Source organism: Pseudomonas sp. KD5 (genome assembly GCF_012932895.1).
GTDB lineage: Bacteria > Pseudomonadota > Gammaproteobacteria > Pseudomonadales > Pseudomonadaceae > Aquipseudomonas.
The window spans coordinates 168,421-282,398 of record NZ_JDWJ01000005.1; the positions used below are offsets into that span (position 1 = coordinate 168,421).

The 113,978-nt window shown below is 60.0% G+C and carries 114 protein-coding genes (2 of these 114 only partly in view); 50 read left to right on the forward strand and 64 right to left on the reverse strand.

Annotated features, from left to right (window positions below):
- Together tam and AF70_RS12960 are read right to left on the reverse strand one after the other, a co-directional pair.
- Positions 1-86, reverse strand: the beginning of a protein-coding gene (gene tam / locus AF70_RS12955; protein WP_028939285.1) for a trans-aconitate 2-methyltransferase. Its footprint begins 685 nt before the window's first position; the window shows 86 of its 771 coding nt (coding positions 1-86); its start codon is at positions 84-86; its stop codon lies beyond the left edge, outside the window.
- A gap of 71 nt (positions 87-157) precedes the next feature.
- Complete coding sequence (locus AF70_RS12960; protein WP_018926816.1) at positions 158-487, reverse strand: YXWGXW repeat-containing protein; 330 nt, start codon at positions 485-487, stop codon at positions 158-160.
- A gap of 443 nt (positions 488-930) precedes the next feature.
- Between AF70_RS12960 and AF70_RS12965 the strand changes: the two genes are divergently transcribed.
- Positions 931-1,434, forward strand: coding sequence for an inclusion body family protein (locus tag AF70_RS12965; protein WP_019580873.1), 504 nt, complete (start codon positions 931-933; stop codon positions 1,432-1,434).
- 123 nt (positions 1,435-1,557) lie between these two features.
- Positions 1,558-2,100, forward strand: coding sequence for an AidA/PixA family protein (locus AF70_RS12970; protein WP_028939284.1), 543 nt, complete (start codon positions 1,558-1,560; stop codon positions 2,098-2,100).
- A gap of 84 nt (positions 2,101-2,184) precedes the next feature.
- On the opposite strand, the gene AF70_RS12975 is transcribed toward AF70_RS12970, so the two are convergent.
- Positions 2,185-2,643 (reverse strand): Lrp/AsnC family transcriptional regulator, encoded by a 459-nt coding sequence (locus AF70_RS12975; RefSeq protein ID WP_028939283.1) that lies wholly within the window; start codon positions 2,641-2,643, stop codon positions 2,185-2,187.
- A gap of 268 nt (positions 2,644-2,911) precedes the next feature.
- On the opposite strand from AF70_RS12975, the gene AF70_RS12980 reads away from it, so the two are divergent.
- A complete protein-coding gene (locus AF70_RS12980; RefSeq protein WP_026286476.1) occupies positions 2,912-4,300 on the forward strand; it encodes an amino acid permease in 1,389 nt (462 codons plus the stop codon).
- Between the two features lie 202 nt (positions 4,301-4,502).
- On the opposite strand, the gene AF70_RS12985 is transcribed toward AF70_RS12980, so the two are convergent.
- Positions 4,503-5,057, reverse strand: a complete 555-nt coding sequence (locus AF70_RS12985) for a TetR/AcrR family transcriptional regulator (protein ID WP_081625760.1) — start codon at positions 5,055-5,057, stop codon at positions 4,503-4,505.
- Between the two features lie 126 nt (positions 5,058-5,183).
- On the opposite strand from AF70_RS12985, the gene AF70_RS12990 reads away from it, so the two are divergent.
- Positions 5,184-5,852: a DJ-1/PfpI family protein gene (locus AF70_RS12990; RefSeq protein WP_026286477.1), complete on the forward strand. Its 669-nt coding sequence runs from the start codon at positions 5,184-5,186 to the stop codon at positions 5,850-5,852.
- Between the two features lie 23 nt (positions 5,853-5,875).
- Positions 5,876-6,406, forward strand: coding sequence for a DUF2867 domain-containing protein (locus AF70_RS12995; protein ID WP_028939282.1), 531 nt, complete (start codon positions 5,876-5,878; stop codon positions 6,404-6,406).
- Positions 6,407-6,719: 313 nt separating this feature from the next.
- On the opposite strand, the gene AF70_RS13000 is transcribed toward AF70_RS12995, so the two are convergent.
- The 9 genes from AF70_RS13000 to AF70_RS13040 form a co-directional block, all read right to left on the reverse strand.
- Positions 6,720-7,223: a DUF4142 domain-containing protein gene (locus AF70_RS13000; RefSeq protein WP_028939281.1), complete on the reverse strand. Its 504-nt coding sequence runs from the start codon at positions 7,221-7,223 to the stop codon at positions 6,720-6,722.
- 73 nt (positions 7,224-7,296) lie between these two features.
- On the reverse strand, positions 7,297-7,452 hold the full coding sequence (locus AF70_RS13005; protein WP_081791039.1) for a stress protein: 156 nt from the start codon (positions 7,450-7,452) through the stop codon (positions 7,297-7,299).
- Positions 7,453-7,568: 116 nt separating this feature from the next.
- Positions 7,569-8,918, reverse strand: coding sequence for a sensor domain-containing diguanylate cyclase (locus tag AF70_RS13010; RefSeq protein WP_026286478.1), 1,350 nt, complete (start codon positions 8,916-8,918; stop codon positions 7,569-7,571).
- A gap of 103 nt (positions 8,919-9,021) precedes the next feature.
- Positions 9,022-9,660, reverse strand: a complete 639-nt coding sequence (locus AF70_RS13015; protein WP_007935730.1) for a LysE family translocator — start codon at positions 9,658-9,660, stop codon at positions 9,022-9,024.
- 62 nt (positions 9,661-9,722) lie between these two features.
- A complete protein-coding gene (gene fos, locus AF70_RS13020) occupies positions 9,723-10,139 on the reverse strand; it encodes a fosfomycin resistance glutathione transferase (RefSeq protein WP_028939280.1) in 417 nt (138 codons plus the stop codon).
- A gap of 220 nt (positions 10,140-10,359) precedes the next feature.
- Positions 10,360-11,691, reverse strand: coding sequence for an MFS transporter (locus tag AF70_RS13025; protein ID WP_019580877.1), 1,332 nt, complete (start codon positions 11,689-11,691; stop codon positions 10,360-10,362).
- A 177-nt stretch (positions 11,692-11,868) separates the two neighbouring features.
- Positions 11,869-12,795, reverse strand: coding sequence for a hydroxymethylglutaryl-CoA lyase (locus tag AF70_RS13030; RefSeq protein ID WP_019580878.1), 927 nt, complete (start codon positions 12,793-12,795; stop codon positions 11,869-11,871).
- A complete protein-coding gene (locus AF70_RS13035) occupies positions 12,792-13,985 on the reverse strand; it encodes a CaiB/BaiF CoA-transferase family protein (protein ID WP_028939279.1) in 1,194 nt (397 codons plus the stop codon). The genes AF70_RS13030 and AF70_RS13035 overlap by 4 nt, the downstream gene beginning before the upstream one ends.
- A 164-nt stretch (positions 13,986-14,149) precedes the next feature.
- Complete coding sequence (locus AF70_RS13040) at positions 14,150-15,058, reverse strand: LysR substrate-binding domain-containing protein (protein ID WP_028939278.1); 909 nt, start codon at positions 15,056-15,058, stop codon at positions 14,150-14,152.
- Between the two features lie 240 nt (positions 15,059-15,298).
- Between AF70_RS13040 and AF70_RS13045 the strand changes: the two genes are divergently transcribed.
- Positions 15,299-16,534 (forward strand): aminotransferase class I/II-fold pyridoxal phosphate-dependent enzyme, encoded by a 1,236-nt coding sequence (locus AF70_RS13045; RefSeq protein ID WP_028939277.1) that lies wholly within the window; start codon positions 15,299-15,301, stop codon positions 16,532-16,534.
- A gap of 99 nt (positions 16,535-16,633) precedes the next feature.
- Here AF70_RS13045 and yiaY read toward each other — a convergent pair whose 3' ends face one another.
- Positions 16,634-17,782 carry an L-threonine dehydrogenase gene (yiaY, locus tag AF70_RS13050; protein ID WP_028939276.1) on the reverse strand — a complete coding sequence of 383 codons (1,149 nt, stop codon included), beginning with the start codon at positions 17,780-17,782 and terminating at the stop codon, positions 16,634-16,636.
- A 156-nt stretch (positions 17,783-17,938) separates the two neighbouring features.
- Here yiaY and AF70_RS13055 point away from each other — a divergent pair, with 156 nt between their 5' ends.
- Entirely contained in the window at positions 17,939-18,958 is a 1,020-nt protein-coding gene (locus tag AF70_RS13055) for a DUF4917 family protein (protein WP_028939275.1), read from the forward strand.
- 152 nt (positions 18,959-19,110) lie between these two features.
- On the opposite strand, the gene AF70_RS13060 is transcribed toward AF70_RS13055, so the two are convergent.
- Positions 19,111-19,653 (reverse strand): helix-turn-helix domain-containing protein, encoded by a 543-nt coding sequence (locus AF70_RS13060; RefSeq protein ID WP_019580883.1) that lies wholly within the window; start codon positions 19,651-19,653, stop codon positions 19,111-19,113.
- A 109-nt stretch (positions 19,654-19,762) separates the two neighbouring features.
- On the opposite strand from AF70_RS13060, the gene AF70_RS13065 reads away from it, so the two are divergent.
- Positions 19,763-20,545: an aldolase gene (locus AF70_RS13065; protein ID WP_028939274.1), complete on the forward strand. Its 783-nt coding sequence runs from the start codon at positions 19,763-19,765 to the stop codon at positions 20,543-20,545.
- Positions 20,546-20,574: 29 nt separating this feature from the next.
- Positions 20,575-21,462 (forward strand): dihydrodipicolinate synthase family protein, encoded by an 888-nt coding sequence (locus tag AF70_RS13070; protein ID WP_028939273.1) that lies wholly within the window; start codon positions 20,575-20,577, stop codon positions 21,460-21,462.
- A 130-nt stretch (positions 21,463-21,592) separates the two neighbouring features.
- On the opposite strand, the gene AF70_RS13075 is transcribed toward AF70_RS13070, so the two are convergent.
- From AF70_RS13075 to AF70_RS13085, 3 genes are all read right to left on the reverse strand, one after another.
- Positions 21,593-21,937 (reverse strand): YegP family protein, encoded by a 345-nt coding sequence (locus AF70_RS13075; RefSeq protein ID WP_019580886.1) that lies wholly within the window; start codon positions 21,935-21,937, stop codon positions 21,593-21,595.
- A gap of 192 nt (positions 21,938-22,129) precedes the next feature.
- Positions 22,130-22,435: a ribbon-helix-helix domain-containing protein gene (locus tag AF70_RS13080; RefSeq protein ID WP_019580887.1), complete on the reverse strand. Its 306-nt coding sequence runs from the start codon at positions 22,433-22,435 to the stop codon at positions 22,130-22,132.
- 14 nt (positions 22,436-22,449) lie between these two features.
- Positions 22,450-23,031 carry a DJ-1/PfpI family protein gene (locus tag AF70_RS13085; protein WP_007935757.1) on the reverse strand — a complete coding sequence of 194 codons (582 nt, stop codon included), beginning with the start codon at positions 23,029-23,031 and terminating at the stop codon, positions 22,450-22,452.
- Between the two features lie 344 nt (positions 23,032-23,375).
- On the opposite strand from AF70_RS13085, the gene AF70_RS13090 reads away from it, so the two are divergent.
- A complete protein-coding gene (locus AF70_RS13090) occupies positions 23,376-24,290 on the forward strand; it encodes a DMT family transporter (RefSeq protein ID WP_028939272.1) in 915 nt (304 codons plus the stop codon).
- Here the strand turns inward: AF70_RS13090 and AF70_RS13095 are convergent.
- The 4 genes from AF70_RS13095 to AF70_RS13110 form a co-directional block, all read right to left on the reverse strand.
- Positions 24,280-25,506: an SAM-dependent methyltransferase gene (locus AF70_RS13095; RefSeq protein ID WP_019580889.1), complete on the reverse strand. Its 1,227-nt coding sequence runs from the start codon at positions 25,504-25,506 to the stop codon at positions 24,280-24,282. The two genes, AF70_RS13090 and AF70_RS13095, sit on opposite strands and share 11 nt — an antisense overlap.
- Positions 25,507-25,657: 151 nt before the next feature.
- A complete protein-coding gene (locus tag AF70_RS13100; RefSeq protein WP_018926845.1) occupies positions 25,658-26,275 on the reverse strand; it encodes a TPM domain-containing protein in 618 nt (205 codons plus the stop codon).
- 48 nt (positions 26,276-26,323) lie between these two features.
- Positions 26,324-27,064, reverse strand: a complete 741-nt coding sequence (locus AF70_RS13105; RefSeq protein WP_019580890.1) for a YgcG family protein — start codon at positions 27,062-27,064, stop codon at positions 26,324-26,326.
- A 43-nt stretch (positions 27,065-27,107) separates the two neighbouring features.
- Positions 27,108-27,719, reverse strand: a complete 612-nt coding sequence (locus tag AF70_RS13110; protein WP_019580891.1) for a LemA family protein — start codon at positions 27,717-27,719, stop codon at positions 27,108-27,110.
- A 247-nt stretch (positions 27,720-27,966) separates the two neighbouring features.
- Between AF70_RS13110 and bglX the strand changes: the two genes are divergently transcribed.
- Entirely contained in the window at positions 27,967-30,258 is a 2,292-nt protein-coding gene (gene bglX / locus AF70_RS13115; RefSeq protein WP_018926848.1) for a beta-glucosidase BglX, read from the forward strand.
- A 54-nt stretch (positions 30,259-30,312) separates the two neighbouring features.
- Here the strand turns inward: bglX and AF70_RS13120 are convergent, their stop codons facing one another.
- The 5 genes from AF70_RS13120 to AF70_RS13140 form a co-directional block, all read right to left on the reverse strand.
- Complete coding sequence (locus AF70_RS13120; RefSeq protein WP_018926849.1) at positions 30,313-31,470, reverse strand: phosphatidylserine/phosphatidylglycerophosphate/cardiolipin synthase family protein; 1,158 nt, start codon at positions 31,468-31,470, stop codon at positions 30,313-30,315.
- Position 31,471: 1 nt separating this feature from the next.
- Entirely contained in the window at positions 31,472-32,062 is a 591-nt protein-coding gene (locus AF70_RS13125) for a YceI family protein (protein WP_028939271.1), read from the reverse strand.
- Between the two features lie 99 nt (positions 32,063-32,161).
- Positions 32,162-32,491: a hypothetical protein gene (locus AF70_RS13130; RefSeq protein ID WP_028939270.1), complete on the reverse strand. Its 330-nt coding sequence runs from the start codon at positions 32,489-32,491 to the stop codon at positions 32,162-32,164.
- Positions 32,488-33,582 (reverse strand): serine hydrolase, encoded by a 1,095-nt coding sequence (locus tag AF70_RS13135; RefSeq protein WP_028939269.1) that lies wholly within the window; start codon positions 33,580-33,582, stop codon positions 32,488-32,490. The genes AF70_RS13130 and AF70_RS13135 overlap by 4 nt, the downstream gene beginning before the upstream one ends.
- 65 nt (positions 33,583-33,647) lie before the next feature.
- Positions 33,648-34,535: an acyl-CoA dehydrogenase family protein gene (locus tag AF70_RS13140; protein WP_019580896.1), complete on the reverse strand. Its 888-nt coding sequence runs from the start codon at positions 34,533-34,535 to the stop codon at positions 33,648-33,650.
- A gap of 154 nt (positions 34,536-34,689) precedes the next feature.
- Between AF70_RS13140 and olsB the strand changes: the two genes are divergently transcribed.
- Positions 34,690-35,445, forward strand: coding sequence for an L-ornithine N(alpha)-acyltransferase (olsB, locus tag AF70_RS13145; RefSeq protein ID WP_019580897.1), 756 nt, complete (start codon positions 34,690-34,692; stop codon positions 35,443-35,445).
- The gene (locus AF70_RS13150) at positions 35,445-36,239 is read left to right on the forward strand and encodes a 1-acyl-sn-glycerol-3-phosphate acyltransferase (RefSeq protein WP_028939268.1); all 795 of its coding nucleotides are present in this window, start codon (positions 35,445-35,447) and stop codon (positions 36,237-36,239) included. Before olsB ends, AF70_RS13150 begins: the two co-directional genes overlap by 1 nt.
- Positions 36,240-36,351: 112 nt before the next feature.
- On the opposite strand, the gene AF70_RS13155 is transcribed toward AF70_RS13150, so the two are convergent.
- Positions 36,352-36,921: an ACP phosphodiesterase gene (locus AF70_RS13155; RefSeq protein ID WP_028939267.1), complete on the reverse strand. Its 570-nt coding sequence runs from the start codon at positions 36,919-36,921 to the stop codon at positions 36,352-36,354.
- A 155-nt stretch (positions 36,922-37,076) separates the two neighbouring features.
- Between AF70_RS13155 and AF70_RS13160 the strand changes: the two genes are divergently transcribed.
- The 3 genes from AF70_RS13160 to AF70_RS13170 are packed head-to-tail and all read left to right on the forward strand — an operon-like array spanning position 37,077 to position 39,642.
- The gene (locus AF70_RS13160; protein ID WP_018926857.1) at positions 37,077-37,379 is read left to right on the forward strand and encodes a helix-turn-helix transcriptional regulator; all 303 of its coding nucleotides are present in this window, start codon (positions 37,077-37,079) and stop codon (positions 37,377-37,379) included.
- Between the two features lie 25 nt (positions 37,380-37,404).
- Positions 37,405-38,571 carry an MFS transporter gene (locus AF70_RS13165; protein ID WP_028939266.1) on the forward strand — a complete coding sequence of 389 codons (1,167 nt, stop codon included), beginning with the start codon at positions 37,405-37,407 and terminating at the stop codon, positions 38,569-38,571.
- A gap of 21 nt (positions 38,572-38,592) precedes the next feature.
- On the forward strand, positions 38,593-39,642 hold the full coding sequence (locus AF70_RS13170; protein ID WP_028939265.1) for an alkene reductase: 1,050 nt from the start codon (positions 38,593-38,595) through the stop codon (positions 39,640-39,642).
- A gap of 300 nt (positions 39,643-39,942) precedes the next feature.
- Here AF70_RS13170 and emhR read toward each other — a convergent pair whose 3' ends face one another.
- Positions 39,943-40,575, reverse strand: coding sequence for an efflux system transcriptional repressor EmhR (gene emhR, locus AF70_RS13175; RefSeq protein WP_019580902.1), 633 nt, complete (start codon positions 40,573-40,575; stop codon positions 39,943-39,945).
- A 264-nt stretch (positions 40,576-40,839) separates the two neighbouring features.
- Here emhR and AF70_RS13180 point away from each other — a divergent pair, with 264 nt between their 5' ends.
- From AF70_RS13180 to emhC, 3 genes are read left to right on the forward strand one after another with little or no spacing between them, the layout of a single operon-like run.
- A complete protein-coding gene (locus tag AF70_RS13180) occupies positions 40,840-41,997 on the forward strand; it encodes an efflux RND transporter periplasmic adaptor subunit (protein WP_018926861.1) in 1,158 nt (385 codons plus the stop codon).
- Positions 41,998-42,000: 3 nt separating this feature from the next.
- Entirely contained in the window at positions 42,001-45,162 is a 3,162-nt protein-coding gene (emhB, locus tag AF70_RS13185) for an efflux RND transporter permease subunit EmhB (RefSeq protein WP_028939264.1), read from the forward strand.
- A complete protein-coding gene (gene emhC / locus AF70_RS13190) occupies positions 45,162-46,622 on the forward strand; it encodes an efflux RND transporter outer membrane subunit EmhC (protein WP_028939263.1) in 1,461 nt (486 codons plus the stop codon). The genes emhB and emhC overlap by 1 nt, the downstream gene beginning before the upstream one ends.
- Positions 46,623-46,694: 72 nt before the next feature.
- Here emhC and AF70_RS13195 read toward each other — a convergent pair whose 3' ends face one another.
- From AF70_RS13195 to AF70_RS13210, 4 genes are all read right to left on the reverse strand, one after another.
- On the reverse strand, positions 46,695-48,665 hold the full coding sequence (locus AF70_RS13195; RefSeq protein ID WP_028939262.1) for a DUF692 family multinuclear iron-containing protein: 1,971 nt from the start codon (positions 48,663-48,665) through the stop codon (positions 46,695-46,697).
- 16 nt (positions 48,666-48,681) lie between these two features.
- Entirely contained in the window at positions 48,682-49,842 is a 1,161-nt protein-coding gene (locus AF70_RS13200) for an HEXXH motif-containing putative peptide modification protein (RefSeq protein ID WP_019580907.1), read from the reverse strand.
- A 14-nt stretch (positions 49,843-49,856) separates the two neighbouring features.
- Positions 49,857-50,333, reverse strand: coding sequence for a GNAT family N-acetyltransferase (locus tag AF70_RS13205; protein WP_026286480.1), 477 nt, complete (start codon positions 50,331-50,333; stop codon positions 49,857-49,859).
- Positions 50,334-50,444: 111 nt separating this feature from the next.
- Positions 50,445-50,708 carry an Os1348 family RiPP precursor gene (locus AF70_RS13210; protein WP_018926867.1) on the reverse strand — a complete coding sequence of 88 codons (264 nt, stop codon included), beginning with the start codon at positions 50,706-50,708 and terminating at the stop codon, positions 50,445-50,447.
- Positions 50,709-51,327: 619 nt separating this feature from the next.
- On the opposite strand from AF70_RS13210, the gene AF70_RS13215 reads away from it, so the two are divergent.
- The gene (locus AF70_RS13215; protein ID WP_028939261.1) at positions 51,328-52,587 is read left to right on the forward strand and encodes an OprD family porin; all 1,260 of its coding nucleotides are present in this window, start codon (positions 51,328-51,330) and stop codon (positions 52,585-52,587) included.
- A 112-nt stretch (positions 52,588-52,699) separates the two neighbouring features.
- On the opposite strand, the gene pcaC is transcribed toward AF70_RS13215, so the two are convergent.
- The 12 genes from pcaC to AF70_RS13275 all read right to left on the reverse strand — a co-directional run bounded on the left by pcaC (position 52,700) and on the right by AF70_RS13275 (position 64,210).
- The gene (gene pcaC / locus AF70_RS13220; RefSeq protein ID WP_028939260.1) at positions 52,700-53,092 is read right to left on the reverse strand and encodes a 4-carboxymuconolactone decarboxylase; all 393 of its coding nucleotides are present in this window, start codon (positions 53,090-53,092) and stop codon (positions 52,700-52,702) included.
- Positions 53,093-53,102: 10 nt separating this feature from the next.
- Positions 53,103-53,909 carry a 3-oxoadipate enol-lactonase gene (pcaD, locus tag AF70_RS13225; protein ID WP_028939259.1) on the reverse strand — a complete coding sequence of 269 codons (807 nt, stop codon included), beginning with the start codon at positions 53,907-53,909 and terminating at the stop codon, positions 53,103-53,105.
- 11 nt (positions 53,910-53,920) lie between these two features.
- Complete coding sequence (locus AF70_RS13230; protein ID WP_028939258.1) at positions 53,921-55,285, reverse strand: 3-carboxy-cis,cis-muconate cycloisomerase; 1,365 nt, start codon at positions 55,283-55,285, stop codon at positions 53,921-53,923.
- A gap of 45 nt (positions 55,286-55,330) precedes the next feature.
- Positions 55,331-56,626, reverse strand: coding sequence for an MFS family transporter (locus AF70_RS13235; RefSeq protein ID WP_019580913.1), 1,296 nt, complete (start codon positions 56,624-56,626; stop codon positions 55,331-55,333).
- Between the two features lie 217 nt (positions 56,627-56,843).
- On the reverse strand, positions 56,844-57,410 hold the full coding sequence (pcaG, locus tag AF70_RS13240) for a protocatechuate 3,4-dioxygenase subunit alpha (RefSeq protein ID WP_028939257.1): 567 nt from the start codon (positions 57,408-57,410) through the stop codon (positions 56,844-56,846).
- A 1-nt stretch (position 57,411) separates the two neighbouring features.
- On the reverse strand, positions 57,412-58,116 hold the full coding sequence (pcaH, locus tag AF70_RS13245) for a protocatechuate 3,4-dioxygenase subunit beta (protein ID WP_018926874.1): 705 nt from the start codon (positions 58,114-58,116) through the stop codon (positions 57,412-57,414).
- A 37-nt stretch (positions 58,117-58,153) separates the two neighbouring features.
- Complete coding sequence (gene pcaF, locus AF70_RS13250) at positions 58,154-59,359, reverse strand: 3-oxoadipyl-CoA thiolase (protein ID WP_172901227.1); 1,206 nt, start codon at positions 59,357-59,359, stop codon at positions 58,154-58,156.
- A complete protein-coding gene (locus AF70_RS13255; RefSeq protein ID WP_019580916.1) occupies positions 59,356-60,135 on the reverse strand; it encodes a CoA-transferase subunit beta in 780 nt (259 codons plus the stop codon). The genes pcaF and AF70_RS13255 overlap by 4 nt, the downstream gene beginning before the upstream one ends.
- Positions 60,135-60,992, reverse strand: coding sequence for a CoA transferase subunit A (locus AF70_RS13260; RefSeq protein WP_018926877.1), 858 nt, complete (start codon positions 60,990-60,992; stop codon positions 60,135-60,137). The genes AF70_RS13255 and AF70_RS13260 overlap by 1 nt, the downstream gene beginning before the upstream one ends.
- A gap of 293 nt (positions 60,993-61,285) precedes the next feature.
- On the reverse strand, positions 61,286-62,632 hold the full coding sequence (locus AF70_RS13265) for an MFS transporter (RefSeq protein WP_028939256.1): 1,347 nt from the start codon (positions 62,630-62,632) through the stop codon (positions 61,286-61,288).
- Between the two features lie 288 nt (positions 62,633-62,920).
- Complete coding sequence (gene pcaR / locus AF70_RS13270; protein ID WP_007935836.1) at positions 62,921-63,763, reverse strand: pca regulon transcriptional regulator PcaR; 843 nt, start codon at positions 63,761-63,763, stop codon at positions 62,921-62,923.
- A gap of 261 nt (positions 63,764-64,024) precedes the next feature.
- Entirely contained in the window at positions 64,025-64,210 is a 186-nt protein-coding gene (locus AF70_RS13275) for a hypothetical protein (RefSeq protein WP_138866217.1), read from the reverse strand.
- Positions 64,211-64,420: 210 nt separating this feature from the next.
- Between AF70_RS13275 and AF70_RS13280 the strand changes: the two genes are divergently transcribed.
- Together AF70_RS13280 and AF70_RS13285 are read left to right on the forward strand one after the other, a co-directional pair.
- Positions 64,421-64,621 carry a hypothetical protein gene (locus AF70_RS13280; protein WP_018926880.1) on the forward strand — a complete coding sequence of 67 codons (201 nt, stop codon included), beginning with the start codon at positions 64,421-64,423 and terminating at the stop codon, positions 64,619-64,621.
- Between the two features lie 377 nt (positions 64,622-64,998).
- Positions 64,999-66,474 (forward strand): inorganic phosphate transporter, encoded by a 1,476-nt coding sequence (locus tag AF70_RS13285; RefSeq protein WP_028939255.1) that lies wholly within the window; start codon positions 64,999-65,001, stop codon positions 66,472-66,474.
- Between the two features lie 149 nt (positions 66,475-66,623).
- Here AF70_RS13285 and ccoM read toward each other — a convergent pair whose 3' ends face one another.
- The 3 genes from ccoM to AF70_RS13295 all read right to left on the reverse strand — a co-directional run bounded on the left by ccoM (position 66,624) and on the right by AF70_RS13295 (position 67,492).
- Positions 66,624-66,740, reverse strand: a complete 117-nt coding sequence (gene ccoM, locus AF70_RS29955) for a cytochrome c oxidase subunit CcoM (protein WP_018926882.1) — start codon at positions 66,738-66,740, stop codon at positions 66,624-66,626.
- Between the two features lie 144 nt (positions 66,741-66,884).
- The gene (locus tag AF70_RS13290; RefSeq protein WP_007935839.1) at positions 66,885-67,046 is read right to left on the reverse strand and encodes a hypothetical protein; all 162 of its coding nucleotides are present in this window, start codon (positions 67,044-67,046) and stop codon (positions 66,885-66,887) included.
- Positions 67,047-67,150: 104 nt separating this feature from the next.
- Positions 67,151-67,492 carry a hypothetical protein gene (locus tag AF70_RS13295; RefSeq protein ID WP_019580919.1) on the reverse strand — a complete coding sequence of 114 codons (342 nt, stop codon included), beginning with the start codon at positions 67,490-67,492 and terminating at the stop codon, positions 67,151-67,153.
- 229 nt (positions 67,493-67,721) lie between these two features.
- Between AF70_RS13295 and rapA the strand changes: the two genes are divergently transcribed.
- On the forward strand, positions 67,722-70,568 hold the full coding sequence (rapA, locus tag AF70_RS13300; RefSeq protein ID WP_028939254.1) for an RNA polymerase-associated protein RapA: 2,847 nt from the start codon (positions 67,722-67,724) through the stop codon (positions 70,566-70,568).
- A gap of 145 nt (positions 70,569-70,713) precedes the next feature.
- On the opposite strand, the gene AF70_RS13305 is transcribed toward rapA, so the two are convergent.
- Positions 70,714-72,081, reverse strand: a complete 1,368-nt coding sequence (locus AF70_RS13305; protein WP_269210591.1) for an MFS transporter — start codon at positions 72,079-72,081, stop codon at positions 70,714-70,716.
- A 262-nt stretch (positions 72,082-72,343) separates the two neighbouring features.
- Here AF70_RS13305 and AF70_RS13310 point away from each other — a divergent pair, with 262 nt between their 5' ends.
- Complete coding sequence (locus AF70_RS13310) at positions 72,344-72,709, forward strand: YkgJ family cysteine cluster protein (RefSeq protein WP_018926887.1); 366 nt, start codon at positions 72,344-72,346, stop codon at positions 72,707-72,709.
- A gap of 148 nt (positions 72,710-72,857) precedes the next feature.
- Entirely contained in the window at positions 72,858-75,134 is a 2,277-nt protein-coding gene (locus AF70_RS13315; RefSeq protein WP_028939253.1) for a bifunctional diguanylate cyclase/phosphodiesterase, read from the forward strand.
- Here AF70_RS13315 and AF70_RS13320 read toward each other — a convergent pair.
- Entirely contained in the window at positions 75,025-75,921 is an 897-nt protein-coding gene (locus AF70_RS13320; protein WP_028939252.1) for an NAD(P)-dependent oxidoreductase, read from the reverse strand. The two genes, AF70_RS13315 and AF70_RS13320, sit on opposite strands and share 110 nt — an antisense overlap.
- 197 nt (positions 75,922-76,118) lie before the next feature.
- On the opposite strand from AF70_RS13320, the gene AF70_RS13325 reads away from it, so the two are divergent.
- Complete coding sequence (locus AF70_RS13325) at positions 76,119-78,317, forward strand: hypothetical protein (protein ID WP_019580924.1); 2,199 nt, start codon at positions 76,119-76,121, stop codon at positions 78,315-78,317.
- A gap of 238 nt (positions 78,318-78,555) precedes the next feature.
- Here the strand turns inward: AF70_RS13325 and AF70_RS13330 are convergent, their stop codons facing one another.
- The gene (locus tag AF70_RS13330; RefSeq protein WP_026286481.1) at positions 78,556-78,861 is read right to left on the reverse strand and encodes a DUF2288 domain-containing protein; all 306 of its coding nucleotides are present in this window, start codon (positions 78,859-78,861) and stop codon (positions 78,556-78,558) included.
- 350 nt (positions 78,862-79,211) lie between these two features.
- On the opposite strand from AF70_RS13330, the gene AF70_RS13340 reads away from it, so the two are divergent.
- The 9 genes from AF70_RS13340 to AF70_RS13380 all read left to right on the forward strand — a co-directional run bounded on the left by AF70_RS13340 (position 79,212) and on the right by AF70_RS13380 (position 86,848).
- A complete protein-coding gene (locus AF70_RS13340) occupies positions 79,212-80,339 on the forward strand; it encodes a branched-chain amino acid ABC transporter substrate-binding protein (protein ID WP_028939251.1) in 1,128 nt (375 codons plus the stop codon).
- 227 nt (positions 80,340-80,566) lie between these two features.
- Positions 80,567-81,490, forward strand: a complete 924-nt coding sequence (gene livH, locus AF70_RS13345) for a high-affinity branched-chain amino acid ABC transporter permease LivH (protein ID WP_018926893.1) — start codon at positions 80,567-80,569, stop codon at positions 81,488-81,490.
- Positions 81,487-82,743: a high-affinity branched-chain amino acid ABC transporter permease LivM gene (locus AF70_RS13350; protein ID WP_019580927.1), complete on the forward strand. Its 1,257-nt coding sequence runs from the start codon at positions 81,487-81,489 to the stop codon at positions 82,741-82,743. Before livH ends, AF70_RS13350 begins: the two co-directional genes overlap by 4 nt.
- Positions 82,740-83,507: a high-affinity branched-chain amino acid ABC transporter ATP-binding protein LivG gene (gene livG / locus AF70_RS13355; protein WP_019580928.1), complete on the forward strand. Its 768-nt coding sequence runs from the start codon at positions 82,740-82,742 to the stop codon at positions 83,505-83,507. Before AF70_RS13350 ends, livG begins: the two co-directional genes overlap by 4 nt.
- Positions 83,508-84,209, forward strand: a complete 702-nt coding sequence (locus AF70_RS13360; RefSeq protein ID WP_019580929.1) for an ABC transporter ATP-binding protein — start codon at positions 83,508-83,510, stop codon at positions 84,207-84,209.
- Positions 84,210-84,430: 221 nt separating this feature from the next.
- Entirely contained in the window at positions 84,431-84,736 is a 306-nt protein-coding gene (locus tag AF70_RS13365; RefSeq protein ID WP_019580935.1) for a DUF2282 domain-containing protein, read from the forward strand.
- Positions 84,737-84,762: 26 nt separating this feature from the next.
- On the forward strand, positions 84,763-85,617 hold the full coding sequence (locus AF70_RS13370) for a DUF692 domain-containing protein (protein ID WP_019580936.1): 855 nt from the start codon (positions 84,763-84,765) through the stop codon (positions 85,615-85,617).
- Positions 85,614-86,372 (forward strand): DUF2063 domain-containing protein, encoded by a 759-nt coding sequence (locus AF70_RS13375; protein ID WP_028939250.1) that lies wholly within the window; start codon positions 85,614-85,616, stop codon positions 86,370-86,372. The genes AF70_RS13370 and AF70_RS13375 overlap by 4 nt, the downstream gene beginning before the upstream one ends.
- Positions 86,369-86,848, forward strand: a complete 480-nt coding sequence (locus AF70_RS13380; RefSeq protein ID WP_028939249.1) for a DoxX family protein — start codon at positions 86,369-86,371, stop codon at positions 86,846-86,848. The genes AF70_RS13375 and AF70_RS13380 overlap by 4 nt, the downstream gene beginning before the upstream one ends.
- Before the next feature lie 41 nt (positions 86,849-86,889).
- Here the strand turns inward: AF70_RS13380 and AF70_RS13385 are convergent, their stop codons facing one another.
- A complete protein-coding gene (locus tag AF70_RS13385) occupies positions 86,890-87,804 on the reverse strand; it encodes a LysR family transcriptional regulator (RefSeq protein ID WP_019580939.1) in 915 nt (304 codons plus the stop codon).
- Between the two features lie 106 nt (positions 87,805-87,910).
- Here AF70_RS13385 and AF70_RS13390 point away from each other — a divergent pair, with 106 nt between their 5' ends.
- The 3 genes from AF70_RS13390 to AF70_RS13400 all read left to right on the forward strand — a co-directional run bounded on the left by AF70_RS13390 (position 87,911) and on the right by AF70_RS13400 (position 90,978).
- Positions 87,911-88,510: a short chain dehydrogenase gene (locus AF70_RS13390; RefSeq protein ID WP_019580940.1), complete on the forward strand. Its 600-nt coding sequence runs from the start codon at positions 87,911-87,913 to the stop codon at positions 88,508-88,510.
- 93 nt (positions 88,511-88,603) lie between these two features.
- The gene (locus AF70_RS13395) at positions 88,604-89,269 is read left to right on the forward strand and encodes a COG3650 family protein (protein ID WP_019580941.1); all 666 of its coding nucleotides are present in this window, start codon (positions 88,604-88,606) and stop codon (positions 89,267-89,269) included.
- A gap of 95 nt (positions 89,270-89,364) precedes the next feature.
- Positions 89,365-90,978 (forward strand): NAD(P)/FAD-dependent oxidoreductase, encoded by a 1,614-nt coding sequence (locus AF70_RS13400; RefSeq protein ID WP_019580942.1) that lies wholly within the window; start codon positions 89,365-89,367, stop codon positions 90,976-90,978.
- 43 nt (positions 90,979-91,021) lie between these two features.
- Here AF70_RS13400 and AF70_RS13405 read toward each other — a convergent pair whose 3' ends face one another.
- Positions 91,022-92,119, reverse strand: coding sequence for a PLP-dependent cysteine synthase family protein (locus AF70_RS13405; RefSeq protein WP_173861174.1), 1,098 nt, complete (start codon positions 92,117-92,119; stop codon positions 91,022-91,024).
- Between the two features lie 247 nt (positions 92,120-92,366).
- On the opposite strand from AF70_RS13405, the gene nhaA reads away from it, so the two are divergent.
- From nhaA to AF70_RS13420, 3 genes are all read left to right on the forward strand, one after another.
- The gene (gene nhaA, locus AF70_RS13410) at positions 92,367-93,554 is read left to right on the forward strand and encodes a Na+/H+ antiporter NhaA (protein ID WP_028939248.1); all 1,188 of its coding nucleotides are present in this window, start codon (positions 92,367-92,369) and stop codon (positions 93,552-93,554) included.
- 121 nt (positions 93,555-93,675) lie between these two features.
- Positions 93,676-94,857, forward strand: coding sequence for an S-type pyocin domain-containing protein (locus tag AF70_RS13415; protein WP_028939247.1), 1,182 nt, complete (start codon positions 93,676-93,678; stop codon positions 94,855-94,857).
- On the forward strand, positions 94,854-95,090 hold the full coding sequence (locus AF70_RS13420) for a hypothetical protein (protein WP_018926910.1): 237 nt from the start codon (positions 94,854-94,856) through the stop codon (positions 95,088-95,090). The genes AF70_RS13415 and AF70_RS13420 overlap by 4 nt, the downstream gene beginning before the upstream one ends.
- An 83-nt stretch (positions 95,091-95,173) precedes the next feature.
- Here AF70_RS13420 and AF70_RS13425 read toward each other — a convergent pair whose 3' ends face one another.
- Positions 95,174-95,638 carry a glycine zipper 2TM domain-containing protein gene (locus AF70_RS13425; RefSeq protein ID WP_019580945.1) on the reverse strand — a complete coding sequence of 155 codons (465 nt, stop codon included), beginning with the start codon at positions 95,636-95,638 and terminating at the stop codon, positions 95,174-95,176.
- 168 nt (positions 95,639-95,806) lie between these two features.
- Here AF70_RS13425 and AF70_RS13430 point away from each other — a divergent pair, with 168 nt between their 5' ends.
- Positions 95,807-96,043: a hypothetical protein gene (locus tag AF70_RS13430; RefSeq protein WP_019580946.1), complete on the forward strand. Its 237-nt coding sequence runs from the start codon at positions 95,807-95,809 to the stop codon at positions 96,041-96,043.
- A gap of 5 nt (positions 96,044-96,048) precedes the next feature.
- Here AF70_RS13430 and pdxH read toward each other — a convergent pair whose 3' ends face one another.
- The 5 genes from pdxH to dinG all read right to left on the reverse strand — a co-directional run bounded on the left by pdxH (position 96,049) and on the right by dinG (position 103,984).
- Positions 96,049-96,696: a pyridoxamine 5'-phosphate oxidase gene (gene pdxH / locus AF70_RS13435; protein WP_007935906.1), complete on the reverse strand. Its 648-nt coding sequence runs from the start codon at positions 96,694-96,696 to the stop codon at positions 96,049-96,051.
- Positions 96,697-96,720: 24 nt separating this feature from the next.
- Complete coding sequence (locus tag AF70_RS13440) at positions 96,721-97,713, reverse strand: OmpA family protein (protein WP_019580948.1); 993 nt, start codon at positions 97,711-97,713, stop codon at positions 96,721-96,723.
- 115 nt (positions 97,714-97,828) lie between these two features.
- The gene (locus tag AF70_RS13445) at positions 97,829-98,974 is read right to left on the reverse strand and encodes an EstA family serine hydrolase (protein WP_028939246.1); all 1,146 of its coding nucleotides are present in this window, start codon (positions 98,972-98,974) and stop codon (positions 97,829-97,831) included.
- Between the two features lie 264 nt (positions 98,975-99,238).
- The gene (locus tag AF70_RS13450) at positions 99,239-101,743 is read right to left on the reverse strand and encodes a beta-galactosidase (RefSeq protein WP_028939245.1); all 2,505 of its coding nucleotides are present in this window, start codon (positions 101,741-101,743) and stop codon (positions 99,239-99,241) included.
- Positions 101,744-101,839: 96 nt separating this feature from the next.
- Positions 101,840-103,984 carry an ATP-dependent DNA helicase DinG gene (gene dinG, locus AF70_RS13455; RefSeq protein WP_007935913.1) on the reverse strand — a complete coding sequence of 715 codons (2,145 nt, stop codon included), beginning with the start codon at positions 103,982-103,984 and terminating at the stop codon, positions 101,840-101,842.
- A 99-nt stretch (positions 103,985-104,083) separates the two neighbouring features.
- Here dinG and AF70_RS13460 point away from each other — a divergent pair, with 99 nt between their 5' ends.
- A complete protein-coding gene (locus AF70_RS13460; RefSeq protein WP_028939244.1) occupies positions 104,084-104,548 on the forward strand; it encodes a CopD family protein in 465 nt (154 codons plus the stop codon).
- A gap of 163 nt (positions 104,549-104,711) precedes the next feature.
- Here the strand turns inward: AF70_RS13460 and AF70_RS13465 are convergent, their stop codons facing one another.
- The 4 genes from AF70_RS13465 to AF70_RS13480 all read right to left on the reverse strand — a co-directional run bounded on the left by AF70_RS13465 (position 104,712) and on the right by AF70_RS13480 (position 107,403).
- Positions 104,712-105,470 (reverse strand): hypothetical protein, encoded by a 759-nt coding sequence (locus AF70_RS13465; protein WP_028939243.1) that lies wholly within the window; start codon positions 105,468-105,470, stop codon positions 104,712-104,714.
- Entirely contained in the window at positions 105,463-105,741 is a 279-nt protein-coding gene (locus AF70_RS13470) for a DUF1145 domain-containing protein (protein WP_019580953.1), read from the reverse strand. The genes AF70_RS13465 and AF70_RS13470 overlap by 8 nt, the downstream gene beginning before the upstream one ends.
- Before the next feature lie 162 nt (positions 105,742-105,903).
- Positions 105,904-106,617, reverse strand: coding sequence for an OmpA family protein (locus AF70_RS13475; RefSeq protein ID WP_028939242.1), 714 nt, complete (start codon positions 106,615-106,617; stop codon positions 105,904-105,906).
- A gap of 90 nt (positions 106,618-106,707) precedes the next feature.
- The gene (locus tag AF70_RS13480; RefSeq protein ID WP_019580955.1) at positions 106,708-107,403 is read right to left on the reverse strand and encodes an OmpA family protein; all 696 of its coding nucleotides are present in this window, start codon (positions 107,401-107,403) and stop codon (positions 106,708-106,710) included.
- 180 nt (positions 107,404-107,583) lie between these two features.
- On the opposite strand from AF70_RS13480, the gene AF70_RS13485 reads away from it, so the two are divergent.
- From AF70_RS13485 to AF70_RS13500, 4 genes are all read left to right on the forward strand, one after another.
- Positions 107,584-108,081: a DUF6231 family protein gene (locus AF70_RS13485; protein ID WP_018926922.1), complete on the forward strand. Its 498-nt coding sequence runs from the start codon at positions 107,584-107,586 to the stop codon at positions 108,079-108,081.
- Between the two features lie 4 nt (positions 108,082-108,085).
- Positions 108,086-108,562, forward strand: coding sequence for a YchJ family protein (locus tag AF70_RS13490; RefSeq protein WP_028939241.1), 477 nt, complete (start codon positions 108,086-108,088; stop codon positions 108,560-108,562).
- A gap of 77 nt (positions 108,563-108,639) precedes the next feature.
- Complete coding sequence (locus AF70_RS13495; protein ID WP_019580957.1) at positions 108,640-109,128, forward strand: LEA type 2 family protein; 489 nt, start codon at positions 108,640-108,642, stop codon at positions 109,126-109,128.
- Positions 109,129-109,133: 5 nt separating this feature from the next.
- A complete protein-coding gene (locus tag AF70_RS13500) occupies positions 109,134-109,343 on the forward strand; it encodes an SEC-C metal-binding domain-containing protein (protein WP_007906737.1) in 210 nt (69 codons plus the stop codon).
- A 193-nt stretch (positions 109,344-109,536) separates the two neighbouring features.
- Here AF70_RS13500 and AF70_RS13505 read toward each other — a convergent pair whose 3' ends face one another.
- Positions 109,537-110,094, reverse strand: coding sequence for a cysteine hydrolase family protein (locus AF70_RS13505; RefSeq protein ID WP_028939240.1), 558 nt, complete (start codon positions 110,092-110,094; stop codon positions 109,537-109,539).
- Between the two features lie 201 nt (positions 110,095-110,295).
- Between AF70_RS13505 and AF70_RS13510 the strand changes: the two genes are divergently transcribed.
- The 3 genes from AF70_RS13510 to AF70_RS13520 all read left to right on the forward strand — a co-directional run.
- Positions 110,296-112,746 (forward strand): penicillin acylase family protein, encoded by a 2,451-nt coding sequence (locus AF70_RS13510; protein ID WP_028939239.1) that lies wholly within the window; start codon positions 110,296-110,298, stop codon positions 112,744-112,746.
- Between the two features lie 161 nt (positions 112,747-112,907).
- Entirely contained in the window at positions 112,908-113,939 is a 1,032-nt protein-coding gene (locus AF70_RS13515) for a ligase-associated DNA damage response exonuclease (protein ID WP_028939238.1), read from the forward strand.
- Positions 113,936-113,978: the start of an ATP-dependent DNA ligase gene (locus tag AF70_RS13520; protein WP_028939237.1), read on the forward strand. It continues 1,646 nt past the right edge of the window; only the first 43 of its 1,689 coding nucleotides appear in the window; it begins with the start codon at positions 113,936-113,938; the stop codon falls past the right edge of the window. Before AF70_RS13515 ends, AF70_RS13520 begins: the two co-directional genes overlap by 4 nt.

The window sequence follows — 113,978 nt, forward strand, 5'->3', positions numbered from 1 at the left end:
ACCGCAGGGATGGCGGCCAGCAAGTCACGCGCCGGGCGCGTGCGCTCATCTTCGAAAGCTACGTATTGTTTGGCGGACCAACTCATATCGCTCTCCTGTCGGGTGCATTGTTGTCGCCAGGGGCAGACAACCGGTTGGCTACGATACATCGTCCGCGTCAGTTAACCCACGCCCCCACCCGCCAATGCCAGCCATCGTTACGTTGCTCCCAGTGCGGATGCACATAACGATACCCCGGTCGCTCCGGGACCCAGTGGCCATGAACTGCGACATAGCGCCCACCTTCCCAACGCCAGTACCCCCTGGACCAGAGGTAACCCGGTCGCCCCGCGGGCTCTACCTCGACAACGCGTTCCGGTGGCGGCTGCGGTGCGATGACCTCAACATATTCACGCTCCACCGGACGCCGGTCATGAACGACCCGTTCCTGCACACAACCCGCTGCGGTAACCACCACTGCCAGCAACACCATGTAACGTAACAACATGCCGCCTCCTCTGGCTTGAAAGCCAAGTTGAGTGAACCAGCAAAAAAACGCCCCCCTTTTCCACCATGCTCCTGCCTGGTTCACTGCTTTTTTAACAGGTCTTATCTGTCTATTGCCTGAACCCGGATCACTTGATGACGGAAAACACAGGGGATCTGGATAAGCCTTTTTTATCGCCAAATCGTTGGAAGCCATAACCGAAATGACCGTTCGTCGACCGACCAGCAAAGCAGTTTTGACAGTATAAAAATGGCATCTATAGTCCTATCGCGGCCTGTTGGAAGGAACCCAACCCGTCATTTCAAGGCAAGGAGCAAGGCCAGCTCGTCCCCCGAGATCGAGTGGGTTCCCCAGTAGTGTGTTCGCAACGGCCACAAGGCAAACAAGCGTTGTCGTGCCTGGTAAGTAGCCAGACAATCACTATTGTTAAAAGGAGCTTCACTATGTCTCGAGTCACGGATGTACTTGTTTCCATCGACACTGAAACCATTCTGAAAAACTACCCGAACATCAGCAAAAACCCTGCTGCGCCGACGATGATCGACGTCAATCATGTGTACATGGTGACCAATCAGAACAACGTGGTGAGTGGCCAGGCCGGTGGCGAGCTCAACTTGAAAGCCCAGGTAGGCGACTTGATTCGCTGGCGTGAAACCAGCCTGTCGCAGAGCTTCGAGACTGCAGTGGTTTTCTACAAGTTCATCGGTAACGCCGGCAACGAGTTGATCTCCACGCCCACGCCACGCAAGGCTACCGCCTGCGTCGCCGTTCCGAATACCAGCAACCCGTCGGTGCCCAGCTGCCAGAAAGTCGATAACTATTACTGGTCTTCGGAAACCCTTGCGTGCGGCAGCGTGACCTATCACTTCAACTTCCTGATCGTGGATCGCAACTGCCAGATTGTCGGCTGCTGCTCGTGGGATCCGTTCATTACCATCCGTAATTGACGATGGCGGACCCCTTGGCAACAAGGGGTCACCCCGTCCGTTGCCGCCTCGGCTGGAACAGGATGTCTTGCTTGAAACCGAAGCGGTTACCGTTTTGCGTCAACATCATGAAAGGAATCCATGATGACTTCCGAACCGATTACCCCCCCTTCGGCGAGTACCGTGACCGCCAATAGCGTGCTGCTGATCGTCGATGCCGAATCGCTGCTTTCGCGCTATCCGCAACCCAGCCTTGACCCGCAAAAGCCGACCGTGATTGAAGATGGTTTCATCTTCGGCATCAGCGCTACATCAGCAGCAGAAAATATTAAAAACGACAGCAAAATCACACTGACCACCAACAACGGAAAAGTCTTTCATATTCGCGGCAGGACCGTCAGTTTGCTCGCCGAACACAGCGTGGTATTCCACAACATCACGGTGGACGATACCGGGATCCTTTCTCCGCCCAAGCTGATCGTCCATGGCGACCAGACCGTCCCCGCGCCCGACCCCGCCAACCCGAACCAGCCGGGCAGCCACAAGGCCGATGATCATTATTGGGAGTGCTCGCCGCAACTGAGCACGGGCGTGGCAACCTGCGAACTGAGCTTCATGCTGATCAACCAGCGCTGCGAAGCGCTCGGGTATTTCAGCTGGAAGACTGAGGTGACGCTGTCGGCGTGAATAAAGATTATCGAGTAGGAGGCGGCTTCACAGCCGTCGTCCTCTCACACCACCGTACGTACGGAAACGAGCAAGTCCAGGCACCTACAGTGGCAAGGTATTGCAGTGCTTGATCTCCTTGAGCGAAAAACCGGTGTACATTTCCTTGATATTGCCGAGCGTACGTACGCGATGCATGGCGAGTTCATGGAATGCCTCCATGTCTTTGACGACTACCTGCAGGAGGTAGTCGTATTTCCCCGACACTTTGTGACAGGCAATAATGTTGGGCAGCGCCAGGACGCCCGCTTCGAAATGTTCCATGGCGTGCTCGGAGTGACTATCGAGGGTGACGCTGATGAAAGCGAAAAGTCCCAGCCCTATGGTCTTCGGGTTCAAGTGCGCGTGATACCCGACAATCACCTCCTCTTCCAGGCGCTTCAGGCGCTTCCAGCAGGCTGGCGCTGACAGGCAAACACGAGCGGCGATCTCGGCGTTCGTCAGGCGACCATTCATTTGCAGAATGTCCAGAATTGAACGATCAACCTTATCCATTTCCGCCATGTGTTCTCTCCCTTTAACAATGCGTACGCGGTTGGGCGATTGGCCCCATCCCGCAGGTCCTTGATCAAGCATCCATTTCTAGAAACTACAAATACTAGAAAGAAAATTACATAAAGAACACATTTTGGATAATTAACGACTGAAAAATAACTAAATACAGACCCGTTTCGAAAACTAATTTTCGAGGCACTGAAATACAATTTCTTGTCATTTCCGACACCAAAGCCACTGGCTCTGACAATAAAAATAAGTAACAACGGAGGCAATATTGAGCATTTTCAGAACAAAAGACCTGGACGCAATGATTGCTGCTGCCCGAGCGCCTGCCGGGTTGAAAAAAGTGCTGGGGCCGATGGATTTGGTCCTGATTGGTATCGGTGCAATCGTGGGGACGGGCATCTTTGTATTGACCGGAACCGGCGCATTGACTGCGGGACCAGCCCTCACGGTTTCATTCCTGTTAGCAGCGTTGGCCTGTGCATTTGCAGCGCTCTGTTATGCCGAGTTCGCCTCATCTGTACCGGTAGCAGGCTCGATTTACACCTACAGCTACGCGACGCTGGGAGAGTTGGTGGCCTGGATGATCGGCTGGGATCTGATGCTCGAATACGGACTGGCCAGCTCGGCTGTGTCTGTTGGGTGGTCGGGTTACTTCCAGTCCCTGCTGAGCGGATTCGGGCTGAATCTTCCGGTTGTGCTTACGGCGGCTCCAGGCTCTTTGCCTGGCGTGGAAACCTGGTTCAACCTACCCGCGCTGGTGATTATGCTGGCGATTACCTGGATGCTTTCTATAGGCATCAAGGAATCCGCGCGCGTAAACAACGTGATGGTGATCATCAAAATCGCCGTGGTGCTGCTCTTCATCGCCGTTGGTGTGCGACATGTTCAGCCGGCTAACTGGCAACCTTTCTCTCCCTTCGGCGTCAATGGCATTTTGAGTGCTTCTGCCTTGGTTTTTTTTGCTTTTATTGGTTTCGATGCGGTTTCCTCTGCCGCCGAAGAAGTGAAAAAACCGGCGCGTGACCTCCCCATCGGTATTATCGGTTCCTTGGCCGTTTGTGCGGTGTTGTACGTTGCCGTTTCAATGATCATGACCGGCATCGTGCCCTATGCCCAATTCCTTGGCGTTGATCATCCGGTTTCATTGGCGTTGCAACATGCCGGTGAAAGCTGGGTTGCCGGGTTCGTTGATTTAGGCGCGATCGTTGGCATGACGACTGTCATTCTGGTGATGGCTTACGGTCAAACCAGGATCATCTACGCAATGTCGCGCGACGGACTGCTTCCCCAGCGCCTTTCCAGGGTTCATACACGATTCGGCACCCCATTTTTCGCCACCTGGATGGTCGGAATAGTCTTCGGGCTGATCTCGGCACTGATTCCGCTGAACGTCCTCGCCGAGTTGATCAACATCGGTACGTTGGCCGCATTCAGTCTGATCTCGGTGGCAGTGATCGTATTGCGCAAGACCCGACCTGATCTTCCTCGCGCATTCAGATGCCCGGGCGTGCCCATTGTTCCATTGCTCGCCATCGCGTTCTGCGTAACCTTGATGACCTTCCTCAAGCAGACGACCTGGCTGGCATTTGGGGCGTGGTTGGCAATTGGCCTGGTGATCTACTTTGCCTATGCGAGGCGCCGCTCGTTATTGCATTAATCCAGCATTTCGTCAGGTCTGGAGTATCAATCAACCTCCAATAGTTTTCAGGTGCGAAACTGCATTCCAGTTGCGCACCTGATTACATTCGCCTGTCAATCCTCACCTCATTTGTCCTGTTTTTAGCCCTAGGAGACCAGTGGCGCGCATTGGCAGTGGCACGCGAACTCTATTTATTCAGTTACCCCATTTAACTCATGACTTAGGCCCGCCACGGTGGAAGAGCCCCTTCGAAAAGTGAAAAGGCTCGATGCAGGAAACCGTTGAAGCGAGCAGCATCACGCCGCAGCCCTGCCTGTTGACCACCAATCAGGCACAGATGGGCCACCTGACCAATCACTTCTGCTTGGCCTGGCATATGGACCAAGCGGCGGCACGTGCGTATCGCGAAGTCCAGTCGTCTTGTATCAACACGCTGCTGAAACTCGCCTACCAACGGATCATGCAGCGACCAGGCTCGGATGGAAATTTCCCGCCCAGGTTGTTTCTCAGCGGCAATACTCAAGTAGCGTTTCAAGGTTTCGCCCGCGCTACGACCCTGCGCCGCATAAGCGAGCATGCGCTCCGTGTAGTCTTCTTCCCAAGCGGCCAGCAAGGTGCGGACAAAGTCTTCGCGATTGCGGAAATGGTGATAAAACGATCCGCGGGTCACATTCAATCGGCGCGATAGACTCTCGGCCGAAACGCCAATGTGCCCGATTTGGTCGAGAGCCTCAAAACCAGCCGCGATCCAATGGTTACGAGTTAGTTTTCTCACCCGTTATTTCGCTCCATGTTTAGCGCCATACAGACTGTGTATGGTGCGCAACCGATTGATACGCTGCGAACACCGGCAAAGATGGCCGTTGCGTTTTGCACGCCAGCACTTTTCATGGAGCTCGCCTTGAAGAAAATCGTTCTGGTTGCTTTCGACCAATTCACTGATATCGACCTATTCCTGATGTGGGACATCTTAGGCCGCAACACCGAGGACTGGCACGTCCGAATATTGGGTTCCAGCTCTATCGTGCGATCGGCGCACGGCCTGCCTGTTTCGGTGCACGGTCCGCTTTCCGAGGCCAATAGCGCCGACGCGGTATTGTTCGTCAGCGGCAAGGAAGGGATACCCGCTGCACTTGCCGCCCCAGATTTCCTGCCGTCGTTTGAACTTGACTCCAGACGCCAGCGAATCGGCTCCATATGCGCCGGAGCTTTCATTCTCGAACGGCTTGGGCTACTCAGCGGCCAAGCAACTACACATCCGGATGCACGATCGAGCTTGCAAGCTCTGGGACTTGAGCCCCTGGACCAGCCTCTTGTATGCCAGGGGAACGTTGCAACCGCTGGCGGATGCCTTTCGGCGCTCTATCTGGTGGGATGGTTGGTTGAATCCTGGTTCGATGTCGACAAGCGCCGTGCGACGTTGCTCCCTGTTCTGCCAGCCGGGCAGCAAGAGCTCTATGATGCCTTGATCGGGTTCAGTATCCGACAAGCACTTACAGGGCGACAAGGAGCGTTACACGACAAACCATCGCAACAAGAGACGCGACATGGCATGTCGTCTAATTGGTAGTTAGAACTCAGGAGAGATCCCCGATGCCCCGAGAATTTGAGCTCATTATGTCCGTGCCAGTCCCCTCGAGGTCCGGCATCACCCACCTTTACAAGTCAATGAACCTGGCGGACGCTTTTGCGATTCGGCTCCCTGCGGGCACATCCAGCAATCCAGATTTGCTAGCTCGATTCATCCTTTCCCACCAGCCATCCTGGATCGGATGGCTCATGAAAGTCCGAGACACTATCGCTGCCTGTTTTGGTCTCAAGACAGCCAAACATTTGGCATCACTTGCTAATCGGATTGGAATTTTCAAGGTCTACAGCACGAACCAGACTGAAATCGTGTTGGGAGAGGACGACAAGCACCTCGACTTCCGGATATCGATCCTATGTTCTGGAGAGGCAGGGCCAGAAGGCAGTCGCCAACTCGTTTTTTCAACCGTGGTCCAGTGCCACAACCGTCTAGGCCGGGCCTACATCTTCGTTATTGCCCCATTTCACCGCTTGGTTGTTAAGGCCAGCCTCCTCAGTGCTGCGCGCATCGGTTGGCCTCTGGCTACCTGCCCCTAAGGCTGAGCGCTGTCTGCCCCCTGAGGTCTAACCCTTCCATCGAAGGCTGTTCTGGCAAGCCTGGCCAAGTCTCTCATGTCAAACGTCAGGCCTCTAAGATGCATTCAATACCTCTACGGCGCGCCACAAAAAACCGGCCTCAAAGGCCGGTTCTTTTTATGGTACGTATCCAACAGTGCTAGTCGTAATAGCCAACAGTCTTCTTCAAGTGGTCCGAATAATCGTAAACCTCATCAACCGATCCAATCGGAGATTTGAATCAATGCTGAGCCATGCCCCCGCGAGTGACCAACGTCAATCGCGGGGCATGCAGCTAACGACTGGCTTGCAGCGCCCTGGCCATTTGCAGATGGTTTTGCAGCTTGGGCAGGGTTTCTTCGGCGAACGCTTTGATTTGCGGCACGTCCGTTGTCTGCGCTTGTTGTTGAAGTTGCTCGATGGCTTCCTGGGTGGTCTTTACCTGACTGTCGACGTACGCCTGATCGAAAGAGGTATCGTCCTTAATCTCCGGTATCAAGGCTTTGGCCTTGTCGACCACTTCTTCGCGTGGTGCGACCGGTAAATCGAGTTGCTTGGCAATTTTCGCCAGATGCTGGTTGGCGGTGGTGCGATCGTTGATCACCACGATGGTGTAATCCTTGACCTCTTTGGATGCGGTTTTCTGGTGCGCCAGGCGGCTGGCTTCGATGTCGGCCATGCCTTGGGCCGACGCCTCATTGACGAATTCGGCGGGAGACTGGGCAAAGGCATTGGTGGCGCACAGGCCCAGTAACGTGGCAAAACCGGCATTGCGTAAACGGGTGGCCATCCAGCTCATGGTCGCGCCCTCCTTCTTGAAATTCAAACGGGAGCTTGCGCCCCCGTCCATTAAACAAAACTACCTTCACCCATTACGGAGTTTTCTGACCGCCTTTGCGGCCCATGCCGCCTTTGGCAGGGTCTTTATCAACAGTCGTCGTGGTAGTTTTCCCACCTTTGCGACCGGCTTCAGACGCCTTCGTTCGATCGATGGCGCTACCCGGGGTCGGATGTTTTGAAGTAGGCATGGTTCTCATCCTCTTGGTGATGATCACAGCGAGCAGACGCCCGCATAGGATATGAATTTCCATGCCTGAAAAGGTTTAGAAAACCTGGCAGCGCCGCGACGAACGGTGACGGATTTTCAGACACCGAGACGTGAATGGTGCTGGCGCTTGGCAGCGTACATTGCCTCATCGGCATGCCTGAACAGCTGCTTTTCTTCGGTGCCATGTTCGGGGTATCGCGCGACGCCGATGCTCGGCTGGATCGTCAGGTTGTGCCCGTCCAGACGCAGGGGCTGAACCAGCACTTGGCGGATTTTCCCCGCCACATTCTCGGCATCTTCGGCGGCGTGGATGTTGTGCAACAACACGACAAATTCATCACCACCAATGCGCGCCACCGTGTCGGTTTCGCGCACGCAGCCCTTGAGCCGATTGGAGACCGCTTGCAGCAGCATGTCGCCGACCGCATGACCGAAGGTGTCATTGACTTGCTTGAAGCGGTCGAGGTCGACATAGAGCAACGCCATGCGACCGGAGTCTGCCCGGGCCAGCGCCAGCGAAGCTTTGAGGCGTTCACGCAGCAATTCGCGATTGGGCAGCTGAGTCAGCTGATCGTACTGGGCCATGCGCTGGAGCCGGGCGTGCAATTGCTTGCGTTCGATCGCGGTCGCGACCTGGGCGCAAACATACTGCAGCAACTCCTTGTCTTGTTCGGTGTAGCGCTCGCCGCCCGGCACGCTTTTGACGATCAGCGCGCCGATGGTGCCGTTTTGCGAACTCAACGGCACGCCCAACCAGCAGGGTGAGTCCTGGCCCTCGACCAACGCTGCAAACCCCTCCGGCAGATTGTCCTGATCCGGGGTCAGCAGGATCGGCAAGCCACTGCGAATCACTTCTGCGCACAAACGCCCGGTAACAGTCCCGGGATCCTCGGGTTGCAGCTCATGGTCGTCAACGTGATAGGGGAAATTCAGCTGCGCGCAGTGCTCGTCATACAGTGCCACGGAGAAATTCAACGCCGGCAGCCATTCGCCGATGATCGAATGGATGCGTTTGAACAGCGCCAGCAAATCTTCCGCCGCGTGGGCCGCTTCGGAGATCGCATACAGCGCCGCTTGTCGGGACTCGGCCTGTTTGCGCTCGGTGATGTCGCGCGCCACGGCGATACGCAACTGATCGACCTCCGACCAACGTGCCGACCAGAGAATGTGCGCCACCCGACCGTCCTTGCGCAGGTAACGATTTTCAAAGTTGAGCTTGGGTTCGCCCCCCATGATCTCCCGCGCGGCGTCGAGGGTACGCTGTCGGTCGGCAGGGTGAACCAGGTCGATCATCGACTGGCCGATCAGCTCGTCGGGGGTGTAACCGAAAATGCGCTCGCAGGCCGCGCTGACAAATACGAAGCGACCTTGTTTGTCCACCGCACAGACGGCGTCCAGCAAGAGATCGATGTAGCTCGCCAGTGGCGCGGAATTTCTGGTTTCCATGATGCCGAGAGCATGTCCGGACAATGCAACATTGAACAACCCTCCCTGACCGGTCATACGCCCGAGCGATGACTGTGCAGCCGACGCTTCCCTGCGTTCAGCCTCAAGCCTTGTTCGTCACCAACCCCGGAAGCGCATGCACCAGGGCATTGATGGCGAAACCGATGAACATGACCCCGCACAAGCGGGTGATCGCCAGTTCATGACGCTGATACAACGTGCGCACCTGACGCGCACCGACGATGCCAATGAGAATAGCGTAGGCCAAAAGGCCACCAATGAAGCTCAAGATGATCAACCAGGGCAACATTGACCAATGCAGCAACTCTGCACGGCTGGACAACAGTGCTGTAAACGTCGCCACCGCCACCGGGTATGCCTTGGGGTTGGTCAGGCCGAACAGGATGCCGTGCCAGAATGGCTGCCGCGCCGGGCCCTGAGGCGCCTCGGCACTGGCGCGACGAGCGCGAACCGCGCGCAGGCCCAGCCAGAACAAGTAAAGCCCGCTGAGCACACCCAGCACATCGAAGGCAGTGCTGCCGATTTCCCGCGCACCGACAATCGCGATCAGTGCAGTGCTGCACCAGACCACGTCGCCCAGCAAATGCCCGCACAGAAACCCCGCCCCGGCCCGCCGTCCGCGTGCCGCGCCGATGCCGAACACCGCCAGCACACCGGGCCCCGGCGTAATGCCATAAATGAAACCCGAGGCGAGAACGGCCATTAGCAGCGATGGTGTCATGGAAATTCCTGAGGACGCCGGGTGAAGGGGCGCAATTCTATCTCAGGACGCCGAACATCGACTCACTGATCGTCGAAGAACTTCATCCCCGCATAGGGTCGCTGCCGACAAGCCGCCAGCCGCGACGCCAGAGACCCGACATGCGCCTCGAGCTTGTGCCCGTCCGGGTCGAGAAAATAGAACGACGCACCTTCGCTGCGGTTATCCCGCCATTCCCGCACGTTGGCGGATCGCAGGCGTTCGACGAACGGCAGGAAGTCCACAGCTTCGAGGCTGAAGGCGTAATGGGTGTAGTCGGCGGCGGGCGTGGATTCGCGCCGTGGATCGAAAGAAAGGCACAGCCACAGACCGGGTAGCGAGAGATAGGCGCCGGTGTCCCAAGTGGCTTCAAGCTGAAGTTGCAGCAGATCGCGATAGAACGCCACGCTGCGGTTCAGGTCAGTGACGGCGAGGGTCAGGTGGTTGAGGCCGGTTAGCATGGGTTGGGTAACCTTGAGTCTCTCTGGGTGGTCGCGAGCGGAGAGTAAAGCTTAAACATCCTTGAGCGTACAGCCGACGGGGGCTTTGTTGGCTGAGAGTCAGTCTTCGCGAGCAAGCCCGCTCCCACAGGGAGTGGCGGCGGGCACGAATCCTGTGCCCGACGCGGTCAATGTGGGAGCGGGCTTGCTCGCGAAAGCGGTATTTCTGACGCCGCGAACTTCAGAACTTGTCGAGCGTGCGCAGCTTCTGCGGCAACCCCCACAGCAACAACGCAGCGGCGATCAGCGCGGCGACGCCGATGACGTACAGCGCCGGGGTGGTGCTGCCGGTCAGGTCTTTGATCCGCCCGACCATGACCGGGCTGACGATCCCACCGAACTGGCCAAGGGTATTGATCACCGCGATCCCGCCAGCGGCGCCTGCCCCGGCACCGGCCAGCAGTTTCGGTGGCAGGGTCCAGAAGCTCGGGATGGACGCGATGATCCCGGCACCGAGCAAGCCCAGGGCAACAATCAGGAACGTCGTGTGGTTGGCGAAAATTCCTGCGCAGAAGAAACCCACCGCGCCTGCCGCCACCAGACCTGCGACAAACTTGCGCCGCTCGCCGGTGGCATCGGATAACCGCCCGATCACCACCATGCTGATGGCGCCGCAGATGTAGGGAATGGCGGTCAGCAAGCCGATCATCACCGGGCTCTCGGTGCCGGCACTGCGGATCAGTTGCGGCGCCCAGAAATTCAAGCCGTAGGACGCCACCTGAATCAGAAAGTAGATCAGCCCCAGCATCAGGAAACCCGGAATCCGGAGTGCGGCCAGCAAGGAGCCGCCGCTCTTGTGGGGTTCGTGGTGCGCGATACGGCTGGCGAGCAGTGTCTTCTCCGACGGGGTCAACCAATGGGCATCTTCGATGCGGTCCTTGAGCACGGTCAGCACCAACAAACCGAGGCCGATGCAAGGCACGCCACCGAGCAGAAACAGCCAATGCCAGCCGCGCATATCGAGGAAGCCATCAAGGTGTTGCAGCACCAACCCGGAGAACGGTGCGCCAACCAGCCCGGCAAACGCCGACGCGAGAAACAGCATCGAGGTGATGCGCCCGCGATAGTGCTGCGGGAACCACAGCGTCAGGTAATACAGCACGCCCGGCGCAAAACCCGCCTCCATCGCGCCGATCACGAAACGCAGGGCGTAGAACTGCCATTCGCTGTTGACGAAGACCATGGCCGCCGTCGCGAGCCCCCACGACATCATGATCCGGGCGATCCAGCGCCGGGCACCCACCTTGTAAAGCATCATGTTGCTCGGCACTTCAAAGATCACATAACCGACTACAAACAGCCCGGCGCCGAGGCCGTAAGCGGTATCGCTCAGGCTCAGGTCGGCCTGCAACTGGAACTTGGCGAAGCTGATGTTGATGCGGTCGAAAAATGCGAACAGGTAGCAGACCATGATCAGCGGCATCAGTCGCCAGGCGACTTTGCGGACCAGGGCTTTTTCGGCGTCGTGACTAACGGACGGGCTCACGCCCGCCTCCAGAACATTGAGGCTCATCGTGGTTTCTCCAGGCAGACGTCCCGTGGGCGTCCGATTGTTTTTGTTGTCTGGTTCGTTGTGGCTTTTGTAGGAGCGAGGCTTGCCCGCGAAGGCGGTGTGTCGGCCTCCATCGATGCTGAATGTCAGACCGCTTTCGCGGGCAAGCCTCGCTCCTACAGTGTTTGTTCGGTGAGTTCAGGAGGGTGTCGGGTGCAGGTCGCAGTTACGTCCGGCCTTGGCGAGCTGCCCGGGCACTTCATGGCCCAGCAACGCGGGTAAGCCTCGCGACAATCGCAGCAACAACGGCAAGTCGATGCCGGTGTGAATGCCGACTTCATCGCACAGGTTGACCAAATCTTCGGTGCAGATATTGCCCGAGGCACCCGGTGCAAACGGGCAACCGCCAAGACCACCGAGGGCTGCGTCAAAGCGCCGGGCTCCGGCCTCGTAAGCTGCCAGCACGTTGCACAGGCCGAGGCCGCGCGTGTTGTGGAAATGCAGGGTCAGATCAGCCGGTGAAACCCGTTGCAACACCCGTCGCACCAAGCGGTCGACCTGGCGTGGATTGGCCATGCCGGTGGTGTCGGCCAGGGTAATGCCCGTAATGCCGAGCTCCTGATAAGCCTCGACAATCTGCAGCACGCGATCCTCATCGATCGTGCCTTCAAACGGGCATCCGAAGGTCGTGGCGATGCTGCCGTTGAGCCGCACCGGTGTGCCGCGAACGAACTCGACGATCTCGCCAAACGCGGCCAATGACGCCTCGCAACGCATCCGCATGTTTGCCAGGTTATGGGTCTGGCTGGCGGACATCACCAGGTTCAGCTCGTCAGCCCCCGAGTCCAGTGCTCGTTGTGCGCCTTTGAGGTTAGGGATCAACGCGACATAGATCACGCCCGGCTGTCGGGCGATGCCCTTGAACACTGGCTCGCCATCGCGCAGCGCCGGAATCGCCTTGGGCGACACGAACGAACCGGCTTCGATGCGGCTGAAACCCGCCAGCGACAACTGATCGATCAACGCAATCTTGTCGGCGGTTTCGACCCAGGTAGGCTCGATCTGCAAGCCGTCACGCGGGGAAACCTCCTGAACGATCAGCGTCTGGGAATAATCAGTGATCATTGCACCACCCCTTCAGCTTTCAGCCGTTCGATGTCCTGGTCAGTCAGGCCCAGCCCCGCGAGGATGCCGTCGGTGTGCTGACCCAGACTCGGCCCCGACCAGTTCACGCCACCGGGGGTCTCGGACATTTTCGGAACGATGCCCGGCATCTTCACCGAGGCACCACCCGGCAGTTCGGCGTTGAGCAGCATGCCCCGCGCTTGATAGTGAGGATCGGCAACGATGTCGGCCACCGAATAGATGCGCCCGGCCGGGACTTCGGCAGCTTCCAGAGCCGCCAACACCTCATCGATGGGCAGGCTGCTGGTCCAGTGAGTAATGGCTGCGTCGAGCACATTACTTTTAACGGCGCGGCCATCGTTATGCGCAAACTCCGGCGCTTCGGCCAGGTCGGCCCGGCCAATCACCGCCATCAGACGCTTGTAGATCGGGTCGCTGTTGCCGGCGATCACCACGTAGGCACCGTCGGCAGTCAGGTAGGTATTGGACGGCGCAATACCCGGTAACGCCCCGCCGCTGCGCTCACGCACATGACCGAGCATGTCGTATTCCGGCACCAGGCTTTCCATGACGTTGAACACGCTTTCGGCCAATGACACATCGACCACTTGCCCGCCGCCCTGCCCGGTCTTGACCCGCAGCAGCGACATCAAGGCACCGATGACCGCGTGCAGCGAAGCCAGGGAATCACCCAGACTCACCCCCACTCGGGCCGGCGGCGAACCGGGAGTACCGGTGGTATAGCGAATCCCGCCCATCGCCTCGCCGATCGCCCCGAAACCCGGACGATCACGGTACGGGCCGGTCTGGCCGTAACCGGAAATGCGCACCAGCGTCAGGTTGGGATTGAGGGCATGCAACACGTCCCAGCCCAGGCCGAGTTTCTCCAGGGCGCCGGGGCGCAGGTTTTCGATCAGCACATCGGCGTCGCTCGCCAGTTGTTTGACCAGTTCGATGCCTTCAGGGGATTTCAGATTCAGCGCCAGGGACTTCTTGTTTCGCGATTGCAGGTACCACCACAACGAAGTGCCTTCGTGCAGCTTGCGCCATTTACGCAGGGGATCGCCCTGGCCCATGGCTTCGATCTTGATCACTTCGGCGCCGAACTCGGCCAGCATGCGCGCGGCAAACGGCGCGGCGATCAGCGTGCCGATCTCGATCACTTTGATTGCACTCAAGGGGGCAGTCATCGCGGAGGTACCTCTTGTTCTTGGAATATGCGCCAAGGCTAGAGGACCGAGTGGCATGGAATCCAACCTTCTGTTGGCAACGACCGTTCGCGAAACGCGAATGCCTGGCTGGAGATTACCGCGACCTCAAGTCAGAAGAGGCCCGTCCATGCAATCGAGAACTGTCAGGCCTGGCCACGCAAATGCTCAAACAACATCCGGCTCACCGGCGACAGCGCCGCTTCATCGCGCACCACCAGAATCAACGCACGATCCGACCAGTCATCCGTCAGCGGCACCGCGTGCAACCCCAGCGCCCGGCCAAACAGTTCGTAGGCCTTTAGCGGCAGGATGCCGATGCCCATGTTGGCCTGGACCATCCGGCACATGGCGTCGAACCCCGGCACATGAATCCGCAACCTCAGCACCTTGCCGGCCTTGCGCGCGGCCGCATGGGTGCGCATGTTGATGGAACTGGCCGAATGCAGACCGACGTAATCGCTGTCCAGCGTGTCGGCAAAAGCCAAGGCCGAACGACTCGCCAGCGGATGATCGGCTGGCATCAGCACGACCAGTTTGTCCTGGCGATAAACAACACGGTGCAGCCCCTTGACGTCGCTGTCGCTGGAGCAGATCCCGAGGTCCGCCACGCCATCGAGCACGCCTTGAATCACCCCGCTGCTGGGGCGCTCTTCGAGGTCGGTCTTGACCTGCGGATGGCGCGCGGAAAAATCCCGCAGGTCTTCGGGCAGGAATTGAATGATCGCCGACAGGTTGGCGAGCATCCGCACATAACCGCGTACACCGTGGCTGTGTTCGCCCAGTTCAAGGCCCATTTTCTCGACGTTGAACAGCATCTGCCGGGCATGGTGCAGCAGGGTTTCACCGGCCGGCGTCAGCGTCATGCCCTTGGCCTGGCGCACGAACAGGCTGATGCCCAGCGCCTCCTCCAACTCCATCAACCGCTTGCTGGCCGCCGACACCGCGATCGCTTCGCGGGCGGCGGCACGGGTCAAGGTGCCCTCTTCGTGGACGGCCACAAACAGCTGGAGAGTGATCAGGTCGAGGCGGCGGATGAGGCTTTTTTGCAGCATGGCAGGGCTCGATGATTTCGGTTCGACTGAATCGGCAGGATAGCCCGGATTCGATTCGTGCCCGCCATCCAATTACCCACAGCCCCCCAGGGCATCGCCCTACAACTAATTCTCTTACAACTCTCAGTACTACCGGAAACTGCCGATTCAAAGCCCATCGGGACTCTCTGTAAAGTCTGGCAACACACACAAACTGCAACAAACCCACGGATAGATTCACTCAAGGAATGTCACTCGCACATGAGCCAGATACCGTACACGGCGCACACCTTCACCAACTACCGCAAACTCGTCTCATTGGCTGATCATGATTGGGAGGCCGCCGAAACCGGAAAAATCGCGGGGCTCAACGTTGAGATAAAAAGTGCCAACCGCATGCTCGATCAGTACGGGAGAGCGTTTCATGATTTCTGTACGACGTCATACCTGGGTCTGGATCACCATCCCGATATTCTCGACGGCGCCATGACCACGCTGTGGGAAACCGGCACACTTCGCATCGCCAATTCCAGGAACCGCTGCAAACTGGCGATTCTGGACCAATACGAATCCGAACTGTCCGAGTTGTTCGGCGCCAGTTGCCTGAGCGCCCTGTCGTGCAGCGCGGCAAGTGCCGGGATCCTGCCGCTGCTGGCCAGCGGCGTATTCACGGAAAATAGCCCTCCGGTGATGGCTTTCGACCGGTTGGCGCATTACTCGATGAGCCACCTCAAAGCCGCCTGTGCCGATGAAACGAAGGTCGTGACGTGCCCGCATAACGACATGGACTTCCTCGAGACGCTGTGTCAACAGCACACCAGGGTCGCGTATGTCGCCGACGGCGCCTACAGCATGGGCGGGGTTGCGGACATGGACAGCCTTTTGTATCTGAAGGACCGCTATGGGCTGTTTCTCTATCTGGACGATTCCCACGCGCTTTCCTCTGTAGGAATATTCGGCGCCGGTCTTGTGCGTCCCAGGCTGCATACCCTGGATGATGACTGCCTCATCGTCGCCTCGCTGGCCAAGTCGTTCGGCGCCAGCGGCGGTCTGGTGATGCTGGGCAGTGAACGGCAGAAGAAGCTCATTGCGCGTTACGGCGGCCCCAACAACTGGTCGCAAAGCCTGAACAGTGCAGCCATTGGCGCGGGCCGGGCATCCATCCAGCTACACCACACCCTGGAGTTCGCCGAGCTGCAGAAAAAGCTTCAGGTTAATATCCGCCTCTTTGACAGCCTCATACGAACCGCACAACACAACAGCAACATGGCGATTCGACTGGTCAATTGCGGTGAGGCATCGCTGGCAAACAACATCGCCATTGAACTGGCCAATCACGGATTCTTCACCTCGGCAGTCTTTTTCCCGGTGGTTGCACAAGGCAAGGCAGCCATCAGAGTCACCCTGCGCGCCGACATGGGGACGACGCTGATCCGCCATTTCTGTGGCCTCATCACCGAGCTTTTACGTGCTCACGGCCGGGACATCGGCGGCTGAAATCCAGGGAAGATCAAACCAGCCGTTATCGCCGTTATGCACCTTACTGGCCTTGGGCGCGCTGCTTTGCGTAGTGCTCGCGCCCGGCCGTCGAACCGCTTAGAACGCGCTGCGGAAAATCTCCTCGATCTGCCGCTGATCCGCCGCCCGAGGGTTGGTCAGTCCACAGGCGTCTTTCAGGGCATTGCTGGAAAGGACCGGGATGTCATTGAGCCTGGCACCGAGCTCACGCAAACCGGCGGGAATGTCCACATCCCTGGCCAGGCTGCGGATCGCCGCGATCGCCGCCTGCGCGCCCTCTTCCGGACTGAGCCCGCGAATGTCGGCCCCCATCGCGTGGGCAACGTCGGTCAGGCGAGGGGCGCAAACCAGTGCGTTGAAACTCTGCACATGAGGCAGCAGCACCGCGTTGCACACACCATGGGGCAGGTCGTAGAACCCGCCTAACTGATGGGCCATCGCGTGAACGTAGCCAAGGGACGCATTGTTGAACGCCATGCCCGCCATAAATTGCGCGTAGGCCATGTTTTCCCGCGCGATCATGTCACTGCCGTCCTGCACGGCCTGGCGCAGGTTGTCGCTGATCAATGTGATGGCTTTCAGCGCACAGGCATCGGTGATCGGGTTGGCTGCCGTGGAGACGTAGGCTTCGACGGCATGGGTCAATGCGTCCATGCCGGTGGCGGCGGTCAGGCCCTTGGGCATGGCGACCATCAGCTCCGGATCGTTGACTGACAGCAGCGGGGTAACGTTGCGGTCGACGATGGCCATTTTTACGTGGCGCGATTCATCCGTGATGATGCAAAAACGGGTCATCTCGCTGGCAGTGCCGGCGGTGGTGTTGATCGCGATCAACGGTAGCTGGGGTTTGGCCGACCGATCGACACCTTCGTAGTCACGGATCGTCCCACCGTTTGTGGCGCACAAGGCGATGCCCTTGGCGCAGTCGTGAGGCGAACCGCCGCCCAGAGACACCACGAAATCACAGCGACTTTCCTTGAGCAGGCCCAAGCCGTGCTCGACGTTGGCGATGCTCGGATTCGGCTTGGCGCCGTCAAAGGTCACCGAGTCGATGTCCTGCAACGCCAGTTTCTCGGCAATCCTCGATGCCACGCCAGCCTTGGCCAGCCCGGCGTCAGTGACAATCAGCGCCTTGCGAAAACCATACTTGCCAATGGCGTCCATGGCTTCGTCGAGGCAACCGGTGCCCATGATGTTCACGGCGGGGATGAAAAACGTACTGCTCATGCGCGAGTCTCCTGGCTGAAACCGAATCGGCAATGCCGATTCGGCGGGTGCGCACAGGGTCGACCGATCAGTCACGCGGTATGTTGATCTGGCTCAACGCCCGGGCGTGATAAAGTCGCCGTCCATCAGACCTTTTGCTTCGAGACGACAAACGCAATGACCGATTTCCAGGATGTCGATGCCCAACTTGAAGACTGGAACGCCTTGCGCACCACCGCCTCGTTCGGCGGCCTGCTGGTGGGTAACGGCGCCAGCCGCGCCGTGTGGGACGACTTCGGCTACGACTCGCTGTTCGAAAATGCCCGCACCGTCGAAGAAAAACCGCTGAGCCAGTCCGAGCTGAGCGTGTTCGACGCGATGCAGACGCGCAGTTTTGAACAAGTGCTTGGGGCGTTGAAAACCACCAGCCGGGTCAACAAGGCCCTGGCCGTCAGCTCTGCGGCACCGCGCAATCGCTACTACGCGATCAAGGAAGCGCTGATCAACACCGTGCACGCGGTGCACATCCCGTGGCGGCTGGTGAAGCCTTCGACGCTGGCGACGATCAATCAGGAACTGGGTAGCTATCGAACGGTGTTCACCACCAACTACGACTTGCTCAGCTATTGGGCGATCCAGCATCGGCCGGACGTCGTGACCGACCTGTTCCAGGGTGCCGAACCCGGCTTCGATCTGAGCGCCAGCGCCACCGACAAACCGCGTTTACTGTACCTGCACGGCGGCCTGCATCTGGTGCGCAATCAGGACGGCACGGCGCGCAAACTGATGTCGACCGAAGGGACGTTGCTCGGCAATTTCGCGATCAACAATACGATCAAGACCCTCGACGACGTGCCGCTGTTCGTCAACGAAGGCCCGGCGCAAGACAAACTCAAGACCATTCGCAGCTCGGATTACCTGTCGTTCTGTTACGACCAGTTACTGGGCCATGGCGACGGGTTGTGCATCTTCGGGCATGCCCTTGGCGAGCAGGACAGTCACATCGTTCATGCGTTGCGCCTGGCGAAGCCGAAGGTGGTGGCGATCTCGATTTACCCGCGCAGCAAAGCGTTCATCCAGCATCAGAAGCGGCATTACGCGAAGGTGTTCGAGGGGACGGGTGTGGCGTTGCGTTTTTTTGATTCGAAGACGCATGCGCTCGGTAACCCTAAGCTGACCGTGCCGGTCGAGGTCTGACCTGTGGCGAGGGGGCTTGCCCCCGTTGGGTTGCGAAGCAGCCCCCTAGTATCTTCAGTCACACCGAGTTCTCTGGTTTTACGACTGCTGCGCAGCCGAACGGGGCGGTGCGGCGTTCCGACAAGCCCCCTCGCCACAAAAGCCCGATAACCTCATTCCTCGCTGCTATGCACCACCACCAACAACTGCGCCTGCACCTCGCCCACTGACCTGAGGCGATGCGGTTTCTGCGCATTGAAGTGCAGCGCATCCCCACGATTGAGCAGCACCCGCTCGTTCATGAAGTCCACTTCCACCTGCCCTTCGTGGACGAACAGAAACTCTTCCCCCAAGTGTTCCTTGAAGGTTTTGTCGGTGAACTCAGTCGGCGGGTAAATGATGAACGGCAACAGGCTGCGTTCACTGACCTGATGGGCCAACACCGCATAACCGGGGCTCTGGTCGTTGGCGGCCAGGGACTGGCGTTCGTCGCTGCGCACCAGGCTATAGCTGTCGAGGCTGACGCTGTCTTCGGAAAACAACTCCTCGACCTTCACATTCAGCGCCTTGGCCAGTTTCAGCGCAGCGGCAATCGAGGGGGTATTCAACCCGCGCTCGACTTTCGACAGATAGCTCTTGGTCATGCCGGATTTTTCGGCCAGGGCCTCCAGCGTCACGCCAAGTTTTTTTCTCAGTAATTTCAAACGGATAGACATGTGGAACGGTTAATCCATCAAGGAGGCAACGATTTGTCCTTGCCAATGACACAAAGTGTCATATAGCATTTTTAGTGTCATTTGCATGCCCCACCCAAAGGACACCGATATGGCCAAGACATTAGCACTACCCAAAGAGCAACTGGTCAAGCAAGCGCTGACACAGATGCAAAACACCCTGGCGGATAATACGTGGACCGACCGGCAAAAGCTGGCTCTGACCTGCCGCATTCTGTTCGAAAACGGCCACGACTCTGGCCTGGCCGGGCAAATCACCGCCCGCGGACCACAACCAGGCACCTATTACACCCAGCAATTGGGCCTAGGTTTCGACGAGATCACCGCAGGCAATCTGTTGCTGGTCAACGAAGACCTGGAAGTGCTTGAAGGCCACGGCATGCCCAACCCGGCCAACCGCTTCCACAGCTGGGTGTACCGCGCCCGGCCGGACGTGAACTGCATCATTCACACGCACCCGACTCACGTCGCGGCACTGTCGATGCTGGAAGTACCGCTGCAGATTTCCCACATGGACCTCTGCCCGCTCTACGACGACTGCGCGTTTCTCGAAGGCTGGCCGGGGGTGCCCGTGGGCAATGAAGAAGGCGAACTGATTGCCGGGGCCTTGGGCGACAAGCGGGCGATCCTGCTTTCCCATCATGGCCAGTTGTCGACCGGCGCGACCATCGAAGAGGCCTGTGTCATTGCGCAACTGATCGAACGCGCAGCGAAGTTGCAATTGCTGGCCATGGCCGCCGGTGTAATCAAACCGATTCTTCCCGAGCTGGGCCGTGAAGCCCACGACTGGATATCCAAGCCCAAGCGCCATGCCGCCGCGTTCAACTACTACGCACGGCAGAACCTGCGCCAACACGCCGATTGCCTGAACTGACCCCACACATTCCTGACAGGAGAGACGCCATGTCGACCGTAAACATTCACGGCATTATCGGCTACACCATCACCCCGTTCACCGCCGAGGGCGAAGGCGTTGATCTCGACGCGCTCGGGCGTTCCATCGACCGCCTGATCGACAGCGGTGTCCACGCCATCGCCCCATTGGGCAGTACCGGCGAAGGCGCTTACCTGAGCGACGCGGAATGGGATCAAGTCAGCGAATTCAGTATCCGGCACGTCGCCAAACGCGTGCCGACCATTGTCAGCGTGTCCGACCTGACCACCGCCAAAGCCGTGCGCCGCGCGCGTTTCGCCGAGGCCCACGGCGCCGATGTGGTGATGGTGCTGCCGGCGTCGTACTGGAAACTCAGCGAGGCGGAAATCCTCGCCCACTACCGCGCCATCGGCGAGAGCATCGGCGTGCCGATCATGCTCTACAACAACCCGGCCACCAGCGGCACCGACATGTCAGTGGAGTTGATCCTGCGGATTTTCAACGCGGTCGAAAACGTCACCATGGTCAAGGAAAGCACCGGCGATATTCAGCGCATGCACAAACTGCAACTGCTGGGCGAAGGCCGGGTGCCGTTCTATAACGGCTGCAATCCCTTGGCACTGGAAGCGTTCGCGGCCGGCGCCAAAGGCTGGTGCACAGCGGCGCCGAACCTGATTCCGCAGCTCAATCTCGACTTGTACGAAGCGGTATTGGCCAATGATCTGAGCAAGGCTCGCGAACTGTTCTATCGCCAGTTGCCGTTGTTGGACTTCATCCTCAAGGGCGGTCTGCCGGCGACCATCAAGGCTGGTTTGCGCCTGGTCGGGCTGGAAGCGGGCGACCCGCGGTTGCCGGTGTTTGCACTCGGCGAGACTGGCCGCAGTCAGTTGCAGGGTCTGTTGAACGCGTTGCGCTGATCTTCAGCCACACACAAAACCACTGTGGGAGCGGGCTTGCTCGCGAAAGCGGTCTGACATTCAACCTCTTCGTTGAATGTTAAGCCCCCTTCGCGAGCAAGCCCGCTCCCACAATTAATCAGCGGTGTGTTTAGAACACCGGCAAGGTCTTGTCCTTGATCACCGTGGTCGGGCCGTTGGCCTTGACGCTGGCGATGCCTTTTTCCCGCGCGGCATCGGATGAGTAAGACTCGCTGCTGCCGATGATTTGATGGTTGGCGGCCTTGAGGTTGAAGTAAGGATGGCCATCCTTGGTGGCTTTTTTCTCGTAGCGTTCGTCCAGCGGGCTATTGGCCTGAACCGAGGCGATTCCGCTATCGACCGCACCGCGCGTGGTGTACAGCTCACTGACCAGAATGGTTTCGGCGTTGGCCGCTTTCAACACAAACTTGAACTGACCATTGCTGGTTTTGCTCACTTCGTACCATCCAGACATGCTTGTTCTCCTTGGCGATTGAGAGGTTTCGCGCTTCAGAGTAAAGACCAAGCCAGGTTTTCTGTCGCCTGTATCGGTCTCTTCGCGAGCAAGCCTCGCTCCTACAGATATCTGTGATCGCGGATATGGCGTACATCCGTAAGAGCGAGGCTTGCCCGCGAAGGCGCCCCCGAGGCCGATACAAAAACCGCCCTACTTCACCACCGTCCGCACCACCGACAACTCAGGTGCCTGCACCCGGCGCTGGCTCAAATAGCGCATGCAACTGACCCGCAAGAACGAGGCGAAATTCACCACCTCGCCGCGGTAGTCCATCACCTCTTCATACAGTTTGGCGATCAACTGATTGGTGGTCATGCCGTCGACCTCGGCGATTTCGCTGAGGATGTCCCAGAACTGGTTCTCCAGCCGCAGGGTGGTCACCACCCCGCAGATGCGCAGCGAGCGGGAGCGCGATTCGTAGAGAATCGGATCGGCCTTGACGTAGAGCTCGCACATGGACAGGTCCCTCGTTACAGCGTGATTTTGGTGCCCAGCAACCCGAGGAAACCGGCCAGCCAGCTCGGGTGCGCCGGCCAGGCCGGGGCTGTGGCCAGATTGCCTTGAACGTGGCCTTCCGTCACCGGGATATCGATGTACGTGCCACCAGCCAGGCGCACTTCCGGGGCACAGGCCGGGTAGGCGCTGCATTCGCGACCTTCAAGAATGCCGGCAGCGGCCAGCAATTGCGCGCCGTGACACACGGCCGCGATCGGTTTGCCAGCCTTGTCGAACGCTTGCACCAGCGCCAGAACTTTTTCGTTCAGGCGCAGGTACTCCGGCGCACGACCGCCCGGGATCAGCAGCGCGTCGTAGTCCGCCGCATCGACCTTGGCGAAATCGAAGTTCAGGGCAAACAGATGACCGGGTTTTTCGCTGTAGGTCTGGTCGCCTTCGAAGTCATGGATCGCCGTGCGCACGGTCTGGCCGGCGGTTTTGTCCGGGCAAACGGCATGCACCGTGTGACCGACCATCAGCAGCGCCTGGAAGGGCACCATCACTTCGTAGTCTTCGACGTAATCGCCAACCAGCATCAGGATTTTTTTAGCAGCCATGGGGAGGACTCCTCTGGAAAATGCGTGGGCCTGCAGGAGTATTCAAGGTAGTCCTTATCCGGCGGGTCGGGTAATAACCAGTTACTACGGACGCAATGGTTTTTGTGGCGAGGGGGCTTGCCCCCGTTGGGTCGCGAAGCGGCCCTAATCCGGTCAACCAGGCTCTCTGGTTTTGCGACTGCTGCGCAGCCGAACGGGGCGGTGCGGCGTTCCGACAAGCCCCCTCGCCACAGGCATTACCCCCAACTGTACGCATAACTCTGCGCCTAGCTGTAACAGAGCAACGCCCCCGGTTTATGGCTAGATGATGACTCTTCCCGCCACCCTCGACTCTGGTTGCCATCATGTCCTCGCGCGAAAACACCGGCATGGCCCTCGGCCTGCTCGGCGTCGTTATCTTCAGCCTGACCCTGCCCTTCACACGGATCGTCGTGCAGGAACTCCATCCGCTGCTCAATGGCCTTGGCCGGGCGCTGTTCGCGGCAATTCCGGCTGCGCTGTTATTGCTGTGGCGCCGGGAAAAATGGCCCACCTGGAAACAGGTCAAAGGCCTGACACTGGTGATCGCCGGGGTCATCCTCGGCTTCCCGGTGCTGTCGGCCTGGGCCATGCAGACGTTGCCCGCCTCCCACGGCGCACTGGTCAACGGTTTGCAACCGCTGTGCGTGGCGCTGTATGCCGCGTGGCTGTCCCATGAGCGTCCCTCGAAAGCCTTCTGGGCCTGCGCCGCGCTGGGCAGTGCGCTGGTGCTCGGTTATGCGCTGATCAGCGGCGCCGGCAGTATTCAGGCCGGTGACTTGCTGATGCTCGGGGCGATTGCCGTGGGTGGGTTGGGCTATGCCGAAGGCGGCCGGTTGGCCAGGGAGATGGGCGGCTGGCAGGTGATCTGCTGGGCGCTGGTATTGTCGACGCCGCTGCTGATCGGGCCGGTGCTGTACCTGGGGTTGCAACATCAGGGCGAGATTTCGGCCAGGACCTGGTGGGCCTTCGGTTATGTCTCGCTGTTTTCGCAGTTCATCGGCTTCTTTGCCTGGTACGCCGGGCTGGCCATGGGCGGCATCGCCCGGGTCAGTCAGATCCAGTTGCTGCAGATCTTCTTCACCATCGCGTTTTCGGCGTTGTTCTTCGGTGAGCACGTCGAGCCGATTACCTGGCTGTTTGCCACCGGGGTGATCGTGACGGTGATGCTCGGGCGCAAGACCGCAGTGCGCCCGGCGCAACCGGGCACGTTACCGGCGGGGGTTCAGCTCAAGCCTTAGCGACCAGGAACCCGTCAGCCCGCAGCAGGGTTTCCAGGCAATGTTCGCTGATGTGGTAGAAATCCTTCAGTTCCTGAATCTTCACCAACAACTGAGCCGGGTCCACCGGCTCGGCGCGTTTGACCGCCAGAATCATCTTGTTCTTGTTGGTGTGGTCCAGTGAGATGAACTCGAACACTTTGGTCTCGTAGCCGCAGGCTTCCAGGAACAATGCACGCAAACTGTCGGTGACCATTTCCGCCTGCTGGCCCAGGTGCAGGCCGTATTGCAGCATCGGCTTGAGCAGCGCCGGGCTCTGGATCTGCAGGCGGATCTGCTTGTGGCAGCACGGCGAGCACATGATGATCGAAGCGCCGGAACGAATGCCGGTGTGAATCGCATAGTCGGTGGCGATGTCGCAGGCATGCAACGCGATCATCACGTCCAGCTCGCTCGGCGCCACGCTGCGCACGTCACCGCATTTGAACACCAACCCTGGATGCTCCAACTTTGCCGCCGCGCTGTTGCACAGTGTGACCATGTCTTCGCGCAGCTCGACGCCAGTCACCTCACCCTCGGCTTTCAGGGTGTTGCGCAGGTAGTCATGGATCGCGAACGTCAGGTAACCCTTGCCCGAGCCGAAATCCGCCACCCGCACCGGTTTGTCCAGCGCCAGCGGCGAGGAAGTCAGCGCATGGCTGAAGACTTCGATGAACTTGTTGATCTGCTTCCACTTGCGCGACATCGCCGGGATCAGCTCATGCTGGGCGTTGGTCACGCCGAGGTCTTTGAGGAACGGCCGGCTCAGGTCGAGGAAGCGGTTCTTCTCGCGGTTGTGCTCGGCGGACGGCACTTCGCGCAATTGCTGAGGTTTGCTCTTGAACAGCGAAGATTTGCCCTTTTTGCTGTATTCGAGCTGGGCTTCGTCGGTCAGTGACAGTAAATGCGCATTTTTGAACGACGCCGGCAACAGTGCGGCAATGGTCGCCACGCCTTCGGCAATCGGCAGGTTCTTGGTGATGTCGCGGGTCTTGTAGCGATAGACGAAGGACAGGCACGGCTGATCCTTGACCGTCAGCTGCTTGATGATCAACCGCTGCAAGTCCGCTTCGCCACCAACGTACTTGGCCAGCACCAGTTTGATGAAGGCATTGGCATCCAGGCTGGTTTGCAGCAGGTCGATGAACTGGGCATGGTGATCCGGCGCGAGGCTGGCGGGAGTGACGGTGACAGACATGGAAAAAACGGCCTCGGGCGGTGCGAATCGGGGAATGGCGGGTATTTTAGGGGGGATGGCCGTTCGGGACACGCAGTTATTTACCAAACGGTGCGAATCCCGAGGCAAGTAAGCCCCCTCGCCACAAAAGCTACTGAAGGCTGCGATCTTTTTAGCTCAACACCACCAACCGATTCGGCAACTCATTGCGTACCTGTGTCACCGGCACGTGCACCTTGAGCAACTCGCCGCACGCCTCGATGCACGTCACAAACCCCTGCAACGTCTGCCCCTGCTTCACCTGCTGGGTAAACGTCGCCACGATTGCATCCCAATTCTTGTTGTCCAGCCGTTTGGAAATCCCTTCATCCACCAGAATTTCCACATAGCGCTCGGCCTCGGAGACAAAAATCAGCATGCCGGTGCCACCCACGGTGTGGTGCAGGTTCTGCTCCAGGAACTGCCGACGCGCCAGGTTCGACGCACGCCAGTGACGGACCGAGCGCGGGATCAGGCGCGTGGTGACTTTCGGAATCCGGAACACCAGGCACAACACGATGAAGCTGACCCATTGCACCAGCAACAGACTGTGCATGGTCAGCCAACCGGTCAGGTAATGCACGATACCCGGCACCACCAGCGCCAACAGGCTGGCCCAGAGCAGCGGGATATACGCATAGTCGTCGGCGCGGGCCGCGAGCACTGTCACCAGTTCGGCGTCGGTGTCGCGCTCGACCCGGGCAATCGCCTCGGCGACTTTGCGTTGTTCGTGTTCAGTCAGTAATGCCATGTTTATGAATGCCTGCTCGCTATTGTTGTTGTGTTTCCCGCCGTGTCATCACCAGCCGCCCGACGAACCACCGCCGCCGAAACTGCCCCCGCCGCCACTGAAGCCCCCGCCACCGCCGCCAAAACCTCCGCCACCGAAACCACCCCGGCCTCTACCCCCTCCACTTGGCAGAATACCGAACATCTGGCCGACGAAGATCGTCAGGATAAACAGCAGCACCAGGAACACGAATACCCCCGGATGCCGCGCAACGAAATCGCTCTCCTGATTGCCACGCGGCTCATACACCGTCGACGGCTCGTTCAGCGGATTGCCCCCCAGCACCACCAGCATCGCCGAAACGCCATCGCTGATGCCCTTGCTGAAATTGCCGGCCTTGAACGCCGGCGTGATCACCTGATTGATGATCACCGAACTCTGCGCATCGGTCAGGCGATCTTCCAGGCCATAACCGACTTCGATCCGCAATTTTCGCTCGGCACGCGCGACAATCAGCAGCGCGCCGTTGTTCTTGTCCTTCTGGCCAATGCCCCAGTAGCGTCCCAGTTGATAACCGAAGTCCGCGATGTCGGCGCCCTGCAGGTCCGGCAACGTGACCACCACCAACTGCTCGCCGGTGGATTTCTCGTGGGCATTAAGCTGCTGAACCAGCTGCTCGCGCACCGCTGGCTCGATCATTTGGGCGTTGTCCACCACCCGTCCGGTCAGTTCCGGAAACTTCAACCCGGCCTGGGCCGTCAGGGCAAAGACCCAGAACAACAGCATCAGGCCCACTTTCATCACGCGCATTGGCAACCTCTTCCTTGGTGGCACTTCAAACCCGGTCCGGCGCCTACTGGAACTTCACTTCAGGCGCTTTCTCAGCTCCGGGGCTGGTGGCCTCGAAAGTTTCGCGGATCGGCAAGTCGCTGTACAACACGGTGTGCCACAAGCGACCGGGGAAGGTGCGAAGCTCGGTATTGTATTTCTGCACCGCGAGGATGAAGTCGCGACGCGCCACGGCGATGCGGTTCTCGGTGCCTTCAAGTTGCGATTGCAGCGCCAGGAAGTTCTGGTTGGCCTTGAGGTCCGGATAACGCTCGGACACCACCATCAACCGACTCAGCGCGCCGGTCAGCTGATCCTGCGCCTGCTGGAACTGTTTGAGTTTTTCCGGATTATCCAGCGTGCTGGCATCCACCTGGATCGACGTCGCCTTGGCCCGGGCTTCGACCACCGCGGTCAGGGTTTCTTCCTCATGCCGGGCATAACCCTTGACGGTTTCCACCAGATTGGGGATCAAGTCGGCACGGCGCTGGTACTGGTTCTGCACCTGGCCCCACGCGGCCTTGGCCTGTTCGTCGAGGGTCGGGATCGTGTTGATGCCGCAACCGGCCAGCAGAGTGGTCAGCAACATCAAGGCTGCAACCTGCAGGCTCGACCGATAGGGGTGTCGTACATTCATCTGGTTGATGCTCCCTTGCACAGTGCGTTGATAAAACAACCGGCGAACTTTGACCCCGGCTCTTGGGGCATAATCTGCGCCGCTACTGGATTGCATCGAGCCAATGGGCTAAAAGATGCCCAGCGAAAAAACAGTAAGAAGTGTGCTGCATTTTTCTGAGCAACACCCAAACAACAATAGTCGCTCCCAAAATTTTGGCTGACCGGCGCGTATTCACTGCCGCTTGGGCCTTTTGAGAAGAACATTCATGAAGAAGCTGTGTTTGCTGGGCCTGTTCGTCAGCCTGGCCAGTCATACTGTATTGGCCGCCACGACGCCCGCACCGATAGAGAACAAGGACGCCTTCATCAGCCACCTGATGAAACAAATGACCCTCGATGAAAAAATCGGCCAGTTGCGCCTGATCAGCATCGGCCCGGAAATGCCTCGGGAGCTGATCCGCAAGGAAATCGCGGCCGGTAATATCGGTGGCACCTTCAACTCGATCACCCGCGCCGAAAACCGCCCGATGCAGGACGCGGCCATGCGCAGCCGGTTGAAGATCCCGATGTTCTTCGCCTATGACGTGATCCACGGCCACCGCACCATTTTCCCGATTCCCCTGGCCCTGGCCTCGAGTTGGGACATGGACGCCATTGGCCGGTCCGGGCGCATCGCCGCCCAGGAAGCCGCGGCTGACAGCCTCGACATCACTTTCGCGCCGATGGTCGACATCTCCCGCGACCCACGCTGGGGCCGCACCTCCGAAGGCTTCGGCGAAGACACCTACCTGGTTTCGCGAATCGCCGGCGTGATGGTCAAGGCCTTGCAGGGCAGCGGTGCGAACGCAGCCGACAGCATCATGGCCAGCGTCAAGCATTTTGCCTTGTACGGCGCGGTCGAGGGCGGTCGCGACTACAACGTCGTCGACATGAGCCCGGTCAAGATGTACCAGGATTACCTACCGCCGTACCGCGCCGCCATCGACGCCGGTGCCGGCGGGGTGATGGTTGCGCTGAACTCGATCAACGGCGTACCGGCCACCGCCAACACCTGGCTGATGAACGACCTGCTGCGCAAGGAATGGGGCTTCAAGGGCCTGGCAGTCAGCGACCATGGGGCGATTTTCGAACTGATCAAACACGGCGTCGCCCGCGACGGTCGTGAAGCGGCGAAGCTGGCGATCAAGGCCGGCATCGACATGAGCATGAACGACACGCTCTACGGCAAAGAGCTGCCGGGACTGCTCAAATCCGGCGAGATCGAACAGAAAGACATCGACAACGCCGTGCGCGAAGTGCTCGCCGCCAAGTACGACATGGGCCTGTTCAAAGACCCGTACCTGCGCATCGGCAAGGCCGAGGATGACCCGGCCGACACCTACGCCGAAAGCCGCCTGCACCGTGCCGAAGCCCGTGATGTCGCGCGCCGCAGCCTGGTGTTGCTGAAGAATCAGGGCGACACCCTGCCCCTGAAGAAAACCGCGAAAATCGCCCTGGTCGGCCCACTGGCCAAGGCGCCGATCGACATGATGGGCAGTTGGGCCGCCGCCGGTAAACCTGCGCAATCGGTAACGCTGTTCGACGGCATGACAAATGCCCTCGGCGCGCAGTCGACGCTGATCTACGCCCGTGGCGCGAACATCACCGACGACAAGAAAATCCTCGATTACCTGAACTTCCTCAACTTCGACGCCCCGGAAGTGGTGGACGATCCGCGCCCGGCCAACGTGTTGATCGACGAAGCGGTAAAAGCCGCCAAAGATGCCGATGTGGTAGTGGCCGCAGTAGGCGAATCCCGTGGCATGTCCCACGAATCGTCGAGCCGCACCGACCTGAACATCCCGGGCAACCAGCGCGAGCTGATCAGGGCGTTGAAAGCCACCGGCAAACCGCTGGTGCTGGTGTTGATGAACGGTCGTCCGCTGTCGATTCTCGAAGAGAAAGAGCAGGCTGACGCGATTCTGGAAACCTGGTTCAGTGGCACCGAAGGCGGTAACGCTATCGCTGACGTACTGTTCGGCGACTACAACCCGTCGGGCAAGCTGCCGATCACCGTTCCGCGCTCGGTGGGTCAGATTCCGACCTACTACAACCACCTGAGCATCGGCCGGCCGTTCACTCCCGGCAAACCGGGCAACTACACCTCGCAGTATTTCGAAGACACCACCGGGCCGCTGTTCCCGTTCGGCTTCGGCCTGAGCTACACCCAGTTCAGCCTGACCGACATGGCATTGTCGTCGACCACGCTGAACAAGACCGGCAAGCTCGATGCCAGCGTCGTGGTGAAGAACACCGGCAAGCGTGACGGCGAAACCGTGGTGCAGTTGTACATCCAGGACGTGACCGGCTCGATGATCCGCCCGGTCAAGGAACTGAAGAACTTCCAGAAAGTGCTGCTCAAGGCCGGCGAACAGAAAGTCGTGCACTTCACCATCACCGAGGATGACCTGAAGTTCTACAACGCCCAGCTCAAGTACGCGGCGGAACCGGGCAAGTTCAACGTGGAGATCGGCCTGGACTCCCAAGACGTGACGCAGCAGAGTTTTGAGTTGCTGTAACCCCGCTTAATTGATCGTTCCCACGCTCTGCGTGGGAACGCTCTGAAAAAGTGTTCAGCCCCGTCGATCCAGCAGATTCACCACCACCCGATCCACCCAACCCCACACCCTCTGCTTGACCCGCCGCCACAACGGTCGGCGCTTCCACGCCTCAAGACTGACTTCCTGGCTCAAGGCAAAGTCATTCTCGAAACTCGCCGCCACCGCTCGGGTCAACCCAGGGTCCAGGGCTTCGAGGTTGGCCTCCAGATTGAAGCGCAGATTCCAGTGATCGAAATTACATGAGCCGATGCTCACCCAATCGTCGATCAACACCATTTTCAGGTGCAGGAAACACGGCTGGTACTCGAAGATCTTCACCCCGGCCCTGAGCAGTCGCGGATAGTAGCGATGCCCGGCGTAGCGCACCGACGGGTGATCGGTGCGTGGCCCGGTCAGCAGCAAACGCACATCGACGCCCCGATTCGCCGCCCGGCGCAGCGAGCGGCGGACTTTCCAGGTTGGCAGGAAATAGGGCGTGGCCAGCCAGATCCGCTGCTTGCCACTGTTCAGCGCGCGAATCAGCGATTGCAGAATGTCCCGATGTTGGCGGGCGTCGGCATAAGCGACCCGGCCCATGCCCTCGCCCATCACCGGCACTCGCGGCAGGCGCGGTAAACCGAAGTGCGAAACGGGTTTCCAGGCACGCCGATAGCGGTTGGCGATCCATTGGCGGTCGAACAGCAATTGCCAGTCGATGACCAGGGGACCGGTGATTTCCACCATCACTTCGTGCCATTCGCAGGTGTCTTCGCCCGGTGACCAGAACTCATCGGTGACCCCGGTGCCACCGACGACCGCCAGGGATTGATCCACCAGCAGCAACTTGCGGTGATCGCGATAGAAGTTGCCCACCCAGCGTCGCCAGCTCAGGCGATTGTAAAAACGCAACTCGACCCCGGCGGCCATCAGGCGCTGACGCAAAGTCAGGGTGAAGGCCAGGCTGCCATAGTCATCGAACAGACAGCGTACCCGCACGCCACGCTCGGCCGCCTGGACCAGCGCCTGAACCATCGCCTCGGCGCACGCTCCCGCCTCCACCAGGTACAGCTCCAGTTCGACTTGCTCTTCGGCGCGCGCAATCGCCACCAGCATGCGCGGGAAAAACTGCGGGCCGTCGATCAGCAGTTCGAAGCGATTGCCTTCGCGCCACGGAAAAATTGCACCACGCATGTCAGCGCGCCGTGAAAATCAGCACCGCACCCACCGGTACCGACAGACTGATGGCCGACAAACCGGCGAGCTTGCGCAAGCTTTCCAGGCCTGGGGCCAGGTCGAAATCTTCGGCGCTGATCACCAAAGGCTCGAGGGTCACCACTTGAAAGCGCCGGTCATCGAGACGGGTCGCCAGCAGTTCGGCGTTGTATTGGTGTTGCTTGCCGTGCAGGTTGACGGTCACCGGCAAGCGCAGTTCCAGTTGCGCACCGGGCGCCAGGTCGTTGATTGGCCGCAAATCGATCTGCGTGGTGATCAGCGCTTCGGGAAACGTCTGGATCTGGAACAGTTCCTTGCGCATGCGTTCGTCACGTAGCGGAATGCCGCTGTTGACTGACTCCAGCTCGACTTCTACCTCGGCCAGCCCCTTGGGGTCGACCTTGCCGTGCAGCACCAGAAAGCGCTGCACTTCGGAGATGTTGGCGTTTTTGGTGCTGACAAACGACAGCCGCGAGGACTCGCCGTCCAGGTACCAATTGGCCTGGGCCGACACGGTGACACCGGCCAGCAGCAGGGAAGCGAGGGTTTTGCAGATGAACCGCTTGAACATAGAAACTCGGGGGCAGATAAACCTGAGCGAACCTTAACTGTCCGCGAGTCAGTTGCAAACCTGTAGCCGCTGCCTTCGGCAGCTGCTACAGGGGAAAGTTCAGGGTTGCAGGCGACATCCCTGCCGTTCGCCAACCCAAGCGGCGCTGTTGCTGCGCCCCAATCCGCCGACCGTCACCCGCTTGCTCGCGGCATCATCGACGAAACCGTTGGTGGGTAAGTACTGCTTCACATAACCCTGGCAATACGCCGCCGGATTGTTCATCACATAACGGCACGAGCAGTATTCCTTGGCGGTGTAAGCGCTGATGATGTCGGGAAAAGCCCACAGCGCCACGCGTTCCTGCCAGCCCCAGCCGAGCAAAGCGATCAGCAGCACCAGCAACAATGTGCTGAACGGCCGACGGCGAATAAAACTGCGACGGCTCATGGCTGCACCTTCATGGCAAACGCCTTGAGCGCGAGTTTGAGCAGTTCGTTGTGCCGGTAACTTCCATCGCGATCATCGCCGTAGCGGACGATCACCAGCTTTTCGCTGGGAATCACGTACATCGCCTGGCCCCAATGACCCAGCGCGGCGAAGGTGTCGACGGGCGCATCGGGCCAGGGTTGTGCTGCACCGTCCACCGCTCGATTGAGCCACCAATGGCCGCCGGGCACCGCTTCATCCTGGTTGGCTCGGTAGCGGGCGAACGGCTCGCGGCTGAAGTCGACCCACGCCTTGGGCAGCAGCTGCCGCTCGCGCCAGCGACCGTCGCGCGCCATCAACAGGCCAACCCGTGCCAGGTCCCGGGCGGTGAGGTAGGCATAGGACGAAGCGACAAATGTCCCCGTGGCATCCGCTTCCCAAACCGCGCCGCGAATGCCCAGGGGTTCGAACAATGCGGTCCACGGATAATCCGGATATCGGGCCGGGCCGACAATGGCTTTCAACGCGGCGGAAAGCAGATTGCTGTCGCCGCTGGAGTAGCGGAAGGCCTGACCGGGCCTGGCGTACGCGTCGTGGTCGGCGGTAAACGCTGCCATGTCGCGATGACCTCGGGTGTAAAGCATCGCCACCACCGAGGACTTCAACGGTGCGTACTCATAGTCTTCCTGCCAATCCAGGCCCGAGGCCCAGTGCAGCAAGTCGGCCATGGTCATGGCGGGGTGTTTTTCCAGCGCTGGATAGAACTGCACCACCGGGTCCTGCAATTTGAACAGACCTTCGCCATAGGCCACGCCGAGCACCGTGGCCATCAGGCTTTTGCTGATCGACCAGATCAGGTGCGGGGTGTCGGCACGGGTCGGGTCGGCGTAGCGCTCGTAGACGAGTTGGCCGTCATGGATCACCAGCAAGGCATCGCTGCGGATGCCCTCGCGGGTGGTGTCGTTGCGGAGTGGGAAAGCGTAGTTTTCCAGGGCTTGAACGGCCGGGCCGGCGACTGTCGGGCCGGTTGGCCACTGCTCGCCCGGCCAGTTTTCGGCATTGGCCGTGAAGCTGAACAGCAGGATGGAAATCAGCGACAAGCCTTTGAACATGGAGGACGCTCGGAGGATGAACCTGCTGAGCCTAGTCGAGGTTGATGACAGTTTTGGGAGGCCCGTCACCCTAACGAAGATCCCGCCAACGCCTTGGCCAACCGCTTGCCCCGCGCCCCTGCCGCCAGATCCATCACGGCCTGATCGCGTTGCCACACCGCCGCCCATTGCGGCGGGCCATCGGTCATGGCCTGATTCACTTCAGCCTTGAGCCCATCGAACTGCGCAAACAAACCGCCCAGCAACACATGCCCGGCCGGATTGTTCGGCGCCTGGCGGCTGACTTCCGCGCACCCGGCCAGCAGCGCCAGTAAACGCAGTTGCAAGGTGTGCGGCCAGTCGTTGTCCTGACCAATGCCGAACAGCCACGCGGTCATGGCGCTCAGCACATAAATGTCTTCCAGGGTGCGGAACGGTTTGACGTAAGCATCCCAGCCATCCCCCGCCAGCAATTCGCACAGCGCGTTGTCGAGAAACAGCCGACCGTGGCTGATCTCGGGCATCAACGGCAACGGCGCGAGTTTCTCCAGACGCACGCCCGGTTCGCCGGGGTAAACCACTGCCAGACTCAGGCGCGGGTCGCTGCCTGGCTCTTCGCTGCGAGCAGCGACCAGCAGCCAGTCGGCGGCATCGCCGGCGGTGACGAAATCCTTGCGTCCGCTCAGACGCAGATCCCGCAGCCGGGTCTGCATGTCCGCCACCCGCAAGCTGCGCTGCTCGGTCGCGCACAACGCACCGAGGCTCAGCGGCGCGCTCGGCCAGAGCATCCGCAGCGCCGCCTGATACCCCACCAGAAACGCCAACCCCGGAGTCGCCATCAGCCGTCCGCCGTTCACCGCCAATTCGAACGGGGTGACCGTGCCCAAGCGGTGCAACAAGGTCGCGAAGCCTTCGCCAAGGTCGGTATCGGCGGGCAGGCGATCGCTGCGGTTCAACAGGGTTTGCCAGGGCATAAGAGGCTCCTTGTGGGCTGTCATATAAGCATCACCAAAGCTTCATGGCGATGACACCGGGGCTACATAGCCTGACTTTGCACAACACGGCTGCATAAAGAAAGTCGATCGGCTGCAACCCAAGACGGGTGGCCAGCCCGTACGGAGATTCGCAATGACTCAGATCGCCCGCATCAGCGACACCGGCAATGAACGCCGCCTGCAAGCCGAACGCCTGGTGGGCGCCGAGGCGCTGCAGGAAGCCCAGGCCTTGCGCTTCAACGTGTTCAGCGGCGAATTCAACGCCAGGCTGAAAGGCGCGGAATTGGGTCTGGACATGGATGACTATGATGTTCACTGCGCCCACATCGGCGTACGTGACTTGAACACCGGGCGCCTGGTGGCGACCACTCGCTTGCTCGACCACACGGCCGCCAGCAGCCTGGGCAAGTTCTACAGCGAAGAAGAATTCAGCCTGCATGGCCTGGTTCATCTGAAAGGCCCGATCCTGGAAATCGGTCGCACCTGCGTCGACCCGGCCTACCGCAACGGCGGCACCATCGCCGTGCTCTGGGGTGAACTGGCCGAAGTGCTGAACCAGGGCGGCTATAGCTATCTGATGGGTTGCGCGAGTATTCCGATGCAGGACGGCGGCATCCAGGCCCACGCGATCATGCAACGCCTGCGCGAACGTTACCTGTGCACCGAACACCTGCGGGCCGAGCCGAAGAAGCCATTGCCGACGCTGGACATTCCATCGAACGTCATCGCCGAAATGCCGCCGCTGCTCAAGGCTTATATGCGCCTGGGGGCGAAAATCTGCGGCGAGCCGTGCTGGGACGAAGACTTCCAGGTGGCCGACGTGTTCATCCTGCTCAAACGCGACGAGCTCTGCCCGCGTTACGCCAAGCACTTCAAGGCGGCGGTGTAATGAGCCGCTTGCGGGTGTACGCGCGAATTGCGCGAGTGCTGATGGTGGTGGCGCTGGGCTTGAGCATGGCCAGTGTGTTCGGTGTGTTCGAACGACTGGGGATTGCCCATTCAATGGTCCGTCGCCAGCGCTGGTCGCGGTTTTTCATGGCGCGGCTGAGCAATGCCCTGCCCTTTCATGTCACCGTCCATGGTCAATTGCCGAGGGCGCCGATGCTCTGGGTCAGCAACCATGTGTCCTGGACCGACATTCCGCTGCTGGGCATGCTCACGCCGCTGTCATTCCTGTCCAAGGCTGAAGTGCGCACCTGGCCGGTGGCGGGCTGGTTGGCGGCCAAGGCTGGCAGCCTGTTCATTCGCCGTGGTTCAGGCGACAGTCAATTGATCCGCAAACAGATGACTCGCCATCTGGAACAGGAACACCCGCTGCTGATGTTCCCGGAAGGCACCACCACCGATGGGCGTTCGCTGCGCACGTTTCATGGTCGTTTGCTGTCAGCGGCGATCGATTCCGAAGTGGCGCTGCAACCGGTGGCGATTCGTTATCTGCGCAACGGCGAGCTCGATACCCTGGCACCGTTCATTGGCGATGATGATTTGCTGTCGCACCTGATGCGCTTGTTCGCCAATGATCGGGGTGAGGTGGAGATTCATCTGCTCAAGCCGATCGAGTGCCAGGACCGGGAACGCGCGGCGCTGGCGTTCGAGGCGCAGCAGGCGGTGCAGAAGGCGTTGTTTGGTGAAGTCGCGAAACCTGCCGAGCCACGGCGTGCCGGCGAACTGATCGCCGCCTGATTTTGCGTTTGTAGGAGCGAGGCTTGCCCGCGAAGCTTTTGGCGCCCTCGAGGACCTCTTCTCGGGCAAGTCGGATCGCCGCACCGCTCGCTCCTACAAAGCAGGATTGGTGTCAGCGGTTTTGTGCGAAGTCTTGAAGCTGCGGATAGAACAACCGAAAATCCTCGCTCAACGGTTCATACAACCGCCGCAACTCCTGCATTGCCGCGGCCAGCTCCTCGGGCCGCGTCAGTCTGCGTGAAATCCCCCGCAGCACCTGCTCAAGCACTTCGAACTCCTGATAAGCCCCCAACCAGTCATTGGCCACCATGTGCGGCGCAATCTTCGCCAGGCGCTCCGGCAACTGCGGCTCGGCCAGCAGCACCCGGTAAACATCCGAGGTGAACTGCGTAAGCGGACGGTCGGCGTACAGCGCCCAGTCCCGCGCCAGGCAGTGGTCGAAAAACACGTCGAGCACGATCCCCGCGTAACGCCTGCGCGTGATGGAAAACCGTGACAACGAGACATCCACCAACGGATGGCGATCGGTAAAGACATCAATGCTGCGATGCAACTGGATGGCCGCTTCGATCTCTGGATCGAACTGCCCTTGCAGCCGTCCCTTGACGAAATCGCCATACAGACTGCCGAGCATTTGACCGGGGCGTTGGCCACCGAGGTGCAGATGTGCGAGATAGTTCATCCGCGCAGCTTAGCACTGCCTCACCAATATCGTTATAACCCGATATACCGATTTACGCAGTCATCAGACCGAAATCATATTGGTATATCGCGAAATACCGATTTAAAGTTCGCCCCATCGCGATATAACGTTTTACTCATCACGAGCCCCAAGCCATGAACCTCGACCTCGACGAAATAATAAAAGCCCTGGCACATCCGGTACGGCGAGAAATCCTGCACTGGCTCAAAGACCCGGCCGTCGAATTTCCCGACCAGACCCACAGCAACGAGCACGGCGTCTGCGCCGGGCAGATCGATCAACGTTGCGGTTTGTCGCAGTCCACGGTGTCCGCACACCTGGCGACCCTGCAACGCGCCGGCCTGATCAGCAGCCGCAAAGTCGGCCAGTGGCATTTTTTCAAACGCAACGAGGAAACCATCCAGGAATTCCTCCGCACCTTCAGCAAAGAGCTCTGACCCTTTGGCCGATAAGGAATCAATCATGCCCCTCTCGCTACTCATTCTGGCCTTGAGCGCCTTCGCCATCGGCACCACCGAGTTCGTCATCATGGGCTTGTTGCCCGATGTGGCGGCGGACCTCGGCGTGTCGATCCCCGGCGCCGGCTGGCTGGTGACCGGTTACGCCCTGGGCGTGGCCATCGGCGCGCCGTTCATGGCACTGGCCACCGCCAGGCTGCCGCGCAAGGCCGCATTGGTAGCGTTGATGGGGATTTTCATCATCGGCAACCTGCTCTGCGCCCTGGCCAGTGACTACAACGTCCTGATGTTTGCCCGTGTGGTCACCGCCTTGTGCCATGGCGCGTTCTTCGGCATCGGTTCGGTGGTGGCGGCAGGCCTGGTGCCGGCCAACAAACGTGCGTCGGCCGTGGCCCTGATGTTCACCGGCCTGACCCTGGCCAACGTCCTCGGCGTACCGCTGGGCACCGCGCTCGGTCAGGAAGCCGGTTGGCGTTCGACCTTCTGGGCAGTAACCGTGATTGGTGTGATTGCGCTGATCGGCCTGATCCGCTTCCTGCCGGCCAAGCGCGATGAAGAGAAACTCGACATGCGCGCCGAACTGCGCGCCCTCAAGGGGGCTGGTATCTGGCTGTCGTTGAGCATGACCGCCTTGTTCGCCGCGTCGGTCTTCACCTTGTTCACCTATGTCGCGCCGCTGTTGGGCGAAGTCACCGGTGTTTCCCCGCGTGGCGTGACCTGGACCCTGGTGCTCATCGGCCTGGGCCTGACAGTCGGCAACATCATCGGCGGCAAGCTGGCGGACAAAGGCATGGCGGCGACGCTGATCGGCGTGTTCATCACCATGGCGGTGGTCTCCACTGTGCTGACCTGGACCAGCGTGGCCCTGATCCCGACCGAAATCACCCTGTTCCTCTGGGCCACTGCGTGCTTTGCCGCCGTGCCGGCACTGCAAGTCAACGTGGTGACCTTCGGCAAGGCTGCACCGAACCTGGTGTCGACCCTGAACATCGGCGCCTTCAACGTCGGCAACGCACTCGGTGCCTGGGTCGGCGGCAGCGTCATCGCCCACGGCTTCGGCCTGACCCGCGTGCCGCTCGCGGCCGCCGCACTGGCGGTGCTCGCCCTGCTGATAACCCTGATTACTTTCCGTCAGAGCGGCGATGCCGAACTGGCCCCTGCTACTAACTGATCGCTAAAAGAGAGCTATTAAATGACGACTATTTTCGATCCGATCAAACTGGGCGACCTTGAGTTGGCCAACCGCATCATCATGGCTCCGCTGACCCGCTGCCGCGCCGACGAAGGCCGTGTGCCGAACGCGCTGATGGCCGAGTACTACGTGCAGCGCGCCTCTGCCGGCCTGATCCTCAGCGAGGCCACGTCGGTCACGCCGATGGGCGTCGGATACCCGGACACTCCCGGCATCTGGTCCAACGACCAGGTGCGCGGCTGGAGCAACGTGACCAAAGCGATCCACGGCGCGGGTGGCAAAATCTTCCTGCAACTGTGGCACGTGGGTCGGGTTTCCCACCCTTCGTACCTGAACGGCGAAGCACCGGTCGCACCGAGTGCCATCCAGCCTAAAGGCCATGTCAGCCTGGTTCGTCCATTGGCCGACTACCCAACCCCGCGCGCCCTGGAAACCGCTGAAATCGCCGACATCGTCGACGCTTACCGTGTGGGGGCCGAGAATGCCAAGGCCGCCGGTTTCGACGGCGTGGAAATCCACGGCGCCAACGGTTACCTGCTCGACCAGTTCCTGCAAAGCAGCACCAACCAGCGCACCGATAACTATGGTGGCTCCCTGGAAAACCGTGCGCGCCTGTTGCTGGAAGTGACTGACGCCGCGATCGAAGTCTGGGGCGCAGGCCGCGTCGGCGTGCACCTGGCACCGCGCGCCGATTCCCATGACATGGGCGATGACAACCTGTCTGAGACCTTCACCTACGTTGCTCGTGAACTGGGCAAACGCGGCATCGCGTTCATTTGCTCTCGTGAGAAAGAAGGCGCCGACAGCCTCGGCCCGCAATTGAAAGAAGCCTTCGGCGGCCCGTACATCGCCAACGAGCGTTTTACCAAGGACAGCGCCAACGAGTGGCTGGCCAGTGGCAAGGCCGACGCGGTAGCGTTTGGTGTGCCATTCATCGCCAACCCGGACCTGCCGGCGCGCTTGAAGGCCGACGCGCCGCTGAACGAGCCGCGTCCGGAACTGTTCTACGGCAAGGGCCCGGTCGGTTATATCGACTATCCGACGCTGTAAGCCTCGACCGTTGAAATGCAAAAGCCCCGACTCGAAAGAGCCGGGGCTTTTGCGTATGGAAGATCAAAGGTCACTGAGGCAAATGCGATGCCTTTGGTCGGCTATTCGGCGCCCTTGTAGCCGGGGCGTTCACACTCATTCACATACTCGACACAAAATCCCTACAAAATACGTAGCTCGCTACCTATCAACCTGGCGAACGTACGTATATAAAAGCATCCCATTGCAAAAAGGCGCGCGAAGCAGGGACATTCCCTGCGTCATGCCTTGACACAAACGGATCCAATTACGCATTTTGTTTCAATTGCGCAGGCTGGGACTCAAGCGCAGCATATCCAAACCTGTGTCGACCCAACGCTCGGCTTCGATGTGCAGTTGAAAACTGTCGGGAGCCAACAGCCACTGATACAGGATGCCATCGATGTAGGCATGCAAGCTGATGGCCGCGCGGGCAGCGTCGAGGTTTTCCGGTAACTGCCCGCGATTCACCGCATTACTCAGGGCCAGCGCGATTCGCACATTGCAATCGAGACTGACCGTTCGGCGCTGCTGGCGCAGGTCGCACATTTCATCGGTGAATTCGCACTTATGAAACAGAATCTCGTTGATGCGTCGGGTTTTCGGGTCCATGGCAACTTGATGAAACAAATGAATCAGCAGTTTGCGCATGCAACCCAGCGGGTCGAGTTCGTCTTCGCTTTCACTGGCCTTGGCCATTTCATTCAGCGGCTCGTGCAGGGTATCGAGCATCGCCTGCAGCAGATCCGCCTTGTTACTGAAATGCCAGTAGATAGCCCCACGAGTCACCCCGGCCAGGGTAGCGATATCCGCCAGCGTCGTGCGTGCCACGCCCCGCTCGAAAAAAGCTTTTTCTGCCGCTTCGAGTATCTGGCTTCGGGTTTCTTGAGCTTCCTCTTTGGTGCGACGGACCATGGCAGTAAAACCTCAATCAGAGTGCCTCAGCGATGTCTGAACATCCGCTGAATAGAAGTGGGACGAGCGCTTTCGGGCTTCGTCTCAGGCCTACAATTCAAATCTTTGGACGGCTTTTGTAACGGTGTGGGTACGCCGCCAAGGTATTTACAAACAAGCATGAATGTAAGTATATTCCTTAGCAAGCTACTTATCCACCCGGTAAAATTTTTTAACCTTCCACCTTTCTTGTGCGCAACTTGCGCGCCTGACCCGAGGATCTTCATGCAATTCAAGCCAGCTGTTACCGCTCTGGTTACTGCCCTCGCCCTGGCATCGCTGCTCAGCGGATGTAAAAAGGAAGAGGCGGCACCTGCCGCACCCACCCCTCAGGTCGGCGTCGTAACCCTGCAACCACAAGCCTTCACCCTGACGTCTGAACTTCCGGGGCGCACCAGTGCGTTCCGCATTGCCGAAGTTCGCCCACAGGTCAACGGCATCATTCTCAAACGACTGTTCAAGGAAGGCGGCGACGTCAAGGCCGGTCAGCAGCTGTATCAGATCGACCCGTCGGTCTATGACGCGACCCTGAAAAGCGCCGAAGCCAACCTGCGTTCGACCAAATCGATCTCCGATCGCTACAAGCAACTGGTCGACGAACAGGCCGTCAGCCGTCAGGAATACGACACGGCACTGGCCAACCGCCTGCAATCGGAAGCCTCCCTGCAGACCGCCCAGATCAACGTGCGCTACACCAAGGTCTACGCACCGATCTCCGGTCGAATCGGCCGTTCGTCGGTGACGGAAGGCGCGCTGGTCAGCAGCGGCCAGAGCGACGCCATGGCGGTCATCCAGCAACTGGACCCGATCTATGTCGACGTGACCCAGTCCTCGGTGGAGCTGCTTGAGCTGCGCCGCGAACTGGAAAGCGGTCGTCTGCAAAAAGCCGGCGACAATGCCGCCGCGGTCAAGCTGACCCTGGAAGACGGCAGCCAGTACGCCGTGGACGGCAAGCTCGAGTTCTCTGAAGTCTCGGTAGACCAGACCACCGGTTCCGTGACTTTGCGCGCGGTGTTCCCGAACCCTGATCACACCCTGCTGCCGGGCATGTTCGTTCACGCTCAGTTGCAATCCGGGGTGAATAGCGCGGCGATTCTCGCTCCGCAACAAGGTGTGACCCGCGACCTCAAAGGCACCCCGACCGCGCTGGTCGTGGGTCCAGACAACAAGGTCGAACTGCGCCAGCTCAAGGCCAGCCGTACTGTCGGCAACCAATGGTTGATTGAAGACGGCTTGAAGGCAGGCGATCGCCTGATCACTGAAGGGCTGCAATTCGTCAGACCTGGTGTTGAAGTCAAGGCCACTGAAGCCACCAACGTCAACGCCAAGAGCCCGGTCCCCGCACAGGCAGCCAAAGTCGCTGTCGGCGGCAAAGGGGAGTAAACCATGTCGAAATTTTTTATCGACCGTCCGATTTTCGCCTGGGTAATTGCCCTGGTGATCATGCTGGTCGGGGCTTTATCGATCCTCAAGCTGCCCATCAACCAATACCCGAGCATTGCGCCTCCGGCCATTGCGATCTCCGTGACTTACCCTGGCGCGTCTGCACAAACCGTGCAGGACACCGTGGTGCAGGTGATCGAGCAACAGCTCAACGGTATCGACAACCTGCGTTATGTCTCGTCGGAAAGTAACTCCGACGGCAGCATGACCATTACCGCGACCTTCGAGCAGGGCACCAGCTCCGATACCGCGCAGGTTCAGGTCCAGAACAAACTGAACCTGGCCACCCCGCTGCTGCCGCAAGAAGTGCAGCAGCAGGGTATCCGCGTGACCAAGTCGGTGAAAAACTTCCTGATGGTCATCGGTGTGGTGTCGCGTGACGGCAGCATGACCAAGGACGACCTGTCCAACTACATCGTGTCGAACATGCAGGACCCGATCTCGCGGACCGCCGGTGTCGGTGACTTCCAGGTCTTCGGTGCCCAGTACGCGATGCGGATCTGGCTCGATCCGGCCAAGTTGAACAACTTCAACCTGACCCCGGTGGACGTGAAAACCGCCATCGCGGCGCAGAACGTCCAGGTCTCGTCCGGTCAACTCGGCGGCTTGCCCGCCCTGCCCGGCCAGCAACTGAACGCTACGATCATCGGCAAGACCCGTCTGCAGACCGCCGAGCAGTTCAAGGAAATCCTGCTCAAGGTCAACAAGGACGGCTCGCAGGTTCGCCTCAAAGACGTCGCCGAAGTAGGCCTGGGTGGCGAGAACTACAGCGTCAGCGCCCAGTTCAACGGCAGCCCGGCTTCCGGTCTGGCAGTGAAGCTGGCCAACGGTGCCAACGCCCTCGACACCGCAAAAGCCTTGCGCAAAACCATCAACGACCTGAAGCCGTTCTTCCCGCAAGGGATGGAAGTGGTGTTCCCGTACGACACCACCCCGGTGGTGACCGAGTCGATCAAGGGTGTGGTTGAAACCCTGGTCGAAGCGATCGTGCTGGTGTTCCTGGTGATGTTCCTGTTCCTGCAGAACTTCCGCGCCACCGTCATCACCACGATGACCGTGCCGGTGGTATTGCTGGGTACATTCGGGATCCTCGCGGCATTTGGCTTCAGCATCAACACCCTGACCATGTTCGGCATGGTGCTGGCCATCGGCTTGCTGGTGGACGACGCCATCGTCGTGGTGGAAAACGTCGAACGGGTCATGAGCGAAGAAGGCCTGTCACCCAAGGAGGCCACCAAGAAATCCATGGGGCAGATCCAGGGGGCTCTGGTCGGTATTGCCCTGGTGTTGTCGGCGGTACTGCTGCCGATGGCGTTCTTCAGTGGCTCCACCGGTGTGATCTACAAGCAGTTCTCGATCACCATCGTTTCGGCCATGGCCTTGTCGGTGCTGGTTGCATTGATCTTCACCCCGGCGCTTTGCGCCACCATGCTCAAGGCGATTCCGAAAGGCGAGCACGGCACGCCGAAACGCGGCTTCTTCGGCTGGTTCAACCGCAACTTCGACCGTGGCGTCAAAAGCTACGAGCGCGGCGTCGGCAACATGCTCGCGTACAAGGCTCCATACCTGCTGGCGTACCTGATCATCGTGGTTGGCATGATCTGGCTGTTCACCCGCATTCCAACGGCGTTCCTGCCGGAAGAAGACCAGGGCGTACTGTTTGCCCAGGTGCAAACCCCGGCCGGTTCCAGCTCCCAGCGCACGCAAGTGGTCGTGGATGAAATGCGCGAGTTCCTGCTGCGTCCGAGCAAGGATGGCGGCGAAGGCGATGCGGTGGCCTCGGTGTTTACCGTGACCGGCTTCAACTTCGCCGGCCGTGGCCAGAGTTCGGGCATGGCGTTCATCATGCTCAAACCGTGGGACGAACGTAACGCCGACAACAGTGTGTTCAACCTGGCAGCCCGTGCCCAACAGCACTTCTTTACCTTCCGCGATGCCATGGTGTTTGCCTTTGCGCCACCAGCGGTACTGGAACTGGGTAACGCCACCGGTTTCGACGTGTTCCTTCAGGACCGCGCCGGTATCGGTCACAACAAGCTGATGGAAGCCCGTAACCAGTTCCTCGGCATGGCGGCGCAAAGCAAGGTCCTGTCGCAAGTCCGTCCGAACGGCCTGAACGACGAGCCGCAGTACCAGCTGGAAATCGACGATGAGAAGGCCAGCGCCCTGGGCGTGACCCTCACTGACATCAACAACACCCTGTCGATTGCCCTGGGCAGTAGCTATGTGAACGACTTCATCGACCGCGGTCGTGTGAAGAAGGTTTACGTGCAAGGCCTGCCCGGCGCTCGCATGAGCCCTGAAGACCTGAAGAAGTGGTACGTGCGCAACAGCGCCGGCACCATGGTTCCGTTCTCGGCGTTCGCCAGGGGTGAATGGATCTACGGTTCGCCGAAACTGGCCCGTTACAACGGCGTGGAAGCGATGGAAATCCTCGGTGCCCCGGCGCCTGGCTATTCCACCGGTGAAGCCATGGCCGAAGTCGAAGCCCTGGCCAAGAAACTGCCGGCAGGTGTCGGTATTTCCTGGACCGGCCTGTCGTACGAAGAGCGCCTGTCCGGCTCGCAAGCGCCAGCGCTGTACGCCTTGTCGCTGCTGATGGTGTTCCTGTGTCTGGCAGCGTTGTATGAAAGCTGGTCGATCCCGATCGCGGTCATGCTGGTCGTGCCGCTGGGGATCATCGGCGCGCTGATGGCGACCAGCCTGCGCGGCCTGTCCAACGACGTGTATTTCCAGGTGGGGCTGTTGACCACCATCGGTCTGGCGGCGAAAAACGCCATTCTGATCGTCGAGTTCGCCAAGGAGCTGCATGAGCAAGGGCGTAGCCTGCGCGATGCAGCGATCGAAGCCTGCCGGATGCGTCTGCGACCGATCATCATGACCTCGCTCGCATTCGTGCTCGGCGTGGTACCGCTGGCCATTTCCACGGGCGCAGGTTCGGGTAGCCAACATGCGATCGGTACCGGGGTGATTGGCGGTATGCTCACGGCCACGATCCTGGCGATCTTCTGGGTTCCATTGTTCTTCGTCACCGTGTCGTCCATGGGCCAGCGCAAACTCGCCGACCAGGATGACGCCATTGAAACTTCTCAAGAGGCTGGCTAATGAGCAAGTCGCTACTCTCCCTGGCAGTCACCGCTTTCGTGCTGAGTGGCTGCTCGCTGATACCCGATTATCAGCGGCCTGAAGCACCGGTGGCGGGCCAATACCCGCAAGGCCCGGCGTATTCGCCGGCCCAGGCGCCTAACCAGGCCGCCGCTGAACAGGGCTGGAAGCAGTTTTTCCACGACCCGGCGCTGCAACAGGTGATTCAGACCGCGCTGGAGAACAACCGTGACCTGCGCGTCGCGGCGCTGAACATCGACGCTTATGCGGCTCAATACCGCATCCAGCGCGCCGACCTGTTCCCGGCGGTTTCGGCCACCGGCAGCGGTAGTCGTCAGCGGGTTCCGGCACGGGCCTCGCAAACCGGCGAAGCGAACATCAGCAGTTCCTACTCGGCCACCGTCGGCATCAGCGCCTACGAACTCGACCTGTTCGGTCGGGTGCGCAGCCTGAGCGAAGAAGCCCTGCAGAAGTACTTCGCCACTGAAGAAGCACGGCGCAGCACGCAGATCAGTCTGGTGGCCAGCGTGGCCAATGCCTACCTGACCTGGCAGGCCGACAAGGAACTGCTGAAACTGACCCAGGAAACCCTCGGTGCCTTCGAGGAGAGCTACAAGCTCACCTCGCGCAGCAACGAAGTGGGCGTAGCCTCGGCGCTGGATCTGGCCCAGTCACGTACCTCGGTGGAAAACGCCCGTGCGCAACAGGCTAAATACACCCGTCAGGTCGCCCAGGATGAAAACAGCCTGGTGTTGCTGCTCGGCACCGGTATCCCGGCCAATCTGCAAGCAGCCAAGCCTCTGTCGGACGACCTGCTGAGCGATGTGCCGGCGGGCCTGCCGTCGGACTTGCTGCAACGTCGCCCGGACATCCTCCAGGCCGAATACAACCTCAAGGCCGCCAACGCCAACATCGGCGCGGCGCGGGCGGCGTTCTTCCCGAGCATCAGCCTGACCGCCAATGCCGGCTCGCTGAGCCCGGACTTGTCCGGTCTGTTCAAGGGCGGTTCGGGCACCTGGTTGTTCCAGCCGCAAATCAACCTGCCGATCTTCAACGCCGGCAGCCTGCGCGCCAGCCTGGATTACTCCAAGATCCAGAAAGACATCAGCGTGGCGAACTACGAGAAGTCCATTCAAACGGCCTTCCAGGAAGTCGCCGATGGCCTGGCTGCACGCCAGACCTACACCGAGCAGTTACAGGCTCAGCGTGATTTCGTCAGCGCCAACCAGGACTACTACCGTCTGGCCGAGCGTCGTTATCGCATCGGGGTCGACAGCAACCTGACCTTCCTCGACGCCCAGCGCCAGCTGTTCAGTGCCCAACAGGCGCTGATCACCGACCGCCTGGCGCAGCTGACCAGCGCGGTCAACCTGTACAAGGCGTTGGGCGGTGGCTGGAATGAACTGACGGCGAAGAACGAGCCGTTGAAAGAAGAAGCGCCGAAGATGAAGTTGTTCTGATAGCGCCGTAAACACGAAGCCCACCGTTTGGTGGGCTTTTTGTTGGCCGTGAAAAAAACCAGCCTGTTCTCGTCACCCTCCGACCCCATTGACCAGAAACACCGGCTCTTCTAGATAATCGAGCCCCAAGCGGTTTTCGAACATTTCGTCGCGTAACGCTGCGGTCGTGAAACTGCCCAGGCCCAGCGCGGTGGCCAACAGTGAAAAGGTCTGACTCAGATGCCCGGCATCCATCAGCGCCACCCGCAATGCGCGGCTGAATTCGTATTTCCAGGCCATCCGCTCGACCCGCGCCGTGGAAACGAACACCGCTGCCGCCTCCTCTATCCATGTCTGACCACCACAGGCCTCGCTGATCCAGACCCGTGGATCTTCCAGGGAAAGCAGCTCCAGCCCGTGACGACGCACCGAATAATGGTAAAGCCCCCGCTCGAAACCTTGCACATTCATCAGCACCGCATACACCTCGGTGCCCTGCAACGATCCGCCCGCCGGCGAGGTTTTCTTCAGGAAGTAGTCGCCCATGCGGTTGTGCTGCACGACGGTCGCGCCCCAAGTGTAGTAGAGCAACAAAGACAGTTGTTCCGAACTCAACGGCTGATCACTGAAGGTTCGCGACGTGCGGCGATTGCACAGCGAGTCCAGCAGCGTCGGCTGAGCGATCGCACAGGCAGGCAGCAGCGGGTTTTCCAGGGCGATGAACGGATGGGACCAGTAGTCCTTGAACGCCGACGGCTGAGGTTGCGCCGAGGCCTTTTGCTCCAGCTCCGTTTCCAGCTCGGCAACGCTGATGTAGGGCGTGTGCGAGCCGGTCCGGGTACTCAGGTAAAACTCCAGCGCTGCATCCCAACGGGTCCAAAGGTTGAGCGAATGCTTACCCTGGTTATACGTGACCGAACACGATTGATTCACCACGGGCAGCAAAACACCGTGGCTGACCAGCGTCTTCAGGAATGCCAGGTTGTCGTCCTGCGCCGGACTCTGCAAAACCCCCGGCAGCAACAAGGCACTCTCCAGCGTCTGCGGGCTGAGGAAGTGGCGCAGTAACGGCAGCAACGTCACGTCAAACTCCAGGCTCAAGTCCTGCTGCCGGTCCCGGATAAAAAACGACGCTGAGCCAACGCTGAGCCAGGTGCTTTCCCTGAGTTTCAGCAGGGTCTGCGCGCCCTCCGACGGCGTCTGTTGATCGCCCTGTTGATCAAGCCCCTGCCAGAACAGGGCCTTGGGCCTCAAGGACTTGATGGCCTTGATCAAGGTCAACAGTTCCGCATCATCGGTTTTGCGCGAAATATCCCACTCCAGGGTGATCGCTTTCACCGGGGATGACTTAAACAATTCACGCAAAATGTCCCAATCCCGCCGTGGATGGCTGGTGTGAATCTCAATCAACCGGTCCAGCGGCAACGAACGCAAATAGTCGTTCAGGTCGTAACCCTGGGTTCTGGCGGTCGTGATCGCGCTGTCGAGATCCAGCAAAAATCCCGAGCCGCTGCGCGCCACCACACTGGAAATGAACTCGCCTTCGGACTGCTCTTGTGCGCCCGACAATGAAAACAACCGCGGTGCGTTTTCCAGCACCAGCAGTGTGGCCGTGAGCTCGCGCAATTCGATGGCATTGGCCACCACCGTGTCCGCCACCTCTTGGGCCAGGGTCGGCAAAATGAAGTGCTGCGTATCGCCACCGTGGAAACGCGACCAGGAAATATGCTCGGCCAGCCACGGCGAGCGGGTTTTGTCGCACAGTCGCCGCGTCATGTGCAGAAACTCGCGATCCATCGCGATGCCCACGCTGCCCAGGGACAAACTGGACGAGTGCAGCAGGCTCGGTACGTGAGCGCTGAGATCAAGTAAACGAGGCTGCAGGATGCAGTGGGTCGGCTGAAACTCGACGTAATCGAAATGCGGCAGGCCCTCAGCGAGAATTCGCTCAACCGTCGGGTCAAGTCCATCCTCCGACCGGTCATCCTGTGCCCTGCGCCGTGGCAAATGGTATTCCAGCCCTACGCCGGCCTCGGGATAGGACGAGGCATCAAACATCCCCATGTGAGCCTCCCCGGCTTCAGGCGGTCAGACCCAGCAAGCGTTGTTGCTCAGTATCAGTCCCCGATATCGCCAACAGCCCGGCATATTGGTTTTCCTGTGCTCTGACCTCTTTGGCGAGGTTTTCCAGAAGTTGACGTCCTTGTGGGGTGAATTCAGTGCTGGCCTCAAAGTCCGGCAATGCCTTGATCAAGCCTCGCAGAATGTACAACAGACGGTTTTGCGCCCTCTGCAGCTCATCGGTCGAACGCGAACGAACCCGCCCCAGGTATTTGACCAACGCGATGTACACGTAAAACGCGTGGAAGTAGCCATAAAAGTCACGCTTCTGTCCCGACCACGGCAAGGTGTACAAAGGCTCCCGCGAGGTCTCTTCCTTAACGACCGGGCACGCCTCGACAATGTGATAGAGCAACTGATGAGTGGCCTCATGCACCAGGGACTCTTCCAGATCGAGTATCGAATCATCCCGGCTCGACAACAGGATGATTCCGGTGAAACGGGACGCCGAACAGCTTCGAAATGAACCATCGGGTAAATAAAAAATCGACTTGACCAGTTTTTTGATTTGCTCACGGCAGGCGGGCCATGTGTGCTCTATGCGCAACAGGGCAATATTCACCACGTCGCAAAAAAACCGTACGGAGTAACCGCTACGCTCCAACTGTTTGCGGACGGCTTCATCCTCCGGAAACTCATAGCTGGGCGGCATCACTATCGCTACCAGCGGATCGACATCAAATCGATGCACAGGGGGGCAATAATGATTCACGCGGGAACTATCGGATGCTTTGACACGCACTAACATCTCTGGAAATTCAAACAGCATTTTTTCCAGCTCACTCCTGTCCTCGGTCTTTTTCGTGATGACCAGATTGGCATAATGAGCCGTCAGCACATTCCACACTTGAAACACCGGATCATTAATAATCAAGCGCTGTTCACGGGTCGGAGGAACGATAAGATTAAATGCCTGCTCAAAAAACTCTGCCAGATGTGGAGCGTTGGGAAACAACTGAAAAAGTTCGGTGTACAGCGCAACAAAGCTGGTGTATCGATTTCGACTGACACGCTCCAGCAAGACTTCAAATCGCGAAGGCTCCGAATCCGCAAGGAAGGTCGTACCCTGAAATAAATCCTCGACCGAGAGCTCACGTTGACCACTGTTACCGATGTCCATTTCTCAACCTTCCCTTAGGTTGGCGGCAACGGCTTCGCCATTGTCAGACTGGCAATGCCATAACCCAGTTGTTCATATAGACGACGCGCCGCATCGTTGCGACCAAAGACATGCAACCGCACTTCCTTGCATCCCGCCTGGCTCGCCCATGACTCCAGGGCCAGCAGCGATTGTTTTGCATAACCCTGGCGGCGTTCGCCGGGGTCAATGTAAATATCCAGAATGAAGGCGATCCGACCGGCGCCAGCGTGTCGTTCGGCAACCCATAATTCACCGATGCGCCGCGCTTGATCCTGGATTACCCAGAGTTGATTCTTTTCAGTCAATCGCCCTTGCGGCAACAATTGCTCGAAGACGCTGCGTGCCCTTTGCGACGCCTCCTCCTGGCCCCACTCGCCGGCGGCGACCATCCCGTCGCCATATTCAGCAAGCGCTCTGTCGGCGAACGTAGCAAAGTCCGCGTCATTCATTGGAGCCAAGGTGACAGACATGCGTCATTCACTCCGTGCCCGAGTGCTTCAGGTCATGAGTCTGATAAGGCCATTCGGCGTACCACCGTAAAAGCCCACCTTTCGTGGCACGCCAAATGGCATCACCCACCGTTAATCCATGCGCGCTTGTTGCTGCTGGTTCTGTGTATCGAATACCGCGCGTATCCCCAGGTTGCTCCGAATGCTGGAGGAAGCTGCCGTCAGTTTTGCAGCATCAATACCTTTAACCGCCGCGATCTCGTCAGTACTTAAGTGCACGCCAATATTTTTAGCCGCCCCTGCCGGATCACTGTGTAAGGCGTTGGCAAATTTTTCGTCCAGCACGGCCCGTCCCAGAACCGAGGCCAAACGTTCCTGATTGACTTTATTACCCATGGTACTTCTCCTTGTTATTTCGGCATGACGAAAAACATCCCCTGACGAAGCATGAGAATTTCTTTTGCCCGCCTGAGGAATTTGAATATAGCAAGGCCTCTTTTCTTTTCCAGCCAAGCCCATGGCTCTCTTTAAATCTTTTTACGATAACCGACAACACCAATTCTTAAGTTTAACCGGCGACTATTGATCTACCTTTAATGACAGCCAACACTGTAGGAAACGTCTTACAACTAAAGCAATAAACACTTCCATCTAACATCAACAAAGCAACAAGGCGCCATTAATAGAACACACCTGCGGATGCCCCTTATCAACCCGAATAACTATGGGATTTTATTAAGAATGCCTCATACCGTCCGCGCCCAGGCAGACGTCGATTAGTGTTCGTTAATCGCCCAAAACCCCATCCCCCCCAATTGAATCCCCCCGCCCATCCCTCGCACCATTGTCCGCACCTGCAAAAATCAATAACAACAAGGTCCGACACCATGACTACGCGCCCTCTGCGCTCCGGCTGATCTCGCCTCCCCCTTATCCGAATTCGATTTTTTGTCTGCGACCCCTTGGTTGCGGCTGAGTAGTGCTTTATCCCTGACAATTAGAGAGACCCGAGCCCATGACTTCCTCCACCACGCAGTATTTGTTTCCCAGCCTGATCGCCATCGCATTGGCCGGCGTGGCCCTGCCCGCCTTGGCCGAGGAAGCGGGCTTTGTCGAAGGAGCCAAGGCCAACCTGAACCTGCGTAACTTCTACATCAACCGTAACTTCACCAATCCGACCAAGAGCCAGGGCAAGGCTGAAGAGTGGACGCAAAGCTTTATCCTCGACGCCAAATCCGGGTTCACCCAGGGCACCGTCGGGTTCGGCATGGACGTGCTGGGGTTGTATTCGGTCAAGCTCGACGGCGGTAAAGGCACCGGCGGGACGCAGTTGCTGCCGCTGGATCACGATGGCCGCCCGGCGGACAACTTCGGTCGCGCCAACGTGGCGTTCAAGGCGAAGCTGTCCCAGACCGAAGTGAAGGTCGGCGAATGGATGCCGGTGCTGCCGATCCTGCGTTCGGACGACGGTCGCTCGCTGCCGCAAACCTTCCGTGGCGGCCAGATCACCTCGAAGGAAATCGACGGCCTGACGCTCTACGGCGGCCAGTTCCGCGCCAACAGCCCGCGCGACGACAGCAGCATGAGCGACATGTCGATGACCGGCAAAGCGGCCTTCAAGTCAGACCGCTTCAACTTCCAGGGCGTCGAATACGCCTTCAACGACAAGCGTACTCAGATCGGCCTGTGGAATGCTGAACTCAAGGACATCTACAGCCAGCAATACGTCAACCTGATCCACACCCAACCGCTGGGCGACTGGACCCTGGGCGCCAACCTCGGGTTCTTCTACGGCAAGGATGACGGCAGCGCCCGGGCGGGCGAGCTGGACAACAAAACCTGGTCGGGCCTGTTCTCGGCCAAATACGGTGGCAACACCTTTTACGTCGGCCTGCAAAAACTCACCGGCGACAACGCCTGGATGCGGGTCAACGGCACCAGCGGCGGCACCCTGGCCAACGACAGCTACAACTCCAGCTATGACAACGCCCGGGAAAAATCCTGGCAAGTGCGCCACGACTACAACTTCGCCGCCCTTGGCGTGCCGGGCCTGACCCTGATGAACCGCTACATCAGTGGCGACAACGTCCACACCGCCACCACCAGCGACGGCAAGGAATGGGGCCGCGAAAGCGAACTGGGTTATACGGTGCAGAGCGGTACGCTCAAAAACCTCAACGTCAAATGGCGCAACTCCACCATCCGCCGTGACTTCAGCAACAACGAGTTCGACGAGAACCGCTTGATCGTCAGCTATCCGATCAGCCTGCTGTAAGACTCCAAAACGCCTTCGCGGGCAAGCCTCGCTCCTACAAGATTAACCATGACCTTGTAGGAGCGAGGCTTGCCCGCGAAGGCGTCAGCTCAGGCAACACAACTTTCGCGGATCACTCCCGCGACTCAACCCCCAACTCATCCCACACCGACTCGGCCAAATGGAACGTCGCGTTGGCCGCCGGAATTCCGCAATAGATCGCACTCTGCATGATCACTTCCTTGATCTCGCCACGGGTTACGCCGTTGTTGGCGGCGGCGCGCAGGTGCAGTTTGAGTTCTTCGTTGCGGTTCATGCCGATCAACATGGCGATGGTGATCAGGCTGCGGGTGTGGCGCGGCAGGCCCGGGCGGGTCCAAATGTCGCCCCAGGCGTGGCGGGTGATCATCTCCTGGAACTCCGAGTTGAACTCGGTCAGCGCGTTCAGGCTGCGGTCGACGTGGGCGTCGCCGAGCACTGCGCGACGGACTTTCATGCCCTCGTCGTAACGTTGTTTCTCGTCCACAAAAAATTCCTCAATGACCTGAAAGAAACGCCAGCACCCGCTCGCTGAACGCAGCGCCGGCCTGGACGTTGGACAGGTGCGCGGCGTAGAACTCGGCGTACTCGGCGCCCCGTACATGTTCCTGAATGAAATGCCCGCCAGACGGCGGCGTGACCGCATCTTCGGTGCCGGCGATCACCAGTAGCGGCGCCTTGATCGAGGACAACTGATCGCGGAAATCGGCATCGCGCACCGCCGCGCAATTGGCCGCGTAACCTTCAGGCGAGGTAGCCGCGAGCATGTCGGTGATCTGCTTCGCCACTGCTGGATTGGCAGCGGAAAAATCCGCGGTAAACCAGCGTGCAATCGACGCATCGCGCAGGGCGACCATCGCCGCCGCGCCGTCGCGCAGCACGGTTTCGATTCGTGGGTTCCACACCGATGGATCGCCGATTTTCGCCGCGGTGTTGCACACGATCAGTTTGTTCAAACGCTGACCGGCATTGATCCCCAGCCATTGGCCGATCAACCCGCCCATGGACAGACCGCAGAAATGTGCGCGCTCGATGTGCAAGGCATCCAGCAGCGCCAGCACGTCGCGGCCCAGTTGCTCGATGCTGTACGGCCCTGGCGTCACCAATGACTTGCCGTGACCACGGGTGTCAAAACGCAGCACCCGGAAATGCTCGGTGAACGCCGGGATCTGTGCGTCCCACATGTGCAGGTCGGTACCCAGTGAGTTGGACAGCACCAGTACCGGCGCTTCTTCAGGGCCATCGAGTTGCGGCCCTTGAATTTGGTAGTGCAGTTCGCCCTCGGCGAGTTGTACGAATGCCACAGCAGTCTCCTTCAGGCAGTCAACGCAAAATGTTCAGCCACCGCTCGCTCGACCCAGGTATGGGCCTGACCGAGGTAATGGGCGGGGTCCAGCAGATGATCGAGTTCAGCGCCCGACAACTCGGCGGTCACTTGCGGCTCATCGCCGAGTACCGCGCGCAGATGACGTTGCTCGGCCACAGCACGCTTGCAGCATTGCTCCAGCAGATGATGCGCGGTGTCGCGACCGACCCGTTGCGCCAGGACGATGCTCACGGCTTCAGCGAGCACCAGGCCTTGGGTCAGGTCGAGGTTGCGGGTCATGCGCATCGCGTCCACTTCCAGTCCGTCGACCACCAACAGCGCTTGCTGCAGGCTGCCCGACACCAAGCAGCAGATCTCCGGCAGGGTTTCCCATTCGGCATGCCACAGGCCCAGGCTGCGCTCGTGTTCCTGGGGCATCGCGCTAAACAAGGTCGAGAGCAAACCCGGCACCCGCGTCGCCGCACCGATCAGCACCGCCGCGCCCACCGGGTTGCGTTTGTGCGGCATGGTCGAGGAACCGCCCTTGCCCGGCGCCGACGGTTCAAACACTTCGCCGGCTTCGGTCTGCATCAACAAGCTGATGTCGCGGCCGAGTTTGCCGAGGCTGCCGGCGATCAAGCCAAGCACCGCGCCGAACTCCACCAGACGATCACGCTGGGTGTGCCAGGGTTGTTCCGGCAAGGTCAGTTGCAGTTCCGCGGCCAAGACTTCGGCAATCGGCATCGCCTGATCGCCAAGGGCCGCGAGGGTGCCGGAGGCGCCACCGAATTGCAGCACCAGCAGGCGCGGCTTGAGTTCCAGCAAACGCTGGCGGCTACGAGTCACCGCGCCCAGCCAACCGGCGATCTTCATGCCGAGGGTGACTGGTGTCGCATGTTGCAACCAGGTGCGCCCGGCCAGCGGCGTGACGACGTATCGCTTGGCCTGGGTCGCGAGGGTTTCTCCCAACTGCGCCAGATCAGCTTCGATCAGTTGCAGCGCGCGGCGCAATTGCGACACCAGGCCGGTGTCCATCACGTCCTGGCTGGTTGCGCCCAAATGCACATAGCGCTCGGCTTCAGCATCGCTTTTGGCGATCTGCTTGCCCAGCGCCTTGACCAAAGGGATCGCCGAATTGCCCGCCGTGGCAATCGCCTCGCCGAGAGCGGCGAAGTCGTAATGCTCAGCCTTACAGGCCGCTTCGATAGACGCGACAGCCGCTTGCGGAATCAGGCCCACCCGTGCTTCGGCCCGGGCCAGTGCGGCTTCGAAATCAAGCATGGCCTGAACCCGGCCCTGATCGCAGAACACCTCACGCATGTCGCGTGCGGTGAAGTAGGCATCGAACAATTGATTGCCCGGTCGCTGATTCATAAACAGTCCTTGCAGGCGAGGGCCTGTAAGGCCCCCGCATAAAAATCAAAGGTCGTTTTCCAGATACTTCGGCTGTTTCGGCAGTCGCAGGCTGAACAGGAACGCCACCGCCATCATCACCGTCACGTACCAGTAGAACGAGTTTTCCATGCCCCCGGCTTTAAGGCTCAGCGCTACATATTCCGCCGAACCGCCGAAGATCGCATTGGCCACCGCATACGCCAGGCCAACGCCCAAGGCGCGCACCTCTGGCGGGAACATTTCGGCTTTCACCAGACCGCTGATCGAGGTGTAGAAACTGACGATCGCCAGCGCCACGGTAATCAGCACAAAGGCCAGGAACGGATTGCTGACACTTTTCAGGCTCAACAGGATCGGTACGGTGCACAACGTGCCGAGGGCGCCGAACCAGAGCATCGAATTGCGCCGGCCAATCTTGTCGGCGAGCATGCCGAAGAACGGTTGCATGCACATATAAAGGAACAGCGCGCCGGTCATGATGTAGCTGGCGGTCTTGGCGTGCATGCCGGCGGTGTTCACCAGGTACTTCTGCATGTACGTGGTGAAGGTGTAGAAAATCAGCGAACCGCCGGCGGTGTAACCCAGCACGGTGATGAAGGCGGCCTTGTGATCGCGGAACAGCGCACCAATGCTGCCGGCGTCTTTGTTTTCACGCATTTCCTTGCTGCTGGTTTCCTTGAGCGCACGACGCAGGAACAACGAAATCAACGCCGCCGCCGCACCGACCACGAACGGAATCCGCCAGCCGTAGGCACGCAATTCATCCTCATTGAGGAACTGCTGCAGGATCACCACCAGCGACACCGCCAGCAACTGTCCGCCAATCAGCGTCACGTACTGGAACGACGCGAAGAACCCGCGCTGGCCCTTGAGGGCGACTTCGCTCATGTAAGTCGCGGTGGTGCCGTATTCGCCGCCCACCGACAAGCCCTGCAGCAAGCGCGCGAACAGCAACAGGATCGGCGCCCAGACACCGATACTGTTGTAGGTCGGCAGGCAAGCGATGAGCAGCGAGCCGAAGCACATCATCAGAATCGAGATCAGCATCGAATTCTTGCGCCCGTGCTTGTCCGCCAGCCGGCCGAAAATCCAGCCGCCGATGGGGCGCATCAGAAACCCGGCGGCAAACACGCCCGCGGTATTGACCAACTGCACCGTGGGGTTATCGGACGGGAAAAAGGCCGGGGCAAAGTAGATCGCACAGAAGGCGTAGACGTAGAAGTCGAACCACTCGACCAGATTGCCGGACGAGGCGCCGACAATCGCAAAGATTCTTTTGCTGCGTTCTTCACCGGTGTAGACAGCTGTGGAGGTTGTCATTGTTTTTTCACTCTGTGGGGACCGTGAGAGTCTAGACATATTTCGCAACAGCTGTGGCGAGGGGGCTTGCCCCCGTTGACTTGCGAAGCAAGCCCTAGACCGGTTGGCGCGACCTGTTAGGTAGATCGCGCCAACCGGTTTACGACTGCTTCGCAGCCGAACGGGGGCAAGCCCCCTCGCCACAAAAAAGCTCCTTGGTCAGCAGAGCCCTCGCCACTCAATAGTCGAAGAACACCGTCTCCGCATCCGTCCCCTGCAGAATCACATTCCACTGATAAACACCCGCAGCATCCTGCTTCGCCAACAAGGTGCCACGACGTTCGGCGGGCACGCATTCGAGCAGCGGGTCCGTCACGTTGGCTGGCTCACCATCGAAGTAAATCCGCGTCAGCAAGTGCTTCACCAACCCGCGAGCAAACACCAGCACCACCAGGTGCGGCGCCTGGGTCGTGCCCTTCAGGCCTTCCACAGTGCCCGGCTTGATCGTGGTAAAGCGAAAGCGCCCTTGCGCATCCACCGGCACCCGGCCAAACCCTTCGAAGTTCGGGTCCAGGGGCTTGTCCTGATCGTCTTCGGGGTGGTCGTACTTGCCAGCGGCGTTGGCTTGCCAGACTTCGAGCATGGCGTCGTTGACGAAGTCGCCATTGCCATCGACGACTTGCCCGGTGATCGCCACACGCTCGCCGAGGGTCTGTTCAACGGTCAGGTCTTCACGGTTCAGCCAGGTCAGGCCGATGTGATAGTACGGTCCGACGGTGTGGGATGTGGTCGCGTTCAGCGTCATCTTATTTCTCCATCGGCGTGGCGTCGCGGCCGCGCAAAACGATGTCCCAACGATAAGCGAGGGCATAGGAAGGGATGGTTTTTTCCAGGTCGAAACTGGCGATCAAACGTTCTTTGGCGCTGGTATCGGGCACGCAGTTGTAGATCGGGTCGTAGGCCAGCAACGGGTCACCCGGGAAATACATCTGGGTCACCAGGCGCGTCAGAATGCTCGGTCCGAACAGGGAGAAATGGACGTGCGCCGGACGCCAGGCATTGTGGTGGTTACCCCACGGGTAGGCGCCAGGCTTGATGGTCTGGAACTGGTACCAGCCATCGGCGTCAGTCACGGTGCGGCCGGTGCCGGTGAAGTTCGGGTCCATCGGTGCGTCGTGCAGATCGCGGGCATGGTTGTAACGACCGGCGGCGTTGGCCTGCCAGATCTCCACCAGAATGCCCGGCACCGGCAGACCGTCTTCATCCAGCACACGGCCGTGGATGATGATCCGTTCACCCAATGGCTCACCCGAGTGCTGGGCGGTCAGGTCGTTGTCCCGCTCCTGAATACGCTCGGCGCCGATGGTCGGGCCGGTGATTTCCGACAGCGAATGAGGCAAAAACACCAACGGCTTGGACGGCGAGCGAAGGTTGGTGGATTGATAAGGAGGGTGCAGGTATTCCGGCTGAGTGCCCGCCTGCGGGCGACGGTAACCTGGTTTGTCAGTCATTGCGCTTTCCTCAATTCTTATTAGTCGCTTCTGTGCGTCAGACCCGTTCGATCGCCAGGGCCAGGCCCTGACCGACACCGACACACATGGTCGCCAAGCCTTTCTTGCCGCCCGTCTTTTCCAGTTGATGCAGTGCGGTCAGTACCAAACGTGCGCCGCTCATGCCCAGAGGATGGCCCAAGGCAATGGCTCCACCGTTCGGGTTGACCTGGGCCGCGTCATCCGCCAGTCCCAGTTCACGCAGCACCGCCAGACCCTGGCTGGCGAAGGCTTCGTTGAGTTCGATCACGTCGAAATCGTTGACCGCCAGGCCCAGGCGCTCAGTCAATTTACGCACCGCCGGCACCGGGCCAATACCCATCACCCGTGGTGCGACACCGGCGCTGGCCATGCCGAGCACTTTGGCGCGGGCGGTCAGGCCGTGTTTCTTCACGGCTTCGGCCGAAGCCAGAATCAGCGCTGCAGCACCGTCGTTCACACCGGAGGCATTGCCGGCGGTGACGGTTTTGTCGGGGCCGTTGACCGGTTTGAGTTTGGCCAGGGTTTCGAGTGTAGTGTCGGCGCGAGGATGTTCGTCCTGGCTGACCACTGTTTCACCCTTCTTGTGGGCAATGCGTACTTCAACGATTTCTTCGGCGAAAAATCCTGCGGCTTGCGCGGCGGCTGTCCGTTGCTGACTGCGCAGTGCGAAAGCGTCCTGATCCTCGCGGGAAACCTGGTAATCGTCGGCCACGTTATCGGCGGTTTGCGGCATTGCATCAACGCCGTACTGGGCTTTCATCAACGGGTTGATGAAACGCCAGCCGATGGTGGTGTCTTCCAGCTTCATGTTGCGCGAAAACGCGGCGTCCGCCTTGCCCATCACGAATGGCGCGCGGGACATCGATTCGACGCCACCGGCAATCGCCAGCTCCATCTCACCGCTGGCGATGGCCCGAAACGCAGTGCCGATAGCGTCCATGCCCGAAGCGCAGAGGCGATTGAGGGTGACGCCAGGAATGGTTTCCGGCAGCCCCGCCAGCAGCAACGCCATGCGAGCCACGTTGCGGTTGTCTTCGCCGGCCTGGTTGGCGCAGCCAAGGAACACCTCGTCCACCGCGTTCCAGTCCACCGACGGGTTGCGCGCCATCAGCGCCTTGATCGGCACGGCGGCCAGGTCATCGGCGCGAACCGCCGACAGGCCACCGCCGAAACGGCCGATGGGGGTACGAATCGCGTCGCAGATATAAACGTCACGCATCAGGCTTCTCCGGGTGCTTGGCCGTGGGCCGCCGCAGTGCGGGCTTCCAGATCACGCAGCGCGGTCAACTCGACTTCAGTTGGCTCGGCAGTGTTTTCAACGGTGTCGGCAAAACGAATCGGCCAACCGGTGGCCGCGATCACTTGCTCGCGGGTCACCCCTGGGTGCAGCGCGGTGACCACGAATTCATGGGTGCCGGCTTCCGGTTCCATGATGCACAGGTCGGTAATAATGCCGACAGGACCGGCGCCTGGCAGGCCGAGACGTTTGCGCGAATCACCGCCCTCGCCATGACCAACCGAGGTAATGAAGTCGAGCTTGTCGACGAACGAACGCGCCGACTGCTTGAGGATGATCAGCACGCTCTTGGCGGAACCGGCGATCTCCGGCGCGCCACCTGCACCTGGCAGGCGAACTTTCGGCTGGTGGTAGTCGCCGACCACCGTGGTGTTGATGTTGCCGAAACGGTCGACTTGCGCGGCACCGAGAAAACCGACGTCAATGCGCCCGCCCTGCAGCCAGTAGCGAAAAATCTCGCCGGTCGGGACGACGGTGTCGGCGGTTTCCGCCAGCTCACCGTCACCGATCGACAATGGCAGTACGCTTGGCTTGGCACCGATCGGACCCGATTCGTAGATCAGGACTACATCGGGCGAGGACGTCAGTCGCGCCAGGTTGGCGGCTTTCGACGGCAGGCCGATACCAACGAAGCACACCGAACCGTTTTTCAGGCGGCGGGCGGCGGCGACGGTCATCATTTCATTGGTGGTGTAAGTCATTACTTGGCCTCCGAAGCAGCGGCCAGCTTGGCCTGGAACTCGCTGAAGTCAGCGCAGCCGTGGATGTACTCGTTGATCCACGCGGTGAAGGTTTCACGGTCGCGGGCAATCGGATCCCAGGCCTGGTAGAAGCGGTTGTCACGCTCGGTGTAACCGTGGGCGTAGGACGGATGCGCGCCGCCCGGTACGTGGCAGACCGCGCTCAGAGCCCAGGTCGGCAGCACGCAAGCGTTCATCGGTGCGTTGAGGTCATCGACGATTTCTTCGACGGTGACGATGCAACGCTTGGCCGCCAGCGCCGCTTCTTTCTGCACCCCGAGAATGCCCCAGAGCAACACGTTGCCTTGGCGGTCGGCTTTCTGCGCGTGAATCACGGTGATGTCCGGACGCACCGACGGTACCGCCGCCAGCACTTCGCCGGTGAACGGGCACGTGACGGTTTTGATCAGCGGGTTGACCTTCGGCAGGTCGGAACCGGCGTAGGCTCGCAGCACCGCGAACGGTAAGCCCGAAGCGCCCGCGACGTAGGCATTGGCCAGGTCGGCGTGGCTGTGCTCTTCGATTTCCAGCGCATGCGGCCACTGCCGCTCGACTGCGTCACGCAGACGGTGCAGCGAACCGACGCCGGGGTTGCCGCCCCAGGAGAAAATCAGTTTGCGAGCACAACCGGCACCGATCAACTGGTCGTAGATCAAGTCAGGCGTCATCCGCACCAGGGTCAGGTCTTTCTTACCCTGACGAATGATTTCGTGACCGGCCGCCGTAGGAATCAGGTGAGTGAAGCCTTCGAGCGCGACGGTATCGCCGTCGTTGACGAACTGCTTCACCGCGTCATGCAGCGAAAGGATTTCAGCCATGGGGCAGGCTCCCGTTTATTGTTAACCGACAGTGTGGGAAAAAGGCGCCGATGCGCAGCGCCGGAATGACTGAAGATTAAGCCCCTGGAATGACCCAAACAATCCGATAATCGACTGAGTGTTCGTTTATCGAACAGATTGTTACCTCGCTATCGTTCTCTTTCAGATCGTTCCCACGCTCTGCGTGGGAATGCAGCCAGGGACGCTCCGCGCCCCAAAAGCGGACGCAGAGCGTCCATTGAGGCGTTCCCACGCAGAGCGTGGGAACGATCGAACAATCTCGGAAATCGCCCTCAGGTCGCATCCGCATGGCTGACCATGCCCTTGATCACCACCGCCGTGGTCGCCAACGCGGCCGGAATCACCAGAGCCGTCAACACCTGCTCGAAGTTCCAGCCCAGGCCCAGCAACGTCGCGCCCATCCACGCCCCGAGGATCGCGCCGAAGCGGCCAATCCCAAGCATCCACGACACACCGGTCGCCCGCCCTTGCGTCGGGTAAAAACGCGCCGCCAGCGACGGCATTGCCGATTGCGCGCCGTTGACACACATCCCGGCCACCAGCACCAGGGTCGCCAGCACGGCGATGTTGCCCAGGCTCTGCCCTACCGCGTAGGCAAACACCCCGGCCAATAGGTAGAAAGTGCCGATGACCTTGTGCGGATTGAACCGGTCCATCGCCCAACCCACGCCCACTGCGCTCAACACCCCACCCAGCTGGAACAGCGCACCAATGAATGCGGCCTGCTCCATGCTCGCGCCGCTGTCACGCATCAGCGTCGGCAACCAACTGGTCAGCAGATAAACAATCACCAGCCCCATGAAGTACGTCAGCCACAGCAACAATGTGCCGGTGCTGTAAGTGCCGGAGAAGATCACCGCGAATACATTGCGTGCCTTCACGGTTTTCTGTTCCGGCACGCTGAAGCTCGAAGCCCGGGCCACCAGCGCTGGGTCGATCGGTGCCAGGGCTTTGCGCACTTTGTCGGTACCGCGATTGCGCACCACCAGATAACGCGCCGATTCTGGCAACCACAACAGCAAAACGACGGTGAGCATCAGCGGCAGAATCCCGCCGATCATCAACAGGCTGTGCCAGCCGAAGGCCGGGATCAGTTTGGCCGAGATGAAACCGCCCCCGGCCATGCCGAGGTTGAAGCCGCAGAACATGCTGGTCACCAGCAGGGATTTCTTGCGTTCCGGGGTGTATTCGGACAGCAGCGTGGTCGCGTTCGGCATGCCAGCGCCCAGGCCCAGGCCGGTGAGGAAACGCAGCACCAGCAGTTGATCGACATTGGTGCTGTAAGCCGATGCCAGGCTGAACGCACCGAACAGCAACACCGCACCTACCAGTACGACTTTTCGCCCGAAGCGGTCAGCCAACGGCCCGGAACCCAAGGCGCCAAAGACCATGCCGATCAGTGCCGCACTCATCACCGGGCCGAGGCTGGCGCGATCGATGCCCCAGTCCTGGGACAATGCCGGCGCGATAAACCCCATGGCCGCGGTGTCGAGGCCATCGAGGAAGACAATCAGGAAACACAGGATCACCACCCGCCATTGGTAGCGCGAAATGGGTTGAGCGTTGATGAAGGACTGCACGTCGAGGCAGTTCCCTACAGCAGACTGAGGCTGGTTCATTATTTTTATTCCACGCAAAGAACGCAGTCGAACAAGTGCCAGCCGAGGCTGACGCTGTCACAAGAAAAGAAGGTCGGGATCAGGCGATCCGGTTTCGGCAGCTAAGCCGGTGGGAACAGCGACAGTGGGGAAACGTGCACATGACGATGCCTCTTCTCATTATTATTGGGTCGTCGTCCGGCAACCGGCCGAGGGCCAGCAGCGCCGGATGACGCTGCCGCGACATTAATGATCCGAGAGAAACAGCGTCAATTCGATAAACGCGACTCTGTGCGTTTATCGAACAGCTTAGGCGAACAGCTGCGCACTCAGGTCGCGGCTGGCACTCAACAAACCGGGCAGGAAACGTTGCTCCAGCTCGCTGCGGCTGACCCGGCCGGCATGGGTGCTGACGTTCAGCGCCGCCACTACCTGGCCAGAAGCGTCATACACCGGCACGGCAATCGAGCGCAGGCCTTGCTCCAGTTCCTGATCGACGATGCACCAGCCTTGTCGCCGTACTTCTTGAAGGCATTCGAGCAAGGCTTCGGGGGTATGCAGGGTGCGACTGGTCTTGGCTTGCAAGTCTGCATGGTCGAGGTATTCGCGCAGCGACGTGTCGTCCAGCGCGGCGAGCAGAATCCGGCCCATGGAGGTGCAATAGGCCGGCAAGCGCCCACCCACCGAGAGGTCGACGGAAATCAGCCGCTGGGTAGTCGCCGAGCGCGCAATGTACAAAATGTCATCACCCTCCAGCGTGGCCATGTTGCAGGCCTCGTGCAGTTGCTCGCTCATGCGGTCCAGGTACGGCTGGGCAGACACCGCCAGTGGAGTCGACGACAGATAGGCATGGCCCAGGGTCAAGACTTTGGGCAGCAGCGAATAGGTGCGCCCGTCGGTGGTGGCGTAGCCGAGCTTGATCAGCGTATGCAGGCAACGTCGCACAGCGGCGCGGGGAATTTCCGTGCGGTGGCTGATCTGTGCAATGGTCAGGTGCCGCTTGCGCTCCTGGAACGCTTGCACCACCGCCAGGCCACGGGCCAGGGAAGTCATGAAATCCGGGTCACCGGTCAGGGCCTGGATTCGCTTGGCGGGCGAGGCGACGATCGGCGGCGCTACTGAAGCGAAGGAATTGCGCATTTGATCGTTCATATCAGGTTCCCCACACGGATCAGCGACTATTACAAGCGGCCCCGGTCTGACACACAAGCCAGCGGCTGCCAGGATTGGGCGATTATCGAACCACAGACCGATAATCGCAATCGTGCTGCGTGCATTCAGCCATCCTGCTTTCACTCACCCACAATACGGTTGTTATTTTCGGTCACTGGTTTAAAGGAGAACGATGTAATAATTTGTCCGGCTTAATGGCGCCAGAAAGTCACCACTGCAACTGGCATCAGTCCACCGTAGTTACCGGCAAGTTGCGAGCAACAAAACAATCACACATGAGGAACTACTTTTAACTGCCAAGAGATAGTGTTCTTCGAATCGACCGCTATAATGCATTTCAGAGGCGACCGGTTTTTTTGTACCGATTCCGCCCGCCGGCAGCGCGATATCCATCGCCGCTGTCCGCAGCAAGCGCTTGACGCTCATTTAATATGTTCCGCCAACGCGCTCGCTGAAACAGGAGACTGATGCTGCGTCAGCTGTTTTTCTCTGGTGCCGTGGCCGCCTGCAACATTGAAGTATTGATTGTGCCGTGGGAACGATGTCGTATCAGGCATTGTCCTTTCGACGAGCATGGTCAATAGATCGATGCAGCGCGTTTCACCAGAATTAATCTCAACTCAATTAGGTAGCACTGTGACGAAAGACGAACTGCGCGCGGAACTTGAGCGCCAGGAACAACGTTACAAGGAAGTTTACGGCGGGGAAATCACCACCTACGCCGCTCAGCCCGAACCCGAACGCAAACCCTGGCGTAAACGCGCCACCGTTCAGGATCAGGCCTTCACCCAGGAATTGCAGAAGATGGAAAAGGAACTCAAAGCCGAAGAGCCATGACCGCCTCGACTTGAATCCTTTCAAGAGCCTGCGTCTGCACCCGTTAAAAACGGGTTGTATCGATGGTGCTTTTCGCGCCCGCTACAAGCGGGCAGCGGCTTCCTCATCCATTCGATGAGGCAAACGGCTCTTGCCTGACCTTCTTCTCAGATATTTCACACAAGCGTTCAAGCCTCTCGTCCCAACGAGAGAAACCCTTGTGGCAGCTGCCTTTCCAAGCGAATTCAATGACTTGTAGGCCCCTGAAAAACCCTGGGATTCAGGGGATTGCCATCCACTAATTCATTGAAGAATGTAACCGATGAGCAGCAAGTGCATCGATTATCAGTCTTTTCTGGCATAATCGCGCCCCCTTACGAACGGGTCAGAAAACCTTCATGATCGATTTATTCAGCGGACTGGATGCTTGGGTGCTTGTGAGCCTCTTGCTCGCCCTGGCCTTTGTCCTCGCCTTCGAGTTCATCAACGGCTTTCATGACACCGCAAACGCGGTGGCCACTGTTATCTACACCAAAGCCATGCCGCCTCATCTGGCGGTGTTCTTTTCCGGTGTGTTCAACTTCCTCGGCGTGCTGCTGGGCGGTGTGGGGGTGGCGTATGCCATCGTCCATCTGCTGCCGGTAGAACTGTTGATCAATGTGAACACCGGTCACGGGCTGGCCATGGTGTTCTCGTTACTCGCCGCCGCCATCACCTGGAACCTGGGCACCTGGTACTTCGGTATCCCGGCCTCCAGTTCCCATACGCTTATCGGTTCGATCCTCGGTGTCGGCCTGGCCAACGCCCTGATCAACGACATTCCGTTGGCCGACGGCGTGAACTGGCAGAAAGCGATCGACATCGGCGCGTCCCTGGTGTTCTCGCCTATGGCCGGCTTCCTCGTTGCCGCCCTGGTGTTGATCGGCCTTAAATGGTGGCGTCCGCTGTCCAAGATGCACAAGACACCGGAACAGCGCCGCAAGATCGACGACAAGAAACACCCGCCGTTCTGGAACCGTCTGGTACTGGTGATTTCGGCGATGGCGGTCAGCTTCGTGCACGGCTCGAACGATGGCCAGAAAGGTATCGGCCTGATCATGCTGGTGCTGATCGGTATCGTCCCGGCGCAGTTCGTACTCGACCTGGGCAGCACCACCTACCAGATCGAACGGACGCGCGATGCAACCCTGCACCTGAGCCAGTTCTACAAGCGCAATGCCGATACGCTGGGTGATTTCCTGGCCCTGGGCAAAAGCGTGGAAGGTGATCTGCCGGAGAAATTCCGTTGCAACCCGCAACAGACCGAACCGACCATCGCCGCCCTGCTCGACACCCTCAAGGGTGTAGCCGACTACCACTCGCTGCCGGCGGAAAGCCGCATCGAAGTGCGTCGTTACCTGCTCTGCCTGGACGACACGGCGAAGAAAGTCAGCAAGCTGCCTGGCCTCGCTGCCCGTGAAAAGGCTGACCTGGACAAACTGCGCAAGGACCTGACCACCACCACTGAATACGCCCCGTTCTGGGTGATTCTGGCGGTCGCACTGGCCCTCGGCCTGGGTACCATGGTCGGCTGGAAGCGCGTGGTACTGACCATCGGCGAGAAAATCGGCAAGCAAGGCATGACCTATGCCCAAGGCATGTCGGCGCAGATCACCACCGCGAGCATGATCGGCCTGGCCAACATCTTCAGCCTGCCCGTCTCCACTACCCACGTCCTGTCCTCAGGCGTGGCCGGCACTATGGTCGCGAACAAAAGCGGCCTGCAAGGCGGCACCGTCAAAACCATCCTGCTGGCCTGGGTCCTGACCCTGCCAGCCACCGTAGGCCTGTCGGCCGGCCTGTTCTGGCTGGCCTCCAAGGCACTGGGTAGCTGATACACCGCTACTGAAAAAGGCGCGTTCCGTGAGGTTCGCGCCTTTTTTATTGCCCGCATTTCGGTATTAGAGCGTGGGAACGATCGCACAAAAAAAAGGGCGACCGAAGTCGCCCAAAATGCCTTGCGTGCTCATTGCTCCAGAAAGACCTACGGTTTTCTCCGCTTATGCGAATCCTTCCAGATAAAAAATCCAAACCCTGCAAAAAACAGAACCATGAGGCCGACTGTCAGCACTCCGGCGATCACCACGTTATCGAAAAACATGACTGGCCTCCTGGACTTGCCCTGTTGCGATGGGGCTAAGTTAACCAATCGGGCAGGAGAGAAAATTGACCGGGATCAATGCCGCCCGCGACGGGACGTAAAGGAAGGGAAATAACTGACCTGCATCAACAGATGCAGGGTGTTTCAACGCTTTTTCGGTTTGTTCTTCGGCTTTTTCTTCGCTTTACCCAACGGCATGGCCTGCTCAAATGCCTGGCGCACTTCGTTCAGGCGCTTTTCATTAAGGTCATGAACCCGTTTGGCACGTTCAGAATTGAGGTCGATCAGCTTGTCATCTTGGCTCATGGCGTTCAGTGCATCGCTTGGAAATGAATTCAGCTGCCGGCTAAAGGCGACAGGATTGCGCCAATAATGCGGTCTGGCGCGGGCGCTGACCAGTCTCCGACACTTCAGATCTCAATATCGACCCACAACCCCTGACGTGGCTGATTCTCCATCAACGGCACCACCGGCACGGTATTGTCGGCATTGAGCTCATTGCCGGGGATCGCCAGATGCTCTTCAGGATCCTCATCGGCCTCGCGACGGCGTCGCTCCCGCTCCTGCTGCCGACGCTGTTCCTCGCGCAGCTGCAGGCCCGCCTCTTCCGGGTCGCGCTTTTGCAGGTCGATAGTGCTTTCATTGGAGCTTTCCTGCACCGGCACCACGGGGGGAATATCCGGACGCTGGCGGATCGGATCCTGCTGTGAAGTGATCGGCACGGCGCTCAAGGGGAGCATCGGTGGCAGCATATTATTAGTCTCCTGTCAGAAGTCTGTCGGCTGCGGGGATGGCGACTTGAGCCATTGGTCGCAAACTTGTGATCCGCTTGGCACGATCTTCCATCGGACAACGTAGAACTCAAGCGTTCCCGAAGATCGAAAGATCGCAGCCTTCGGCAGCTCCTGCGCACGTAAACCTTTGGTCTGGGGCCTGATTCCGTTAAGATAGCCCGCTTTTTCAAGGTGGGAGTCAGGCAGCATGGCGCAGCAGTATCAACCGGGGCAACGCTGGATCAGTGACAGCGAAGCCGAGCTGGGTTTAGGCACCGTTCTGGCACAGGACGGCCGCTTGTTGACCGTGCTCTACCCGGCCACTGGCGACACTCGCCAGTACGCGCTACGGAATGCGCCCCTCACCCGCGTGCGGTTTTCGCCGGGTGACTCGATCACTCACTTCGAAGGCTGGAAACTGACCGTACAGGAAGTCGACGACATCGACGGCCTGCTGGTCTACCACGGCCTCAATGGGCAGAACGAAGTGGTCACCCTGCCGGAAACCCAGCTGTCGAACTTCATTCAGTTCCGACTGGCGAGCGACCGTCTGTTCGCTGGCCAGATCGACCCGCTGGCCTGGTTCTCCCTGCGTTACCACACCCTGGAACACACCAGCCGCCAGTTGCAGTCATCGCTCTGGGGCCTGGGTGGCGTGCGCGCGCAACCGATCGCGCACCAGTTGCACATCGCCCGTGAAGTCGCCGACCGCATTGCGCCGCGGGTTCTGCTGGCCGACGAAGTGGGCCTGGGCAAGACCATCGAAGCCGGTCTGGTGATCCATCGCCAACTGCTCTCGGGCCGCGCCAACCGCGTGCTGATCCTGGTGCCGGAAAACCTCCAGCACCAGTGGCTGGTGGAGATGCGCCGCCGCTTCAACCTGCAAGTTGCGCTGTTCGATGAGGAACGCTTCATCGAAAGCGATGCCACCAACCCGTTCGAAGACACCCAGCTCGCCCTGGTGGCGCTCGAATGGCTGGTGGAAGACGAGAAGGCCCAGGACGCGCTGTTCGCCGCCGGCTGGGACTTGATGGTGGTCGACGAAGCGCACCACCTGGTGTGGCACGAAGACCAGGTCAGCCCTGAGTACTCCCTGGTGGAGCAGCTTGCTGAAACGATCCCGGGCGTATTGCTGCTGACCGCAACCCCGGAACAACTGGGCCAGGACAGCCACTTCGCCCGTCTGCGCCTGCTCGACCCGAACCGTTTCCATGACCTGCATGCCTTCCGCGCCGAGAGCGAAAACTATCGCCCGGTGGCCGAAGCCGTTCAGGAGTTGCTGGACAAAGGGCGCCTATCGCCTGAAGCGCACAAGACCATTCACGGCTTCCTCGGCAACGAAGGCGAAGCCCTGCTGAGTGCAGTCAACGATGGCGATACCGACGCCAGCGCCCGTCTGGTCCGCGAACTGCTGGACCGCCATGGCACTGGCCGCGTGCTGTTCCGTAATACCCGCGCCGCCGTGCAGGGTTTCCCGGAGCGCAAACTGCACCCGTACCCGCTGCCGTGCCCGGCCGAATACCTCGAACTGCCGTTGGGCGATCACATCGAGCTGTACCCGGAAGTCAGCTTCCAGTCCCAGCCGGACGCCAACGAAGAAGAACGCTGGTGGAAATTCGACCCGCGCGTCGAGTGGCTGATCGACACCCTGAAAATGCTCAAGCGCACCAAAGTGCTGGTGATCTGTGCCCATGCCGAAACCGCCATGGACCTGGAAGATGCCCTGCGCGTGCGTTCCGGCATTCCGGCCACGGTGTTCCACGAAGGCATGAACATCCTTGAGCGTGACCGCGCCGCCGCCTACTTCGCCGACGAAGAATTCGGCGCCCAGGTGCTGATCTGTTCGGAAATCGGCAGTGAGGGTCGCAACTTCCAGTTCTCGCACCATCTGGTGCTGTTCGACCTGCCGTCGCACCCGGACCTGCTGGAGCAGCGTATCGGTCGTCTCGACCGGATCGGCCAGAAGCACGTCATCGAACTGCACGTGCCGTACCTGGAAACCAGCCCGCAAGAGCGGCTGTTTCAGTGGTACCACGAAGCGCTGAACGCCTTCCTCAACACCTGCCCGACCGGCAACGCCTTGCAGCATCAGTTCGGCCCGCGCCTGCTGCCGCTGCTGGAAGAGACCGACGATGGCGAGTGGAAAGCGCTGATCGACGAGGCCCGCGCCGAGCGTGAGCGTCTGGAAGACGAACTGCACACCGGTCGCGACCGCTTGCTGGAGCTCAACTCCGGCGGCGCGGGTGAAGGTGATGCGCTGGTCGAAGCGATTCTCGAACAGGACGATCAGTTCGCCCTGCCGATCTACATGGAAACCCTGTTCGACGCCTTCGGCATCGACAGCGAAGACCATTCGGAAAACGCGCTGATCCTCAAGCCCAGCGAAAAAATGCTCGACGCCAGCTTCCCGCTGGGCGACGACGAAGGCGTGACCATCACCTACGACCGTAACCAGGCGCTGTCTCGCGAAGACATGCAGTTCATCACCTGGGAACACCCGATGGTTCAGGGTGGCATGGACCTGGTGCTGTCCGGCTCGATGGGCAACACCGCCGTGGCGCTGATCAAGAACAAGGCACTGAAACCGGGCACCGTGTTGCTGGAACTGCTCTACGTCAGCGAAGTGGTTGCCCCGCGTTCGCTGCAACTGGGTCGTTACCTGCCGCCGGCCGCCCTGCGCTGCCTGCTCGACGCCAATGGCAATGACCTGTCGGCCCGGGTGTCGTTCGAAACCCTGAACGATCAACTGGAAAGCGTGCCCCGCGCCAGCGCCAACAAGTTCATCCAGGCCCAGCGCGACCAGCTGACGCCAAGGATCAACGCCGGCGAAGAGAAGATCACCCCGCGTCACGCCGAGCGCGTGGCCGAGGCACAACGTCGCCTGGCGGCCGATACCGACGAAGAACTGGCGCGCCTGACCGCCTTGCAAGCGGTCAACCCGACCGTGCGCGACAGCGAACTGGTTGCCCTGCGCAAGCAGCGCGAGCAAGGCCTGGCCATGCTCGACAAAGCGGCATTGCGACTGGAAGCGATTCGGGTGTTGGTAGCGGGTTAATCCCCCTACTCCACCGCTATAAAAAAGGCCCGCAGCGATGCGGGCCTTTTTTTGTCTGCTGGATTGTTTTGGTGTTGTTGATGGCCTCATCGCGGGCAAGCCCGCTCCCACAGGTTATATGAACGACATAAGTCCCTGTGGGCGATCAGGCAGTCACCGCAGAGCCTGCAGGCTCAACCACCGCCACCAACCCTTCTTTCATCCGCTTCGCATCCCGCACAAAACACCGCGATGCCAAAAACAGAAACACCATGGTGAAAAACAGCGCCACCGGGATCAGGTACATCGCGTCATGCAGGCCGACAGCCTTGAACGCCTCGGTCATCTGCTCGGCACCCGCCGAGAGCATCGCGGTATGGGCGAAGTGATCGGACAGACCGCCCACCACCACCGGCCCCAAACCACCGCCCAACAGATACAACCCGGCAAAGAACAACGCCATCGCCGTCGCCCGCAGGCGTGGTTCGACCACATCCTGAATCGCCGTGTACACGCAGGTGTAGAAGTTGTAGGCGAACAGCCACCCCAGGCTGAATACCGCGACAAATACCCCGATCTCGATCCGCCCGGCATGCAGCGCCCAAGCCGTGCACAACGTCGAAATGATCAGGCTGAACGCGGCGAACAGCAGTCGCCCGTTGGCCACCCGCTGGTGAATCTTGTCAGCAATCCATCCGCCTAATGTCAGGCCGAACAACCCGGTCACCCCGACGATCACCCCGGTCGCCACCGCCGCGTCCTGTAACGGCATCAGGAAATAGCGCTGCAGCATCGGCACCAGAAACGAGTTGCAGGCATAAGTGGCGAAGTTGAAGCACAGCCCCGCCATCACCAGCCACAGAAAAGTCGGCACCGCCAGCACTCGACGGATCGGCCGGTCCACGCGCTCCTGAGACACTTGCACACTTTCCGCCGCGCCACGTTTCGGCTCTTTGATGAAGAACATGAAGACCGCCAGGATCAACCCCGGCACCGCCGCGATAAAGAACGGAGCACGCCAGCTGTCGAACGCCTTGACCATCGCACCAATGGTGAAGAATGCCAGCAGCAGGCCCAGCGGCAAGCCGAGCATGAAAATGCCCATGGCCCGCGCCCGACGATGCGCCGGGAACAAATCGCCGATCAACGAGTTGGCGGCCGGCGCGTAACTGGCTTCACCGATGCCGATGCCCATCCGCACGATCAGGAAACTCCAGAAACTGCCCACCAACCCGTTGACCGCGGTCAGCCCGCTCCACGCCGCCAGGCCCCAGCCCATCAGTTTGCTGCGCGAACCGGTATCGGCCAATCGCCCCAGAGGCAGGCCCGCAATGGCGTAAACGATGGTGAATGCGGTGCCGATGATCCCCAGCTGAAAGTCGCTGAGGTGCCACTCCATGCGGATCGGCTCGATGATGATCGCCGGAATGGTGCGGTCGAAGAAGTTGAACAGGTTGGCCAGGAACAACAGGAACAGAATGCGCCAGGCATTCGCCGCTTGGGTCGAGTTCTGCATGGGTCCGTCTCTTTTTATTGTTGTTGGGGCCGTCACTGTCCCCGGAACCTCCAATCTAGTCAGGCCCGTCAGGGCTGTCTGTCATTATTCGCAAGGCTGATATCAGCCCATGGCGCCACACATAACTTGTGGGATCAATGCTGTCAGGGAGTCAGGTTTTTCACCATCAGTCGCAGGCTGGAAAAATACCTCCGTACCCCCCTTCCCAACGGCATGGCGAAGCCTAGAATAGCGGCCTTGTCTGCCCACCCTGCCCCCATTCCTCTTTTGATCATTGCCCATGTCCGAAGCCAGTCCGTGTCTGAATTGCGGTGCCTGCTGTTCTCATTTCCGCGTGTCTTTTTTCTGGGGTGAATGCACCTCGGCCGGGGGCACGGTGCCTGACGAACTGGTCACGTCCATCAGCCCCAGCCGGGTGGCCATGCTGGGCACAGACTGCAAACCTGTTCGCTGTGTCGGTCTGGTGGGCGAAGTGGGCAGCACCGTGCAGTGCTCGATCTACGATCAGCGCTCCAGCACTTGTCGGGAGTTCGACGCCTCTTGGGCCAATGGCGAGGCGAACGTGGATTGCGATGCGGCACGGGCCGCGTTCGGGCTGCCCGCCCTGCAACCTGAATTCGAAACGCCTTTTGAGCAGATCGCCTAAGGCTTGGCAGCGACCGCAATCAAGCCATTCGAAAAATATTTGACATCATTGCGCTATCATCCCTTGCGCTCCATGTAAGCCCTCTATACTGCCAGCATTCGCCAGCGCGCATGACGCAGGCCAAGATGACTCACAGACGGGACATGCTATGGAGTGGCTTGGTTTGCATTTCATGACCGGGCTGCCGGAAAGCGGGCAGGTCATACTCAATTGCACCCATAACCCGTTTCTGGTGTTGCTGGCCTATCTGGTCGCCTGCACGGCCGGTTTCGCCACGCTGGACATGACCGAGCGGGTGGGTCATGTGGAAAAGTCCGCCTCTCAACGACTCTGGCGCTGGGTCGGCGCCGGGTGTCTGGCGGGCGGTATCTGGTCCATGCACTTCATCAGCATGCTGGCGTTCCAGGTGCCGATCGAAATCCATTACCACCTGCCCACCACCCTGATCTCGCTGTTGTTCGCCCTGACCGCCTCGTGGCTGGCCATGTACACCCTGAGCCATCCCCAACTGAATTTCTGGCAATACCTGCGGGCCGCGGTGTGGATCGGCCTGGGCATCGCGACCATGCACTACGTGGGCATGGCCGCACTGCGATCGAATGCGCTGGTCTATTACCAACCCGCCCTGTTCGTGCTCTCCGTCGTGATCGCCATCGGTGCCAGCCTGGCTGCCCTGTTGATTTCCAGTCACTTGCGCGATGACACCGGTGCATATCATCTACTGGTCAAGTACACCGCCAGCCTGGTGCTCGGAGCCGGCATCGTCAGCATGCATTTCACCGGCATGGCATCGCTCAACCTGGTGCTGCCCGATGACAGCCTTCAACCGCTGCCCGGCGACAACAATCACCTGCAATTGGGGCTGACCGTAGCCGTGATGGCGCTGCTGATCATCGGCAGCAGCATCAGTGCCGCTCTGGCGGACAAGAAGCTGCAACACAAGGAGTCCGACCTGCAGCGGGTCAACGCCCTGCTCAGTCAACTGGACCAGGCACGCATGTCGCTGCAACAGGTGGCGCATTACGACCCCTTGACCAACCTGCTCAACCGCCGGGGTTTCAACCAGCTCTTCGCCGAGAAGCTCATCGAAAAAACCAACGAAGGCGGCATGCTCGCGGTGATATTCCTCGACATCGACCACTTCAAGCGGATCAACGACAGCCTTGGCCATGACGCCGGCGACGAATTGCTCAAAGTCCTTGCCAGTCATATCAAGGCCTCGGTGCGCAGCCACGAAGACGTGGTGGCGCGTTTCGGAGGCGACGAATTCTGCCTCCTCATCAACCTGTACGACCGTGAAGAAGCGCGGCATATGGCCCAGCGCATCATGCTGAAAATGAAGGACCCCATCGAGCTGTCCGGACGGCGCATGGTCATGACCACCAGCATCGGTATCAGCCTGTTTCCGGAAGACGGCAAGACCTGCGAAGAACTGCTGAAGCACGCCGACCTGGCGCTGTATCAGTCCAAGGGTAGCGGTCGCAACAGCTTGCACTTTTTCAGTTCCAACCTGAAAGCCCGCGCCACCCTGGAGTTGCAGCTCGAAGAAGAACTGCGTCACGCCCTGCGCGAAGACTCCGGGTTGATGCTGTATTACCAGCCGATCTATGACCTGAGAATCGGCCGAGTCAGCAAACTGGAAGCGCTGGTCCGCTGGCAACATCCGGTTCACGGATTGCTGACACCGGATCGGTTCATCGCCATCGCCGAGGCCAACGGCCTGATCGCTGAACTGGACAATTGGGTATTGCGCAAAGCCTGCGAAGACCTGGGCGAACTGTCCCGCCACGATTGCGACGACCTCAAGATCGCAGTGAATTGCTCGCCCCTGAACCTGGCGCGAGAAGAGTTGGCCGATGAAATCGAACACGCCCTGCACGTCTACGGGGTGACGCCCCAGCGACTGGAGCTGGAGGTGACCGAAAATGCCCTGATGGGTAATATTTCCAACACCCTGGTGTTGCTGCGGCAGATTCGCGCCCTTGGTGTTTCGTTGTCGATCGACGACTTCGGCACCGGCTATTCATCCCTGGCCTACCTCAGGCGCCTACCATTAAACACGCTGAAGATCGACCGCTCGTTCATTCAGGACATTCCCATGGCCACCCAGGACATGGAAATCGTCCAGGCCATTATCGTCATGGCCCATACCCTGCATTTGCAAGTCGTCACCGAAGGTGTCGAGACCCTCGAGCAATATGACTTTCTCCAACGCCACGGCTGCGATTTTGTCCAGGGCTACCTGCTTAGCCATCCGGTGCCGCTGGCTGAGTTGCGGCCGGTGCTGGCCGAAATCAACCAGCACACGCATGCCGTCAATCCGTTGAATCTGGCTCACGGTACAACTGCACTAACGTCGAGGGATCCTTTTCCAGGAACCCCTGCCCCCCATGGAGGCGCATCAGTTGTGCGGCCAATCCGCTGATCGGCGTGGCCGAACCCTGTTCGCGGGAAAACTTCACGGCGGTATCGAGATCCTTGAGCAACGTGCGTACGTGCCATTTCACGGGCTCGAAACGGCTTTCGGCCATTTGCGGCGCGAGAATCTGCAACGGTTTTGAATCGGCGAAACCACCGGCCAGCGCCTCGGCAATCAGGCTGGCATCGACCCCGGAGCGCTCGGCCAGGGCCACCACTTCAGCAATGACCAAGGCATTGCAGGCGACGATCATCTGATTGCAGGCCTTGGTCACCTGCCCCGCGCCGACCGCGCCCATGTGGGTCACGCGCTGGCCAAGGGTCAGCAACACCGGCCGCACGCGCGCAAGGTCTGCCGCCTCGCCACCGACCATGATCGCCAGACTGCCGGCCTCGGCGCCGACCACCCCGCCGGACACTGGCGCATCGAGCCAACCCATCCCGGTTTTATTGGCCAGTGCTGTGGCCATTTCCCGCGTTGCAGTGGGCTCCAGGCTGGAAAAATCCACCAGCAACTGGCCGCTTTTCGCCCCCTCGGCAACGCCAGTCGCGCCAAACACCACCTCACGTACCACCGCGGTATCGGCCAGGCACAGCATCACCACGTCGGCGTGCTGACACAGCTCGGCCGGTGTCGCCACTTGCCGCGCGCCGGCCTCGACCAGCGCTGCACACTTGGCCGGGTTGCGGTTCCACACCGTCAGCGGATAACCGGCCGCCAACAAGCGTCGGCACATCGGCAAACCCATCAGGCCGATTCCGGCGAACCCCAGCGCAGGCAACGTTGCCATCATTTAGCCTCTCTCTGATTAAAGATCATCGAATATTGGCCGATTCATCATGGTTAAGGAAAGGATTCCCCCGAGCGATGTTCAGGCCAAGGCCCTGACGCTTGGGCCACATTCGCGCTAAAAAAAGACGCGAGATCCCATTCCGTGATGACTCGATGACACTTGTCGCCGAGCCGACCAGTCCAGGTATATGGCGCACAATGACTTCTAAAAACAATCCGGCCACCGCGGTATCCGACCTGACCCTGAGCCCCGCGGCGAACAGCCCCTCATCGTCGAAGCCATTGCCCCCGTCGCGTCCGCTGTCGACTCAGCAATACCTGTACTTCACCGAAACCAATACCGACCGCATCCTCGACAACCTCGACGGCCTGCGCGACCTGGTGTTCCCGCGCCCGCCCCATCTGGAAGGCGACAACGAACAGCACAACGACCAGGAATTCCCCTCGGTGTGCCTGATCGGCCTGGGCCGCTGCGGTTCGAACATCGCGCTGGACGTGGCGGAGCTGGTGTACAACGCCCGCAAGTTCTACCTCAACGAATTCAACAACGAAGACCGTCTGTCGCCGGATAAACGCTACGCCGAAAAGGGCTACAGCCCGGCGCAGTGGATTCGCAACAACCTGCGCCTGGGGCCGAACAAGGCCACCAAACCGGTATTCCTGGTGGAACCGCTGGTGATGCTCGGCGACCTGGACAAGGACATCGCCGGTCGCATCCGTTTCTCGCGCAAGGGCGAAAAAAGCGGCTTTTTGCGCGACTACAGCAAAATGAAAATCATGGACTTGTCGGAAGTCCACGCCGGTGGCGCCGGTAACGCGCCGATCCTCGGCCAGTACCTGGCCAAGATCATCCTGAACAAGGACACCCAGCGCTTCTCCAGCCCCGACTGGAAGATGATTCACTCGTACCTGATCGACAGCTGCGGGATCAAGGCCAACCAGTCGCGCCTGTACTTCTCGATCTTCAGTGCCGGCGGCGGTACCGGTTCGGGCATGGCCTCGGAATTCGGCCTGGCCCAGCAGCACTCGTACATGAACAAGACGTTCGACACCAAGCCGATGGACGAACACGACGGCAAGAGCGGCCATTCCTTCGTCTTCGAGCCGATCTTCACCAGCGGCATCTGCGTACTGCCGAACATTTCCGATCACCGCAGTGAAATGTCCGAAGCGCTGCACATCAACGCCGGTCGCCTGCTGTGCAAATACCTGTCGGAAGAGTGGGACTTCTCCTACAACTTCGCCAACGAGGACAGCAGCGAAGCCAGCGTCATGGGCCGTATCCGCCCATGGAACGCGATGATGCTGATCTCCAACGACATCATGCGTTATGCCGAAGAAAGCGATGACGGCAACATCCAGAACATCGACGTCAACGCGATGGAAAAGCACGCCAACCAGTACATCTCACAGCAGATCTTCAACATTCTGACGGCGCAGGCGGTCACCACCGACTACGACCAGAACTATTTCCGTCGCGCTGGCATCGACATCGGCGAAACCATTCGCCTGGACGCCAACGACCTGTTCATGAGCCTGGCCGGCCCGGTGGCAATTGCCTACGCCGAGTCCGTGGTGCCGGAAACGCCGCCGCCAAGCAGCGACAAGTTCAAGGTGTTCGAGAAAGAGCCGCAGCGCCTGAACATCGACGACCTGTTCTTCCGCTCCATCGACCTCCCGCACTTCAACAAAGTCACCCAGGCGATTGAAGGCATCAGCCTGTTGCCGATCGAGTCCAAGCGCTACCGCGCCTCGCTCGAGCAGTACAAGAATTCGGGCTATGACGCGGCCGCGCTGCACGACCTGCACTTCTTCAAGAATTGCTCGTCGGTGGTGTCGATCGTGTCCTTGCCCAAAGACTACAAACTGTCCTACATGGACCTGAACCGGTTGAAGACTCACCTCAACAGCTTGTTCCCCAACACCACGCTCAAGCGTTATGCACTGGTGATCGGCGCCTCGGCCAACCTGTCGCTGACCACCCTGATCGCCAAGAGCCCATGCCTGTCGGACGACTTCCTGACGCTGATCGTGGCGTTCATCAAGCGTTGCTTCGCAAAAAATCCGTATCGCTTCGACGAAACGCTGGATAACTCGATCCTGGACTTCATCATCCATGAAGACTTCGACGAAGACCGGATCGACGACCTGCTCAACGAATTCGAAAACCCGGCGAAGATCCTCGACACCAACTGGTACGCGATCAAACCGATGTACGAGAAGAAGTACCGCGAGCTGATCAACGACAAGGACAAGTTCGTCTCGATCAATGACATTCGTTTGTCGCGCGATTGCGTGAAGAAGGCGATCAAGTACCTGCGCGAGATATACCGTCACCGGATTGGCAAGACCAAGGTTATTTCGCTGAATAACCATACGGGCAAGACGGCTTATTGAGGTCGAGCCTTTAACGATCGCAGCCTTGTGATGATCGTTCCCACGCAGAGCGTGGGAATGATCACAACACCCAGAAACAATTGAGCAGCCCATCGGCTGCTCAATAAACTGTTCCCGTTACGTTTACGTCACCGTTATACCGGCCTTTCTGTGGCCTTTCTCCACGGCAACGTGCCATCACGCTACTCGGCTACACACTTTTGCCCGACAAAACCAAGCACCAAATCGGTGCAAGCATTCAAGCCTTCGCCCTTTCCTGGATCATAATCCACGGCGAAACAACCACGGCCCACAGCTCCGGATCACGCTCGAAAAGATCCAGCGCCCGCGTTTCAGACAGCTTGGCGACCTTGTCGGCGGCCAGCCAGGCAGCGACTTTCTCGCCTTCATCGGTCGCCACCGCCTCCGCCGCAGCAATCAAATCCAGGCCTGGGTCGACCCACAATAGGGCACCCTTGGCGAAGAACGGCTCCAACTCTTTCCAGGTAATAGATGCGGTTTCACCAAGCAGCTTGGCATAGAGGGTGCTAGGTTCTTGAGTCATGGGTTGCTGTCCGCAAAAGAAATCGATGTGAATGATAACGTCGGTGTTGCGCCAGAAAAACCCGGATGCAATTGCGTTACCGATTGAAAAACCCGGGAAAGCCAGGGAATGCTGCTGCTTCAAGTATTAGCCAGCTAACATCCTGCCGCGATTCTGTCTTTTTCTTTCAACAAAGCGACACCCTCAGGTTTTGCCCCCTGGCGCCAGCTTCCCAGGCTAACAATCGGCGCTCTACACTGTACCGGTACAGTTGCCGGGGGCATTTTCCGGAGGATATCGACGATATCTGACCCGGTTCTGCTGCTACGGCGCCAGGACTATAAAAACTACAACAGTAAGAGTGGAGCACTATGACTAAGGCTACTAAGCAGATTTCAAAACTGTTTGCCGCTATGGTTCTGGCCGGGGTTGCCAGCCATTCGTTCGCCGCCGACACCATCAAGATCGGCATCGCCGGCCCTAAAACCGGCCCGGTCACTCAATACGGCGACATGCAGTTCATCGGCGCCAAGATGGCCATCGAGCAGATCAACGCGAAGGGCGGCGTCGACGGCAAGATGCTCGAAGCCAAGGAATACGACGACGCGTGCGACCCTAAACAAGCCGTGGCCGTCGCCAACAAAGTGGTCAACGATGGTGTGAAATTCGTGGTCGGCCACCTGTGCTCCAGCTCCACCCAGCCAGCTTCGGACATCTACGAAGACGAAGGCGTGATCATGATCACCCCGGCTGCCACCAACCCGGACATCACCACCCGTGGTTACAAGCTGGTGTTCCGCACCATCGGCCTGGACAGCGCCCAGGGCCCTGCCGCCGGTAACTACATTGCCGATCACGTAAAACCGAAAATCGTTGCCGTGCTGCACGACAAACAGCAATACGGTGAAGGCATCGCCACCGCCGTGAAACAGACCCTTGAGAAGAAAGGCGTCAAGGTTGCCGTGTTCGAAGGCCTCAACGCCGGTGACAAGGACTTCTCCTCGATCATCCAGAAGCTCAAGCAAGCCAACGTCGACTTCGTCTACTACGGCGGCTACCACCCGGAGCTGGGCCTGATCCTGCGTCAGTCCCAGGAAAAAGGCCTGAAAGCCAAGTTCATGGGGCCTGAAGGCGTCGGCAACGACTCCATCTCGCAAATTGCCCAGAATGCTTCCGAAGGCCTGTTGGTCACCCTGCCGAAATCCTTCGACCAGGACCCAGCCAACAAAGCCCTGGTACAAGCCTTTGCCGACAAGAAGCAGGACCCAAGCGGTCCGTTCGTGTTCCCGGCCTACTCGGCTGTCGAAGTGATTGCCGAAGGTATCAAGGCAGCCAAGAGCGAAGACACCACCAAGGTGGCTGAAGCCATTCACAAAGGCACCTTCAAGACCCCGACCGGTGATCTGTCGTTCGACAGCAAGGGCGACCTGAAAGACTTCAAATTCGTGGTCTATGAGTGGCACTTCGGCAAACCAAAAACCGAAGTTTCCCCTCAGTAAGCTAGCTCCATGATTAATAAAGCCCACTGCGCAAGCAGTGGGCTTTGTTTTACGAGATTAATGAGTCAGAGTCCCGCGATCCGGGAGTTGGCTTACCTGAAAATCTTAAAACCGTCACCAGCGGTTCGCTGGCAAACGCTCGTGCGAAGGTGGCCACAGACCACACAGCCCGGGCCGGAACATGACTCCACCAGTGAAATGCGTATCAGGTTTTTAGGAGCGCTGTAATGCCTGAGATCTATCACTTCTTCCAACAGCTGGTTAATGGGATGACCATTGGCAGCACCTATGCCCTTATAGCCATTGGCTACACAATGGTTTACGGCATTATTGGAATGATTAACTTCGCCCATGGCGAGGTCTACATGATCGGTTCCTACGTGGCCTTCATCGTCCTTGCCGGACTGGCCATGCTGGGTATCCATTCTCTGCCGTTGTTGATGACCGCCGCTTTCCTGGCGACCATCGTAGTGACCAGTGCCTACGGCTACAGTATCGAACGGATCGCCTACCGCCCTCTGCGGGGCAGTAACCGTCTGATCCCGCTGATCTCCGCCATCGGCATGTCGATCTTCCTGCAGAACTCCGTACTGCTCTCGCAGGACTCCAAGGACAAATCGATCCCCAACCTGATTCCGGGCAGCTTCAGCTTCGGTCCAGGCGGCGCACAGGAAGTGCTGATCTCCTACATGCAGATCCTGGTGTTCGTGGTGACCCTGGTGGTGATGCTCTGTCTCACCCAGTTCATCTCGCGTTCACGACTGGGACGCGCCTGTCGGGCCTGTGCCGAAGACATCAAGATGGCCAACCTGTTGGGCATCAACACCAACAACATCATCGCCCTGACCTTCGTCATCGGTGCCGCCCTGGCGGCCGTGGCGGCAGTACTGCTGAGCATGCAGTACGGCGTGATCAACCCTAACGCCGGATTCCTGGTAGGCCTCAAAGCCTTTACCGCGGCGGTGCTGGGTGGCATCGGCAGCATTCCGGGCGCCATGCTCGGTGGTCTGGTGCTGGGGGTAGCCGAAGCATTCGGCGCCGATATATTCGGTGACCAGTACAAGGACGTGGTGGCTTTCGGCCTTCTGGTCCTGGTGCTGTTATTCCGGCCAACCGGCCTGCTGGGTCGTCCGGAGGTTGAGAAAGTATGACTAGGAATCTTAAACAGGCGCTGTTCAGCGCCCTGCTGGTATGGGCCGTGGCCTATCCGGTACTCGGCCTGAAACTGTCCATCGCCGGGATCAACCTCGAAGTGGAAGGCGCCAGCACCTCCACGCTGATCATCATCGCCACCTGCTCGGTGCTGATGTTCCTGCGTGTGCTGTTCGACCGCGAATACTCGGCGGCCATGCGCTCCGTGCCCAAGGGCAAACTGATCCCGGCCAGCGCGAGCCACTTCCTGACCCTGCCGACCACCCAGCGCTGGATCATCATGGCGTTGATCGTCGTGGCACTGGTGTGGCCGTTCTTCGGTTCACGCGGTGCGGTGGACATCGCCACGCTGATCCTGATCTACGTGCTGCTCGGCCTGGGCCTGAACATCGTGGTCGGTCTGGCCGGCCTGCTCGACCTCGGTTACGTCGGCTTCTACGCCGTGGGCGCCTACAGTTATGCGCTGCTGTCGCACTACTACGGGCTGAGCTTCTGGATCTGCCTGCCGATCGCCGGCCTGATGGCGGCCACATTCGGCTTCCTGCTCGGTTTCCCGGTGCTGCGCCTGCGCGGTGACTATCTGGCGATCGTGACCCTGGGCTTCGGTGAGATCATCCGTCTGTTCCTGCGTAACCTGACGGGCCTCACCGGCGGACCGAACGGCATCAGCAACATCCCCAAACCGTCGCTGTTCGGCCTGACCTTCGAAAGAACGGCCGCCGAAGGCATGCAGACCTTCCACGAGTTCTTCGGCCTGACGTACAACCCGGTCAGCAAGGTGGTTTTCCTCTACCTGGTGGCGCTGTTGCTGGCACTGTTCGCGCTGTTCGTGATCAACCGCCTGCTGCGCATGCCGATCGGCCGTGCCTGGGAAGCCTTGCGCGAAGACGAAATCGCCTGCCGTGCCCTGGGCCTGAACCCGACCGTGATCAAGCTGTCGGCCTTCACCCTGGGTGCCTGCTTCGCCGGTTTCGCCGGTAGCTTCTTCGCCGCGCGCCAAGGGCTGGTCACACCGGAGTCGTTCACCTTCATCGAGTCGGCCACCATCCTCGCCATCGTGGTGTTGGGCGGCATGGGCTCGCAGTTGGGCGTGGTTCTCGCGGCTGTCGTGATGATCCTGTTGCCCGAACTGATGCGTGACTTCAGCGAATACCGCATGTTGATGTTCGGCGCCTTGATGGTGCTGATGATGATCTGGCGTCCTCAAGGTCTGCTGCCGATGCAACGCCCCCACATGGAGCTGCGCAAATGAGCCGTGAGATCCTGAAAGTAGATGGCCTGAGCATGCGCTTCGGCGGCCTGTTGGCGGTCAATGGCGTAGCCTTGAGCGTCAAAGAGAAACAAGTGGTCTCGATGATCGGCCCCAACGGCGCCGGCAAGACCACTGTATTCAACTGCCTGACCGGGTTCTACAAACCCACCGCCGGCACTATCCAGCTCAACGGTGAAGCGATCGAAGGCCTGCCCGGCCACAAGATCGCCGGCAAAGGCGTGGTGCGGACTTTCCAGAACGTGCGACTGTTCAAGGACATGACCGCCGTGGAAAACCTGCTGATTGCTCAGCACCGGCACCTGAACACCAACTTCCTGGCAGGCCTGTTCAAGACTCCGTCGTTCCGCAGAAGCGAACGCGAGGCGATGGAATACGCCGAGTTCTGGCTCGACAAGGTCAACCTCAAGGAGTTCGCCAACCGCCCGGCCGGCACCCTGGCTTATGGTCAGCAGCGCCGCCTGGAAATCGCCCGCTGCATGATGACCCGTCCAAGCATCCTCATGCTCGACGAACCGGCCGCCGGCCTCAACCCGCGGGAAACCGACGACCTCAAGGCGCTGATCGGCACCCTGCGTGAAGAGCATAATGTGACGGTGCTGTTGATCGAACACGACATGAAACTGGTCATGAGCATTTCCGACCATATCTTCGTGATCAACCAGGGCACACCGTTGGCCAACGGCACGCCGGAGCAGATCCGCGACAATCCTGAAGTGATCAAAGCCTACCTGGGGGAAGCGTAAATGCTGCAGTTCGAAAACGTTTCCACCTTCTACGGCAAGATCCAGGCGCTGCACAGCGTCAACGTCGAAGTCCGCCAGGGCGAGATCGTGACCCTGATCGGCGCCAACGGTGCCGGCAAGTCGACCCTGCTGATGACCCTCTGCGGTTCGCCGCAAGCCCATAGCGGCAGCATCCGCTACATGGGCGAAGAGCTCGTCGGCCAGGACTCGTCGCAGATCATGCGTAAAAGCATCGCCGTGGTTCCGGAAGGCCGTCGGGTGTTTGCTCGTCTGACCGTGGAAGAAAACCTCGCCATGGGCGGGTTCTTCACCGACAAGGGCGACTATCAGGAACAGATGGACAAAGTTCTCGGACTTTTCCCACGCCTGAAAGAACGCTTCGCCCAACGCGGCGGCACCATGTCCGGCGGCGAACAGCAAATGCTCGCCATCGGTCGCGCGCTGATGAGCAAGCCCAAGCTGTTGCTTCTCGACGAGCCATCGCTGGGGCTGGCACCGATCATCATCCAGCAGATCTTCGACATCATCGAACAACTGCGCAAGGACGGTGTGACGGTGTTCCTGGTGGAGCAGAACGCCAACCAGGCCCTGAAAATCGCCGACCGTGCCTACGTGCTGGAAAACGGCCGGGTGGTGATGCAAGGCACCGGTGAAGCCCTGCTGACTGACCCGAAAGTGCGCGAAGCGTACCTCGGTGGTTAAGCCTTTGCGGTAAACAAAAAACGGCCTTCGGGCCGTTTTTTTTGTGCCTGGTACAAACCTCAAAACAAATGAAGAGCCCGCTCCCACAGGGGATTCGTTGTGTTTTGAGGGTTTCTGAAAAAAAACTCAGGGTGGGCTGTAACACCTCGCCCTGTCGTTTCTCTAGAGCGGTAAGCAAGCACAAACGCTTGCCAACCCAAGCTCAATTTCGGAGAAACATCATGACTGCTACCACCCGCACCCTGTCCGCCACCGCCCTGGTTCTGGCCCTTGGTTCTGCCCTGAGCATCGCCGCGGTTTCCACTGCCCACGCCGCTGACGCCAACATGGAAAAATGCTTCGGCGTGGCCATGAAAGGTCATAACGATTGCGCCGCTGGTGCTGGCACCACTTGCGCCGGCACCGCCAAAATGGATCACCAGGCCAATGCCTGGAAACTCGTCCCGAAAGGCACCTGCATGACCACCGAGAGCAAGACCTCGCCAACCGGCTTCGGCCAGATGGAAGCCTACAAAGCCAAGTCGTAATCAGCCCCCCAGCCAGAGTGTCGACCATGAACCATTCATTCTCCGGGCTCCCGCCCCGCTCCGGGCTGGGGCTCAAGACCGAGCACTTTCGTGAAGTGCTCGGTGCACAACCGGACATCGGTTTCTTCGAAGTCCACGCCGAAAACTACATGGTGGCCGGCGGCCCGTTTCATCATTTCCTGGGGTTGATCCGTGAGCAGTATCCGCTGTCGCTGCATGGCGTTGGCCTGTCCATCGGTGCCGAAGGTCCGCTGGATGGTCAGCACCTGCAAAGGCTGGCCGCGCTGATCGAGCGCTATCAACCCCACTCCTTTTCCGAACACCTGGCCTGGTCCAGCCATGGCCCGGTGTTTCTCAATGACCTGCTACCCCTGGCCTACGATGCGCCGACGCTGAACCGCGTCTGCGAGCACATCGATCAGGTACAGAACATCCTCAAACGCCCGATGCTGCTGGAAAACCCGGCGACATACCTGGCGTTCCAGAACTCGACAATCGATGAAGCCGACTTCATCGGTGAAGTCATTCACCGCACCGGCTGCGGCCTGCTGCTGGACGTCAACAACGTTTACGTTTCCTGCGTCAATCACCAAAGAGATCCGCTGGCCTACATCGACGCCCTGCCGCTGCACGCGGTAGGAGAGATTCATCTGGCGGGGTTTGCCGAAGACACCGACAGCCTTGGTGACCGACTGCTGATCGACGATCACGGCGCGCCCGTCGATAGCGCGGTGTGGGCGCTGTACTCGCAGGTGCTGGAGCGGGTCGGCCCGATCGCCACATTGATCGAACGCGACAACCGGTTACCGGCCTTCAACGTATTGCACGCCGAAGCCCGTCATGCCGATGAGTTGCTGCACCGCGCGGGGAGCCGGCCATGAGCACTCAAGCCGCTTTTGCCGCGGCCCTGCTCGATCCGCAACAGCCCAGCCCCGAGGGTTTGTGCAGCGCCAACGGTGCCGATCCGGCCAGCCGTTTCGCGGTGTATCGCAACAATGTGCAGAGCTCGCTGACCAACGCCCTGGCCGACAGTTATCCGGTGGTTGTGCAGTTGGTGGGCGATGAGTTTTTCCGAGCGATGGCAGGGTTGTATGTGCAGCGTTGCCCGCCGCAAAGCCCGCTCATCAACGACTACGGCAAGGACTTCGCCGAGTTCATCGACAGTTTTGAACCGGCAGCCAGCGTGCCTTATCTGGCCGATATGGCGCGGCTGGAGCGCTTGCGCGTTCAGGCTTATCACGCCGCTGATGCGCAGCCCTTGAGCCATGAGCAGATCGCCACCGTGCTGTCGGACCCACAGGCGCTGAGCGAGCTGACCGTAGGGCTTCACCCCTCCCTGAATCTGTTGGCTTCAGCTTTCGCCGTGGTCGCCATCTGGGCGGCGCATCAACAGGACTCGACGCTGGCCGGGATCGACCTCAGCCACGGGCAAAACGCGCTGGTGTTGCGCAACGGACTGGAGGTCGAGGTCTTCGCCATCGACCACGGCGCCAGCACCTTCATTCAGAACCTGCGACTCGGCCTGCCCCTGAGCCAGGCGTTGGAAACCGCGCCCGCCTTCGATCTCAGCCAAACCCTGGCGCTGCTGATCAGCCACAACGCCATCACCCATTTACACCACAAGGTATCGCCATGAACACGAACCCCATCAGCCGCGCCATCGCGCTGCTGGAAAAAATCCCCCACAGCTTGATCGCCTTCATCGCACGCTTTTCCATCGCCGCGGTGTTCTGGAAGTCCGGGCAGACCAAGGTGGAAGGCCTGGCCATCGATTTGATCGACGGCACCTTTGAGCTTGGCGTACCCAGACTGGCGGACTCGACCATCCCGTTGTTCCAGAGTGAATACCATGTGCCGTTGCTCTCCCCGGAACTGGCGGCGCACCTGGCGGCTTTCGCTGAGCATTTCTTTCCGGTGCTGATCCTGATCGGCTTCGCCACGCGCTTTTCAGCACTGGCGCTGTTGGGCATGACCTTGACCATTCAGCTGTTCGTGTACCCCGATGCCTATCCGACCCACGGCACCTGGGCGGCAGTATTGCTGTACTTGATGGCGACCGGACCGGGTAGGTTGTCGATCGATCACCTGATTGCCAGGCGTTGCGCCCGCTGATACCGACCTCAGAACTCCCATAAAGGTTGTGTGGTGAGACGTTATCGTTGAAGCCGATCCAACGCCTCACCACTGCGCTTGAACCAACCGATCAAATAGTCCGCCAGCACTTGGGTACGCTTCGGCAACCCGCCCTGATACGGATGCACCAGATACATCGGCATGCTGCGGGTCTGATAATCACGAAGGAGCCAGCGCAAACGCCCGTCGGCCAATTCCTCTTGCAACAGATAGGACGGCAAACGCGCAATGCCGGCCCCGGTCAGTGCAGCTTTCTTCAAGAGGTTGTAATGGTTGCTGGCGAACGGCCCCGACACTCGCACCCGCGTTAACTCGTGCTGTTGGTGATAGAGCCATTCTTCGCGACCGCTGTAATGGCTGTTGAGAAGACAGCGGTGTTCGGCCAAGGCCTGTGGCGTCAGCGGCTCACCGAATCGCTCGAGATACGCCGGGCTGGCGCAGGTCATCTCGTGCCAGGCCAGCAACGGTCGGGCCACCAGACGTTCGTCGTTGGCCACTTCTGAACGGATCGCCAAGTCGAAACCGTCCCGGGACAAGTCGCGGTAGTGGTTGTTGAGTTCCAGCTCGATCTGCACCTCGGGGTACTGCCGGGAAAATTCCAGCAGTGCGCCATCAAAGAACGTTTCCCCCAATGAAACCGGCACCGTCATCCGCACCGGGCCGGCCATGTCGTCTTTCAGCCGTGCCAATGCCTGACGCGCACGCTCCACCTGCACCACCAGCGCCTGGGCTTGCGGCAACAACGCCGCACCCGCCGCCGTCAGGCTCAAGCGCCGAGTGGTGCGTTGCAGCAACACCACGCCAAAGCGCGTTTCCAGCAGGCTGATGCGCTTGGAGAGTTGCCCCTTGCTGCAACCCAGTTGCTGGGCGGCCAGGGTGAAACTGCCCGCTTCGATCAACACCGCGAACGCCGCCAGATCGTCCATTTCGCTCATGGATTGTTTCCATTTGAAAACCAAAGGTTGCCCATTAGCACGCTTATTAATAAAAAAAACCACACTAGACTTAACTTTAAATCCAACCCACTTAAGGAACTGCACGATGAAAATTCTGTTGATTGGCGCCTCCGGCACCGTCGGTTCGGCCATTGACCATGAACTGTCCCAGCGCCACAAAATCATCCGTATCGGCCGTAAAAGCGGGGATTTCCAGGTCGACATCAGTGACAGCGACTCGATCCGCAAACTGTTCGAACAGACCGGCAACTTCGATGCGTTGATCTGCGCCGCCGGCAGCGTCAACTTCGTGCCGCTGGCCACCATGACCGCACAGGACTTCGAACTGGGCTTGCGAGACAAGCTGATGGGCCAGGTCAACCTGCTGCTGATCGGCCGGGAATTCGCCAATGACGGTGCGTCTTTCACCTTCACCACCGGCATCCTCAGCCACGATCCGATTCGTACCGGCAGCTCCGCGGCCCTGGTCAACGGTGCCCTCGACGCCTTCGTCCGTGCGGCGGCGATCGAACTGCCGCGAGGCCTGCGTATCAACTCGGTCAGCCCGAACGTACTGGTCGAAGCCATGGGCAGCTATGCGCCGTACTTCCGTGGTTTCAAACCGGTTCCCGCCGCCGACGTGGCATTGGCCTACGCCAAAAGTGTGGAAGGCCTGCAGACCGGTCAGACCTATCGCGTCGGTTGAACCAGACTTGCCCACAGGAAAGCGAGAACATTGCAGGGTTGTGATGAACGGTCAGGCTGAGTAACGTGGCGACACTTGTCTGGAGACTCAAAGATGCGTGTTGCCCGTTCCCTGGTACTTGTTGCCCTGCTTCCGTTGTTCGCCGCTTGCCAACTGCTCGATGGCCCACGGCAGAGCGCCTCCCATGTGGGCCAGACCCGCATGCAGGGCCAATTGACGGCGGCCGACGGCAAGCTGCTGTTCCAGCCGTGTAATGAACAGCGCAGTTTTGTGGTCAATGACACCGGGGGCACCAGCATCCTGCAAGAGGCTGCGACCCTGGCTGACGAACAGGGCAAGTTGTTTGCCGACGTGCGCGGCCGGATCGTTGCCAGTGGCGCCGACAGCCAGCTCGACCTCACACAGTTGTACCGCGTCGAGCGTTCGGGCACCGCCTGCGACGATCCCAATTTCAAACAGCTGATCCTGCGCGCCGCCGGCCATGGCCCGGAGTGGAGCGTCAAGGTCAGCGGCAAGGGCATGGTCATCGACCGCGCCGGTCAGCCGCCCCTGGCCCTGCCGTACGTTGAAGAACAGCTGGGCGATGGCCGCTTCAACCTCAGCACCGAAGCCAATAATCAGCGCATCGAGCTCTGGGTCGCGCCGCGGCGTTGCGTCGACAGCAGCACCGGCAGCGTGCAGCACATGAGCGCCGAGTTGCGTATCGACGGCCAGGTGCAACGCGGCTGCGGGTATTTCGGCGGATCGCGTAACGACTGATCGTTTTAGCCTCACTGGAATCATCCTTTGAGGCTTATAATCGCGGGCTTCAAACGCCTTGGCGCAGTTGTGCGCCCCGCGAACCGGATCCCGCCATGTTACGAATCACCGAACTCAAGTTGCCGATCGACCATCCCGAAGAAGACCTGCGCCCTGCCATCGTGCAGCGCCTGGGCATCGCCAGTGATGACCTGCTCGACTTCACCTTGTTCAAGCGCAGCTACGATGCGCGCAAAAAGTCCTCCGAACTGTGTTTCATCTACACCATCGACCTCAACGTTCGCGATGAGGCGGCGGTGCTGCGCACGTTCGCCGATGACCGTAACGTCAACGTGGCGCCGGATGTCAGCTACAAAATGGTCGGCCAGGCGCCGGCCGACCTGAGCCAGCGTCCGATCGTGGTCGGCTTCGGCCCGTGCGGGATCTTCGCCGGCCTGGTGCTGGCGCAGATGGGCTTCAAGCCGATCATTCTCGAACGCGGCACCGAAGTGCGCCAGCGCACCAAGGACACCTGGGGCCTGTGGCGTAAAAGTGTGCTCAACCCCGAATCCAACGTGCAGTTCGGTGAAGGCGGCGCGGGAACGTTCTCCGACGGCAAACTCTACAGCCAGATCAAAGACCCGAAATTCCTCGGTCGCAAGGTTCTGCATGAGTTCGTCAAGGCTGGTGCGCCGGAAGAAATCCTCTACGTCAGCAAGCCGCACATCGGGACGTTCCGTCTGACCGGTGTGGTGGAAAACATGCGTGAGCAGATTCGCTCCCTGGGCGGCGAAGTGCGCTTCCAGCAGCGGGTGACCGATGTGCTGATCGACGACGGCCAACTGGTGGGCGTCGAACTCCATGGCGGCGAACAGATCCATTCGAAGCACGTGATCCTGGCCCTCGGCCACAGCGCCCGGGACACCTTCCGCATGCTGCACGGCCGTGGCGTGTACATGGAAGCCAAGCCGTTCTCGGTGGGTTTCCGCATCGAACACCCGCAGTCGCTGATCGACCGCGCGCGCCTTGGCAAATACGCCGGCCACCCGAAACTCGGCGCTGCCGACTACAAACTGGTGCACCACGCCAAAAACGGCCGATCGGTCTACAGCTTCTGCATGTGCCCGGGCGGCACCGTAGTGGCGGCGACCTCCGAGCCGAACCGCGTGGTCACCAACGGCATGAGCCAATACTCGCGTAACGAGCGCAACGCCAACTCCGGGATCGTCGTCGGCATCACCCCGGAAGTCGATTATCCGGGCGGCCCACTGGCCGGCATCGAGTTGCAGGAACGCCTGGAATCCCACGCCTTTGTGCTGGGCGGCAGCAACTACGAAGCACCGGCGCAACTGGTCGGCGACTTCATTGCCGGCAAGCCGTCCACCGAATTGGGCAGCGTCGAACCGTCCTACAAACCGGGCGTTGCCTTGGGTGATTTGGCCCTGGCCCTGCCGGCGTTCGCCATCGAAGCGATTCGCGAAGCCCTGCCAGCGTTCGAGAAGCAGATTCGTGGCTACTCGCTGCACGACGCCGTGTTGACCGGGATCGAGACGCGCACCTCTTCGCCGTTGCGCATTACCCGTAACGAGTCGATGCAGAGCCTTAACGTGAAGGGTTTGTTCCCGGCGGGTGAAGGCGCGGGTTATGCGGGCGGGATTCTGTCGGCGGGTGTAGACGGGATTCGGATTGCCGAAGCGGTTGCCCGGGATATCCTTGGCCTAGAAGCCTGACCCAGATGATCGTTCCCACGCTCGCGTGGGAACGATCATCTGGTCAGATATTGGCGCGCAACACGCTGGCCGGCAGCGGCTCTCCGCGCTCAACGCTGGCCGCCACGGCATCCATCAGACCACTCAACTCATACCCCTGGGCCTTGAGCCAGGCCTGATCGTAATAGGTGTCGGCATAGCGCTCGCCGCCATCGCACAGAATCGCCACGATCGACCCCGACTCCCCCGCCGTCGCCATCTGCTGGGCCGCCATCAAGGCGCCGATCAGGTTGGTCCCGCTCGAACCGCCAACCCGTCGCCCCAAACGTTGCGCCAGGTAATGCATGGCTGCCAGTGACAAGGCGTCTGGCACCTTGACCATTGCGTCGATGACTTTGGGCAAGAACGACGCTTCGACACGCGGCCGGCCAATGCCTTCAATCCGTGACCCGTGATCCAGGCGCAGACTGGCGTCTCCGGTCTTGTAGTAATCGAAAAACACCGAACGCTCGGCATCGGCGCACAACACACGAGTGCAATGCTGGCGATAGCGAACGTAACGGCCCAGCGTCGCGGTGGTGCCGCCGGTGCCAGGGCTGGAAATCAGCCAGCTCGGTTCCGGGTGCTGCTCGAAGCGCATCTGATGGAAGATCGATTCGGCGATGTTGTTGTTCGCTCGCCAGTCGGTGGCGCGTTCTGCGTAGGTGAACTGGTCGATGAAATGCCCGTCGTGTTCGTGAGCCAGGCGTTCGGACTCAGCGTAAATCTGCGTCGGATCATCCACCAGATGGCTCTTGCCACCGTAGAAAGCGATTTGCGCGATCTTTTCCTTGGACGTGCTCGCGGGCATCACCGCAATGAACGGCAAACCCAGCAAGCGGGCGAAGTACGCCTCGGAAATCGCCGTCGAACCGCTGGACGCTTCAATCACCGGCGCACCGGGCTTGAGCCAGCCGTTACACAGCGCATAGAGGAACAATGAGCGAGCCAACCGATGTTTCAGGCTGCCGGTGGGATGGCTCGACTCATCCTTGAAGTACAACTCGATGCCCGGCAATCCCGGTAGCGGCAAGGGGATCAGGTGGGTATCAGCGCTGCGCTGGAAGTCGGCTTCGATGATCCGGATGGCTTCGCGGGCCCACTGTCGGTTGTCGCTCATGATGGTTTTCTCGTTGAATCAGGCAAGAGTGGGCCTTGTCGCAAGGCTCAGTTCACAAGCTTAGGAAAAAACCAACATCACGCACAGATACAGCTGGGGTTCAATACGTCCGGCAACTGCTAGGCTCAGGCCTTTGCTGACCGGGTACGTTGTAACGACATATAACAAAAAAGAATATAACTTTTGTTTTAACAACCAACGGTACGGGTTAGGGTGTGCCACCTTATGAATTCATCGATGGAGAGCGACCTTGCCTCTGCGTAGCACGTTCACGCGTTTCTTTCAGTTGGAAGCTGCCAGCGGTCTGCTATTGATCGCCGCAGCTGTCCTGGCCCTGATCATCAACAACTCATCGCTGTCGTGGCTCTATAACGGCCTGCTGGACACCCCCGTGGTGGCTCAGATCGGCGCGCTGAAAATCGCCAAGCCATTGCTGCTGTGGATCAACGACGGCCTGATGGCCCTGTTCTTCCTGTTGATCGGCCTGGAAGTGAAGCGCGAAGTCCTCGACGGCCAACTGTCGAAACCGTCGCAGATCGTCCTGCCCGGCGCGGCCGCAATTGGCGGCATGGTGGTGCCGGCGCTGATCTACTGGTTCCTCAACCGCGATAACCCGTCCGCCCTGAGCGGCTGGGCCATCCCGACGGCTACCGACATTGCCTTCGCCCTTGGCGTGCTGGCCCTGCTGGGTAAACGCGTGCCAGTGTCGTTGAAACTGTTCCTGATGACCCTGGCGATCATCGACGACCTGGGCGCGATCATCATCATCGCGATCTTCTATTCCGGCGCGTTGTCGACCCTGTCCCTGGCGCTGGCCGCCGCCTGCATCGCGGCCTTGATCGGGATGAACCGACTCGGCGTGGTCAAGCTCGGACCGTACATGATCATCGGGTTGATCCTTTGGGTCTGCGTACTCAAGAGCGGCGTGCACGCGACGCTGGCGGGTGTGACCCTGGCCTTCTGCATTCCACTGCGCACGAAAAACGCCGAGCCTTCGCCGCTGCTGACCCTGGAACATGCCCTGCACCCGTGGGTGGCCTACGGCATCCTGCCGCTGTTCGCCTTCGCCAACGCCGGCCTGTCCCTGAGCGGCGTGACCGTCGAAAGCTTCACCCACCATGTGCCGATGGGCATCGCCGTCGGCCTGCTGCTGGGCAAGACCGTCGGTGTTTTCGGCCTGACCTGGCTGGCGGTAAAAATCGGCATCGCCGCCCTGCCCCAAGGCGCCAACTGGGGCCAGATCATGGGGGTGGCGATCCTCTGCGGCATCGGTTTCACCATGAGTTTGTTCGTCGGCTCCCTGGCCTTCGTGCCCGGCGCCAGTGAATATGCCGGGATGGACCGCATGGGTATTCTGACCGGCTCGATCCTGGCGGCATTGATCGGTTATGCAGTGACGGCGGCGGCAAGTCGCAAGAGCACCGCACTGCAATCCTGAGTGATAGAGAACACTCTTAGCGACATTGAGGACTCGTCCTACAGCCATGATTAGCCACGTTCGATAACGTCGCGCAGCCCCCTCTTTGGGGGTTGCCGATGGACGCGCGAAAGGACAATCAGTGGCTGGCAACAAGGACATCCCACGGGTGCAAAACCCACCGTCGGGCGACGGGCATCACGTCACCCACCGATTCATGACGGCCACCGAATTGGCCGAGCGTGATGCCAGACAAAACGCCTACGACGCTATGCTCGCAAGGCAGCAAACCTTCGAAGACAGCCTTCAAGTCGCAGCGAGAAAGGACAACGTTGCCCGTGCGGGATGCGTGTTCGCCAAGTCCTGCAAACTGCCTGATGCAATCATCGACTACACGAACACCTCCGGAGTTGTTCCGACCGACAGCCTGAAAGACTACGGCGAACTGGTTCTGCTCGGCGCCCGCGAGGCTGATGAAACCGGTGTCGTGCCGCTGAAGAAAATCAGTGGCACCGCCATTCCAGCGGGTTTCGGCAGCTTCGCCCTGGGTGGCTCAGCGTTCGCCGCATTACCCGCCGTCGCAGCCAGCACCGCTGCGGCTACCTTGGCAGGCCTGGTGGCTCTGGTCATACCGTCAAGCCTTGGCGACAGCTCTCTCTACACCGAAGAACAACTGCGATCCCTCAAACAGGCCCGCACTCGCGTGCGTCTGCGGGTCGAGCAACAGGCTGATGGCAGTCTCAAGGGATACGGTTTTTACACTGGCAAAAACCGCGATTGGGAAATGGTCGATGTCGTGCAGTTCACCTTGCGCGGCAGTCAGCAGGTGGCTGATCTCGGGGACGGCATTGAGCTGATCTGGACGCCGGCCGAGAACGGTTCAAGCACCCTCGGCATCCCCGCTTTGGAAGCTGCGCCACAAGCGCCGCACATCTGGGTTTACCCGCCGACGAAGGCGGCTGACAGCATCATCGTGAATCCGGTTTATCCGCCGGAGTACAAGGATTTCATTCTTGTGTTTCCGGCGGATTCGGGGGTGTTGCCGGTTTATATTGTGGTGAGTGTTGCGGACCACAAATATCATCCGGCGCCAAACGGGCTTACCGCTTTTCCTGATGCCACACCGGCAAAACAGAAGACTCGGGTCAAAGGTAGAGGCACCCGAATGCGCTGGAGAACGGCTGAAGGGCGAATTCTAGAATGGGATTATCAGCATGGAGCAGTAGAAATGTATGACAAACGAGGTCGCCATCTGGGTGAGTTTGACGCTGAAACAGGTAATCAAAACAAGCCGGCGGATCCGAAAAGAAGGATAGAACCGTGAACCACGTAATTTATGCTTTTGATAAAGAAACAGAAGCGCTGGTATTCGAAGTGCCTGTCCCGGCAGACGGCATTGCACAGCTGAGGGCGATAATGAGTTGGACTGAGGCTGAAGAAGAAATCTATGGCTATGACCTTGATTCCCAGCAGATAACAAAACTGGAAACATTAGTCGGTCGATCATTTTACGATCCACAATACGATTTTCAGCTCGGTTGTTATGCAAGCAAGTAAATGCTCTGGTTCAACTCCACAGCCCAAAAGAAAACCCCGACCAGCTCACCTGATCGGGGTTTTCTTTTACCCTACATTCCCGCTTAGTGCGAAACGCGGCTGGTCCCACCCACAGTGGAAATCCGCACACGCTCACCCACACGGAACACTTCGTTTGGCTGAACTTCCTGCACGTAGGCGCGCATGCTGCCATCGTCTTCGCGTACGGTGATTTCGACGCCTTGAGTGCGAGTCAGGCCTTCTTCGGCAGCCGAGCCCACCAGACCACCCGCTACCGCGCCGATGACCGCTGCAACGATGCTGCCGCGACCGCCGCCGACGGCGCTACCGCCGACGCCACCCACGACTGCGCCCGCAGCGCTGCCGATTGGGGTTTTGGTGCCTTCGATTTTCACCGGACGCAGGGATTCGATGGTGCCCATGCGAATCGTCTGCACGCGACGCGCTTCGTCACGGGAGTAGGAGTCACCGGTCAGGCTCGATTGGCAGCCAGTGAGCAACATCGCCATCGTGGAAAAGGAAGCAACCAGCAAAACAGACTTACGCATAGCATCAAACTCCATAGGACAGGTATCCATTAAAACCCGCAGCTTGACGCCTGTCACGGCATCGCCCGGATAAAATTGGTTTCATTCAGGCCTGGTACAGGCACTTTGCGAACTCACCACACAGTAGCGTCACATTACGAAATCTGCGCCGCTGACCCAAGGATTATCATGGATTACTTCATCATTGTCGTCACGACCGTCGCCGGTTTGTACTTCCATTGGTGGTTGTACGTGCGGATCAAACGCTGGATGGACCGCGATCTGGCGTTGTCACTGGCGGGTAAAGACCAACAAAAAAGAGCCTTCATGCTCCAGCAACTGGCGAACGCTCAAGCGCAGAAGATCAAGCGTCAGGACCTGCCACAATGGCTTGAGGCCGCTGCGGCAGGGTATCCCGATCAGTAGACCGTTTACGGGGCCAGGCGCTCACGTACCCAGTCCGCACCCTGCAAGCGGTAGTTGAGGCGATCGTGCAGACGGCTCGGACGGCCCTGCCAGAATTCGATGCGCTCCGGTAGCAAGCGATAACCGCCCCAATGCTCGGGGCAATGAGGCTGAGTGTCGCTGAAACGCTGCTCGGTGTCCTTGAGCAGCGCTTCCAGTTCGGCGCGATCGGCGATCACCCGGCTCTGGGGCGACGCCCAGGCACCGAGACGACTGCCCAGAGGGCGAACCTGATAGTAGGCGTCGGACTCTTCAGGCGTGACCTTCACCACCCGCCCTTCGATGCGCACCTGGCGCTCGAGGGCCGGCCAGAAGAACGTCATGGCTGCAAATGGATTGGCTGCCAATTGCTGACCCTTGTCGCTCTCGTAGTTGGTGAAGAAGGTAAAGCCCTGCTCGTCCAGGCCCTTGAGCAGCAGAATGCGACAATGCGGGCGACCATCCTGATCGACGGTGGCCAGTGTCATGGCATTCGCCTCCACCGGTACCTGCTCGGTTTTCACCGCATCGGCAAACCACTGATGGAACAGTGCGAACGGCTCGGCCGGGGCTTGCGCCTCGGTCAAGCCATCTCGGGTGTAATCGCGACGCATATCTGCCAAGGGCCGGGTCATGGCGCATTCCTTTTGGTTAACGGATCACTGCTTTGTGGCATCGGTGGCGGTGGCGCTCTTCGAATCGACAGCGGTTTTAGCCGGTGCGGCCTTTTTCGCGGGTGCCTTTTTGGCTGGAGCCTTGGCGGCCGCTTTCTTGGCCGGTGCCTTTTTCTTCGACGAGGCAGCCGTTTTTTTCGCAGCCGGTTCCGGGGTCACAGGCTTGGCCACTGGCTTGACGTCTTGCGCGACGACTTTGGTTACCGGTGCCGGAGCCGGCATATTGTACTTGCTTAGCAGCGCGGCCATGGTGTTTTGCGGCGTCAACAACAGCTCGACGCGACGGTTCAAGGCACGACCTTCGGCACTGTCGTTGGCGGCACGCGGTGCGTCACCGCCCATACCGCGCAACATCAGGCGATCACGCTGCAGACCGCTGAGACGGAAGATCGCTGCCACCGCCTGGGCGCGCTCCTGGCTCAGTTTCACGTTGGCCGGTGCGGCACCCGACGTATCACTGTGGCCGAGTACCAGCACGGCAGTCTTTGGATCGGCTTCGAGGATTTTCGCGACACGGGTGAACGGAGCGAGGGTCACCGGCAGCAGCATGGCCGGGCGGTCCGGGTTGAACGAGCCATCTACCGGAGCCGTGACGACCAGCACGTTTTCACGGCGTTCGAGTTGCAGGTTGCTGCCCTTGACCGCCTCGCGCAGGCGCGGCTCATAGTCGTCGAGCCAGGCTTGGGTGATTTTCGGATCGGGCATCGGCACGGCTGCTTTGGCAGTGCTGGTGCTCTGTTCCTTGCCGCCGAACGGCCACCACCATTTGCCACCGGCATCGGCTTCAGCCTTGGCGACGGGTACTGCGGCAGCAGGTTTCAGGGGCGCCGGAGCCGGGGCGGGTTCTTTAGTCGCGACCTTGTCGGAAGAACCGAACGGCCACCAACTGCTGCCACCTGCGGCATCATTTTGTGGGGTTTGTGCACAACCGGTGATAGCGAAGCACAGGGCCAGGGCGAGGGTTTTATTGGACGACATTGGGTATCCACAAAATGAGGTAATGAAAAGTCAGCTGGGGGGGGCCCCCGGCTAAACAGACGCTTTGAAACCACAAAGGCTTTCGGGTTCCAGCCCTGGCCCCCTTAAGCGTGATTTACAGACAAGTGGCCAGTACTCGCACGAGCTTTTGCGCTCGTGGATCCATCAAGACGTACGGCCCCAGGGTATTTGTCACAAAACCGAAGGCCACATCATGTTCCGGATCAGCAAAACCGATGGAGCCGCCAGCACCCGGGTGACCGAACGCCCGTGGGCCGAGGCCGTAGGTGGCGTTGGGTACATCCGGTTGATCGAGCATGCAACCCAGACCGAAGCGGGTCCGGGTCAATAAAGTCTTGTCTTCGCCAACGCTGTGTTCGCGGGTCAGCTCGTCGAGCATTTCGCTTTCCAGCAGGCTGCCATCGAGCAGTCCAGCGTAGAAACCGGCCAGGCTGCGGGCGTTGCCGTGGCCATTGGCGGCCGGCTGCTGCATGCGCCGCCATTCTGGTTTGTTGGTGCTGGTCATGATCGACGGCGGGTTGGTGAAGGCCCGAGTGGTCATGGCTGTCGGTTCGCGCATGGTCACCTGCAGCAAGCGCTGGGCCGCGGCATCGCCGACGTTGCCCTTACTGCGGGCGATGTGCGCCACGCGATGGAACTCTTTGTCGGCGAGGCCGACGTGGAAATCCAGCCCCAAGGGCTTGGCAACCCGCGCCACGATTGACTCACCCGGCCCACGCCCATCGGCGCGCCGCAGCAACTCACCGACCAGCCAGCCATAGGTGATTGCCGCATAACCGTGACCTTCACCCGGCGTCCACCAGGGTGCTTCGGCGGCCAAAGCATTGACCATGGTCTGCCAGTCGTAAAGCGCCTCAGGGGGTAGCAACTCGCGCAGGGCCGGCAAACCGGCCTGATGGCAGAGCAAGTGACGCAAGGTCACGGATTCTTTGCCGGCAGCGGCAAATTCGGGCCAGTAGCGGGCGACCGGGGCATCGAGTTGCAGCTTGCCTTCAGCCACCAATTGCAGGGCCGCCACGGCGGTGAAGGTTTTGGTGCAGGAGAACAGGTTGGCGATGGTGTCGCTGTGCCAAGCCTCATGGCCGTCCTTGTCGGCGGTACCGGCCCAAAGGTCGAGGACGGTTTCACCACCGATCCGGATGCACAACGCCGCGCCACGTTCCTGAGGATCGTCGAACAGCGCTGCAAACGCCTCACGCACCGCTTCGAACTTAAGCTCGTAATGACCCTGAATCTGCACCCGCAACTCTCCCGGATAAACGCTCTACAAAGTGGTCCGCATTGTTCCAGCCCTTGAGGGATTTGGGAACAGGATCGGGTCGGATGGTCGCCCGGTTATGGAAATGCCACAGACATCAATGATGCAATCCCCGTGGCGAGGGGGCTTGCCCCCGTTCGACTGCGAAGCGGTCGCAAAAACCTGTATTCGCGGTGCATCTGTAAGCATGGGGGCCGCTTCGCGGCCCAACGGGGGCAAGCCCCCTTGCCACAGGTCTATCAGGAATCAATGGCCATTGCCCGAATGCCCACCCGCATGGCCAGCGCCCTTGCCCGGGCCTTTGCCTGCCTCGCCTTTCCTGCCGCCCTCGACATCATGACTGGCTTTATCCGCTTCAGCGCGGGCCTTCTCGGCCTCTTTGCCGAGTTGATCGATAATCTGCCCGTTGCTTTTACGCACACTGTCGACAAAGCCCTGGAACGGCAAATCGGTAATGCCCACCAGACCGAAGTGCCCATTCTCTCCATCCAGCAGACGACCGGTCACCGGTTGATCGAGGTACTGGAACCAGTGCACTCCGACAATCGACGGCTCGCTCATCGCCTGTTTGAGGAAGTGGGCGTAAGCCGTGCCGCGGTCTTCTTCCTTCGCCAGTTGTGTCACGCCGCCCCAGAACGGGCCGCGATCTGCCGAGCCGAAGTTGAATTCGGTGATCAGCACCGGTTTGTCCAGACTGCGCAGTTTGGCGAAGTCGTAACCGTCCTGGGGTTGCAGGGTGTACATGTTGAAGCTCAACACGTCGCAGTATTGTGCACAGGACTCGACTGCCTCGGGGGAACTCACGGCAAAGCGGCCGCCCAGTAACAACTGGTTCGGCGCGTGCCATTTGAGCGAATCGGAAACGGTCTTGAAGTAGGTGTCGGCGAAGACCTTCTGGAAGTATTTGAAGTCGGCTTCGATTTCCGGGTGTTCGGCGCTCGGCTCCGGTGGCACGAAGCCTGGGTCTTCCATCAATTCCCAGGCCGGCAGATCAATGCCCCAGGCTTTCGACAACCCCGCCTGGTTGCGGTACTTGTCGCGCAGTTGCTTGAGGAAGGCGCGTTTGGCCGGCACGTCGGTGGTCATTTTCAAGGTGCCGTAGGCCAGCGCATAGCGGGCCTTCGGGTCATCGCCGGGACCGGCCCAGGCCAGCTCGTTGTCGGCGAAGTAACCGATCAGCCATGGATCGTCGCGATGGTCGCGGGCGGCGATGGCCACGGCGCGTTCGGTAGCCATGGCGAAACGCGGATCGAACGGATCGGGCATGCCGCCCCACCAATCGGTGCCGGTGCTGATGCTGGCGTAATCGCCGACGATCGACAGCGGCAAGGTGTACGGCACACGGTCAGCGTTGCCCAACACCGGTGCGCTCCAATTGCCGATCGTGTTGAAACCCCAAGCCTGCAGACGGTCGAGGGTGTGACTGGCCCAGCGTTGTTCGTCGACAGTTACTTTGCAGGGTTCGGCAGCCGCCTTTTCGACCGACGCTTCAACAGCCCCGGTCTTGGCCGCTTCGGCAACACCGGCGCTGGATTCGGTAGGCGCAGGAGCGGCTGACTGTTCGGCGGCCTTGTCAGCCGTCGCCTCAACCGCCTCGGCCTTGGCCGCTTCGGCGACACCGGCCTTGGTGTCGTTGCCCGGTGCGCAAGGGTCGCCATACAGACGTTGCAGGTTGGCGCCATAGAAATCGTACCAACGACCGGCGTTGTAGGCTCGGCCCTGATCAACACCATTGCCGCCACGGTTATCGCCTTCGCCATAGTGACTGGCCAAGGGTTCGTCGGGTTTGGGCAGGGACTCGAACATCCACTCGCGCCCGGCGACGTAGGTCTGGTTGACGCTCGGGGTCACGGTGTTGACGCCGAGGGAATAGAACGGATGCCCCTCCGGAGTCACCAGGTACCAGCGGCCATCACGCTTTTCGGTGCGGAAAAAGCCGCTGGCCTTGAACGCCGGGCCTTTGCTCAAGCCGCCGAACTTGTCCAGGGGCGCCTTCTCGCGCTCGGCCAGCCAGGTTTTCAGCTGTTGCTGTTCTTTGGCGGCGGCGGATTTCAGTTGCTCGTCGCTGCTGATCTTCTCTGGCCATTTGGCCCGGGTCGATTGACCGTAAGCGTCCACCAGACCGCCATAAGCGGCTTTGGTCACGGCCTCGCCGTCCTGCACGCCGAAGCGCTCGAGCAGGATGCTTTGGGCGACTTTCGGCTGATCCATCGACAAAGTCACCGACACCACCTGGCTGCGATCCAGCTCACCGGTGCTGCTGGCCAGCAATACACGCTGCCCCTCGACGTTGATCGGCATCGGCGGGCCGGCTTTCATGCCCTGGCTCAGCGGCGAACTCGGCTGCAGTGGTATCAACAAGGTTTGCGCCGGGCCGGCCGGCAAGTCGACACGGCTGACCAGAGTCTTGCCGTCGTTGCTCTGGATTTTCACGTACAGGGTCACGGCCCAGTTCATCGCGCTCTGGATTCGCAGGCTCATGGCGCCCGACTGCGACCAGTCCCAGGCACCGGTCTGCGGCGTCAGGCGCAAGGTCGGCTGGGCAGTCGGGTTGAAGGTCACGCGACGCAACACTTCGCCTTCGGCCGTTTGCTCCGCATTGGATTGCGGCAGGCTGGCGTCCTGGGTCGCCACCTGAACCACGTCGGCAGGACGCACAAAATTGAACAGCGTCTGCTGGCCGGCGGGGGCCGCCAGCAAAGGGGCTGCGAACATCAAGGCAAAAACGGCGGGCAACGAACGGCGAATCATAAGAACGTGGTTCTCCCTAACGACCATCAATGGGCCAGTGGAAAGGCAGTGGCAGTGAGGTAGACAACGCGGTGGGCAAATTTGCCCACCGGCGCATCAGGAAATTTCACGACGAAATGGCGGCAACGCATTGAGAATAGCTTTGCCGTAGCGCTGCGTGACCAAACGACGGTCAAGCAAGGTGATGGTGCCGCGGTCTTCTTCGGTTCGCAGCAGGCGACCGCAGGCCTGGACCAGTTTCAGCGAGGCGTCCGGCACGGAGATTTCCATGAAAGGATTGCCGCCGCGAGCCTCGATCCACTCAGCCAGCGCGGCTTCGACCGGATCGTCGGGCACCGAGAACGGGATCTTGGCGATCACCACGTGCTCGCAGTAGGCACCGGGCAAATCCACGCCTTCGGCAAAACTCGCCAGGCCGAACAGCACGCTGGAATCCCCGCCATCGACCCGCGCCTTGTGCTTGTTCAGGGTTTCCTGCTTCGACAGGTTGCCTTGAATGAACACTTGCTTGCGCCAGTCGCGATCCAGCCCGTCGAATACGTCCTGCATCTGTTTGCGCGAGGAGAACAGCACCAGAGTGCCACGGGAGCCCTCGACCAGTTCCGGCAAGTCGCGAATGATCGCCGCCGTATGAGCCGGCGCATCGCGCGGGTCGGCTTTCAGGTCCGGCACCCGCAGTACGCCGGCGTCGGCATGATGGAACGGGCTCGGGACCACGGCGGTCACGGCGGTTTTCGGCAGGCCGGCGCGCATGCGGAAACGGTCGAAGGTGCCGAGAGCGGTCAGGGTCGCCGAGGTCACCAGCGCCCCGTAAGCCACGTTCCACAGGTTGCGCCGGAGCATTTCCGCCGCGAGGATCGGGCTGGCATTGACCTCGATGTCGAACAACGAACCGCTTTCGGCCAGCGTCAGCCAACGGGCCATGGGCGGGTTGTCTTCCGGGTCTTCGACGGTGAAGGCGGTCCACAACTCCCAGTTGCCCGAAGAACGCGACAGCAGGCTACCGAACAGCGGATACCACTCTTCGGCCTGGTTGCTGGCGATGCCGATGTTGACCTCGCCGTCCATGCCTTCCTTGAGCAGTTCGGTAAGCCGGGTGAACAGGTCGGTCAGTCGGGCAAAGCCCTTTTTCAACTCGATGCCCATCTCACGCATGTGTTCGGGAATCACCCCGCCGACGAAACGGTGACGCGGCCGCTCGCGACCTTCGACGTCTTCGCCGGGCTTGAAGTCGGCGACTTGCTCACAGGCACTGAACATGAACTGCTGCTGGGTCTTGATCTCCCGGGCCAGTTCCGGCACCTGCTCGATCAACTTGCCCAGATCCCCCGGCAACGGGTGCTGGGCGAGCAATTTGGTGAGGTTCTTGGCGGTGGTCTCCAGCCAGTCGGCGGTGGAGCGCAGGCGCGTGTAATGGGCGAAGTGGCCGATGGCCTTGTCTGGCAGGTGATGGCCTTCGTCGAACACGTAGATCGTGTCGCGCGGGTCCGGCAGAACCGCGCCGCCACCCAGGGCCAGGTCGGCCAGGACCATGTCGTGGTTGGTGACGATCACGTCGACCTTGCCCATGCCTTCGCGGGCCTTGTAAAAGGCGCACTGGCCGAAGTTGGGGCAATGGCGGTTGGTGCACTGGCTGTGATCGGTGGTCAGGCGCGCCCAGTCGGCGTCTTCGAGCGCGGTGGACCAACTGTCGCGGTCGCCGTCCCACTTATTGCCGGCAAGTTTCTCGATCATGCTGGTGAACAGCTTCTGACTGGCCTCATCGACCTCGATCTTGAAGCCTTCTTCTTCGAACAGCTGTGCGGTAGCGGTTTGCGCGTGACCTTCCTGGAGCAACATGTCGAGCTTGGACAAGCACATGTAGCGCCCCCGGCCCTTGGCCAGGGCGAAGCTGAAATTCAGCCCGCTATTGCGCATCAGGTCGGGCAAATCCTTGTAGACGATCTGTTCTTGCAGGGCCACGGTGGCCGTGGCGATCACCAGACGCTTGCCAGCGGCCTTGGCGGCGGGGATCGCCGCCAGGCTGTAGGCCACGGTTTTGCCGGTACCGGTGCCGGCTTCCACCGCGACAATCGCGGGGTCGCCACTGCGCCGGCCTTCGTCGTCGGTGTCGATGTCACCGAGGACTTTGGCGATTTCGGCGATCATCAGGCGTTGGCCGTAGCGCGGCTTGAGGCTCTTGGCTTCGAGAAAACGCGAGTAGGCGCCCTGGATCGTGGTTTTGAGTTCAGTGCTGATCATTGATTGTCGGGCGCAAAAAACGCTGGATAAATTTTCAGTGGTTCGGATCGGCCGCTATCATACCCCGCTAATTAATCCCGCGCAGAACGGAGTACCCCAATGACACCTTTTGGCATCGTTTATACCCTGCACGTCCTGGCCGCCCTGGTCTGGGTCGGCGGCATGTTTTTCGCCTGGATGGTCCTGCGTCCTGCGGCGTTGAAGGCGTTGGAAGGCCCTGCCCGGTTGAAGCTGTGGGTGGAAGTGTTTCAAGGTTTTTTCCGCTGGGTCTGGGTCGCGGTGGTGCTTTTGCCGATCAGCGGTGTGGGCATGATTCATTTGCAGTTCACCGGGTTTGAAGCGGCACCGCGGTATGTGCAGGTGATGATGGGACTGTATGTGGTGATGACCGCGTTCTTTATCCGGATTCAGGCGCTGCTGCTGCCGGAACTGCGCACGGCGGTGGCGGCTGAGGATTGGCCGACGGGCGCGGCGACGCTGGGCAAGATTCGCCGGTTGGTGGGGATTAACCTGATGGTCGGGTTGGTGCTGGTGGCGATTGCTGCGGCTCGGCCGATGTTCTGAGCAATGCATAGCGTCTGTGGCGAGGGAGCTTGCTCCCGCTCGGCTGCGTAGTAGTCGTAATCGATCACTGCGCACGTTCTGAAAGAACAGGGTCGCCGGCTTTGGGGCCGCTTCGCGACCCAGCGGGAGCAAGCTCCCTCGCCACAGGGGTTCTCGGTCGTTCTTACAACCGCTGAATGCTCACCGAACCTGCCGCCCCGGCAGGCCCAGGCTGGCCATCGGCACCGGGGCGACCGCTCTTGCCGCCATCGGCTTTATAGACAATGCAGCCCTTGGCCTTGCCGCCCGCCCCCGGTTTGCCACCCGGTCCGGCCGCGCCACCGACTCCGCCCGCCACCTCGACCTTGATCTGCTCCGCCGGATAGTCACGCGGCACTTCCAGCCGAACCAGCGCCCCCGGCGCACCGGGTTGGCCGTCGCTGCCGTCACTGCCATCGGAGCCGCGACCGGCCTGGCCCCAGGTGCAACCCGGTGCTTGGCCGTTGGCCCCGTCAAGACCGACAAAACCCGGGGCGCCCGCGCCACCGCGAGCGTCTACCGACAATTGCGGCGCCTTCAGCGCTTTGATCTGCAAATTCAGATTGCGCCCGGAGCGGGCGGCCTTGAGATAAGTTCCGGGGGCGCCCCGCGCGGTGATCTGGCTGCCTTCAGCCAACTCGGCCCGGCTGACTTTCAATTCCAGTGCCTGTTCGCTCGGCACAATGGCGATCCGCGCTTCGCGTCCCAGGCGCAGTTCACTGACCGATACTTCGGTCACATTCGAAGGAATCAGCAAGGTGCCGTAATCGGCGACTTCCAACCGTTCCAGTTGCAAGGAACTGGCAGTGTTGGGCAAACGCATCAGCGAGTTGGTTTCAACACTCACCACCTGAGCGCAGGCCAATGGGCTGATGAGTGCGGCGAGCAGACAGAGTTTACGCATGGGAAGCCTTCGCAGTGGCCGGGGCCGGAATGGTTTGCAGGTGGAAAACGCCGAAAAAGACAATCTTCAGGCGATCACGCCAGGGGTGGGCTCGACCTTTGAGGCTGCGATTGCAGAACACTAGCTCCAGAAGATGAGCCAGCGCCAACAGGCTGCCGGCCAGATTGACCAACAGGTGCAGTGGATGAACAAACGGTATGAGCAGATTGACCAGCACCACCAACCAGAACAGCAGGGTCAACAACTTCCCCAGCCCCCAAAACACCTTCATACGCTCCCCCGTCGAGAATTATTATTTGCACGCACAGTAACGGCTTACACGCGGGATAAGCCAGAGGGCAACGGAAAATTCTTCCGAAAGGCATCGAATGGCCGCCGGATCAACCTTGACGGTCATCCGACGGCTCTATCACGGGCCTCTTGATCACGGAGCCTAGCGATTGATGTGCAACTCCACACGACGGTTTTTTGCCCGCCCTTCTTCCGTATCATTGTCAGCCACCGGCTGGGTTTCACCCCGTCCTTCGCTGGTGAGTTTGTTCGGCGCCAGCCCCCGGCTCAACAGGTAGGCCGCCACGCTGCTGGCACGACGTTCCGACAGCTTCTGGTTATAGGCGTCCGAACCCTGACTGTCGGTATGGCCGACGACCTTGACGCTCACCACATCGGCACTCTGCAATTTGGGCATCAACGAATCCAGCTCGCTGCGCGCCTCGGGCGTCAGGTCGGATTTGTTGTACGCGAACAACACATTACTGCTCAGAGTGATGACTTCGGATACCGGCGGTTCAGCAGGTTTTACGCTGGCCGGATATTGCGGCAGCGGGCAACCGTGATGATCGACAGGTGTATTGGCAGGCGTATCGGGGCACCGATCGCGTCGATCGAAAACACCGTCACCGTCCTCGTCGCCATCCTGGGCGTAACAGACCAAGCCACCGGTCAAGATACCGAGCGCCGCTCCACCTGCCGCCCAACCGCCACTTTCGATCGCGCCCAAACCGCCGCCAACCAGTCCGCCAATGACACTGCAGATCGGCCAGGTACGTTGATTCAAGGGGGCGGTGCCATCGCTGTGAGTCGCGCAGCCGGTCAGAAGACTGCCAAGCAGTAGAACCGGCAAGACGGTCCTTGTGAGAACGCTCATTGTGAATGCTCCTGTGTCACCGGCCCATACCGGTCACACAGGAGTAAAGACCCGCATCCGCGACTGCACAAGCCGCGGAATACAAGGGGGTTAGCGGTCGATTTTGATTTCCGTACGCCGGTTCAGCGCACGGCCTTCAGCGGTTTTGTTATCGGCCACCGGCTGGCTTTCACCGGCACCGGTCACAGACACGAAACTGCTGCGTGGCACGCCTTGGGAAATCAGGTACTCCACCACCGAATGGGCGCGTTTGTCCGACAGTTTCTGGTTGTATTTATCGCTGCCGACGCTGTCGGTATGACCGGTCACGGTCAACCGGGCGCTGGCGGATTCCTGTTTCAGGCGCGTAGCAACGGTGTTGAGTACCTCTTTATCGGCTGGGGTGAGCTTGGACGAGTCGAACTGGAAGTGAACATCACGGATAACGATGACTTCTTCCTTGACCACCGCCTTCTCTTCGACCACTGGCGCAGGCGCGGGTGGAGGGCAGCCGTCGGCATCGACTCGCACGCCTCTTGGTGTGTGCGGGCACTTGTCGCGGCTATCCGGCACGCCATCGCCGTCTTCGTCGCCATCGCCATGCACCCAGCAATAAGCCGCTGCCGTGCCGCCGACCAGTAGTGCGCCATACCCCGCCCATGAAGAGCTCTCCGTCGCACCGAGCCCTGCACCGACGACACCACCGACCGCCGCACAGGTCGGCCAGTCGGTTTTCTGCAAACCTGCGCAACCAGTCAACACACTGGTTAGCAGAACCAAAGGTAATGCTGTCCGAACTATGCTCATCTAGTTTTCTCCTGAGGGATCGGCTAATAACCGATTTCAAGGAGTAAAGACCGGACTTTTAATATCCGCCAGCAATAGGCCATTGCTGTTTTGCCTTGTGTTCACGGAAGATCGGCGCTTTTTTGCTTAAACACGCTCGACAAGACACGTTAATCTTGGCGTTCTGATTGAGGATCTTCGATGACTGCAAGTATTTCTTCGCGCACGCCCCAGCAGGCGTTGGCCGCTTTGCTTGATCGTTACGCCCCGACGCGTCTGTTGCTGATTGGCGCCAGTGAGTTCCCCGCGCTCGAGGCATTCAAGCTCGCGCACCCGGACAGCATCGTCGCCTTTGCCGCACCCGGAGCATTGCCGGCCGAACTGGCGGCGCAGCGGTTTGATCTGGCGCTGGTGGTCGATTGCCTCGAACACTTGCCCAAGCGCGACGGCCTGAATCTGCTCGGCGGGATCCGCAACCTCAATGCCAGTCGCATTGCGGTGCTTGCCGACTTGCCCGCCAGCGGTTGGCAGGAGACGGATTTTTTCTCCCTGGCCCTGCAAGCCAGCGAACGCTTCCAGCGCGACGATCAAGTGTTGACGTTGTTTACCTACGATCTGCTTGACTACAAACAGGTGCCCGACTGGCTCAACTCACGCTTCTGGGCCAATCCGGAAAACTTCGGGAAATACTGGTGGTAACGCAATGAGTACATCCATTTGCCCTTGCGGCAGCGGCACGCTGCTCGATGCCTGCTGCGGCCATTACCATGCCGGCCATCCGGCCCCCAGCGCCGAAGTCCTGATGCGTTCGCGCTACAGCGCCTATGTGCTGGGGCTGGTCGACTATCTGGTGGCCACCACCCTACCCGCGCAACAGGCCGGCCTGGATCGCCAGTCGATCAGCGACTGGAGCGCCCAAAGCACCTGGCTGGGCCTGGAGGTGGAAAGCGCCGAGGTTTTCGGTGGCCAGCCGGAGCACGCCTTCGTCACCTTTACCGCTCGCTGGCACGACAGCAGCGGCGAACACAGCCACCGCGAACGTTCGTCATTCGTGCAGAACGCCGGCCGCTGGTACTTCATCGACCCTACCGTGCCGCTCAAGGCCGGGCGCAACGATGCGTGCCCGTGCGCCAGCGGGCAGAAGTTCAAGAAGTGCTGCGCGAGTTATTTCAGCGCTTGAGGTGCCCCCTGTAGCAGCTGCTACAGCGAACGCAGCCTCGCAGGCTCGGCAGCTGCTACAAAGGGAGAAACACGACCATGATCACCGGACGACTCGCGCTCTATCTGTTCACTTTGCTGCTTCTGTTTTCAGGACTCGGCGGCTGTGCCTCATGGTTCAGCAACGACTTGCCAGACCCGCAAGTGCATCTGGTCAAGGTCGAGGTGGTCCGGGCCAAGTTGCTGGAGCAGAAATTCCTGCTGCATTTTCGCGTCGACAACCCTAATGACGAAGACCTGACGGTGCGCGCCCTGGAATATCGCATTCACCTGGGGGACATCCTGCTGGCCGAAGGCGAGCACGAACATTGGTTCACCGTCGGCCCCAAGCACAGCGCCTACTTCAAGGTGCCGATCCGCACCAACCTGTGGCCCAGGGTTCGGGACGTGGTGAAACTGCTGAAAAAACCCGAGCAACCGATTCCCTATCGTCTGGAAGGAACGCTTGAAACCGGTTTATTCATCGCGCACTACGTGCACCTGGCGCGCAATGGCGTGATAATCGCCGCCGATTTAATTCCGGAGTGACCCCGATGACCCAGCAACCCCACGTCCATGGCCCTGACTGCAACCACGATCATGACCATCACGACCACCATGATCACGACCATGGCCACGTTCATGGCCCGAACTGCGGCCACGCCCACCAGGAACCGGTGCGTAACGCCCTGAAAGACGTCGGCCGCAACGACCCTTGCCCATGCGGCAACGGCAAGAAATTCAAGAAGTGCCACGGGGCTTGAGGCTTCGGGCGGATAATTTCTTCGCCTGTTGAATCGCAAATCCCTGTAGGAGCGAGGCTTGCCCGCGAAAAGGGCGCCACGATCAATCAGAAAAACCGCGTCATCGTTCTTCGCGGGCAAGCCTCGCTCCTACAAGTTGATCTGCACCCCAAAAGTTGGACACCAATCCTAATTTTGGGGTCAGTTCAAGGTTTCAGTCGTTCATGAGGATGTTTGCGGCGCTGACGACCGTCGCATATTCCCCACGCAGATTCCCCAGCGACATCGCATGCACTTCTTCAGCTGAATGGGCATTACCGAAAAAGTCCGCCTTGTCGAAGGTAAAGCACGCATCCTCCACAACCCACGCCTCAAACCCCAGGTTGCCAGCCGTTCGTGCCGTGGACTCCACCGAGTTGTGAGTCGCCACGCCAACGATGATCAATTGATCGATCTCCGCCTCGCGCAAACGCGCCTCCAGCCCCGTCGAACAAAACGCATCCGGCACTTGTTTCTGTATCAGCCACTCACCGATCGATGGCTGGAAGCGCTCCTGAAACTCCACCCCCGATTGCTGCGGCCAGAACACCGAATCCACAGAGCGGGACAGGTGCTGCACATGAATCACCGGTCGCCCGGTGCGACGCCAATGCCCCAATAACTCCAGGATGCGCTCTTCAGCCTGAGGGTTGTTTCGACGACCCAACTTGGGATGCAGGATGCCTTTTTGTTGATCGATGATGATCAGCGCCGCGTTTGTCTTAAGCTCCATGCCGACTTTCCCTATGCGAGGTCATTGAATTTGCCGCACTTCAGCATCGCCTCTTGCTACTGGCAAGCCATCAAACGCAAACAGGATGACCTGATGCCGGCGATCACCGAAAAGAAATAACCCAGCCGCCGCTTGCGCGGCCACCTCCTGCTCACTAACGTAGCGCCTTTGTCGCGTCACTACCCCCGCAGGAGCTTTGCCATGGCCTCGCCAGCCCTTACACATTTTCTTCCCCGGTTCGGCGTTGCCGCAGCAGTGGCCGGTGTTTTGAGCCTGACCGGTTGTCAGACCTGGAACGCCCAGGACACCCTCCCCCCCACCTCCGGCGTGCAAGCGCTGAAGGGCCTGGCGCAAAACGTTTCAGTCCGCCGCAATGCCATGGGCATGCCGCTGATCGAGAGCAACAGCTTCCACGATGCGCTGTTCACCCTCGGCTACGTGCACGCCAGCGACCGCATCAGCCAAATGGTCACTCTGCGCCTGCTGGCCCAGGGCCGTCTGGCGGAGATGTCCGGCGCGGACCTGCTCGATGCCGACCGCTACATGCGTGCGGTCAACCTGAAGAAAAGCGCGGATGAGCTGTATAAGGCCTCGTCGCCACGCCTCAAGCGTTTCTTCGAAGTCTATGCCCGCGGGGTCAACGCCTACCTGTTCCGCTACCGCGACAAGCTGCCGGCGGACCTCGCGGCCACCGGCTACAAGCCTGAGTACTGGAAACCGGAAGATTCGGCGCTGATGTTCTGCCTGCTGAACTTCAGCCAGTCGGCGAACCTGCCGGAAGAAATTTCCTCGCTGATGCTGGCCCAGACCGTCAGCACCGACAAACTGGCGTGGCTGACCCCGTCCGCTCCCGACGAAAAACTGCCGGTGGCTGAAGCTGAAAAACTTCAGGGCATCAAACTCACCGGGCAAATCCCGGGGCTGAGCGAAATCAGCAAAGCCACTGGTCAACTGTCGGATCTGAATCTGCTGGGCGCTACCTCCTCGAACAACTGGGCGATCGCCCCGCAACGCAGCCGCAGCGGTAAGAGCCTGCTGGCCAGCGACAGCCATGGACCGCTGGGCGTCCCTTCGTTGTTCAGTTACGTGCAGATTCGCGCACCGAAATACCAGGCCTCCGGCGTAACCATTGCCGGGTTACCGATGGTGCTCGCTGGTTTCAACGGCAAAGTGGCGTGGAGCATGACCACAGTCATGGGCGACAACCAGGACGTGTTCCTGGAAAAAATCAAACGCCAGGGCAATGGCCTTTCCTACGAAGTGGGCGGCAAATGGCAGCCGGCGATCGTGCGCAACGAAACCTATTTCGTCAAAGGCCAGCGACCGATTCGCGAAGCGGTGTACGAAACTCGCCATGGGCCACTGCTCAACAGCGCCCAGGGCACGGCACTGGCGAATGGTTTCGGCCTGGCCCTGCAGGCGCCGGACTTCACCGATGACAAAACCCTGGACGCCTTTTTCGACCTATCCCGGGCGCAGAGTACCGAGAGAGCGTCGGACGCCAGCCGTGAAATCCGCGCCATCGCCCTGAATCTGGTGTTTGCCGATGCCAGCAATATCGGCTGGCAAGTCACCGGTCGCTACCCGAACCGTCGCGAAGGCGAAGGCTTGCTGCCGTCGCCGGGCTGGGAAGGTCGCTACGACTGGGACGGTTACGCCGACCCGATGCTCCATCCGTATGATCAGGACCCGGCGCAGGGCTGGCTCGGCACCGCCAACCAGCGGGTCATTCCCCATGGCTACGGCATGCAGCTGTCCAATTCCTGGGCGGCGCCGGAGCGTGGCGAACGCATGGCCGAACTGGCGGGCGCGGGCAAACACGACACCCGCAGCCTGATCGCCATGCAATACGACCAGACCACCACCTTCGCCGCCAAGCTGAAGAAGATGTTTGAAGCGCCGGGCATGGCCCAGCCACTCAAGCAGGCCATCGAAGCGTTGCCGGTGGCCGATCGCGGCAAGGCTCGCGAGGCGTATACCCGCTTGATGGCCTTCGACGGCAAACTCAGCCCGACTTCCGCCGACGCAGCGATTTACGAGTTGTTCCTGCAGGAAAGCACCAAACAGATTTTCCTCGACGAACTGGGCCCGGAAAGCAGCCCGGCGTGGAAAGCCTTTATCGCCAACGGCAAATTATCCTACGCGGCCCAGGCCGATCACCTGCTTGGGCGTGAGGACAGTCCGTTTTGGGATGACGTGCGCACCGCGCAGAAAGAAGACAAACCGGCGATCCTGGCCCGTAGCCTGGCGGCTGCGATCAGCGCGGGTGACAGCCAGCTGGGCGGTGATCACAAAGCCTGGCAGTGGGGCAAGCTGCACCGCTACGAGTGGAAAAACGCCAGCGGCCAGACCGTGCGCGGTCCGCTGGCGGCCGGCGGCGATCACACCACGCTCAACACCGCCTCGTTCGCCTGGGGTCAGGACTTCAACACCACGCAGGCCCCGGCCATGCGCTTTATTGTCGACTTCGGCCAGGCCGAGCCGCTGATGGGCCAGAACGCTACCGGCCAATCCGGCAACCCGGCCAGCCCGCACTATCTCGACAGCGTCGATCCATGGCTCAAGGGTCAATACATGAGCCTGCCGATGCAGCCGCAGAACTTTGACAAGGTGTATGGCAAGACGCGGTTGACGTTGACGCCTGGCAAGTAACAAAGATCGCAGCCTGCGGCAGCGCCTACAGGGGATTCGCCCCCATCTGTAAGCGCTGCCGCAGGCTGCGATCTTTTGTTTTTAATCTCTGTGAAAATAAATAGAACTTCTCGTTTCGGGCAAACCTCCTAGCTAACAGGCCTCTCCATTCTGGTAACAATATGGACCTTGTTATCGCACGTCCTGAAGGTTTGTACTGCCCGCCCGGGGATTTCTATATCGACCCGTGGCGCCCTGTCGAGCGCTCAGTCATCACCCACGCTCATAGCGACCATGCTCGCCGTGGCAATCAACACTATCTGGCGGCGGCCCCGGGTGCGGGCATTCTGCGCGCGCAGCTGGGCCAGAACATCAACCTGCAAACGCTGCCCTATGGCGAGCAATTGCTGCACCATGGCGTAAAACTGAGTTTTCACCCCGCAGGCCACATGCTCGGCTCAGCCCAGGTGCGGTTGGAATTCGGCGGTGAGGTCTGGGTCGCCTCCGGTGATTACAAAACAGAGCCCGACGGCACCTGTGCACCGTTCGAACCGGTGCGCTGTCACACCTTCATCACAGAATCGATGTTCGGCCTGCCAATTTACCGCTGGCAACCCCAGGCGCAGATCCTTGCCGAGATCAATCAGTGGTGGCGGGCCAACGCCGCAGTCGATAAAACCAGCGTGCTGCTCTGCCATGCCTTCGGCAAGGCTCAGCGGGTTCTTCATGGCCTCGATACCAGCCTGGGTCCGATCCTGGTGCATGGCGCGGTTGAACCGATCAATCAGTTTTATCGTCAGAGCGGCATTCATTTACCGCCAACGATTTATGCCCGCGAAGTAAAAAAGCAGGATCCGATGATGCGCAAAGCTCTGGTCCTCGCGCCGCCTGCAACGGGTACCAGCAATTGGGTACGGCGCTTCGGCGACTACAGCGATGCCCTCGCCAGCGGTTGGATGCGTTTGCGCGGCACGCAGCGGCGGCATGGTGTGGATCGTGGTTTCGTGTTGTCCGATCACGCCGATTGGCCCGGCCTGCTCTGGGCCATCGAACAGTCCGGGGCCGAGCGGGTGAAGGTCACCCATGGATCGATCGGAGTGCTGGTGCGGCATCTGCGCGAACAGGGCCTTGATGCCATGGGACTGCGCACCGAATACGGCGACGACGAGAACAACGCAGCCTTCGAACCCGAGAGCACCGAGGTGCAGGCATGAAAGCCTTCGCCGAGCTGTATGCCGAACTCGATGCCACCA

Coding starts and splice junctions, on each gene's coding strand:
- AF70_RS13170 (WP_028939265.1), top strand. CDS start 38,593: ATGACGACTATTTTCGATCCGATCAAACTGGGCGACCTTGAGTTGGCC.
- pcaH (WP_018926874.1), bottom strand. CDS start 58,116: ATGACTGACAAACCAGGTTACCGTCGCCCGCAGGCGGGCACTCAGCCG.
- AF70_RS13330 (WP_026286481.1), bottom strand. CDS start 78,861: ATGACTCAAGAACCTAGCACCCTCTATGCCAAGCTGCTTGGTGAAACC.
- AF70_RS13010 (WP_026286478.1), bottom strand. CDS start 8,918: ATGGAAACCAGAAATTCCGCGCCACTGGCGAGCTACATCGATCTCTTG.
- bglX (WP_018926848.1), top strand. CDS start 27,967: ATGAAGAAGCTGTGTTTGCTGGGCCTGTTCGTCAGCCTGGCCAGTCAT.
- AF70_RS13160 (WP_018926857.1), top strand. CDS start 37,077: ATGAACCTCGACCTCGACGAAATAATAAAAGCCCTGGCACATCCGGTA.
- AF70_RS13390 (WP_019580940.1), top strand. CDS start 87,911: ATGAAAATTCTGTTGATTGGCGCCTCCGGCACCGTCGGTTCGGCCATT.
- AF70_RS13110 (WP_019580891.1), bottom strand. CDS start 27,719: ATGAATGTACGACACCCCTATCGGTCGAGCCTGCAGGTTGCAGCCTTG.
- AF70_RS13230 (WP_028939258.1), bottom strand. CDS start 55,285: ATGAATCAGCGACCGGGCAATCAATTGTTCGATGCCTACTTCACCGCA.
- AF70_RS13515 (WP_028939238.1), top strand. CDS start 112,908: ATGGACCTTGTTATCGCACGTCCTGAAGGTTTGTACTGCCCGCCCGGG.
- AF70_RS13180 (WP_018926861.1), top strand. CDS start 40,840: ATGCAATTCAAGCCAGCTGTTACCGCTCTGGTTACTGCCCTCGCCCTG.
- AF70_RS13315 (WP_028939253.1), top strand. CDS start 72,858: ATGGAGTGGCTTGGTTTGCATTTCATGACCGGGCTGCCGGAAAGCGGG.
- AF70_RS13510 (WP_028939239.1), top strand. CDS start 110,296: ATGGCCTCGCCAGCCCTTACACATTTTCTTCCCCGGTTCGGCGTTGCC.
- AF70_RS13385 (WP_019580939.1), bottom strand. CDS start 87,804: ATGAGCGAAATGGACGATCTGGCGGCGTTCGCGGTGTTGATCGAAGCG.
- AF70_RS12970 (WP_028939284.1), top strand. CDS start 1,558: ATGACTTCCGAACCGATTACCCCCCCTTCGGCGAGTACCGTGACCGCC.
- fos (WP_028939280.1), bottom strand. CDS start 10,139: ATGCTAACCGGCCTCAACCACCTGACCCTCGCCGTCACTGACCTGAAC.
- AF70_RS13505 (WP_028939240.1), bottom strand. CDS start 110,094: ATGGAGCTTAAGACAAACGCGGCGCTGATCATCATCGATCAACAAAAA.
- AF70_RS13320 (WP_028939252.1), bottom strand. CDS start 75,921: ATGATGGCAACGTTGCCTGCGCTGGGGTTCGCCGGAATCGGCCTGATG.
- AF70_RS13235 (WP_019580913.1), bottom strand. CDS start 56,626: ATGACAACCTCCACAGCTGTCTACACCGGTGAAGAACGCAGCAAAAGA.
- AF70_RS13370 (WP_019580936.1), top strand. CDS start 84,763: ATGAACCATTCATTCTCCGGGCTCCCGCCCCGCTCCGGGCTGGGGCTC.
- AF70_RS13265 (WP_028939256.1), bottom strand. CDS start 62,632: ATGAACCAGCCTCAGTCTGCTGTAGGGAACTGCCTCGACGTGCAGTCC.
- rapA (WP_028939254.1), top strand. CDS start 67,722: ATGGCGCAGCAGTATCAACCGGGGCAACGCTGGATCAGTGACAGCGAA.
- AF70_RS13125 (WP_028939271.1), bottom strand. CDS start 32,062: ATGTTCAAGCGGTTCATCTGCAAAACCCTCGCTTCCCTGCTGCTGGCC.
- AF70_RS13120 (WP_018926849.1), bottom strand. CDS start 31,470: ATGCGTGGTGCAATTTTTCCGTGGCGCGAAGGCAATCGCTTCGAACTG.
- AF70_RS13430 (WP_019580946.1), top strand. CDS start 95,807: ATGGATTACTTCATCATTGTCGTCACGACCGTCGCCGGTTTGTACTTC.
- pcaG (WP_028939257.1), bottom strand. CDS start 57,410: ATGACGCTGAACGCGACCACATCCCACACCGTCGGACCGTACTATCAC.
- pcaR (WP_007935836.1), bottom strand. CDS start 63,763: ATGAACGATCAAATGCGCAATTCCTTCGCTTCAGTAGCGCCGCCGATC.
- emhB (WP_028939264.1), top strand. CDS start 42,001: ATGTCGAAATTTTTTATCGACCGTCCGATTTTCGCCTGGGTAATTGCC.
- AF70_RS13395 (WP_019580941.1), top strand. CDS start 88,604: ATGCGTGTTGCCCGTTCCCTGGTACTTGTTGCCCTGCTTCCGTTGTTC.
- AF70_RS13195 (WP_028939262.1), bottom strand. CDS start 48,665: ATGGGGATGTTTGATGCCTCGTCCTATCCCGAGGCCGGCGTAGGGCTG.
- AF70_RS13215 (WP_028939261.1), top strand. CDS start 51,328: ATGACTTCCTCCACCACGCAGTATTTGTTTCCCAGCCTGATCGCCATC.
- AF70_RS13310 (WP_018926887.1), top strand. CDS start 72,344: ATGTCCGAAGCCAGTCCGTGTCTGAATTGCGGTGCCTGCTGTTCTCAT.
- AF70_RS13140 (WP_019580896.1), bottom strand. CDS start 34,535: ATGCCCTGGCAAACCCTGTTGAACCGCAGCGATCGCCTGCCCGCCGAT.
- AF70_RS12960 (WP_018926816.1), bottom strand. CDS start 487: ATGTTGTTACGTTACATGGTGTTGCTGGCAGTGGTGGTTACCGCAGCG.
- AF70_RS12995 (WP_028939282.1), top strand. CDS start 5,876: ATGCCCCGAGAATTTGAGCTCATTATGTCCGTGCCAGTCCCCTCGAGG.
- AF70_RS13045 (WP_028939277.1), top strand. CDS start 15,299: ATGAGCCAGATACCGTACACGGCGCACACCTTCACCAACTACCGCAAA.
- AF70_RS13060 (WP_019580883.1), bottom strand. CDS start 19,653: ATGTCTATCCGTTTGAAATTACTGAGAAAAAAACTTGGCGTGACGCTG.
- AF70_RS13005 (WP_081791039.1), bottom strand. CDS start 7,452: ATGCCTACTTCAAAACATCCGACCCCGGGTAGCGCCATCGATCGAACG.
- AF70_RS13465 (WP_028939243.1), bottom strand. CDS start 105,470: ATGCGTAAACTCTGTCTGCTCGCCGCACTCATCAGCCCATTGGCCTGC.
- AF70_RS13460 (WP_028939244.1), top strand. CDS start 104,084: ATGACACCTTTTGGCATCGTTTATACCCTGCACGTCCTGGCCGCCCTG.
- AF70_RS13290 (WP_007935839.1), bottom strand. CDS start 67,046: ATGAGCCAAGATGACAAGCTGATCGACCTCAATTCTGAACGTGCCAAA.
- AF70_RS13440 (WP_019580948.1), bottom strand. CDS start 97,713: ATGTCGTCCAATAAAACCCTCGCCCTGGCCCTGTGCTTCGCTATCACC.
- AF70_RS13495 (WP_019580957.1), top strand. CDS start 108,640: ATGATCACCGGACGACTCGCGCTCTATCTGTTCACTTTGCTGCTTCTG.
- AF70_RS13325 (WP_019580924.1), top strand. CDS start 76,119: ATGACTTCTAAAAACAATCCGGCCACCGCGGTATCCGACCTGACCCTG.
- AF70_RS13200 (WP_019580907.1), bottom strand. CDS start 49,842: ATGGACATCGGTAACAGTGGTCAACGTGAGCTCTCGGTCGAGGATTTA.
- AF70_RS13095 (WP_019580889.1), bottom strand. CDS start 25,506: ATGTCTGTCACCGTCACTCCCGCCAGCCTCGCGCCGGATCACCATGCC.
- AF70_RS13150 (WP_028939268.1), top strand. CDS start 35,445: ATGAGCCGCTTGCGGGTGTACGCGCGAATTGCGCGAGTGCTGATGGTG.
- emhC (WP_028939263.1), top strand. CDS start 45,162: ATGAGCAAGTCGCTACTCTCCCTGGCAGTCACCGCTTTCGTGCTGAGT.
- AF70_RS13365 (WP_019580935.1), top strand. CDS start 84,431: ATGACTGCTACCACCCGCACCCTGTCCGCCACCGCCCTGGTTCTGGCC.
- AF70_RS13340 (WP_028939251.1), top strand. CDS start 79,212: ATGACTAAGGCTACTAAGCAGATTTCAAAACTGTTTGCCGCTATGGTT.
- AF70_RS13255 (WP_019580916.1), bottom strand. CDS start 60,135: ATGACTTACACCACCAATGAAATGATGACCGTCGCCGCCGCCCGCCGC.
- AF70_RS13100 (WP_018926845.1), bottom strand. CDS start 26,275: ATGGCATTACTGACTGAACACGAACAACGCAAAGTCGCCGAGGCGATT.
- AF70_RS13065 (WP_028939274.1), top strand. CDS start 19,763: ATGGCCAAGACATTAGCACTACCCAAAGAGCAACTGGTCAAGCAAGCG.
- emhR (WP_019580902.1), bottom strand. CDS start 40,575: ATGGTCCGTCGCACCAAAGAGGAAGCTCAAGAAACCCGAAGCCAGATA.
- AF70_RS13090 (WP_028939272.1), top strand. CDS start 23,376: ATGTCCTCGCGCGAAAACACCGGCATGGCCCTCGGCCTGCTCGGCGTC.
- AF70_RS13155 (WP_028939267.1), bottom strand. CDS start 36,921: ATGAACTATCTCGCACATCTGCACCTCGGTGGCCAACGCCCCGGTCAA.
- AF70_RS13165 (WP_028939266.1), top strand. CDS start 37,405: ATGCCCCTCTCGCTACTCATTCTGGCCTTGAGCGCCTTCGCCATCGGC.
- AF70_RS13260 (WP_018926877.1), bottom strand. CDS start 60,992: ATGGCTGAAATCCTTTCGCTGCATGACGCGGTGAAGCAGTTCGTCAAC.
- AF70_RS13080 (WP_019580887.1), bottom strand. CDS start 22,435: ATGTGCGAGCTCTACGTCAAGGCCGATCCGATTCTCTACGAATCGCGC.
- AF70_RS13085 (WP_007935757.1), bottom strand. CDS start 23,031: ATGGCTGCTAAAAAAATCCTGATGCTGGTTGGCGATTACGTCGAAGAC.
- AF70_RS13380 (WP_028939249.1), top strand. CDS start 86,369: ATGAACACGAACCCCATCAGCCGCGCCATCGCGCTGCTGGAAAAAATC.
- AF70_RS13030 (WP_019580878.1), bottom strand. CDS start 12,795: ATGATCACTGATTATTCCCAGACGCTGATCGTTCAGGAGGTTTCCCCG.
- livH (WP_018926893.1), top strand. CDS start 80,567: ATGCCTGAGATCTATCACTTCTTCCAACAGCTGGTTAATGGGATGACC.
- AF70_RS13285 (WP_028939255.1), top strand. CDS start 64,999: ATGATCGATTTATTCAGCGGACTGGATGCTTGGGTGCTTGTGAGCCTC.
- AF70_RS13475 (WP_028939242.1), bottom strand. CDS start 106,617: ATGAGCGTTCTCACAAGGACCGTCTTGCCGGTTCTACTGCTTGGCAGT.
- AF70_RS13400 (WP_019580942.1), top strand. CDS start 89,365: ATGTTACGAATCACCGAACTCAAGTTGCCGATCGACCATCCCGAAGAA.
- AF70_RS13070 (WP_028939273.1), top strand. CDS start 20,575: ATGTCGACCGTAAACATTCACGGCATTATCGGCTACACCATCACCCCG.
- AF70_RS13000 (WP_028939281.1), bottom strand. CDS start 7,223: ATGAGCTGGATGGCCACCCGTTTACGCAATGCCGGTTTTGCCACGTTA.
- AF70_RS13025 (WP_019580877.1), bottom strand. CDS start 11,691: ATGAGCCTCAATGTTCTGGAGGCGGGCGTGAGCCCGTCCGTTAGTCAC.
- livG (WP_019580928.1), top strand. CDS start 82,740: ATGAGCCGTGAGATCCTGAAAGTAGATGGCCTGAGCATGCGCTTCGGC.
- AF70_RS13375 (WP_028939250.1), top strand. CDS start 85,614: ATGAGCACTCAAGCCGCTTTTGCCGCGGCCCTGCTCGATCCGCAACAG.
- AF70_RS12975 (WP_028939283.1), bottom strand. CDS start 2,643: ATGGCGGAAATGGATAAGGTTGATCGTTCAATTCTGGACATTCTGCAA.
- AF70_RS13205 (WP_026286480.1), bottom strand. CDS start 50,333: ATGTCTGTCACCTTGGCTCCAATGAATGACGCGGACTTTGCTACGTTC.
- AF70_RS13360 (WP_019580929.1), top strand. CDS start 83,508: ATGCTGCAGTTCGAAAACGTTTCCACCTTCTACGGCAAGATCCAGGCG.
- AF70_RS13480 (WP_019580955.1), bottom strand. CDS start 107,403: ATGAGCATAGTTCGGACAGCATTACCTTTGGTTCTGCTAACCAGTGTG.
- AF70_RS13490 (WP_028939241.1), top strand. CDS start 108,086: ATGAGTACATCCATTTGCCCTTGCGGCAGCGGCACGCTGCTCGATGCC.
- AF70_RS13035 (WP_028939279.1), bottom strand. CDS start 13,985: ATGACTGCCCCCTTGAGTGCAATCAAAGTGATCGAGATCGGCACGCTG.
- AF70_RS13210 (WP_018926867.1), bottom strand. CDS start 50,708: ATGGGTAATAAAGTCAATCAGGAACGTTTGGCCTCGGTTCTGGGACGG.
- AF70_RS13295 (WP_019580919.1), bottom strand. CDS start 67,492: ATGCTGCCACCGATGCTCCCCTTGAGCGCCGTGCCGATCACTTCACAG.
- AF70_RS13485 (WP_018926922.1), top strand. CDS start 107,584: ATGACTGCAAGTATTTCTTCGCGCACGCCCCAGCAGGCGTTGGCCGCT.
- AF70_RS13450 (WP_028939245.1), bottom strand. CDS start 101,743: ATGATTCGCCGTTCGTTGCCCGCCGTTTTTGCCTTGATGTTCGCAGCC.
- AF70_RS13275 (WP_138866217.1), bottom strand. CDS start 64,210: ATGAGCGTCAAGCGCTTGCTGCGGACAGCGGCGATGGATATCGCGCTG.
- AF70_RS13500 (WP_007906737.1), top strand. CDS start 109,134: ATGACCCAGCAACCCCACGTCCATGGCCCTGACTGCAACCACGATCAT.
- AF70_RS13350 (WP_019580927.1), top strand. CDS start 81,487: ATGACTAGGAATCTTAAACAGGCGCTGTTCAGCGCCCTGCTGGTATGG.
- AF70_RS13075 (WP_019580886.1), bottom strand. CDS start 21,937: ATGTCTGGATGGTACGAAGTGAGCAAAACCAGCAATGGTCAGTTCAAG.
- AF70_RS13040 (WP_028939278.1), bottom strand. CDS start 15,058: ATGCTGCAAAAAAGCCTCATCCGCCGCCTCGACCTGATCACTCTCCAG.
- AF70_RS13105 (WP_019580890.1), bottom strand. CDS start 27,064: ATGCGCGTGATGAAAGTGGGCCTGATGCTGTTGTTCTGGGTCTTTGCC.
- pdxH (WP_007935906.1), bottom strand. CDS start 96,696: ATGACCCGGCCCTTGGCAGATATGCGTCGCGATTACACCCGAGATGGC.
- AF70_RS13470 (WP_019580953.1), bottom strand. CDS start 105,741: ATGAAGGTGTTTTGGGGGCTGGGGAAGTTGTTGACCCTGCTGTTCTGG.
- ccoM (WP_018926882.1), bottom strand. CDS start 66,740: ATGTTTTTCGATAACGTGGTGATCGCCGGAGTGCTGACAGTCGGCCTC.
- AF70_RS13135 (WP_028939269.1), bottom strand. CDS start 33,582: ATGTTCAAAGGCTTGTCGCTGATTTCCATCCTGCTGTTCAGCTTCACG.
- AF70_RS13015 (WP_007935730.1), bottom strand. CDS start 9,660: ATGACACCATCGCTGCTAATGGCCGTTCTCGCCTCGGGTTTCATTTAT.
- AF70_RS13055 (WP_028939275.1), top strand. CDS start 17,939: ATGACCGATTTCCAGGATGTCGATGCCCAACTTGAAGACTGGAACGCC.
- yiaY (WP_028939276.1), bottom strand. CDS start 17,782: ATGAGCAGTACGTTTTTCATCCCCGCCGTGAACATCATGGGCACCGGT.
- dinG (WP_007935913.1), bottom strand. CDS start 103,984: ATGATCAGCACTGAACTCAAAACCACGATCCAGGGCGCCTACTCGCGT.
- AF70_RS13130 (WP_028939270.1), bottom strand. CDS start 32,491: ATGAGCCGTCGCAGTTTTATTCGCCGTCGGCCGTTCAGCACATTGTTG.
- AF70_RS12965 (WP_019580873.1), top strand. CDS start 931: ATGTCTCGAGTCACGGATGTACTTGTTTCCATCGACACTGAAACCATT.
- olsB (WP_019580897.1), top strand. CDS start 34,690: ATGACTCAGATCGCCCGCATCAGCGACACCGGCAATGAACGCCGCCTG.
- AF70_RS13425 (WP_019580945.1), bottom strand. CDS start 95,638: ATGCGTAAGTCTGTTTTGCTGGTTGCTTCCTTTTCCACGATGGCGATG.